This is a genomic window from Paraperlucidibaca sp., assembly GCF_982810325.1.
Genome location: NZ_CEYEMI010000001.1, coordinates 42,864 through 158,206 on the forward strand (window position 1 = coordinate 42,864; position 115,343 = coordinate 158,206).

The 115,343-nt window shown below is 53.7% G+C and carries 101 protein-coding genes and 5 pseudogenes; 49 read left to right on the forward strand and 57 right to left on the reverse strand.

The annotated features are described in order from the left end of the window. The 4 genes from AC3DKE_RS00215 to rpmE form a co-directional block, all read right to left on the reverse strand. Positions 1 to 188, reverse strand: a 188-nt coding sequence (locus AC3DKE_RS00215; RefSeq protein WP_487989666.1) for an Ntn hydrolase family protein, incomplete at its 3' end; no start/stop codon positions are given. After that, on the reverse strand, positions 185 to 736 hold the full coding sequence (locus tag AC3DKE_RS00220) for an SPOR domain-containing protein (protein WP_487989668.1): 552 nt from the start codon (positions 734 to 736) through the stop codon (positions 185 to 187). The genes AC3DKE_RS00215 and AC3DKE_RS00220, both read right to left, overlap by 4 nt. A gap of 133 nt (positions 737 to 869) precedes the next feature. Next, positions 870 to 2,630, reverse strand: a complete 1,761-nt coding sequence (argS, locus tag AC3DKE_RS00225; protein ID WP_487989670.1) for an arginine--tRNA ligase — start codon at positions 2,628 to 2,630, stop codon at positions 870 to 872. 107 nt (positions 2,631 to 2,737) lie between these two features. Next, the gene (gene rpmE, locus AC3DKE_RS00230; protein WP_340675481.1) at positions 2,738 to 2,956 is read right to left on the reverse strand and encodes a 50S ribosomal protein L31; all 219 of its coding nucleotides are present in this window, start codon (positions 2,954 to 2,956) and stop codon (positions 2,738 to 2,740) included. A 202-nt stretch (positions 2,957 to 3,158) separates the two neighbouring features. Here rpmE and AC3DKE_RS00235 point away from each other — a divergent pair, with 202 nt between their 5' ends. Further along, entirely contained in the window at positions 3,159 to 5,426 is a 2,268-nt protein-coding gene (locus AC3DKE_RS00235; protein WP_484216907.1) for a primosomal protein N', read from the forward strand. A 3-nt stretch (positions 5,427 to 5,429) separates the two neighbouring features. On the opposite strand, the gene AC3DKE_RS00240 is transcribed toward AC3DKE_RS00235, so the two are convergent. Beyond that, a complete protein-coding gene (locus AC3DKE_RS00240) occupies positions 5,430 to 7,928 on the reverse strand; it encodes a penicillin-binding protein 1A (protein ID WP_340675483.1) in 2,499 nt (832 codons plus the stop codon). Positions 7,929 to 8,082: 154 nt separating this feature from the next. Here AC3DKE_RS00240 and AC3DKE_RS00245 point away from each other — a divergent pair, with 154 nt between their 5' ends. The 6 genes from AC3DKE_RS00245 to AC3DKE_RS00270 all read left to right on the forward strand — a co-directional run bounded on the left by AC3DKE_RS00245 (position 8,083) and on the right by AC3DKE_RS00270 (position 17,776). Then, positions 8,083 to 9,393, forward strand: coding sequence for a secretin N-terminal domain-containing protein (locus AC3DKE_RS00245; RefSeq protein WP_487989671.1), 1,311 nt, complete (start codon positions 8,083 to 8,085; stop codon positions 9,391 to 9,393). Continuing rightward, entirely contained in the window at positions 9,380 to 9,862 is a 483-nt protein-coding gene (gene aroK, locus AC3DKE_RS00250) for a shikimate kinase AroK (RefSeq protein ID WP_379072149.1), read from the forward strand. The genes AC3DKE_RS00245 and aroK overlap by 14 nt, the downstream gene beginning before the upstream one ends. Before the next feature lie 28 nt (positions 9,863 to 9,890). Further along, the gene (aroB, locus tag AC3DKE_RS00255; RefSeq protein WP_487989673.1) at positions 9,891 to 10,985 is read left to right on the forward strand and encodes a 3-dehydroquinate synthase; all 1,095 of its coding nucleotides are present in this window, start codon (positions 9,891 to 9,893) and stop codon (positions 10,983 to 10,985) included. After that, positions 10,982 to 11,710: a hypothetical protein gene (locus tag AC3DKE_RS00260; protein ID WP_379070853.1), complete on the forward strand. Its 729-nt coding sequence runs from the start codon at positions 10,982 to 10,984 to the stop codon at positions 11,708 to 11,710. Before aroB ends, AC3DKE_RS00260 begins: the two co-directional genes overlap by 4 nt. Positions 11,711 to 11,860: 150 nt before the next feature. Continuing rightward, positions 11,861 to 16,327 carry a glutamate synthase large subunit gene (gene gltB / locus AC3DKE_RS00265; RefSeq protein WP_411729438.1) on the forward strand — a complete coding sequence of 1,489 codons (4,467 nt, stop codon included), beginning with the start codon at positions 11,861 to 11,863 and terminating at the stop codon, positions 16,325 to 16,327. A gap of 27 nt (positions 16,328 to 16,354) precedes the next feature. Next, complete coding sequence (locus AC3DKE_RS00270) at positions 16,355 to 17,776, forward strand: FAD-dependent oxidoreductase (RefSeq protein ID WP_487989676.1); 1,422 nt, start codon at positions 16,355 to 16,357, stop codon at positions 17,774 to 17,776. A gap of 90 nt (positions 17,777 to 17,866) precedes the next feature. Here AC3DKE_RS00270 and AC3DKE_RS00275 read toward each other — a convergent pair whose 3' ends face one another. Further along, positions 17,867 to 18,241 carry a hypothetical protein gene (locus AC3DKE_RS00275; RefSeq protein WP_340675490.1) on the reverse strand — a complete coding sequence of 125 codons (375 nt, stop codon included), beginning with the start codon at positions 18,239 to 18,241 and terminating at the stop codon, positions 17,867 to 17,869. A gap of 89 nt (positions 18,242 to 18,330) precedes the next feature. On the opposite strand from AC3DKE_RS00275, the gene hemE reads away from it, so the two are divergent. Beyond that, positions 18,331 to 19,431: a uroporphyrinogen decarboxylase gene (gene hemE, locus AC3DKE_RS00280; RefSeq protein ID WP_484216378.1), complete on the forward strand. Its 1,101-nt coding sequence runs from the start codon at positions 18,331 to 18,333 to the stop codon at positions 19,429 to 19,431. Positions 19,432 to 19,482: 51 nt separating this feature from the next. Here hemE and AC3DKE_RS00285 read toward each other — a convergent pair whose 3' ends face one another. Next, positions 19,483 to 20,199: a hypothetical protein gene (locus tag AC3DKE_RS00285; protein ID WP_487989678.1), complete on the reverse strand. Its 717-nt coding sequence runs from the start codon at positions 20,197 to 20,199 to the stop codon at positions 19,483 to 19,485. Between the two features lie 88 nt (positions 20,200 to 20,287). After that, entirely contained in the window at positions 20,288 to 22,084 is a 1,797-nt protein-coding gene (locus AC3DKE_RS00290) for an ATP-binding cassette domain-containing protein (protein WP_340675493.1), read from the reverse strand. Between the two features lie 102 nt (positions 22,085 to 22,186). Here AC3DKE_RS00290 and AC3DKE_RS00295 point away from each other — a divergent pair, with 102 nt between their 5' ends. Next, positions 22,187 to 22,393: a SlyX family protein gene (locus AC3DKE_RS00295; RefSeq protein ID WP_340675494.1), complete on the forward strand. Its 207-nt coding sequence runs from the start codon at positions 22,187 to 22,189 to the stop codon at positions 22,391 to 22,393. A 12-nt stretch (positions 22,394 to 22,405) separates the two neighbouring features. Here AC3DKE_RS00295 and AC3DKE_RS00300 read toward each other — a convergent pair whose 3' ends face one another. Together AC3DKE_RS00300 and AC3DKE_RS00305 are read right to left on the reverse strand one after the other, a co-directional pair. After that, positions 22,406 to 22,900, reverse strand: coding sequence for a DUF4442 domain-containing protein (locus AC3DKE_RS00300; protein WP_340675495.1), 495 nt, complete (start codon positions 22,898 to 22,900; stop codon positions 22,406 to 22,408). 5 nt (positions 22,901 to 22,905) lie between these two features. After that, positions 22,906 to 23,394: a YajQ family cyclic di-GMP-binding protein gene (locus AC3DKE_RS00305; protein ID WP_340675496.1), complete on the reverse strand. Its 489-nt coding sequence runs from the start codon at positions 23,392 to 23,394 to the stop codon at positions 22,906 to 22,908. Positions 23,395 to 23,463: 69 nt separating this feature from the next. Here AC3DKE_RS00305 and AC3DKE_RS00310 point away from each other — a divergent pair, with 69 nt between their 5' ends. From AC3DKE_RS00310 to AC3DKE_RS00325, 4 genes are all read left to right on the forward strand, one after another. Next, entirely contained in the window at positions 23,464 to 23,961 is a 498-nt protein-coding gene (locus AC3DKE_RS00310) for a DUF4442 domain-containing protein (RefSeq protein ID WP_487989680.1), read from the forward strand. After that, on the forward strand, positions 23,961 to 24,608 hold the full coding sequence (locus AC3DKE_RS00315) for an MBL fold metallo-hydrolase (RefSeq protein WP_411729433.1): 648 nt from the start codon (positions 23,961 to 23,963) through the stop codon (positions 24,606 to 24,608). The genes AC3DKE_RS00310 and AC3DKE_RS00315 overlap by 1 nt, the downstream gene beginning before the upstream one ends. 116 nt (positions 24,609 to 24,724) lie before the next feature. Further along, positions 24,725 to 25,129, forward strand: a complete 405-nt coding sequence (locus AC3DKE_RS00320) for a PA2779 family protein (RefSeq protein ID WP_379070824.1) — start codon at positions 24,725 to 24,727, stop codon at positions 25,127 to 25,129. A gap of 11 nt (positions 25,130 to 25,140) precedes the next feature. Continuing rightward, positions 25,141 to 26,070, forward strand: coding sequence for a PA2778 family cysteine peptidase (locus AC3DKE_RS00325; protein ID WP_411729432.1), 930 nt, complete (start codon positions 25,141 to 25,143; stop codon positions 26,068 to 26,070). On the opposite strand, the gene AC3DKE_RS00330 is transcribed toward AC3DKE_RS00325, so the two are convergent. Further along, positions 26,060 to 26,554 (reverse strand): hypothetical protein, encoded by a 495-nt coding sequence (locus AC3DKE_RS00330; protein WP_340675501.1) that lies wholly within the window; start codon positions 26,552 to 26,554, stop codon positions 26,060 to 26,062. The genes AC3DKE_RS00325 and AC3DKE_RS00330 overlap by 11 nt on opposite strands. Positions 26,555 to 26,584: 30 nt before the next feature. Further along, the gene (gene lipA, locus AC3DKE_RS00335; RefSeq protein WP_487989682.1) at positions 26,585 to 27,598 is read right to left on the reverse strand and encodes a lipoyl synthase; all 1,014 of its coding nucleotides are present in this window, start codon (positions 27,596 to 27,598) and stop codon (positions 26,585 to 26,587) included. A 172-nt stretch (positions 27,599 to 27,770) separates the two neighbouring features. On the opposite strand from lipA, the gene sthA reads away from it, so the two are divergent. Then, the gene (gene sthA / locus AC3DKE_RS00340) at positions 27,771 to 29,156 is read left to right on the forward strand and encodes a Si-specific NAD(P)(+) transhydrogenase (RefSeq protein ID WP_379070812.1); all 1,386 of its coding nucleotides are present in this window, start codon (positions 27,771 to 27,773) and stop codon (positions 29,154 to 29,156) included. A 66-nt stretch (positions 29,157 to 29,222) separates the two neighbouring features. On the opposite strand, the gene AC3DKE_RS00345 is transcribed toward sthA, so the two are convergent. The 3 genes from AC3DKE_RS00345 to AC3DKE_RS00355 form a co-directional block, all read right to left on the reverse strand. Further along, positions 29,223 to 30,077 (reverse strand): bile acid:sodium symporter family protein, encoded by an 855-nt coding sequence (locus AC3DKE_RS00345; protein WP_340675504.1) that lies wholly within the window; start codon positions 30,075 to 30,077, stop codon positions 29,223 to 29,225. A 92-nt stretch (positions 30,078 to 30,169) separates the two neighbouring features. Next, positions 30,170 to 30,730 carry a PH domain-containing protein gene (locus tag AC3DKE_RS00350; protein ID WP_340675505.1) on the reverse strand — a complete coding sequence of 187 codons (561 nt, stop codon included), beginning with the start codon at positions 30,728 to 30,730 and terminating at the stop codon, positions 30,170 to 30,172. 110 nt (positions 30,731 to 30,840) lie between these two features. Further along, positions 30,841 to 32,139, reverse strand: a complete 1,299-nt coding sequence (locus AC3DKE_RS00355) for a DcaP family trimeric outer membrane transporter (protein ID WP_411729431.1) — start codon at positions 32,137 to 32,139, stop codon at positions 30,841 to 30,843. Positions 32,140 to 32,357: 218 nt separating this feature from the next. Here AC3DKE_RS00355 and acs point away from each other — a divergent pair, with 218 nt between their 5' ends. Beyond that, positions 32,358 to 34,310, forward strand: a complete 1,953-nt coding sequence (gene acs, locus AC3DKE_RS00360; protein ID WP_379070800.1) for an acetate--CoA ligase — start codon at positions 32,358 to 32,360, stop codon at positions 34,308 to 34,310. Between the two features lie 30 nt (positions 34,311 to 34,340). Further along, positions 34,341 to 35,012 carry a LuxR C-terminal-related transcriptional regulator gene (locus tag AC3DKE_RS00365; RefSeq protein ID WP_340675508.1) on the forward strand — a complete coding sequence of 224 codons (672 nt, stop codon included), beginning with the start codon at positions 34,341 to 34,343 and terminating at the stop codon, positions 35,010 to 35,012. Positions 35,013 to 35,022: 10 nt separating this feature from the next. On the opposite strand, the gene AC3DKE_RS00370 is transcribed toward AC3DKE_RS00365, so the two are convergent. The 6 genes from AC3DKE_RS00370 to AC3DKE_RS00395 are packed head-to-tail and all read right to left on the reverse strand — an operon-like array spanning position 35,023 to position 42,775. After that, positions 35,023 to 35,835 (reverse strand): class I SAM-dependent methyltransferase, encoded by an 813-nt coding sequence (locus tag AC3DKE_RS00370; RefSeq protein ID WP_340675509.1) that lies wholly within the window; start codon positions 35,833 to 35,835, stop codon positions 35,023 to 35,025. 3 nt (positions 35,836 to 35,838) lie between these two features. Next, a complete protein-coding gene (locus tag AC3DKE_RS00375; RefSeq protein ID WP_340675510.1) occupies positions 35,839 to 37,071 on the reverse strand; it encodes an FAD-dependent oxidoreductase in 1,233 nt (410 codons plus the stop codon). A gap of 37 nt (positions 37,072 to 37,108) precedes the next feature. Then, complete coding sequence (locus tag AC3DKE_RS00380) at positions 37,109 to 40,582, reverse strand: PAS-domain containing protein (protein ID WP_487989687.1); 3,474 nt, start codon at positions 40,580 to 40,582, stop codon at positions 37,109 to 37,111. Positions 40,583 to 40,642: 60 nt separating this feature from the next. Continuing rightward, positions 40,643 to 41,314: a lipoyl(octanoyl) transferase LipB gene (gene lipB, locus AC3DKE_RS00385; RefSeq protein ID WP_340675512.1), complete on the reverse strand. Its 672-nt coding sequence runs from the start codon at positions 41,312 to 41,314 to the stop codon at positions 40,643 to 40,645. 3 nt (positions 41,315 to 41,317) lie between these two features. Continuing rightward, a complete protein-coding gene (locus AC3DKE_RS00390) occupies positions 41,318 to 41,602 on the reverse strand; it encodes a YbeD family protein (RefSeq protein ID WP_340675513.1) in 285 nt (94 codons plus the stop codon). A 24-nt stretch (positions 41,603 to 41,626) separates the two neighbouring features. Further along, positions 41,627 to 42,775 carry a D-alanyl-D-alanine carboxypeptidase family protein gene (locus AC3DKE_RS00395; RefSeq protein WP_340675514.1) on the reverse strand — a complete coding sequence of 383 codons (1,149 nt, stop codon included), beginning with the start codon at positions 42,773 to 42,775 and terminating at the stop codon, positions 41,627 to 41,629. 147 nt (positions 42,776 to 42,922) lie between these two features. Here AC3DKE_RS00395 and AC3DKE_RS00400 point away from each other — a divergent pair, with 147 nt between their 5' ends. Further along, the gene (locus tag AC3DKE_RS00400) at positions 42,923 to 43,723 is read left to right on the forward strand and encodes a crotonase/enoyl-CoA hydratase family protein (RefSeq protein WP_487989691.1); all 801 of its coding nucleotides are present in this window, start codon (positions 42,923 to 42,925) and stop codon (positions 43,721 to 43,723) included. Between the two features lie 3 nt (positions 43,724 to 43,726). On the opposite strand, the pseudogene AC3DKE_RS00405 reads toward AC3DKE_RS00400, so the two are convergent. The 8 genes and pseudogenes from AC3DKE_RS00405 to AC3DKE_RS00440 form a co-directional block, all read right to left on the reverse strand. Further along, positions 43,727 to 44,305 (reverse strand): annotated as a pseudogene (locus AC3DKE_RS00405) (septal ring lytic transglycosylase RlpA family protein); the annotation flags it as partial. Between the two features lie 406 nt (positions 44,306 to 44,711). Then, positions 44,712 to 45,758, reverse strand: a complete 1,047-nt coding sequence (mltB, locus tag AC3DKE_RS00410; protein ID WP_487989693.1) for a lytic murein transglycosylase B — start codon at positions 45,756 to 45,758, stop codon at positions 44,712 to 44,714. A gap of 22 nt (positions 45,759 to 45,780) precedes the next feature. Further along, positions 45,781 to 46,929 (reverse strand): rod shape-determining protein RodA, encoded by a 1,149-nt coding sequence (gene rodA / locus AC3DKE_RS00415; protein ID WP_340675517.1) that lies wholly within the window; start codon positions 46,927 to 46,929, stop codon positions 45,781 to 45,783. Next, complete coding sequence (gene mrdA, locus AC3DKE_RS00420; RefSeq protein ID WP_340675518.1) at positions 46,926 to 48,827, reverse strand: penicillin-binding protein 2; 1,902 nt, start codon at positions 48,825 to 48,827, stop codon at positions 46,926 to 46,928. Before mrdA ends, rodA begins: the two co-directional genes overlap by 4 nt. Before the next feature lie 53 nt (positions 48,828 to 48,880). Continuing rightward, complete coding sequence (gene rlmH, locus AC3DKE_RS00425) at positions 48,881 to 49,348, reverse strand: 23S rRNA (pseudouridine(1915)-N(3))-methyltransferase RlmH (RefSeq protein WP_340675519.1); 468 nt, start codon at positions 49,346 to 49,348, stop codon at positions 48,881 to 48,883. Positions 49,349 to 49,363: 15 nt separating this feature from the next. Next, on the reverse strand, positions 49,364 to 49,723 hold the full coding sequence (gene rsfS / locus AC3DKE_RS00430) for a ribosome silencing factor (protein ID WP_340675520.1): 360 nt from the start codon (positions 49,721 to 49,723) through the stop codon (positions 49,364 to 49,366). After that, positions 49,720 to 50,421: a nicotinate-nucleotide adenylyltransferase gene (nadD, locus tag AC3DKE_RS00435; RefSeq protein ID WP_411729425.1), complete on the reverse strand. Its 702-nt coding sequence runs from the start codon at positions 50,419 to 50,421 to the stop codon at positions 49,720 to 49,722. The genes rsfS and nadD overlap by 4 nt, the downstream gene beginning before the upstream one ends. Beyond that, positions 50,396 to 51,652, reverse strand: coding sequence for a glutamate-5-semialdehyde dehydrogenase (locus AC3DKE_RS00440; RefSeq protein ID WP_340675522.1), 1,257 nt, complete (start codon positions 51,650 to 51,652; stop codon positions 50,396 to 50,398). Before AC3DKE_RS00440 ends, nadD begins: the two co-directional genes overlap by 26 nt. 153 nt (positions 51,653 to 51,805) lie before the next feature. Between AC3DKE_RS00440 and AC3DKE_RS00445 the strand changes: the two genes are divergently transcribed. Beyond that, positions 51,806 to 52,870 (forward strand): META domain-containing protein, encoded by a 1,065-nt coding sequence (locus AC3DKE_RS00445; protein ID WP_487989697.1) that lies wholly within the window; start codon positions 51,806 to 51,808, stop codon positions 52,868 to 52,870. Positions 52,871 to 52,895: 25 nt separating this feature from the next. On the opposite strand, the gene AC3DKE_RS00450 is transcribed toward AC3DKE_RS00445, so the two are convergent. From AC3DKE_RS00450 to leuS, 4 genes are read right to left on the reverse strand one after another with little or no spacing between them, the layout of a single operon-like run. Then, entirely contained in the window at positions 52,896 to 53,687 is a 792-nt protein-coding gene (locus AC3DKE_RS00450; RefSeq protein ID WP_340675524.1) for an acyl-CoA thioesterase, read from the reverse strand. Between the two features lie 18 nt (positions 53,688 to 53,705). Next, positions 53,706 to 54,731, reverse strand: coding sequence for a DNA polymerase III subunit delta (gene holA / locus AC3DKE_RS00455; protein WP_340675525.1), 1,026 nt, complete (start codon positions 54,729 to 54,731; stop codon positions 53,706 to 53,708). Next, a complete protein-coding gene (locus AC3DKE_RS00460; RefSeq protein ID WP_340675526.1) occupies positions 54,715 to 55,302 on the reverse strand; it encodes an LPS-assembly lipoprotein LptE in 588 nt (195 codons plus the stop codon). Before AC3DKE_RS00460 ends, holA begins: the two co-directional genes overlap by 17 nt. A gap of 28 nt (positions 55,303 to 55,330) precedes the next feature. Next, positions 55,331 to 57,955: a leucine--tRNA ligase gene (gene leuS / locus AC3DKE_RS00465; protein ID WP_340675527.1), complete on the reverse strand. Its 2,625-nt coding sequence runs from the start codon at positions 57,953 to 57,955 to the stop codon at positions 55,331 to 55,333. Positions 57,956 to 58,054: 99 nt separating this feature from the next. Between leuS and AC3DKE_RS00470 the strand changes: the two genes are divergently transcribed. After that, entirely contained in the window at positions 58,055 to 58,819 is a 765-nt protein-coding gene (locus tag AC3DKE_RS00470) for a YdcF family protein (protein WP_487989700.1), read from the forward strand. On the opposite strand, the gene AC3DKE_RS00475 is transcribed toward AC3DKE_RS00470, so the two are convergent. From AC3DKE_RS00475 to AC3DKE_RS00495, 5 genes are read right to left on the reverse strand one after another with little or no spacing between them, the layout of a single operon-like run. Next, positions 58,813 to 60,033, reverse strand: a complete 1,221-nt coding sequence (locus AC3DKE_RS00475; protein ID WP_340675529.1) for an ABC transporter permease — start codon at positions 60,031 to 60,033, stop codon at positions 58,813 to 58,815. The two genes, AC3DKE_RS00470 and AC3DKE_RS00475, sit on opposite strands and share 7 nt — an antisense overlap. Further along, a complete protein-coding gene (locus tag AC3DKE_RS00480) occupies positions 60,021 to 60,779 on the reverse strand; it encodes an ABC transporter ATP-binding protein (protein WP_379070752.1) in 759 nt (252 codons plus the stop codon). The genes AC3DKE_RS00475 and AC3DKE_RS00480 overlap by 13 nt, the downstream gene beginning before the upstream one ends. Further along, a complete protein-coding gene (locus AC3DKE_RS00485; protein ID WP_487989703.1) occupies positions 60,779 to 61,963 on the reverse strand; it encodes an efflux RND transporter periplasmic adaptor subunit in 1,185 nt (394 codons plus the stop codon). The genes AC3DKE_RS00480 and AC3DKE_RS00485 overlap by 1 nt, the downstream gene beginning before the upstream one ends. After that, the gene (locus AC3DKE_RS00490; protein ID WP_487989704.1) at positions 61,960 to 63,309 is read right to left on the reverse strand and encodes a TolC family protein; all 1,350 of its coding nucleotides are present in this window, start codon (positions 63,307 to 63,309) and stop codon (positions 61,960 to 61,962) included. Before AC3DKE_RS00490 ends, AC3DKE_RS00485 begins: the two co-directional genes overlap by 4 nt. Beyond that, complete coding sequence (locus AC3DKE_RS00495; RefSeq protein WP_340675533.1) at positions 63,309 to 64,265, reverse strand: TIGR01777 family oxidoreductase; 957 nt, start codon at positions 64,263 to 64,265, stop codon at positions 63,309 to 63,311. Before AC3DKE_RS00495 ends, AC3DKE_RS00490 begins: the two co-directional genes overlap by 1 nt. A 112-nt stretch (positions 64,266 to 64,377) precedes the next feature. Between AC3DKE_RS00495 and AC3DKE_RS00500 the strand changes: the two genes are divergently transcribed. Next, on the forward strand, positions 64,378 to 65,457 hold the full coding sequence (locus AC3DKE_RS00500) for a CobW family GTP-binding protein (protein WP_487989706.1): 1,080 nt from the start codon (positions 64,378 to 64,380) through the stop codon (positions 65,455 to 65,457). Here AC3DKE_RS00500 and lnt read toward each other — a convergent pair. The 4 genes and pseudogenes from lnt to AC3DKE_RS00520 form a co-directional block, all read right to left on the reverse strand. After that, complete coding sequence (gene lnt, locus AC3DKE_RS00505) at positions 65,425 to 66,963, reverse strand: apolipoprotein N-acyltransferase (RefSeq protein ID WP_484216363.1); 1,539 nt, start codon at positions 66,961 to 66,963, stop codon at positions 65,425 to 65,427. The genes AC3DKE_RS00500 and lnt overlap by 33 nt on opposite strands. A 3-nt stretch (positions 66,964 to 66,966) precedes the next feature. Beyond that, on the reverse strand, positions 66,967 to 67,812 hold the full coding sequence (locus AC3DKE_RS00510; protein ID WP_340675536.1) for a CorC family transporter: 846 nt from the start codon (positions 67,810 to 67,812) through the stop codon (positions 66,967 to 66,969). After that, positions 67,809 to 68,327 carry an rRNA maturation RNase YbeY gene (gene ybeY, locus AC3DKE_RS00515; protein WP_487989709.1) on the reverse strand — a complete coding sequence of 173 codons (519 nt, stop codon included), beginning with the start codon at positions 68,325 to 68,327 and terminating at the stop codon, positions 67,809 to 67,811. Before ybeY ends, AC3DKE_RS00510 begins: the two co-directional genes overlap by 4 nt. A gap of 19 nt (positions 68,328 to 68,346) precedes the next feature. Then, a pseudogene (locus AC3DKE_RS00520) lies at positions 68,347 to 69,321 on the reverse strand (PhoH family protein); the annotation flags it as partial. 224 nt (positions 69,322 to 69,545) lie between these two features. On the opposite strand from AC3DKE_RS00520, the gene AC3DKE_RS00525 reads away from it, so the two are divergent. The 3 genes from AC3DKE_RS00525 (at position 69,546) to AC3DKE_RS00535 (ending at position 72,355) form a co-directional block, all read left to right on the forward strand. Next, positions 69,546 to 70,517, forward strand: coding sequence for an alpha/beta hydrolase (locus AC3DKE_RS00525; RefSeq protein WP_487989711.1), 972 nt, complete (start codon positions 69,546 to 69,548; stop codon positions 70,515 to 70,517). Positions 70,518 to 70,591: 74 nt separating this feature from the next. Beyond that, positions 70,592 to 71,383 (forward strand): TrmH family RNA methyltransferase, encoded by a 792-nt coding sequence (locus AC3DKE_RS00530; protein WP_484216361.1) that lies wholly within the window; start codon positions 70,592 to 70,594, stop codon positions 71,381 to 71,383. A 3-nt stretch (positions 71,384 to 71,386) separates the two neighbouring features. Beyond that, complete coding sequence (locus AC3DKE_RS00535) at positions 71,387 to 72,355, forward strand: calcium/sodium antiporter (RefSeq protein WP_411729414.1); 969 nt, start codon at positions 71,387 to 71,389, stop codon at positions 72,353 to 72,355. Between the two features lie 142 nt (positions 72,356 to 72,497). Here AC3DKE_RS00535 and miaB read toward each other — a convergent pair. Then, positions 72,498 to 73,823: pseudogene (gene miaB, locus AC3DKE_RS00540) on the reverse strand (tRNA (N6-isopentenyl adenosine(37)-C2)-methylthiotransferase MiaB); the annotation flags it as partial. Between the two features lie 89 nt (positions 73,824 to 73,912). Between miaB and AC3DKE_RS00545 the strand changes: the two are divergent. From AC3DKE_RS00545 to AC3DKE_RS00560, 4 genes are read left to right on the forward strand one after another with little or no spacing between them, the layout of a single operon-like run. Continuing rightward, positions 73,913 to 75,856, forward strand: coding sequence for a lytic transglycosylase domain-containing protein (locus AC3DKE_RS00545; RefSeq protein ID WP_487989713.1), 1,944 nt, complete (start codon positions 73,913 to 73,915; stop codon positions 75,854 to 75,856). Between the two features lie 3 nt (positions 75,857 to 75,859). Then, entirely contained in the window at positions 75,860 to 76,459 is a 600-nt protein-coding gene (locus AC3DKE_RS00550) for an SCO family protein (RefSeq protein WP_340675542.1), read from the forward strand. After that, positions 76,456 to 76,944, forward strand: a complete 489-nt coding sequence (locus AC3DKE_RS00555) for a copper chaperone PCu(A)C (RefSeq protein WP_484216358.1) — start codon at positions 76,456 to 76,458, stop codon at positions 76,942 to 76,944. Before AC3DKE_RS00550 ends, AC3DKE_RS00555 begins: the two co-directional genes overlap by 4 nt. Beyond that, complete coding sequence (locus tag AC3DKE_RS00560) at positions 76,934 to 77,986, forward strand: MBL fold metallo-hydrolase (protein WP_487989716.1); 1,053 nt, start codon at positions 76,934 to 76,936, stop codon at positions 77,984 to 77,986. The genes AC3DKE_RS00555 and AC3DKE_RS00560 overlap by 11 nt, the downstream gene beginning before the upstream one ends. On the opposite strand, the gene AC3DKE_RS00565 is transcribed toward AC3DKE_RS00560, so the two are convergent. From AC3DKE_RS00565 to AC3DKE_RS00575, 3 genes are read right to left on the reverse strand one after another with little or no spacing between them, the layout of a single operon-like run. Continuing rightward, entirely contained in the window at positions 77,983 to 79,014 is a 1,032-nt protein-coding gene (locus tag AC3DKE_RS00565; protein WP_379070727.1) for a M14 family zinc carboxypeptidase, read from the reverse strand. The genes AC3DKE_RS00560 and AC3DKE_RS00565 overlap by 4 nt on opposite strands. Then, positions 79,011 to 79,988, reverse strand: coding sequence for a magnesium/cobalt transporter CorA (gene corA, locus AC3DKE_RS00570; RefSeq protein ID WP_379070725.1), 978 nt, complete (start codon positions 79,986 to 79,988; stop codon positions 79,011 to 79,013). The genes AC3DKE_RS00565 and corA overlap by 4 nt, the downstream gene beginning before the upstream one ends. A 38-nt stretch (positions 79,989 to 80,026) precedes the next feature. Next, positions 80,027 to 80,743, reverse strand: coding sequence for a double zinc ribbon domain-containing protein (locus AC3DKE_RS00575; RefSeq protein ID WP_487989717.1), 717 nt, complete (start codon positions 80,741 to 80,743; stop codon positions 80,027 to 80,029). Here AC3DKE_RS00575 and bioB point away from each other — a divergent pair. From bioB to AC3DKE_RS00620, 9 genes and pseudogenes are all read left to right on the forward strand, one after another. Beyond that, positions 80,723 to 81,784: pseudogene (gene bioB / locus AC3DKE_RS00580) on the forward strand (biotin synthase BioB); the annotation flags it as partial. The gene AC3DKE_RS00575 and the pseudogene bioB overlap by 21 nt on opposite strands. Positions 81,785 to 81,924: 140 nt before the next feature. Beyond that, positions 81,925 to 83,130: an aminotransferase class I/II-fold pyridoxal phosphate-dependent enzyme gene (locus AC3DKE_RS00585; RefSeq protein ID WP_487989719.1), complete on the forward strand. Its 1,206-nt coding sequence runs from the start codon at positions 81,925 to 81,927 to the stop codon at positions 83,128 to 83,130. A 7-nt stretch (positions 83,131 to 83,137) separates the two neighbouring features. Then, positions 83,138 to 83,947 carry a pimeloyl-ACP methyl ester esterase BioH gene (gene bioH / locus AC3DKE_RS00590; RefSeq protein ID WP_379070717.1) on the forward strand — a complete coding sequence of 270 codons (810 nt, stop codon included), beginning with the start codon at positions 83,138 to 83,140 and terminating at the stop codon, positions 83,945 to 83,947. Between the two features lie 143 nt (positions 83,948 to 84,090). After that, positions 84,091 to 84,795, forward strand: a complete 705-nt coding sequence (locus AC3DKE_RS00595) for a methyltransferase domain-containing protein (protein ID WP_487989721.1) — start codon at positions 84,091 to 84,093, stop codon at positions 84,793 to 84,795. Positions 84,796 to 84,850: 55 nt separating this feature from the next. Further along, positions 84,851 to 85,552, forward strand: a complete 702-nt coding sequence (gene bioD, locus AC3DKE_RS00600) for a dethiobiotin synthase (RefSeq protein WP_340675552.1) — start codon at positions 84,851 to 84,853, stop codon at positions 85,550 to 85,552. A 258-nt stretch (positions 85,553 to 85,810) separates the two neighbouring features. After that, entirely contained in the window at positions 85,811 to 87,598 is a 1,788-nt protein-coding gene (locus AC3DKE_RS00605) for an acyl-CoA dehydrogenase C-terminal domain-containing protein (protein ID WP_487989723.1), read from the forward strand. Positions 87,599 to 87,702: 104 nt separating this feature from the next. Further along, positions 87,703 to 89,481, forward strand: a complete 1,779-nt coding sequence (locus AC3DKE_RS00610; RefSeq protein WP_340675554.1) for an acyl-CoA dehydrogenase C-terminal domain-containing protein — start codon at positions 87,703 to 87,705, stop codon at positions 89,479 to 89,481. A gap of 113 nt (positions 89,482 to 89,594) precedes the next feature. Then, complete coding sequence (locus tag AC3DKE_RS00615) at positions 89,595 to 90,602, forward strand: hypothetical protein (RefSeq protein ID WP_340675555.1); 1,008 nt, start codon at positions 89,595 to 89,597, stop codon at positions 90,600 to 90,602. After that, positions 90,602 to 91,603: a hypothetical protein gene (locus tag AC3DKE_RS00620; protein WP_379070699.1), complete on the forward strand. Its 1,002-nt coding sequence runs from the start codon at positions 90,602 to 90,604 to the stop codon at positions 91,601 to 91,603. Before AC3DKE_RS00615 ends, AC3DKE_RS00620 begins: the two co-directional genes overlap by 1 nt. Positions 91,604 to 91,613: 10 nt before the next feature. Here the strand turns inward: AC3DKE_RS00620 and AC3DKE_RS00625 are convergent, their stop codons facing one another. The 10 genes from AC3DKE_RS00625 to aroQ form a co-directional block, all read right to left on the reverse strand. Beyond that, positions 91,614 to 93,881, reverse strand: a complete 2,268-nt coding sequence (locus AC3DKE_RS00625) for an NADP-dependent malic enzyme (RefSeq protein ID WP_340675631.1) — start codon at positions 93,879 to 93,881, stop codon at positions 91,614 to 91,616. A gap of 86 nt (positions 93,882 to 93,967) precedes the next feature. Then, entirely contained in the window at positions 93,968 to 95,263 is a 1,296-nt protein-coding gene (purD, locus tag AC3DKE_RS00630; RefSeq protein ID WP_487989724.1) for a phosphoribosylamine--glycine ligase, read from the reverse strand. 16 nt (positions 95,264 to 95,279) lie between these two features. After that, positions 95,280 to 96,869 (reverse strand): bifunctional phosphoribosylaminoimidazolecarboxamide formyltransferase/IMP cyclohydrolase, encoded by a 1,590-nt coding sequence (gene purH / locus AC3DKE_RS00635; RefSeq protein WP_340675558.1) that lies wholly within the window; start codon positions 96,867 to 96,869, stop codon positions 95,280 to 95,282. Between the two features lie 54 nt (positions 96,870 to 96,923). Continuing rightward, the gene (fis, locus tag AC3DKE_RS00640) at positions 96,924 to 97,199 is read right to left on the reverse strand and encodes a DNA-binding transcriptional regulator Fis (protein WP_220375698.1); all 276 of its coding nucleotides are present in this window, start codon (positions 97,197 to 97,199) and stop codon (positions 96,924 to 96,926) included. A 39-nt stretch (positions 97,200 to 97,238) separates the two neighbouring features. Then, positions 97,239 to 98,267, reverse strand: coding sequence for a tRNA dihydrouridine synthase DusB (gene dusB / locus AC3DKE_RS00645; protein ID WP_340675559.1), 1,029 nt, complete (start codon positions 98,265 to 98,267; stop codon positions 97,239 to 97,241). Next, entirely contained in the window at positions 98,264 to 98,971 is a 708-nt protein-coding gene (locus AC3DKE_RS00650; RefSeq protein ID WP_379070689.1) for a DUF3426 domain-containing protein, read from the reverse strand. Before AC3DKE_RS00650 ends, dusB begins: the two co-directional genes overlap by 4 nt. Before the next feature lie 35 nt (positions 98,972 to 99,006). Beyond that, positions 99,007 to 99,903, reverse strand: coding sequence for a 50S ribosomal protein L11 methyltransferase (gene prmA / locus AC3DKE_RS00655; RefSeq protein WP_340675561.1), 897 nt, complete (start codon positions 99,901 to 99,903; stop codon positions 99,007 to 99,009). Positions 99,904 to 100,028: 125 nt separating this feature from the next. Then, on the reverse strand, positions 100,029 to 101,369 hold the full coding sequence (accC, locus tag AC3DKE_RS00660; RefSeq protein ID WP_340675562.1) for an acetyl-CoA carboxylase biotin carboxylase subunit: 1,341 nt from the start codon (positions 101,367 to 101,369) through the stop codon (positions 100,029 to 100,031). A 14-nt stretch (positions 101,370 to 101,383) separates the two neighbouring features. Further along, positions 101,384 to 101,857 (reverse strand): acetyl-CoA carboxylase biotin carboxyl carrier protein, encoded by a 474-nt coding sequence (gene accB, locus AC3DKE_RS00665; protein WP_340675563.1) that lies wholly within the window; start codon positions 101,855 to 101,857, stop codon positions 101,384 to 101,386. Positions 101,858 to 101,905: 48 nt separating this feature from the next. Then, positions 101,906 to 102,358, reverse strand: a complete 453-nt coding sequence (aroQ, locus tag AC3DKE_RS00670) for a type II 3-dehydroquinate dehydratase (protein WP_379070681.1) — start codon at positions 102,356 to 102,358, stop codon at positions 101,906 to 101,908. Positions 102,359 to 102,756: 398 nt separating this feature from the next. Here aroQ and coxB point away from each other — a divergent pair, with 398 nt between their 5' ends. The 4 genes from coxB to AC3DKE_RS00690 are packed head-to-tail and all read left to right on the forward strand — an operon-like array spanning position 102,757 to position 107,052. Then, complete coding sequence (coxB, locus tag AC3DKE_RS00675; protein ID WP_340675565.1) at positions 102,757 to 103,938, forward strand: cytochrome c oxidase subunit II; 1,182 nt, start codon at positions 102,757 to 102,759, stop codon at positions 103,936 to 103,938. Next, a complete protein-coding gene (gene ctaD, locus AC3DKE_RS00680; RefSeq protein ID WP_340675566.1) occupies positions 103,935 to 105,536 on the forward strand; it encodes a cytochrome c oxidase subunit I in 1,602 nt (533 codons plus the stop codon). Before coxB ends, ctaD begins: the two co-directional genes overlap by 4 nt. A gap of 18 nt (positions 105,537 to 105,554) precedes the next feature. After that, positions 105,555 to 106,082 (forward strand): cytochrome c oxidase assembly protein, encoded by a 528-nt coding sequence (locus AC3DKE_RS00685; protein ID WP_411729403.1) that lies wholly within the window; start codon positions 105,555 to 105,557, stop codon positions 106,080 to 106,082. Between the two features lie 52 nt (positions 106,083 to 106,134). Further along, a complete protein-coding gene (locus AC3DKE_RS00690) occupies positions 106,135 to 107,052 on the forward strand; it encodes a cytochrome c oxidase subunit 3 (protein WP_340675568.1) in 918 nt (305 codons plus the stop codon). A gap of 40 nt (positions 107,053 to 107,092) precedes the next feature. Here AC3DKE_RS00690 and AC3DKE_RS00695 read toward each other — a convergent pair whose 3' ends face one another. Continuing rightward, positions 107,093 to 107,299, reverse strand: a complete 207-nt coding sequence (locus tag AC3DKE_RS00695) for a DUF2909 family protein (RefSeq protein WP_340675569.1) — start codon at positions 107,297 to 107,299, stop codon at positions 107,093 to 107,095. Between the two features lie 48 nt (positions 107,300 to 107,347). Between AC3DKE_RS00695 and AC3DKE_RS00700 the strand changes: the two genes are divergently transcribed. The 9 genes and pseudogenes from AC3DKE_RS00700 to AC3DKE_RS00740 all read left to right on the forward strand — a co-directional run bounded on the left by AC3DKE_RS00700 (position 107,348) and on the right by AC3DKE_RS00740 (position 115,315). Continuing rightward, positions 107,348 to 108,073 carry an SURF1 family protein gene (locus AC3DKE_RS00700; protein ID WP_487989727.1) on the forward strand — a complete coding sequence of 242 codons (726 nt, stop codon included), beginning with the start codon at positions 107,348 to 107,350 and terminating at the stop codon, positions 108,071 to 108,073. Continuing rightward, a complete protein-coding gene (locus AC3DKE_RS00705; RefSeq protein WP_487989729.1) occupies positions 108,070 to 108,663 on the forward strand; it encodes a hypothetical protein in 594 nt (197 codons plus the stop codon). Before AC3DKE_RS00700 ends, AC3DKE_RS00705 begins: the two co-directional genes overlap by 4 nt. Continuing rightward, entirely contained in the window at positions 108,656 to 109,687 is a 1,032-nt protein-coding gene (locus AC3DKE_RS00710; RefSeq protein WP_487989730.1) for a COX15/CtaA family protein, read from the forward strand. The genes AC3DKE_RS00705 and AC3DKE_RS00710 overlap by 8 nt, the downstream gene beginning before the upstream one ends. Next, complete coding sequence (gene cyoE / locus AC3DKE_RS00715; protein WP_487989732.1) at positions 109,684 to 110,586, forward strand: heme o synthase; 903 nt, start codon at positions 109,684 to 109,686, stop codon at positions 110,584 to 110,586. Before AC3DKE_RS00710 ends, cyoE begins: the two co-directional genes overlap by 4 nt. A 181-nt stretch (positions 110,587 to 110,767) precedes the next feature. Then, the gene (locus AC3DKE_RS00720; RefSeq protein ID WP_116207554.1) at positions 110,768 to 110,980 is read left to right on the forward strand and encodes a cold-shock protein; all 213 of its coding nucleotides are present in this window, start codon (positions 110,768 to 110,770) and stop codon (positions 110,978 to 110,980) included. A gap of 591 nt (positions 110,981 to 111,571) precedes the next feature. Further along, the gene (locus AC3DKE_RS00725) at positions 111,572 to 111,784 is read left to right on the forward strand and encodes a cold-shock protein (RefSeq protein WP_340675632.1); all 213 of its coding nucleotides are present in this window, start codon (positions 111,572 to 111,574) and stop codon (positions 111,782 to 111,784) included. 2 nt (positions 111,785 to 111,786) lie between these two features. Beyond that, positions 111,787 to 113,004 (forward strand): annotated as a pseudogene (gene rhlB, locus AC3DKE_RS00730) (ATP-dependent RNA helicase RhlB); the annotation flags it as partial. 249 nt (positions 113,005 to 113,253) lie between these two features. Further along, complete coding sequence (locus tag AC3DKE_RS00735) at positions 113,254 to 113,520, forward strand: DUF4212 domain-containing protein (RefSeq protein ID WP_340675574.1); 267 nt, start codon at positions 113,254 to 113,256, stop codon at positions 113,518 to 113,520. Positions 113,521 to 113,533: 13 nt separating this feature from the next. Further along, positions 113,534 to 115,315, forward strand: coding sequence for a sodium:solute symporter family protein (locus tag AC3DKE_RS00740; protein ID WP_487989734.1), 1,782 nt, complete (start codon positions 113,534 to 113,536; stop codon positions 115,313 to 115,315). Positions 115,316 to 115,343: the final 28 nt, after the last annotated feature.

The window sequence follows — 115,343 nt, forward strand, 5'->3', positions numbered from 1 at the left end:
GCTTCGAAGTATTCAAACAGAGTGAAGGCATCTGCTGTACCGCCGGCAAATCCAGCAATTACTTGATCTTTATAGAGGCGACGGACCTTACGCGCGTTGCCTTTCATCACGGTATTGCCAAGCGATACTTGGCCGTCGCCGCCGAGTACGACAGTGTTGCCACGGCGTACACATAAAATAGTTGTCATTGGCTGTCTCCCAGACTGCTTAAGGGGATGGCATCGAGGCCTTCGGTAGCCAAACGTGCGCGCGCATCAGCTAGATGACGTGCGCTATCAAATGGGCCGGCGACAATACGCTCTAGCGGTTTGCCTTGCGCATCGAAGCCGCTTTGGCGTTGCGCGGGAATATTTAAAGACTTGAGTTGAGCTAAGCGCTCATTGGCCTGTGTGCCGTTGCGAAATGCACCGACTTGTAGCCATCGCGGTGATGACTGCTCGCTAGCTTCAGGCGTAGTCGCTGGAGTTTTCGCCTGTGGTCGTGGCGCACTGCGAGCATCAGGCGTGCGTGATGGCAGCACTCGCTGATTTGGCAAAATATCGTAAAACTCAAAACGTTCAGCCGGTTTTTTCGCGGGCGTTTTGGCTGCTGGTGCTTGTTGTGACGCCTCATCTAGGCTGCTAAGCGCAGCCGGTACACCTTCAACCTCTTCGCTGGGGCGATACTGTAGCGTCCAAATGCCATAGCCAAGTAGGCCTGCTAGCAAGACAAATAGGATAAGACGGCCAGGCGGCATGCGGCGTCGCGGTGGCTGCTGCGTTGTTCTGCGCGCTGCACCTTGCGGGCGCTTTGATGCGGACGATTTGCTTTTGCTAGCGCCATTGCGAGTGGCGCCTGAAGCTGGTCGGCGTGAGTTGGTGGCCACAGGTTTACATTCGCTCCGGTGCTGCCACGCCAAGCAAGCCTAGGCCGTGGGCTAAGACTTTTTGCACTGCTAGGCTCACCGTGAGGCGGGCGTGACGCAGCGAGCTGTCATCGACCAACATTTTGTTGGTGTTGTAATAGCTATGGAACTCTTGCGCGAGTTCACGCAAGGCAAATGCGAGCTGGTGCGGTGCTTGTTGGCGGGCCGCATTGGCGACGGCATCGGGCCAGGCGTCGAGGCGTTTCACCAGCTCGGTGAGACCAGCATCGGCGAGTGATGGCAATGCGGCGAGGCCAGCAGCGGCGTCGAAACTCAAGTCGCGGGTAGCGCATTCGCGGAAAATGCTGGCGATGCGAGCGTGCGCGTACTGCAAGTAATACACCGGATTTTCGGCCGATTGTGAGCGCGCTAAATCGATATCGAATTCGAGGTGTTGTTCCGGTGCGCGCGACAGATAGAAGAAGCGCGTGGCGTCATTGCCGGCCTCTTCAATCAGCTGCGATAGCGTGACGAAATTGCCTGAGCGTTTGCCCATCCGGCCCGATGACAAAGTGACGAACTGAATCAGCGCGACGACAAATTTATCGCCTTCGCCAGTCAGTGCTTCGATGGCCGCACGAACGCGAGCGATATAGCCGTGGTGATCGGCGCCCCAGACATCGATGAGCACGTCATAGCCACGATCAAGTTTATTTAAGTGGTAGGCGACATCGGCGGCGAAGTAAGTGTGGACGCCGTTGTCACGGACCATGCAGCGATCTTTTTCATCGCCCAAGGCGCTGGTGCGCAGCCAAAGTGCGCCATTTTTATCATAGACATGGCCGCGTTCACGCAGGCGCGAAATGGCTAGGTCAATAGCACCGCTCTCGGCCAGGCTACGCTCAGAGAACCACGCATCGAAAGAGACATTAAACGCCGCCAAAGTAGTTTTGATTGCGGCGAGTTGAGTGTCGAGCGCGAAGTCTTGCAGCGTGCGATAGCCCGCGCCCAAAACTTCCTGCACGCGTGCAATTAATGAGTCGATATGCGCTTCTTTGATGGCTTTCGCTTCATCGCCATCATCAGCGCTATCGGGCAAAACACCGGTCATTAGCTCGGCATAAGGTAGGAAGTAAGCACGGCCATCGCGAGCGACTAAAGCCTGTGCGCACTCGATAATGTATTCGGCTGGATAAGCGCGCGAAGGAATAGCGACGGTCTCGCCTAAGGCCTCGAGGTAACGCAAATACACCGATACTGCGAGTACGTCGGTTTGGCGGCCGGCGTCATTCACGTAGTACTCGGTATCGACCACATAACCGGTGGCACGGAGCAAGCTTGCTAGTGCAGAACCATAAGCCGCGCCGCGACCGTGACCGACATGCATGGGGCCTGTGGGGTTTGCCGAGACGTATTCGAGCAGCACGCGTTGGCCATTGCCGATGTTGGGCGATCCATATGCTTGCGCGTCTTTCAAAATGTGTTCGATGGCGGCAAAGCGGCTGCCGGCATTTAAAAAGAAGTTGATAAAGCCAGGGCCTGCCAGCTCAACGCGGCTAATAGCGTCGTTGGCGGGTAGGGCATCAATGATGGCTTGAGCAATTACGCGTGGTGGTTTGCCTGCGGCTTTCGCCGACATCAGCGCGATATTGCTAGCCCAGTCGCCATGTGCAGGATCGCGGGTGCGCTCAAACTGCAGTGTGGGCTGAAAATCGGCCGGCAATAGGCCGTCTTGACGTAGTGTGTCGAGGGCAGCTGCTAGTAGCGTTTCGAGCGCGTGCTTCATTGAGGCATCCGAGTCTTAAAAATCGTGGCGATTGTAGCAATAAAAAAGGCGAGCCCTTGGAAGGTGCCCGCCTTTTTCTGATCCACGCGGGGCGTGGCAGCCGCAGTTTACTTCTTGAAGCTGCGGGCGCCGCCAAAGCGTTGTTTGAACTTGTCGATACGACCGCCAGTTTCGACGTTTTTCTGTTTGCCAGTGTAGAACGGGTGGCAAGCTGAGCAGACGTCGATCAGAAAGTCTTTGCACGAGGTTGAACGGGTTTCAAAGACATTGCCGCATGAGCAAGTGGCTTTGACTGCTTCGTATTTTGGATGGATATCAGCACGCATAATGTTTACCTAAATCAAGGAACGGGTTAAGGGTGTGTCGCGCTCCTGACGGGCTTTTATCTGCCTTTACAGGCAGCTGAAGCAAACGCACAGGCACGACAACAGGCCATTCTCTTGGCTCACCGCAAACATCGCTTCGTTGCGGCCAAGCTCAACAAGGACGCGCATTCTAGGCGATGATCGATGTTTAGCCAAGCGCTGCATGCAAGTACTAGGAAGAGGCGCTAGCTGCAAGCTTGGCCAGAGTGCTAGTCTGCGCGCCATGCCTATCGCTCATCTTGCCCTGCCATCGCCTCTGCGCCATGGCTTCGATTATCGCCTGCCTGCTGGTGTGCACGAGCTGCCGCCGGGTGTGCGCGTGCGAGCACCCTTTGGCCGCCGCGAGGTTATTGGCTGGCTGCTGCATGAGGCCGCAGAGAGCGATGTGCCGGCAGCAAAAATGCGCGCTGTGCTTGAGATCATTGATAGCGAACCCGCTCTGAATGCGGAGCTTTGGCAGTTAGCGCTATGGGCAGCGCGCTATTATCAGCATCCTATTGGCGATGCACTTACGCAAATGGTGCCGGCCTTGATTCGCCAAGGTGAGCCTTTGCGCGCCACGCTTGAGTCGTGCTGGCGGCTGACTGCGCGCGGTCTAGCATTAAGCGAGGATGGCTTGAGTCGTGCGCCGAAACAATTGGCTGCATTGCAGCTATTAAGTGCGCATCCACAAGGTTTATCTGAAACCACCTGCCGGGCGCTGCAGATTGCGCGCGAAGCATTGAAGGCCTTGAGTGAAAAGGGTTTGGCCGAATGTTTTCAGCCTGAACATGCAGCAAAAGCACCGACGCCAGCTTGGCCGGCATTGGGCTTGGCTCAAGCTGAACTTAGGCTTAATGCTGAACAGGCTGTTGCTTTCGATGCACTAAGGAAAGCTGAGGATGGCTTTCGAGTTTGGCTTTTACAAGGCGTCACCGGCAGCGGTAAAACCGAAGTGTATTTGCAGCATATTGCTCAAGTGCTGCGCAGTGGTCGCCAGGTTTTAGTGCTAGTGCCGGAAATTGGTTTAACGCCGCAAACAGTGGCGCGTTTTCAGGCGCGTTTTCGCTGCCCAGTGTTGGCGCTGCATTCTGGCTTAAGTGATCGCGAACGCATGCAAGTTTGGCGACAAGCGCGCGAGGGTTTGGCGGGAATTGTTATCGGCACGCGCTCGGCTGTGTTTACGCCGTTGGCGCGTCCGGGCTTGATCGTCATCGATGAAGAGCATGACTTGTCGTTTAAGCAGCAGGAAGGTTTTCGCTATCATGGTCGCGATGTGGCGATACGTCGTGCACAGCTCGAAAACATTCCCATTGTTTTGGGCTCGGCAACGCCGTCATTAGAGACATTAGCCAATGTTCATGCGGGGCGTTATCAGCGCCTAGAGCTCAAGCTGCGAGCAGGTGGAGCGAAAGCGCCTTTGGTGCGCTGCGTGGATTTGCGCGGCCAGATTTTGACGGATGGTCTATGCACAGCGGCGCGTGAGGCCATGACTGAAACGCTAGCGCGTGGTGAGCAAGTTTTGGTTTTCCTCAACCGCCGTGGCTTTGCTCCCGTCATGCTTTGTCACGCCTGTGGCTGGCAGGCCGGCTGTGATCGCTGCGATGCCAAGCCAACCTTGCATCGCGCGCCGATGCGTCTGCAATGCCACCATTGCGGCAGCGAGCGACCGCCACCCATGCATTGCCCCGATTGTGGCAGCAGTGATTTACGCCCAGCCGGAGTCGGCACCGAGCGCTTGGCTGATGCCCTGAGTCAGCACTTCGCCAATACGCCGGTGTATCGCGTCGATCGTGATAGTACGCGCCGAAAAGGCAGCTTCGATGTCTTGATGAATGCCATCGCCAAGCCGGAGGCAGCGGTTTTGGTCGGCACCCAAATGTTGGCAAAAGGCCATCATTTCCCCAATGTCACTTTGGTGGTGATTCCCAACTGTGATGGCGGTTTATTTAGCGCCGATTTTCGTGGCCCTGAGCGCTTGGCGCAGCAGTTGGTGCAGGTCTCAGGGCGAGCAGGGCGTGCGGAAAAGCCTGGGCGCGTGTTGATACAAACGCATCAGCCCGACCATCCTTTATTGCAGCAATTATTTAGCCAAGGCTATGACGCCTGCGCACAAACTCTGCTTAATGAGCGCCAGCTGATGGGCTTGCCGCCAGCCGCGAGTATGGCGCTGCTGCGCGCTGAAGCGCCGCAGGATAGCGCGCCGCAAGAGCTACTGAGTGATGTCGCACATTGGCTGCGCGAAGATGAGCCATTGGTGCAAGCGTGGGGGCCGATGCCGGCACCAATGGCGCGCAAAGCCGGCATGCATCGCTGGCATTTATTGCTGAAAACGACTGAACGCAAGCCGCTGCATTTGGCCTTGTCGCGCGTAGTGGCTTGGCTTGAGGCCTCGCCCGAAGCGCGGCGGGTACGATGGTCTATCGACATCGACCCGCAGGAGCTGAGCTAGGTTTTAGGGCACGCTATTGAGTAGGCGCTTGATAGCACCACTGATGCCACCCTCTGTCGCACCTTCTGCCGATGCCGGATCGACCGGCACGGGTATCGGCTCAGGAATCGCCGGCACACGCTCATCAGTGAACCATTCCTTAACCGCATTTGGGTCGTCGTCTACGGTGCGCTGACCTGTCGTGCGATCGATGGTAATGGCTGTTAAGCCTGGTGGTGCTGGCGGCAAGCTCATCGGCATGCCGCGTAAAGCCGTCGCCATGTATTCACGCCAGATTGGCAGTGCGGCAACGCCACCGTATTCACTGCGACCTAAGCTTGCAGGCTTATCGAAACCGACCCAGCTCACTGCGACCATCTTGCCGTTAAAGCCAGCAAACCACGCGTCTTTGGCCTCATCGGTGGTGCCGGTTTTGCCGGCAAGATCGCTACGGCCAAGGCTGAGTGCTGCACGCCCGGTACCGCGCACAATCACGTCCTGCATGATGTTGTACATCTGCCATGCTGCGCGCGGACGCATGATACGTAAGGCGGGATTTTTGTCTGCGGCAGGCGTTGTGCTGAGGCCGCCGATTTGCAGCTCGCTATTGATTGGTGCTTCGCTGCTGTCATCGGCTTCAGCTGGAATTACCGTGGTGCCGTCTTCGTTTTCGGCAGCCCCACTGGTTTCAAGTGCACTGGCAACGATGGCCGTTGGTATCTCGCACTCGCGGCAAACACGACGAGGGTTGGCCTCGAAAACAATTTTGCCTGAACGGTCGACCACTTTTTCGATGAAATAGGGGTTGATGCGCAAGCCACCGTTGGCGATGGCGGCAAAAGCCGTGGCCATTTGTACCGGCAACACTTCACCTGTGCCTAGCGCTAGCGTTAGGTTGTTAGGCATATGTTTTGGGTCGATACCAAAGCGGCTGATGTAGTTGCGCGCCGACGACACGCCAACGGCTTGCAGTAGGCGGATCGAGACCAAGTTGCGGGACAAGTAGAGCGCGCGCCGTAGCGTGATCGGGCCCATGAATTTACCGTCAGAGTTGCTCGGTTGCCAGCCATCGAAATCGAGTGGGGCATCGTCAATCAAGCTCGCTGGCGTATAGCCGCGCTCCAGTGCTTTCGCATAAATAAACGGCTTGATGATGGAGCCGGCCTGACGCCGGCCTTGTATTGAGCGGTTAAATTTACTGCGCGAATAGTCAAAGCCGCCAACCAGCGCTTCGATCGCGCCAGTCTCAGGGTTGAGAGCAATCAACTGGCCCTGCACTTGTGGGATCTGCGCCAAAGTCCAGCTTTTACCATTGGGCTGAAGACGAATAATGTCGCCAACTTTCAGGATTTGACTGGCGGTCGTGGGTAGGTTGCTATAACGATTGGTGTCGATATAGCGGCGCGCCCAGCGCATAGCATCCCAGTTCAATACCACGCGTTCGCCTGAGCGCAGTTCGACGGTTGCGGACTGCTTGGCTACCGCTGAAACAACGGCGGGTTCAAGTGTGCCGATGCGTGAAAGTGTATTGAGCGGTGTAGTGTCTACGCGCGCTTCGGCGCCGCGCCAGCCATGGCGACGGTCATAGGCTAAGAGGCCATTGATAACGGCGTTATTGGCGGCGTCTTGATTGCTCACCCCCACGGTGGTGTAGACCTTATAGCCAGAGTCATAGACTTTTTCGCCGAAACGCTCGAGTAGCGCTTCACGCACCATTTCGGCCAAGTACGGCGCGGAGACATCCTGCAAGCTACTTTTGTAGTTCAGGCCGACAGGTGCTTTCAGCGCCTTGTCGTGGTCGGCTTTATTGATGAAGCCGAGCTTAAGCATGCGACCGATGATCCAGTTGCGGCGGACCATGGCGCGATCAGGATTGGCCACTGGGTTATAGCGCGATGGTGCTTTGGGCAGGCCGGCAATCATCGCCATTTCGGCGACAGTGAGCTGCGCGACGGGCTTGCCATAATAAATTTTGGCGGCAGCACCAATGCCATAGGCGCGCTGACCTAAGTAGATTTTATTGAGATAGAGCTCAAGAATCTCTTGCTTGGTAAGCGAGTCTTCGATGCGTTTAGCGAGCAGAATTTCGGTGAATTTGCGATTGAATGTGCGGGCATTGGTGAGGAAGTAGTTTTTCGCCAGCTGCATGGTAATCGTCGAGCCACCAGAGCGAATGCTGCCGCTGGTGACGAGCTCGCCAAAGGCGCGGCCTAGGCTGGAGTAGTCGATGCCGTCATGCTGGAAAAATTGGTCATCTTCGGCTGCTAAAAACGCATTAACCAAGGTTTTCGGAATCTGTGCATAGGTCAATGGCACCGTGTGCTTAACGCCGAACTCGCTAATGACTTTACCTTCGCGGGTAAGCACTTGCAGCGGCGTTTCGTAACGCACTTCCTTCAATATGGAAATGTCGGGTAGCTCTGGGGTTAGCGTTAGCCAAGAGCCGCTAGCGCTCAGCGTAATACCTGCTAGGCCTAAGCCCATCCAGCGCAACCAACGAAATGACACGGCCTGTTCGCTCATAACTCACCTTGTGCGTACATCGAGCTAGTGCTCGCAAGAGCGCGAAGTATACGCTTGCTTAACGACGACTGACACGGGGAGCGGTTGGCATTTCGTTGTCGGCGTTGCTACACCTAGTGTGTGATGCCGAGGTTGAGCTGCCAAGGAGGGCTGCATGTGTAACGTGCTTAGTTGGGCGGCGTGGCTATGCTTTGTATTGATCTGGCCGACTGCACATGCAGCAAATTTGAAAGTCAGTCTAAGTGACGCCGATGCGCGCGCCGTTATTGTCGATATGGCGCGTTCGGCAAAAATTAATGTGCTGCTCAGTGATCGCGTGCAAGGCAAAGTGACCATTGAGGCCAAGGCTCAAGACCGTGTCGGCCTGCTCGATGCTGTTTTGCATGCTCGCGGATTGGCTCGTGAAAAAGTTGGCGATATTTTCTGGGTGGCTCCGCTGGATGAGATTACGCAGCGCGATACGCAGGCGCGCGCCAAAGCCCTAGCGCAAGAGTCTCGAGAACCGCTAATGACTGAGCTGATTATCTTGCATCATGCGAAGTCATCGGAGCTAGTTAAGCTACTGTCGAGTACGAATGCTGGTGAGCGCTTACTTGGCCCGCGTGGTCGTGCCGATGCCGATAGCCGAACTAACACGCTATTGGTGACCGATCATGCCGCGCGCTTAGCACAGCTGAAGCAGTGGCTGCTAACGCTCGATCGTGCCAGCCGGCAAGTGTTGATCGAGTCGAAGCTGGTTTCTGTGTCGCGTAATAAATCCAGTGCTTACGGCGCGCAATGGTCATTCAAGCGCGTCAACGGTAGTGGCTTGATCCCATTGTCCGCTACAGGCGTTGATGCTTCAGCTATTCGCTATGGCTTATTAGGCATCGATGGGCCAACGCTAGATTTAACGCTATCGGCACTAGTTAGTGAGGGTGATGGCAAAATTCTGGCTCGACCCAGTGTGATGACTGCTGAGCAGCAGCCCGCACGCATTGCCTCGGGGCAGCAAATCCCCTATCAAGAAACCACGCAAAGCGGCGCAAGCACCACGCGATTTATCAATGCCGAGTTGAGCTTAGATATCGTGCTGGCGATTTCGCCAGGCGGAGATATTCAGTTGTCATTAAAGCTTAGTCACGACAGTCCAGGCGAGCTGCAGCCCAATGGCTCACGCGCTATTGATACCAATCGTTTAGAGACACAAGTGCGATTACGGGATGGTCAGACCCTAGTGCTTGGCGGTATCTTTCGCCAACAAGCAGTAAAAGCTACCAGTGCAGTGCCTTTTTTGGGCAAAATACCCGTGCTTGGTGCCTTGTTTAGGCGCGATACCATGCGCCAAGATGAACAAGAGCTGTTTATTTTTGTCACCCCTAAGCTGATAAGCGACGCTGTTTATCCAACGGAAGAAACGGGAACACACGATGCGCCAGGCGAGGGTGAAGAATATTTTTCTAGTCGGACCGATGGGAGCGGGTAAAACCACTATCGGCCGCCAGATAGCCGAGCTTTTGCGCTGGGACTTTATCGATTCAGATCATGAAATCGAAGCGCGTACGGGTGCAAATATCCCATGGATCTTTGATATTGAAGGCGAAACCGGTTTTCGCCAGCGCGAGTCCATGGTTATTGAGGCACTAACGCAGCGGCAACACATCGTTTTAGCAACGGGCGGCGGCGCTATCATGCGCGCTGAAAATCGCGCGGCTTTACATGCACGTGGCACGGTTATTTACTTGGAAACGCCGGTAGAGCGTCAGCTTGAGCGCACGGCGCGCGACCAAAACCGGCCATTGCTGCAAACGCCAGACCCACGCGCTAAACTCACCGCCTTGCTTATTGAGCGTGACCCTCTGTATCGCGAGGTTGCGCACTACATCATGCCCACCGAGCGCAGCAGCGCGCGCGATGTCGCATTCCATATTTTACAAGTGTTGGGCTTACGCTAAGCCCGCACTTTAGTCAGGTCGAGAACCCATGCCCGTGTTAACCGTGGCCTTAGGTCAGCGCAGTTACCCTATTCATATCGATGAGCAGGTATTTGCCCAAGCCGATTTGCTCTTGCCGCATATTGTCGGCCGCCAAGTCATGTTGGTCAGCAACACCACGGTCGCTCCGCTGTATCTGGCTCCCGTGCGCGAGGTTCTGCAGAAGGCCGGCTTAACCGTTGCTGAAGTGATTCTGCCCGATGGCGAGCAGTACAAAGATTGGCAGCATTTACAGCTTATTTTTGATGCCTTGCTGCAGGCTCGATTTGGCCGTAAAGCCACATTAATAGCGCTTGGCGGCGGCGTGATTGGCGATATGACCGGCTTTGCTGCCGCCACTTATCAGCGCGGCGTTAATTTTATTCAGATTCCCACTACCTTACTCGCGCAAGTTGATTCCTCTGTGGGCGGCAAAACCGGCATCAATCACTCTTTGGGAAAAAATATGATTGGTGCCTTTATGCAGCCACAAGTGGTTTTGGCCGACACTGCCGTGCTGCGCACTTTGCCTGATCGTGAGCTGTCGGCGGGTTTGGCTGAAGTCATCAAATACGGCTTGATTCGCGACACTACGTTTTTGCAATGGCTGCATGAGCAGATGCCAGCATTGATGGCGCGCGAACCAGCGGTTTTAGCTGAGGCTGTGGCGCGCTCCTGTCAGCATAAAGCCGAAGTGGTTGCCGCCGATGAGCTAGAGCAGCATGATGTCCGCGCATTGCTTAATTTAGGTCATACCTTTGGTCATGCCATCGAAACCAATATGGGCTATGGCAGCTGGCTACACGGCGAAGCGGTCGCAGTTGGCATGTTGATGGCGGCAGATTTGTCGCAACGCATGGGCTGGATTAGCGCCACCGAAGTGAAAGAGTTGCGCACATTGCTGCTCGCTGCTGGCCTGCCTGTGCAAGCTCCTGTGAGCATTTCGCAAGCAGACTTTCTTGCCGCTATGGCGGTAGATAAAAAGAACGTTGATGGTCAATTGCGTTTGGTGCTGCTGAAGCGCGTGGGCGAGGCCGTGGTAGTTGATATGACTGACCTAAGCTTAGTTCGCGACACTTTGGCTGCAGCTGGAGTCACGGCATGAATGTCTCTCGCTTCCAGTCACGCATCGGTCTCGCTCTGATCGTGGTATTCATAATCGGCTTGGTCGTGCTCAATGCCAGAGTACCTGAGCGTGTCGACATGAATGAAAAAGAGCTGGGTAATATCGTACGTGCTGGCGAAACCGAATTTAAAGAAGGCTTTGGTGCCTTCCCTGAAATAGTGCCTGATAATGGTGGCGACCAGCCTGTGCCTTTTGATGGTTTAGCGCCGCAGCGCTACTCGCAATATCGTTCGGAGCAATGGCTGGCGGCACAAGACAAAGCTGGCTACACAATTCAGCTTGCGGTGTTTTCGTCTGAGCGAGGCGCAACGGAGTTTTTGACGCAAAATGGCAATAGCGCCGATTTACGCTATTTTGAGTTGCCAGAAATGCCAGACCCTGCACTGGGCTTAGTCACAACAGCAAGGTCACGCTTCGTTGTAAGCTATGGTGAGTTTTACAGCAGCGACCAAGCGGTAGCGGTGGCGGAGAGCTTGACTGGCTTTGGCGGGCAGTTTTTAGTGCGCCCGTGGGAGAGTTATCAAATTTCGCTGGCATCGGTGCGCGCTGTTTTAGCGAAAAATTACTTGGCGCAGCAGGAGGCGCTGGCAAATGCTAGGGCGGCAGCGGCTGCTAAAGCAGAGTCAGCAGAGCTAACAGCTCAGCCATTTCAAGGAGTAGACCCAGTCGAGTCGCTACAAAAAAATCAGGGTCGAGCTCCGTAGTTTTTTTTACAGGCCGGCGCGTGAGATCACCACTGGCTAATTGAGTAAAACGCGGTTTTCCAGTAATATGCGCATCCATTTTTTGTGGTATGCGATTTTACTGTGTCCACAAGGAAACCATAAACCTTTGTTTCATAAGGTGACTTATTGATGGAAGAACCAACGGTCGTCAACGCAGGCTTATATCATCCCGACGAATTTCGCGATAACTGCGGGTTTGGCCTCATAGCGCACATGACAGGCGATGCTAGTCACCACCTAGTTCAAACAGCTATTGAGTCACTCAGCTGCATGACGCACCGAGGCGCTATTGCTGCCGATGGCAAGACCGGAGACGGTTGCGGTTTGTTGTTGGCCATGCCTCGAGAGTTCTTCAAGTCTGTTGCTCAAGCCGAGTTAGGCGTTAGCCTCAATGAGCGCTTCGCGGCAGGCCTAGTCTTTCTTAATACCGATCCAGTGAAAGCACAGCACGCGCGCGATACATTAGCTGCCGAGTTGGCAGCTGAAGGTTTAAGTGTTGCTGGCTGGCGTAAAGTGCCTACCGATAACAGTATCCTCGGCGAGATCGCCTTGCGCTCTTTACCGGTTTTTGAGCAAGTCTTTGTGCAGGCTGACGGCTTTGATGAAGAGACTGCTAATCGTAAGCTATTTTTAGCGCGTCGCCGTGCAGAGCAAAAGCTGCGTGATGACTTGCTGTATTACGTCACGACACTATCGACACAAGTCATATCGTATAAAGGTTTGGTGATGCCGGCAGATTTGCCGAGCTTCTTCACCGATCTCGGCGATCCTCGCATGGCTACGCATATCTGCGTATTTCACCAGCGCTTCTCCACCAACACGCTGCCTCGCTGGCCTTTGGCTCAGCCATTCCGCTACTTGGCGCACAATGGTGAAATCAATACTGTCAGTGGTAATCGTCAGTGGGCATTGGCGCGTACGCCGAAGTTTACCCATCCAGATTTACCGGGCCTGACTGAACTGACGCCGCTCATCAACCTGACCGGCTCTGACTCATCCAGCCTCGATAATATGCTGGAGATTCTACTAGCTGGCGGCATGAGCCTATTCCGTGCTCTGCGTACGCTAGTGCCTCCTGCATGGCAAAACGTCGACTCCATGGATACCGATCTACGTGCATTTTACGAATATAACGCCAAGCACATGGAAGCTTGGGATGGCCCGGCAGGTTTAGTCATTACCGATGGTCGTTATGCGGTTTGTATGCTCGATCGTAATGGCCTGCGTCCAGCGCGCTATGTCATCACTAAAAACGGCTATATCACGCTAGCATCTGAGATTGGCGTGTGGAATTACGCGCCAGAAGATGTCATTTCTAAAGGTCGTGTTGGCCCAGGTAAGTTGATTGCTGTCGATACGCAGACCGGCACTTTGCTCGATACTAAAGCTATCGATGATGTGCTGAAAAATGCGCAACCTTATAAAAAATGGCTACGTGCAGAAGCTCGTCGTATCGAAAGCGACCGTGCTTTAGAGAAGCAGCTGCTTGGCCAAGTGTCTCGTGAGCGCTTAAATATTTACCAAAAAATGTTCTTGGTAACGTATGAAGAGCGCGATCAAATTATTCGTCCGCTAGCAGAGGCTGGCCAAGAAGCTGTCGGCTCAATGGGCGATGACACGCCAATGGCTGTCCTCTCTGGTCGCGTGCGGCACTTGGCGGATTATTTCCGCCAGCAGTTTGCCCAGGTCACTAACCCGCCAATTGATCCTTTGCGCGAAGCTATTGTGATGTCTTTGGAGACAGCATTTGGTCCAGAGCTGAATATCTTTGAAGAGACGCCAGAGCATGCGCGTCGCGCGATTGTTTCCAGCCCTGTACTTTCGCATAGCAAATTCCAGCAGCTGCAAAGCGTTGATCTGCCAGGCTTTGAGTCGGAAACTATCGACTTAAACTATGCCGAAGATGAAGGCTTGCAAGCGGCGATACTACGAGTTTGTAAACAAGCTGAGACTGCAGTCAGTGCTGGTCGTTCGCAGCTAGTCTTAAGTGACCGAAATATTCGTGAAAACTACTTGCCAATCAACGCATTGATGGCAACTGGTGCTATTCACCATTATTTAATAAAAGTGGGTTTGCGCTGTGACGCTAACCTTATTGTAGAAACGGCTGTCGCGCGCGATGCACACCATTTCGCCGTTTTATTAGGCTTTGGTGCTACCGCTATTTACCCTTATTTGGCTTATGACATCATTGCCGATATGGCTCGCAGCGGCGAAATCCTTGGCGACCCACTTGAGGCGCAAGCGTATTTCCGCAAAGGCGTCGATAAAGGTCTACTGAAAATCCTATCAAAAATGGGTATTTCTACAGTGGCCTCTTATCGTGGCGCTCAGCTTTTTGAGGCGGTTGGTCTTAATCGTGAAGTGGTCGACCTTTGCTTTAAAGGTGTACCAAGCCGCATTCAAGGCGCTGGCTTTGCTGAGCTGGAAGTCGATCAGCGTTTACTTGGTGCAGATGCATGGCGTGCGCGTAAGCAAATTGATCAAGGTGGCTTGCTCAAGTTTGTTTATGGCAAGGAGTATCACGCCTTTAATCCAGACGTGATCAATAGCCTACACACGGCCGTACGCTCCGGTGCTTACAGCGACTATCAGGCCTATGCCGACTTGGTGAACTTACGCCCAGTGACGACACTGCGTGATTTATTGCAGCTGAAAAAAGCTGCGACACCATTGGCGATTGACGCAGTCGAGCCGCTTGAAGCAATTCTGCGACGCTTCGACTCGGCAGGCATGTCATTGGGCGCACTCTCGCCTGAGGCTCACGAGTCGATTGCTATTGCCATGAACACACTCGGCGGCCGCTCTAACTCCGGTGAGGGCGGCGAAGATCCTGTGCGCTATGGCACACTGAAAAACTCGAAAATTAAGCAAGTTGCATCGGGTCGTTTTGGTGTCACGCCAGCTTACTTAGCTAGTGCTGAAGTGCTGCAGATTAAAGTTGCTCAAGGCGCTAAGCCGGGCGAGGGTGGCCAGTTGCCAGGCGGCAAGGTCAATGCTCTGATTGCTCGTTTGCGCCATTCGGTGCCGGGTGTGACGCTGATTTCACCACCACCGCATCACGATATTTATTCGATCGAAGATTTGTCGCAGCTTATTTTTGACTTGAAGCAAGTCAATCCAAGAGCATTAGTGTCGGTCAAGCTCGTGTCTGAACCTGGCGTTGGTACCATTGCTGCTGGTGTTGCCAAGGCCTACGCCGACCTCATCACTATTTCCGGTTATGACGGCGGTACTGCAGCTTCGCCCTTGAGCTCGATCCATCACGCCGGTTCGCCATGGGAATTAGGTCTGTCTGAAGCGCAACAAGCGCTGCGTGCTAATGACCTGCGCGGCAAGGTGCGCGTGCAAACCGATGGTGGCTTGAAAACTGGTCTCGATGTGGTGAAGGCGGCTATTTTAGGTGCAGAAAGCTTTGGTTTCGGCTCAACACCAATGATCGCTTTAGGCTGTAAATACCTGCGTATTTGCCATTTGAATAACTGCGCCACTGGCGTTGCTACTCAGCAAGATAAATTGCGTCAGGATCACTTCATTGGTGAGCCCGAAATGCTGATGAACTTCTTCAAGTTCATCGCAGAAGAGACGCGCCAATGGTTGGCCGTGCTCGGTGTAGCCTCACTGAGCGAGCTAATTGGTCGTACTGACTTGCTTGAATGTCTGCCCGGCACGACTGAAAAGCATAAGCGCCTAGACCTGATGCCATTGTTGAAAAACGATCACATCTCTGCAGATAAACCACAGTTCTGCCAAGACAAGCGCAACGAGCCATTCGATAAAGGTGTGTTGGCTGAGAAGATTGTGGCTGAGATCTTGCCGGCGATTGAAGGCAAGAAAGGCGGTGAGTTTAGTTACTCTATCGGTAACTGTGACCGCTCAATTGGCGCACGAGTATCGGGTGAAATTGCACTGCGTCATGGCGATCAAGGCATGAGCGATGCACCGATCACATTGAAATTCACTGGTACTGCCGGTCAGAGCTTTGGCGTCTGGAATGCCGGTGGCCTGAACCTACACCTCGAAGGCGATGCCAACGATTACGTCGGTAAAGGCATGGCTGGCGGTCAGTTGGTGATTCGTCCTTCGAAAGGCGCTGCATTTAAGTCGCAAGACACGGCCATAATCGGCAACACCTGCCTCTATGGCGCAACGGGCGGCACACTTTATGCTGCCGGTACTGCTGGCGAGCGATTCGCGGTACGTAACTCGGGGTGTCATGCAGTCATTGAAGGCGCTGGCGATCATTGCTGCGAATACATGACTGGTGGTTTGGTTACTATTTTGGGCTCAACAGGCTTGAACTTTGGTGCCGGTATGACTGGCGGCTTCGCCTATGTGCTCGACTTGGAGAATAACTTCTTCGATCGTTGCAATCATGAGTTGATCGAGATTCATCGCATCAGTACCGAACCTATGGGCCCACATCGCCATCACTTGAAGTCGGTATTGCGTGATTACGTAAAAGCGACTGATAGTGACTGGGGGCGTGTCGTGTTGGAGGAGTTTGATGATTACCATCGCAAATTCTGGCTGGTTAAACCTAAAGCCGCCAACATTAAAGAACTGCTGAAAAGCACCGTGTCTAATCCGCAGTAAGCCCGAACGGCAATAAGAGGCAAGATCATGGCAGAGCGCCTAAATAACGATTTTCAATTCTTGGATGTGGCGCGTCATGACCCATCTAAGAAAGCTCTTGGTGTCCGCCGAGCGGAGTTTATCGAGATTTATCAACCATTTACTAAGCCAGAAGTGGAAGGCCAGTCGCATCGCTGCTTAAGTTGCGGCAACCCCTACTGCGAGTGGAAGTGCCCCGTGCACAACTATATTCCTAACTGGTTGCAGTTGGTTTCTGAGGGGCGTTTGTTTGAGGCAGCAGAGCTTTGCCACCAAACCAATACGCTGCCAGAAGTCTGTGGCCGCGTTTGCCCGCAGGATCGTTTATGCGAAGGCGCTTGCACCCTCAACGATGGTTTTGGCGCTGTGACTATCGGCAATACTGAAAAGTATATTGTCGATACGGCGTTTGCTATGGGCTGGCGTCCAGATCTGTCTGGCGTAGTCGCGACGGGTAAAAAAGTGGCGATTATTGGTGCCGGCCCTGCTGGCTTGGGCTGTGCCGACGTGTTGACTCGTGCCGGTGTGAAAGCAGTGGTGTTTGATAAAAATCCAGAAATCGGTGGTTTGCTGACCTTTGGCATCCCCGAGTTCAAAATGGAAAAAACGGTGATGAGCCAACGTCGCGAAATTTTCAGCGACATGGGCATTGAGTTCCGCCTTAACACCGAAATCGGCAAAGACATAAGCATCGATGAGCTGCTAGGCGAGTATGACGCTGTCTTCATGGGCATGGGCACATACACCTATATGAAAGGTGGTTTTCCCGGCGAAGAGCTACCCGGTGTTTACGATGCGCTAGACCTGCTTATCGCCACCGTAAATCGCAATCTCGGCTTCGAGAAAGACCCTGCGGATTACATCGATATGTCCGGTAAAAAAGTGGTGGTGCTTGGTGGTGGTGACACGGCCATGGACTGCAACCGTACATCGATTCGTCAGGGTGCGGAGAGCGTGACTTGCGCTTATCGCCGTGATGAAGAAAACATGCCGGGCTCACGCCGCGAAGTTCGTAATGCGCGCGAAGAGGGTGTGCAGTTTATGTTTAACCGTCAGCCAGTGGAAATCGTTGGCGACGGTTATAAAGTCACTGGCGTGAAGGTCGTCGAAACTCAGCTTGGCGAGCCCGATGCGCGTGGCCGCCGTAGCCCAGAGCCCGTGCCAGGCTCAGAGCAAATTTTACCAGCCGATGCCGTGGTTCTGGCTTTTGGTTTCCGCCCTAGCCCAGCTGATTGGTTCGCCAGCACCAGCATCGAAACCGATAGCTCGGGTCGCGTCACTGCGCCAGAAGTTGCTACCTATAAGTTCCAAACCAGCAACCCGAAAGTGTTTGCCGGTGGCGACATGGTGCGCGGCTCTGATTTGGTGGTGACGGCGATTTGGGAAGGCCGTCAGGCAGCTGAAGGCATCATGGATTATCTAGACGTTTAAATAATCCTGACCGATAAAAAAGGCCAGCGTTGATGCTGGCCTTTTTTATGTCTCGAGAAACGTCGTGGCGCGCTCTATGAAAGCTAAGAGTTACTCTCGGCAGTCATTACCTTGAGTGCGCCAGCGTAGAATCACTTTCTGCTTATTGACTTCAAAATAGGTTTGGCAGCGGCGAGTTATCGTGTTGCTACCAAAGCCGAGGCCAGTAAAAAATCCACCATTGCTGCTGCCGGTAAAAACCCCGGTCTGTACGCTGGGTGAGCTGGTATAGCTCGATTGTTTATCCCAGGTATAAACCGTATTACCGTTAGGGGCTTCGAAACTACCGCTGGGATAGCCCCAGTCATCCATCACCACATTGATAGATTTGCCGACATAGGTGTCGATACGTGCCTCATAGCGCTCGCGAGTGGCGCAGGCGCTCACTAGTGTTATTGATATCAATATCAGCAAAAATCGTGTCATGTCTGAGTACTCCCTCGTTCGCTGATACAATACGACGGCCTAGGTGCAGACAGCAAATGTACCGCAAAATTGATTGGAGGAAAGTGTCGATGTCTGAGTTGCAAAATGATCGCTACTTACGTGCCTTGCTGCGTCAGAGCACCGACCGCACACCGGTTTGGATGATGCGCCAAGCCGGGCGCTATCTGCCTGAATACCGCGCTACTCGCGCTCAGGCCGGCGACTTCATGAAGTTAATGAAAAACCCTGAGTTGGCCTGCGAAGTCACAATGCAGCCGCTGCGTCGCTTTCCTCTTGATGCCGCGATTTTATTCTCCGACATCCTGACTATTCCCGATGCCATGGGTTTGGGTCTGTATTTTGAAACTGGCGAAGGCCCGCGCTTTCAACGTACGGTGCGCACCATGGCCGATGTTGCGGCGCTGCCTATCCCAGACCCTGAGTTAGACACGGGCTATGTCATGGATGCGGTGCGCACGATTCGTCGCGAGCTAAAAGGCCAAGTGCCGCTGATTGGCTTTGCTGGTAGTCCGTGGACATTAGCGACGTACATGATTCAAGGCGGTTCATCGCGCGATTTCCGCGAGTCGAAAACCTTGATGGCGACGAACCCAGAAGTGCTGCACGCACTGCTCGATAAACTCGCGCAATCGGTAACACTGTATTTGAATGCGCAAATCCGTGCCGGCGCGCAAGCTATTCAGATTTTCGACTCATGGGGCGGGGCGCTTTCACATGGTGCTTATCGCGAGTTCTCATTGCGCTATATGCAGCAAATCGTCGATGGTTTGATCCGTGAAAACGACGGTCGTCGTGTGCCCATCACCCTGTTTACCAAAGGCGGTGGGCAATGGTTGGAAGCAATGGCGGACACTGGCGTTGATGCCTTGGGTCTAGACTGGACCACCGACTTAGGCGAGGCGCGTGCTCGCGTAGGCCATCGTGTTGCGCTGCAAGGCAATATGGATCCATCCATGCTCTACGCGCCGCTGCCACGCATCGAGCAAGAAGTAGAGCAACTGCTAGCTAGCTATGCCAATGTGTGGACGCCTGAGCTCGGTGAAACCGCCGGTAGCGGCCATATCTTCAACCTGGGCCATGGCATTGAACAGTTTGTTGATCCGGTGCACGCCGGTGCGTTCATTGAGGCTGTGGTACAGCGCTCGGGGAAATTCCACCAGCCGCGCTAAGCGGCCAGGTGCAGCTAGAGCTTAGTCATTCAAGCTCTAGCTGCATCGCTCTCAACCACGCCAGCTTTGGATGCGAGGCTCCGGAAATACCATTGTAAAGTCAGTGATTTTTATCGCAGCGATACAGCGGCCTTTCGCTAAGTCGGGAAAATAATCTGAGTTAAACTTCCAGTCGATTACCTTCGCCCATTTGCCATGGCCGGTCGTTGACGGTGTTAGCGTGTACTCAAGACCTTCCCAAACTTGCGACAATGTGCGAATAGCTTTTGGCACGAGATTAGTTGGAAGCGGCAGTTTAGGGCCCATGCTGCTAAGAACTAATTCGGCAATCATGTCGCCATTATCGGCAGTGAGACGAGCAGAGTCGGTGCCGCTATCATTAAAGTTGATCTCAAAGTCGCAGCGATCCTTCGGGATACCCCAGTTGCTCCTTCCATTAGTAACTGAGGCTTGGCTCGATACATAAATGCGGCTAATGCTGGCACGACGGGCATCGTTAAACTGAAAGCTTCCAGGTATGAATAACAGCTCTTGGTAAGGGCCGACTGGACTGCTGTCGTAGTTCACGAGCATGGCAATGCTAAGCTTGCTGCGGCGTGAGCTGCGTAAAGAGCTTGGTGTGAATGTGCAGCTATCCAGTACATCTTCGGGCATTTTCAATGCGATTAAATAGCCTTGGCCTGTCAGTGTCCAAGGCGCTGGTGCTTGCACATCAGGGAGATCGGTGTTGTCGTAGGAAGGTGTATTGTGTGAGGCTAAAGCTGTCATTTAAGGCGCTCATTTAAATTAATGCGCGCAGCCTGCCAAAGCGTGACCGCTTGGTCAAGCTTTGAGGCACACACTTTGCTTTTTTATCTTAAGCTTCGCCGCCAAACTCTTCCCAGCGTGACAGCAACACCAATAACTCATCATCAATTAATGGCAGGCGCTGAGCCATCGCGGTGGCTTTTTCGAGATCGCTAACAAAGAGTTGGCCATCGGCAAGTGCCGCTTGTAGCTCGGCCTGCTCAGCTTCCAAGGCATCGATTTTCCCAGGAATAGCATCGAGTTCACGCTGCTCTTTAAAGCTGAGCTTGCGCTTGGCTGGCTTCGCAGAAGTGGCCGCGGCTTTCGCCGTAGGCACTTCGCTCACTGTGCTAATGGGCTCTGGACGTTGGCGCAACCAATCAGCATAACCGCCGACGTATTCATTGATCTGACCTTCGCCTTCAAATACCCATGTGCTCGTTACAACCGCGTCTAAAAAGGCTCGATCGTGGCTAATTAGCAGTAGGGTGCCTGGATAGCTAACCAGCAGCTCTTCAAGCAGCTCCAGTGTTTCAACATCGAGGTCGTTGGTAGGTTCGTCGAGGATGAGCACATTGCTTGGCCGCGTGAATAGTTTGGCCAGCAGCAAGCGATTACGCTCGCCACCCGACAGCGCTTTCACTGGCGTACGGGCGCGTTGAGGTGAGAATAGGAAGTCTTGTAGATAGCCCAGGATGTGTTTGCGCTGACCATTAATCTCGATGTAATCCGAACCTTGTCCAACGTTATCAACCACGGTGGCCTCAAGGTCGAGGGCGCTACGGAGCTGGTCAAAATAGTTCACGGACAGCTGAGTGCCGTGAGTGATTTTGCCAGCGTCGGGCTCGAGGTCATCTAGCAGCATACGAATTAGCGTGGTTTTGCCGACGCCGTTATCGCCGATTAGGCCAATTTTATCGCCACGCATAATGACTGTAGAGAAATCTTGAACGAGGTTGAGACCACCGAGACTCAGGCTTAAGTTCTCCGCCGTTAGTACAAGCTTGCCTGAACGTTCCGCTTCGGCCATTACCAAGCGCGCGTTACCTTGGCGATTACGGCGCTCAGCGCGCTCGCGACGTAGTTGTTCTAAGTCACGCACGCGGCCTTCGTTACGGGTACGGCGGGCTTTAATGCCTTGGCGTATCCAGACTTCTTCTTGCGCGAGCTTTTTATCAAACACCGCGTTTTGATGGCCTTCGGCGCTTAGCTGCTCAGCTTTGCGTTCTAAATAGGCTTCGTAATTGCCGGGGTAGCTGCGCAGTTGGCCACGATCGACTTCGACCAAGCGAGTCGCTAAATTGCCTAAGAAGCGACGATCGTGACTGATGAACAACAGCGTGCCATTCCAGCCTAAAAGGAAATCTTCGATCCAAGTGATCGAGCGTACGTCGAGGTGGTTGGTGGGCTCATCGAGCAGCAAGATGTCGGGCTCGGTAACCAATGCACGTGCGAGCAAAACGCGGCGCTTACGACCACCAGAAAGCGAATTGAAGTCTGCGTATGGGTCGAGGCTTAAGCGCGTAGTGATCTTGTTGATGCGGATCTGGATTTCCCAGTCCTCTAAAGCGGCATCGCTATCGGGCAGATCATCAAAGCCGCCGGCAATAATGTCCTCAACCGTTCCGGTCCAGCCCTGTGGCACCTCTTGGCGCAATGACGCGACGCGAGCACCTTGTGTGCGCATGACTTCGCCGGTGTCGGCTATCAATTCGCCGGCAATGATTTTTAGCAGGGTCGATTTACCCTCGCCATTGCGGCCAATAACGCAGACACGCTCGCCACGCTCAAGGCTAAACGACACTTTTGATAGCAGCGCGGGGCCGCCAAAAGCAATGGATACATCACGCAGAGAAAGCAAGGCCATGGATATAACAACAGCTAAAGTTTGAGTGGCGCGGAGTCTAACAGATGCAGGCCTATAGAGCCTCTGCCATACTGCGCGGCACATAGGTTTTGCTGAGGAATAATGATGGAGTCGCGGCTGACAGACTTAGAAATAAAGGTCGCTTATCAAGATGATTTGCTCGATGCATTGAACCGCTTAGTGGCGACGCAGCAAGATCATATTGCGCGCTTGCAGGCCGATATGCGGCATTTATACGAGCAGATGCGAACCTTGCAGCCCAGCGGCAGCGGTAGCCCGGAAATTGAGCCACCGCCACCGCATTATTGAGCTGAAGAGCGCTTACTTACGCTTCTTACTGGTCCAAGCCCAGAGCATCTCGCAATTCACCGGCTGCTCGCCAGTGGCGTCAGTCACCACGACCGGCACCAGCACTTCACCTTTTGGCTCGTTACGAATACGGTTGATGTCGGCTTGCGTGAGCGTTGCCACTGCGCGCAAATCACCTGATGAACGGCGAACATAATCGACCTTCAAGGTTTTAATCAGCGGCATTTTGTCATCGGGCAAGTTCACGCCAACAACAAAGCCTGAGGCGGTTTCTGCTAAGAGCGCCATCGCTGCTGCGTGCACGCTTTTGATGTGATTTTGCACTTTACGGCGGTTCTTGATGCTGACAATCACACGGGTTTCGCTGATCTCTTCATAGAGCAGAGCCGAAGTGCCAACAAAAGGCACTACTCGACCAAAAATCATTGAAATAGCGCGTTGGCGTAAACTTTCTGGCAGGGCCTGAAAAGGCCGCATGGCGCGCGTGATGTTATTGCTAAAAGCCATCGCTATTAATCCTTGAAATTATTGAATTGCAGCGGCAAGCCCAGCTGCTGCTCGCGTAAAAATGCCATTACGGTTTGTAAGGTATCGCGCTTTTTATCGCTCACGCGCACTTTGTCGCCCTGAATACTGGCTTGAACTTTATGGCCATTTTCTTTTAATAGCTTCACTACTTTTTTTGCAGTGTCGCTGTCCAAACCATCTTTCAGCTTGATGATTTGGTGCATGAACTTGCCCGAGGCTTCCATTTTTTGTGGATCGAAAACTTGTGGGTCGACTTTGCGCTTGATCATTTGGCTTTCGAGCATGGCGAGCACTTGCTCGACCTGAAAGTCTGATTCAGCGCTAAGTTTAATTTCTTTGTTTTTCTCGTTGAAGCTTACCGATACTTCCGAGCCGCGAAAGTCGAAACGCGTAGCGATCTCTTTCGTGGTGTTTTGTACGGCGTGATTAACCTCGTAAACCTCGAGTTCTGAAACGACATCCATCGATGGCATGGTAAAGTGCTCCTTGGCAATGATGGGGCGAGTGTAGCCCAAATTGTCATCATATCTGAAGGTGTCTGTATGAAAGCGAGTCGTCTACGGTGGTTGTTTTCTTTGTATTTTCCGTTCTTAGGGGCGGGTATTCGAGTCGATCGTATCAGTCCAGACTTTAGCGAAATCGACGTTTCCATGAAGCTAACGTTCTGGAATAAAAATTACGTCGGCACGCACTTTGGCGGCAGCCTTTACAGCATGGTCGATCCGTTTTACATGCTCATCCTAATGAGACGCTTAGGGCCGAACTATATTGTCTGGGATCAGGCCGCGAAAATTGATTTTTTGCGCCCTGGTAAGAGCCAAGTATTTGCCTGCTTTCGCCTGCCTGATGGCCTGCTTGAGCAAATCAAAACGCAGGCCGCCACAGGTGGCGCCGTGCGTCCCGAGCTTGTTGTGGAGGTTGTTGATGCCGATGGCCAAGTGATTGCCCGCGTGAATAAAACCCTTTATGTGCGCCTGAAACCAGAGCACCGACCACCCGCTGCGGCCGAAATCAGTCGCCCGAACCAGGAGCTGAGTTAATGGCTTTACGCTTTCGTATTCACCCCGTGACCCCGTTTGAACAAAATTGTAGTTTGATTTGGTGCGATGCCACCAATGAAGCAGCGCTCGTTGATGCCGGCGGTGACGCCGATAAACTATTGGCTCTGGTCGCCTCCGAAGGCGTGACACTCACCAAGCTGCTAGTCACTCATGCACACATCGATCACGCCGGTGCCGTGGCCGATTTGGCTGAGCAATTGCACCTGCCAATTGAGGGACCACACCCCGGCGATCAGTTTTGGATCGATCGCTTAGATGATCAATCGCGCATGTTTCAATTTCCCACGGCGCGGCCATTTACACCGACACGTTGGTTAGACCAAGGCAATGAAGTTACGGTTGGCGCTGAGACCTTATTGGTGCGTCATTGCCCTGGCCATACGCCCGGCCACGTCGTGTTTATTTCTGAAAGTGCAGGCGTGAGTTTTGTTGGCGATGTGCTGTTTGCCGGCTCTATAGGCCGCACCGATTTCCCTATGGGCAACCATCAGGACTTGCTCGATGCCATTAAGCGTGAGCTCTGGATACTGCCTGATGATATGCGTTTTGTGCCCGGCCACGGCCCAATGTCGACCATTGGCCATGAGCGCCGTACCAACCCATTTGTGGCCGACCGACGCGGCTGAGAGGCGCATGTTAGCGCTTTGACTAAGCGGTTCGAAAGAATGGCGCGACTGGAGATATGTCAACGTGGTAGATGGTTTACGCGTATATTGGACAAGCTATCCATGAGGTAATAAAAATGAAAAAGTTCATTCGAGCTGCAACAGCAAGTGTATTGATTGTGACTACGAGCGCCTGGAGCATGGCTGCAATTGCTGGGCCCATTGCCCCGGAAACGTATTTGTCGAGCAGCGATAGCGCTGCAATTGAAGGCCAACGTGCGCAGGTGGTGGATTGGCTTCAGCGCGAAGAAGTACGTACGCAAATGACGCGTTTTGGTGTTGACTCAGACCAAGCGGTTGATCGTGTTGCGGCATTATCTGATGAAGAAGTGCAGCGTTTAGCAGAGAAAATTGACTCCACGCCAGTCGGTGCTGGTGGTGGTGGCGTTATTGGCGCCGTCATCTTTGTTTTCTTGGTATTGCTAGTAACCGATATTCTAGGCTTCACCAAAATCTTCCCGTTCACACGCTCCATTCGTTGAGTCGATCCAGTATGCGTCTAAGCCGACTCTGGCTGACGGCGCTGCTGGCGTTATTATTGAGCGCCTGCATGACACCGCAGGCGCTTGATTTACGCGTGCAGCCGCCGCCATCGGTAGAACTCAGCAACGTCCCTTTCTATGCTCAGCGCGAGTATGAGTGCGGCCCTGCGGCATTGGCCATGGTGATGACCTATCTTGGTTCGCCGGTCACGCCCGAAGCGCTTGCGCCATCACTGTATATTCCAGGTCGAGAAGGCACGCTCACCGATGAGCTAGTGGCTCAATCGCGCCAGCGCGGGTTTGTGCCCGAGCGCTTAGCGCCGAACTTGCGCGTGCTTGCACAGGCAGTCGCCGATGGCAGCCCGGTCGTGGTGTTTCAAAACAATGGTTTGTCGTGGTATCCGGTCTGGCATTACGCCGTTGTTATTGGCGTCGATACTGCACGTGAAAAGATTATTCTGCGCTCTGGCGAGCAGAAGCGCTTGGTGCTGAGTTGGTCGGTGTTTGATCGAACGTGGGCACGTAGTGGGCGCTGGGCTATTCGTTTGCTGCCAGTGCAGGCTGAATGGCCGGCATCCGTGACCTCATCTGTCGTGGCTAAGCAGCTCGTGGTCATGGCTAAAGCAGCACCGCCAGAGCTTGCCATGGCCGGTTTGCGCCGTGGTCTAAGTTATTGGCCAGAAGAGATTTCCTTGTGGTTGGCACAGGCGCAGCTCGCTGAACAAGAAACAGGTTTGGCCAGCGCTGAGGCCGTGCTGCAGGAAGGTTTGAAAGCGCAGCCGGAGTCGCCTTGGCTGCTAAATAATTTAGCCGATGTGCTCATTCGTAGTGGCCGTCCCCTGTCGGCGTTGGCCATGGCCCAGCGTGCTGTAAAGCAGCTTGATCGGGCTGAGACGCGCGCCACATTGGCGGCGGCAAAAGCGGCGCTAGCTACTGACTAATATAGCGCGTGATATGCAGCGGCAAGCTCAACGCACTATCGCCATCCAACAGTGCTTCGGGGCAATGGCTTAGCTTTTTTGGTAGTTCGGTAGGAATCGACGAGCTGAAGCTGATGCGGACATCATTGCCCATGAGCGTGCTGTGTAAAGGGCTTTTCCGGCGCCATAGAACATAGCGAAAGAAGTGCCCAAGAATAGTAGTGCGCTGCATGAGAGTGACGCTAATGCTGCCCTGATCATTGGCTGTGATGCTGGCGCTAGTGGCCGTTAGGTAGTGGTTATCGACTTGAATGAGCACGCGCTGCTGGCCGAAAAAGCGCCAGACGGCTAGCCAAAACTGCAAGTTTTCTACGTAAAAACGCAGGCTACCAACCTTCTTTATAGGTGCACGAGATGCCCAAGCGCGCCAGCCAATATCGACGCGCTCACCAGGGATTTCGCCACTGGCGTGGTTGATCTGCAAACGATGAAACAAGTCAGTCATGCGCTAAAAGCCATCCAGTAGTTATGGCCATCAATTGGTTTGAGCCGCAACAGTCATCGCATTGACGTCGACGCCAGCAAATTGCAGGTCGGCGTGATAGCTCGAGCGCACCATGGGGCCGCTAGCAACGTTGCGAAAACCAATTTTGCGGCCATAAGCGGCGTAGCGAGCAAACTCATCGGGATGAACAAAACGATCGACCGGCGCATGCGTTTTCGAGGGCTGCAAATACTGGCCGATGGTGACTAGGTCGACATCGTGAGCTCTCAAGTCATCGAGTAGCGCGAGTACTTCTTCTTCAGTTTCGCCAATGCCGACCATAAGGCCGCATTTGGTGGCGATGTCTGGGCGCTCTTGCTTGAAGCGTTGCAGCAGTGTTAACGAGTGCTGATAGTCCGAGCCCGGCCGAATAGCTTTATATAAGCGCTGCACAGTTTCGATATTGTGGTTGAACACGTCTGGCGGGCATTCGCTGATTAAGCGCAACGCGATATCCATACGGCCACGAAAGTCGGGTACTAAAATTTCCATTTTGATGTGAGGGTTGCGCTCGCGCACAGCGACGATGCAGTCGACAAAATGCTGTGCGCCGCCATCCTTCAAGTCGTCACGATCGACCGAAGTCACCACCACGTATTTCAGGCCAAGGTTGGCCACTGTTTCGGCTAAGTTATGTGGCTCTTCGGCATCGAGCATATTGGGGCGGCCGTGGGCGACATCGCAAAATGGGCATCGGCGTGTACAAATATCGCCCATGATCATAAAGGTCGCGGTGCCGCCACCAAAGCATTCGGCAAGGTTAGGGCAGGCGGCTTCTTCGCACACGGTGTGCAGTTTTTGCTCGCGCAGCAGGCCTTTGATTCGTGATACTTCGGCTGGGTTTTTAATGCGTACACGGATCCAGTCAGGCTTGCGCGGCATTTCCACGGTGGGGATGATTTTCACCGGAATACGCGCCATTTTCTCTGCACCACGCAGCTTCACGCCGGTCTCGATGCGCACAGGATTGGGGCTACTAAGAGTGGGCTCGCTGGAGTTGCTCATGATGGCTCATCAGGACACTAAAGATGTGCCTGAGTGTAGCGTAAAACCGATGCTAGTGTGCCGGCATGTATTACGCTGAGAGACCATTCTTTGGTTGAATAAGCCAGACAAACGCCCGTAAAAACACTACCCTAATAGTCAATCTAAGGCATAGCAAATAGGGCGGATCAGCATGTTAGCGCGTTACGATGTGGTAGTGATTGGTGCTGGACCTGCGGGTGAGGGTGCGGCCATGAAATTGGTTAAGGAAGGCCGGCGCGTTGCGGTGATCGATCAGCTTGGCGAAGTTGGTGGCAACTGTGCGCATGTGGGCACTATTCCATCCAAGGCACTGCGCCAGACCGTCTATAACCTGATGCGTTTTCGCCGTGACCCATTGCTGTCGCGCATGGCCGATATTCGCAGCCTGCCGCTGTCGCAAGTGTTGGCACGCGCGCATAAAGTCATTGATATACAAGTAACTACTCATCACCGCTTTTTCGAGCGCAACGACGTTGATCTGTATTACGGTGAGGCTCGCTTCGAGGATGATCACACCATGAGCGTGCTGACCTCTGAGGGTGTTAGCGAGCGCATTGGTTTTGAGTCTGCGGTAATTGCTACCGGCAGTCGCCCGTATCAGCCTGCTGACATCGACTTTAATCATCCACGCGTTTTCGATAGCGATAAGATCTTGAAGCTCGACTATCCAGTGCAAAAGCTGATTATTTATGGCGCTGGCGTGATTGGTTGCGAGTATGCATCGATTTTTGTTGGCCTCGGCTACAAGGTCGATCTTGTCAATACGCAGCCGCAGTTGCTGTCATTTTTAGACAATGAAATTGCCGATGCGCTGTCGCATTATCTTCGTGATTTAGGTGTGCTTATTCGCAATCAAGAGGAATACAGCAAGCTTGAAACGCAGGACGATTGCGTGATTTTGCACACGAAGTCGGGCAAGAAAATTAAGGCCGATGCCATTCTCTGGTGCAACGGCCGTGCCGGTAATACTGAAACGCTCAACCTTGAGGCCGTAGGCTTGAGTGCCAATAGTCGTGGCCAAATTGCTGTCGATGAGCGCTATTGCACAGACGCCGCGAATGTTTACGCGGCAGGCGATGTCATTGGTCCGCCCGCGCTAGCATCTGCTGCCTATGATCAAGGTCGCTGTGCCGCTGCGCACATCACTGGTAGTCAAGATGTGCCGCATGTTGGCGATGTGCCGACGGGCATTTACACCATCCCCGAGATCTCCTGCATTGGCCGTACCGAGCGCCAACTCACCGAAGATAAAGTGCCCTATGAGGTTGGTCAGTCATTCTTTAGGCATCTTGCGCGCGCGCAGATTTCGGGCGATGTCGTTGGTATGTTGAAAATCTTATTTCATCGCGATACGCGTGAGATTTTGGGCATTCATTGCTTCGGTAATAACGCCGCTGAGATTGTCCACATTGGTCAGGCGGTGATGAATTTGCCGAATAACTCGATCGAGTATTTTGCCAATACCACGTTTAACTATCCGACCATGGCTGAGGCTTATCGGGTGGCGGCGCTCAATGGCATGAACCGTCTGTTTTAACAGACACAAAGCGCTGCCTTAACACTAAAAAGCCCCGCCACATGCATTGTGTGGCGGGGCTTTTTTCTAGCTATTGCGGCTATGCATCCATTTCGCAAATGCACCGGCAGTGAAGAACATAAACAGGCTATACACCGCGGCAGGGATGATCATTGATGCCGATACCATTGCGCCCACGGCCATTGCTAGCGTGGTGTTATGCACGCCGAGCTCAATGCTGATGGCGGTTGATTGCGGGCCATCTAAGCCGGCGAGTTTTGAGCTGCCATAGCTAATGCCCATGGCGAAGACGTTAAGGCAGAGCACGGCTAGGCCGACGCTGGCGATATTGCTAAAGATATGCTCTTGCTCAGACCAGAGCACAACAAACACCACCAAGATAAAAAAGATGGTGGCGATTTTTTTCACTAGCGGCTCAAAGCGTATCGACCATTGTGTGGCGCGACTGCGAACAATCATGCCGATGCCTAGTGGTAGCAAGGTAATGAGCAGGATTTTCATCACGATGGGCATCATGGCGATTTCATATTGCGCTTCGCCATGCATAAACCATTGAGTCGATAAGTCGAGCAAGATCGGCACAGTAAACACTGCCGCAACACTACTAATTGCTGTCATGGTTAGTGATAGTGCGGTATCGCCTTTCGCAAGATGAGTGAGCATATTGGCAGTGGTGCCGCCTGGCGATGCGCCAAGCAATACCATGCCGACAGCAAGCTCTGGTGGTAGCTTAAAGGCTATTGCAAGGCCAACTGCGAGAAGGGGCGAGATGAAGATCAGGTTAGCCATACCGATGGCGACACCGCGTGGGTAGACCGCAACACGGCGAAAATCAGCGACTGTGAGCGCAAGCCCAAGGCTGAATAGAATGATAAAAAGAGAGATGGGCAGGAGCACCAAAATAAAAACGCTATCACTCATAGCAATGACCTAGGTTGTTTTAGTTGTGCCTAGATCATGCGTGAGACGAGTGACTTGCTCAAGTCCTAAATTTCAATACTGTAACGGGTGGTTTAATTACTTGCCGTACGGCGACTGACCGCGACCGCGATCGCGCGTTTTGCACGCGTTGGATGGCCGATAACCGGCCCCCAAACTACTTCACCATTGATCAGTTGCATGCCAACACGGCCAATATTGAGAGCACGACCGGTCGCACCTTGCTGCACCCAAATTGAGCTGATTTGATGCAGCTCAATTTTGCGTTCAGCACGCCCAGCCAAGCCTTCGCGAACTAGCACGCGATGCTGGTTGATGCGCATGACATTACTGGTTTGACGAAGTACGCCAAACAAGCCGGCCGCTAGCCAAAGTAGCCAGCCGCCTCCGCCGCCAGACAAAACGCCGGCCATTGCTAGAAATGCGTGAGCACTCCAAAACGCGGCAATCGGCCAAGCGCCGGTAGCGACGCAGAAGTCGACATGGCTATCTTTATCGGAAGCGGGAAGTGTGATGCTACGAAGGCGCTCAGTAGGGCCTCGGGTATCGAACTCGGGGGCTTTGCCTGCAGGAAGGCCATCGGTGATGGCTTCTAAGGCGCGTAAGCTGCGACCAGCAATGTGCCAGCGACTCATGAGCGTGTACTCAAATGGGCTAAGACAACTTAAGTGTAGGTTAGCCCATGGTGGTTTATCTGCAAGGCTTTAGTGGCAGATATGTATGGCCTTTGTGTGCCGCAGGGCGCTTAAAAGCTGTACTTGGCCATGAATTGCAGGCGATCTAAGTTGCCGTCACGACCATCTTCAACCTCGCGATTGGCATGTAGATACTCAGCGCCGATATCCAGTTTCGGTGTCACGCTATAAATGATGTTGGTCAAGCCAGAGAAAATGGTTTTGTTGGCATCACTAATGGCTGCCGTTGGCGCCAGAATATCTGGGTTATCTATTGATAAAACAGAGGCCTGAATGCTGCTGCGCAGTTTATCGGACCATAAATGGCGATAGGTCACATAGCCCGCGACCACGTCAATTGCCTCTAGATTGCCACTGGCATCGACGACGGCATCACCGCTGGTTCCGAGCGCAACATAGCGACCGAGGCCGCTGCCGTAGGTAGCCATATAGCGAATATCATCGCCGCTACTGAGATTATATTTGCCTGAGAGAGAAATGCCGTAGCCTTCGGTAGTTTCATCTTGGCCGGCTGCATTTTGGCTAGTTTTTAGCTGGCGCGCCAAAGCGGCAACGCTGATATGGCCAAAGTCTGCTTTGTGCGTATAGCGAGCAACTAAGTCTGGCATGGCGTTGGAGCCTTGATCAGTAATCGATACGGCACCAGCTGGAACACTTCGGCTAGCTAGTGCAGTTTCGGCGTTCTCGACGGAGAACTGCCAATTACCCGTGCTATAGCGTACCTGAGGCTGGCGACCGAAAACTGTGCCATCGGAAGAACCAACGAAGTCCACAGTTTCAGGTAATGCACCGAGGTCTTGGAAGGTTGTCCAAGTTTGGCCAATCAACCATTTGTCATAGGTCAAAAATGCGTGACGTAAGCCGGGATCATAGTTGTTGGTGACGCGCTCAGAGCCACGTGCCGGGCTCTGAAAATCCATCTCGATATAGGCTTTGACCGACTTGCCATCGCCAGCAGGCGTTTCAGTCTTGAAGAAGAAACGTGTTTGCTGCGCGTGCATATCAAACACTGAACTTGCGTTGCCATTGCCAGCAGAGATGGGCGTGGCACTTGGCACGTAAAAGTCGCGACCACTGGAGCTGCCGGCCACTGAGCCATCAGAGAAGCGTGAATACAGTGCGTCAACTTTTACATAGCCGCCAAAACTAAATTTGGTATCACCAAAAGAGACGCTGCTATTTGAGGTGACTGGTGCTGGAGTGGCTTTTTGTTGTGCCACTTGAGCTTCGAGCTGTTCTAGGCGATCGCGTAAGGCGGCAATTTCACTGCTAGTGTCTGCTAAGGCAAAGCCAGGAAACATGGCAGCGGCTAGTGGGGTCAGCAGGGCGATTTTGGTTAGGCGCTTCATCTTCTTATTCTCCAACGCAAAGTAGGTTTTGCTTGTATAGCGCTACGCTGGTGTGAACTGTATTAGGCATTGGTATCTAACACTTAGGTCGTAATGCTCGGTGCTGGTCGAGTTTTTGTGCCAGTGATACGAAAGGCTAATGCAGATAATGCCTTGCGCGAGGCATACTCGGGGAAGGTGCTAAGGCATATAAGACAGACAACTGAGGAGCCAACGCCATGAGCGACGCCACTGTAATTCCTGTACCAGCCCATTATTTAGCTGCGGGCACACGTAATACCGCCGATGAATACGCCACGCGTTATGCCGAGTCGATCGCTAATCCCGACGCATTTTGGGCGAAAGAGGCGCAGGTCGTGGACTGGATGAAGCCATTCACTCAAGTCAAAGATGTCTCATTTAACCCTGAAGATTTACGCATCAAATGGTTTGCTGATGGTGAGCTCAACGTTGCCGCCAACTGCCTAGATCGTCAGTTAGCCAAGCGCGGCGATAAAACTGCCATTATTTGGGAGGGCGATGACCCGCGTGAGTCGCGCCACATTACCTATCGCGAGCTTCATGCTGAGGTCTGTAAATTTGCCAATGTGCTAACAGCGAAAGGTGTCAAAAAAGGCGATCGCGTCACCATTTATATGCCGATGATCCCAGAGGCAGCGGTGGCTATGCTGGCATGTACGCGTATTGGCGCGCCGCATTCGGTGGTATTTGGCGGTTTTTCGCCAGACTCACTAGCAGGGCGTATTGAAGACTGCGGTTCTACCGTAGTGATTACTGCCGACGAAGGCTTGCGAGGCAGCAAAGCTGTACCACTGAAGGCTAACGTCGATAACGCGATTCGCACGCCAGCAGGTTCTGGCGTGACCACAGTCATTGTGGTTCGTCGCACCGGCGGCTCGGTGAACTGGGATAACAAGCGCGACTTTTGGTACCATGACCTAATGACCGGCGCTTCAGCTGATCACGCTGCTGTCGCGATGAACGCCGAAGACCCGTTATTTATTCTCTACACATCGGGTTCGACCGGTAAGCCTAAAGGCGTGCTGCACACCACCGGCGGCTATTTGGTTTATGTCACCAGCACCTTCGCCAATATGTTCGATTTACGCGAAGATGATGTGTTCTGGTGTACCGCCGATGTAGGCTGGGTCACCGGACATAGCTATTTGCTCTACGGCCCTTTAGCCAATGGCGCAACTACCGTGATGTTTGAAGGTGTGCCGCAATACCCCGACTGGAGCCGTATTGGCAAGGTCGTCGATAAGCACCACGTCAGCATTCTCTACACCGCACCGACAGCCATTCGCGCACTGATGCGTGAGGGCGATGGCCCAACGCTAGAAAGCAGCCGCAAGTCGCTACGCCTGCTTGGCTCGGTCGGTGAACCAATCAACCCCGAAGCATGGAATTGGTATCACCGAGTTGTCGGCGACTCGCGTTGCCCAATCATCGATACTTGGTGGCAAACTGAAACTGGTGGCGTCTTAATTACGCCATTGCCTGGCGCTGTTGATATGAAGCCGGGCTCCGCCAGCCGTCCGTATTTCGGCATTAAGCCCGCTATTTTAGATAACGATGGCTCGCTGATGAAAGGCGTTTGTGAGGGCAACTTAGTTATTACAGACTCATGGCCTGGTCAGATGCGCTCGATCTATGGCGACCACAAACGCTTTGCTGAAACTTACTTTAACGTCTTCCCCGGCGTATACACCACTGGTGATGGCGCGCGTCGCGATGCCGATGATTATTACTGGATCACTGGTCGCGTCGATGATGTGCTAAACGTGTCAGGCCATCGCATGGGCACGGCTGAAGTCGAAAGCGCCTTGGTATCGCATGTGGCGGTGGCTGAAGCTGCAGTTGTTGGCTTTCCGCACGATATTAAAGGTCAAGGCATTTTTGCCTATGTCACGCTGCAAGAAGGCCATGAGCCTAGCGAAGAATTACGCAAGGCTTTAGTGATTCATGTGCGCGCTGAAATTGGTCCAATTGCTGCTCCTGATCAGATTCAATGGGCACCTGGCTTGCCAAAAACGCGCTCTGGAAAAATCATGCGTCGCATCTTGCGCAAAATCGCCGCCAACGAGTTTGACGGCTTGGGTGACACATCAACCTTGGCCGATCCGAGCGTTGTCGATAGTCTGGTACAGGGCCGTCGCGCCGAGGCTTAAGCTATCGTTGCATTACTAGAGAGGTGTGCCATGTATTTTGTGATTGCCGATGATCATCCGCTATTTCGCGATGCCCTCAAAGGCGCCGTGGCACGTCTTTACCCCGATGCGACGATTGCCGAAGCTGACACCACGGCATCGTTGCAGACGTTATTAGAGCGTGGCGAAGAGCCTGATCTATTGCTCTTGGATTTGCACATGCCCGGTGCGTCAGGTTTCTCAGGCTTGATTCATGTGCGTGCGCGCTTTCCATCGTTGCCGGTGATTGTGGTCTCTGGCAATGAAGAGCCTGGGGTGATTCGTCGTGCGGTGGCGCATGGTGCCAGTGGCTATATTCCGAAGTCGACAGGCTTGGATGAAATGGCGAAAGCCATTGCGCAAGTGCTCGATGGCGATGTCTGGTTGCCAGCCAGCGCGGCGAGTTCACAGCCTACGCATTTAGCCCCAGATGAAGCCGATATCGCCAAGCGTTTGCGTGATCTCACACCGCAGCAATTTCGCGTGCTGATGATGCTCGCCGATGGCCTGCTGAATAAGCAGATCGCCTATGAGCTGAACGTGTCGGAAGCGACTATCAAGGCGCATATGACCGCTATTTTGAAGAAGCTTGGCGCATCAAATCGAACGCAGGCGGTAGTGGCTGCATCGAAGCTGCAACTCGACCCAAGTATGCGTTTAGCGCAGGTAATTGAAGAAGATTGATCGCGAGTTTTTACGCGGATTTTTTGCCAGAAATAAGCACATAACGCACCTTGCCGCTCGCGACTAATGAGCGGCAGAGTCGGGCTGTTAAGCTTAGTTTCCACCATGCCGGATGCAGCTGATCGCTAAGCGACAGGCTTTGTTTGCGATGCGCAATGGCAAGAGCAAAGCCTGCTAATACTGACTCTGTTAAATCATCGATACGCTGTATTGCTAAGCCGGCATTTTCAAAAATACTCGGCGGCTCAACACTCGAAAATGATTGATGCCAAACACCGGACCAGGCAATGCCACAGGCCAGAAGCTGAGTTTTTAGCTGCGCTTTTTGTGAGCGCGTGAGCTCGGTATTAATGTGCAATGTGCTTAGCGCCCAACGTCCCTGCGGCGTGAGCTGAGCGGCAATATTACCTAAGCTAGAGCCGAACGATCGGGCATGATAAAGCGCATCAACAGCGATGATGACATCAACTAGCGGCAGCTCAGACCACGGCGCATCAAAGTCTGCCTGAATGCCACGATGATTTACGCCAAGCCCCTTGAACTCAGCCGGCAGCGTCGTTAGGGCCTGATCAATCGTGATGATATTGCGCACACCATGGCTCGCCCATAAGCGCAGGCTAGCACCTGCCCCTGCGCCTAGCTCAAGCAAGCTGTCACGCTCGTTTATGCCAACTGCAGCAGCATGCAGCAGCGCTAATCGATTCGCTGCTTCGTTGTATGGCTGGTCCGAGCTGAGCTGATTATCTTCGCTAATCCAAGCACCGAGATTGCTCCAGTGCGGGGCAGGGCCAACGGCGCCTAGTAAGCGACTTTGTGTATCCACGCCTTAAGCTTTTGCAGCAGGAATAAATGCTGCCACTGCCTGTGCCGAACGCACTGCAGACTCCAATAACGGCACGCCGGCATGAGCCCATGAGCCGCAGAAAAATACACGGCGGCCAGCTTCTGCATGCAGCACGCGCAGCTGCTCATGCACACTGTGAGTGCCGCTATGAACTACGGCGCGCGCCAGTGGCACACGAACGATCACATGTTCATCGGCTGGTGGGAATAAGGGATTCCACGTTTGCAAAATAGGCGCAGCATCTTGCAGGCTAGGCTCCACAGCATTGACCCAAACACTAAACATCGCCTGCGATAAATCGCGCGAGATGCTGTAGTTCAACGCCGACCAATCGCTGCGTTTTGCCGGCAAAAAGCGCGTATCGGTATGCACCCAAAGCTCGCCATGATCGAAACGAATGCCCTGCATTAAGGTCTGTTCGCGCTGCCAAGGCGTATCGAGAAAGCCGAGTTGATTAGCTTGAGTTGCCACCACCACGCGATCAAAAATACCACCTTCGCCACGAGCATTAAGTACTTCAACACCCTCAGCCAACTCACGCACCGATTGCACAGGGCTGCCGCTAATGCGCAAGAGGTCTTTGCCGAGCGCAGCCACTAGTGCCGGCGTGCCACCTTGCAAGCGCACCAAAGTATCGCCATGGACAATAGTGTTGAGTAAGGACAGCAGTTGATGCGCAGGCCAGGCCAATAGATGCTGCTCATCGCAGGTGCAGATAGTCGTTAGCAATGGCAGCACTAGTCCGCGCCAAAATAACGGGTCGAAAGAGGTGTCGGCGAGTAGCTCAGCTAAAGTGCGCGGATCATCGGCGCTGAGGTCTGCTAGGCAAGTACGTAGTTGCCAAAAGCCACGTGCAAGACGGGCGCTATTGAGACCGATATGACGCCATGAGCCCACGCTCGGTAGGCCAAATAAGCGGCTGCTGCGAAACCATGTGGATTGATCATCGAGCCAACTGCAGGCGGCAAATGTATCGACTGGAAATGTTGAGACACCAACGGAGGCGGCAAGATCGATCACGCTGCCCCAAACTTGTGGGCTCATTACGCGCAAGGGCACATCGACTAGGCCACCTTGCCAGTTCAGGCTATGCGCATCCATGCCATGGCCATTTTGTGCTTCAAAAATCGTGATGCGATGGCCTGCGCGCGAGAGAAAGTGCGCGGCGGCTAAGCCGGCCATCCCGCTGCCAATAATGGCGATGTTTTGCTGCATAAACTAAGGCCTAGGGCGTACCCAGCTAATAAATGACTTAAAGCGATTGTGCGCTGGCGGCTAAAAATGCGCGCAATGCCGCGGGTTTAATGGGCTTACGCAGTAAGCCAAAGCCCGCAGCGCGCACCGCTTGCGCAGTCTCATCGCTATGATCGGCTGTCACTAATGCGCCAACTCGACCAACGGCTAAGGTGAGCAGCAAGTCTAAACCATCTTCGTCGTTGGCCAGATGATAGTCTGCCAAAATTACCTCAGGCTGATATTCCGCCAGCTGCGCATGCGCTTCTGCACCATTGCTAGCAACGACGACAGTGCAGCCCCAGCGACCTAGTAAGGCCTGCATGCCAGCTAAAATCTCTGGCTCGTTATCGATGCAGAGCACCGTTAAGCGACTTAAGTCGCCGGCATTCGCCACGGCTAAGTCGCTGCTATTTACATCGCGAATGGCAGGTGAGCAGGCGCTCATGCGAATGCTAAAGCAGGCTCCACGACCACTCGCCGAGCGCAGGCTAATGCGATGCCCAAGCAGCCGCACCATGCGATCGACAATGGCGAGACCCAGGCCAAGGCCTTTTTCGCCCCAAGGAGAAGCTTCGCCGCCACGTTGAAACTCTTCAAAAATACTGGCTTGTCGGCCCAAAGGAACACCGGGGCCAGTATCACGCACATCAAGACGCCAGCCTTGGCCATTGTCGCAGCGACGCAAGCCAACGAGCACGCCGCCATTGCGGGTATAGCGCAGGGCATTGCTTAGTAAGTTTTGAATAATGCGGCGCAACCATTGCCTATCGCTGCGCACCCAAATTGCGCCCTTGGGCATCCATAGTCTTAGGGTAAGGCCACGTTGAGCTGCTAAGGGCCGGACTTGCTCAATCAGTTCGATTAACAGCGCATCTAGCGCGATGGCTTCGGGGTGCGGCAGTAGTGCTCCCGCATCTAGGCGTGAAATATCCAGCAAGGCCGAGAGTAACTCTTCAGCGCCACGCAGCGAGCTATCGAGCTGCTGGGCCAATACGCCGACCTCGCCAGATAGCTCAGGATGCTGGCTTAGTGCTGATGAGAACAGTCGCGCGGCATTCATTGGCTGCAAGATATCGTGGCTGGCAGCGGCTAAAAAACGTGTTTTAGATTGGTTGGCTTCAACAGCTTGGCTCTTCGCCTGCTCTTGTGCCGCTAGAGCTGTCTGTAGCTCGGCCGTGCGCAATGCAACACGTTCCTCTAGTTCGGTTTTGGCTTCAGCTAGTGTGTGTTCAGTACGCTTGAAGTGTGTGATATCGGCAAATGTAGTCACAAAGCCGCCGCCGGGCACTGGCCGTCCGCGTAGCTCTAACACTTGGCCATCGGGCCGAATGCGTTCAAAAATATGCGGGCTGCCTTCGCGCATATGACGAATGCGCTTTTCGACATGGGCGTCGATTAGGCCTGGCCCGCACTCGCCTTGTTCGGCGTTATAGCGAATCAAATCTGCCACAGGGCAACCGGTATAGACCATGCCATCGGGGTAATCAAAGAGTTCAAGATAGCGTCGATTCCATGCCACCAAGCGCATTTCAGCATCGACCACACTAATACCCTGCTCGATGTGCTCCATCATGGTGTTGAGCACGCCGCGATTAAAGCGCTGCAGCTGTGAGCTTTGATCAAGCAAGGCCACTACTTGGCCAATCTCTAAACCACTGCCGCGCAGAACCGTGGTTAAAATGGCACGCGATGATGCGGCGCCCATGGCACCGGCTAGCAAGCGCTCGGTAAATTGCACCCAAGCACGACTGGCCGAGCGGCGTAAGTCGAGTTGCTGGCCACGCCCGCGAGCAAACTGATCAAAGGCTTGATTTGTCGCTTCCTCACCTAGGATACGAGAGGCCAAAGCGTGAAGCTCGCTGACCGGTAGGCGCTGCCATTCTTCTGTATGTAGCGCTTGGCTTTGCGTGGTAAATGGATCAAGAAAGTGGCTGCTTTCAAGCTGCTCACTGATGCCTGGGCGAAAGCGTAAAGACACCACAACAAAGCAGCTGATATTGACCAACAAACTCCAAAATACACCGTGCGTGAGCGGGTCCCACCCCTCTAGATAAAACAACGCTTGTGGGCGTAGCCAGCTGAGGCCGAATGGTCCTTGACTGAGCCATTCAGCACTGAGGCCAAGCGCGGGCAGCATGGCGGGGATCATTAGTGTGTAGGCCCAGACACTGATGCCGGCGATGAGACCGACCATCACGCCTTGGCGACTGCCGCCGCGCCAAAACAGGCCAGCAAGCAGGGCGGGAGCGAAGTGCGCAACGGCTGAGAATGCGAGTAGGCCGACGGCGTTGAGCTGAGAGAACTCTTCAATGACTCGGTAGTAGCCGTAGCCGAGTAGCGTTAGCGCAATAATTGATAAGCGGCGAATAAGTAGGAGTCGGAGCGCGAGACGCTGGCCAAAGCGCTTCGAGCGCAGCAGCATGGGCACAACCAAGTCGTTGGTGATCATGGTCGATAATGCCACGCTGGAGACGATCACCATGCCGGCGGCAGCGGAGAAGCCGCCGATAAAGGCAAATACCGCGAGAGCTTCATTATTGGCCGCTAACGGCAGCGCGAGCACGGCAATATCGGGATGCATGCGCGCCAAGCCGGGGTCGAGCAGAGCCATTGCGGCGATGGGTAAAACCGCTAGCGAAATCAACAGTAAATAGCCGCCAAACCAATTATGCGACTGGCGAACATGGCTGGCATCGTTGCACTCGACAACGCCGACATGGAACTGGCGCGGTAAGCAGACCATGGCTAAAAATGCCAATAGGACTTGCGCTAGAAAACCTTGCGGCAGATCACTAGGTCGGGCTAATTGATCGAGTGCTGGTGAGTTAATCCAATCGCTAGGCAGGGCATCGAGATGCAGTAGCGCGAAAATGCCGACAGCGACCAATGCGGCAAGCTTGACCACAGACTCAAGCGCCACGGCGAGCATCAGGCCTTGATGGTGCTCGGTGGCATCGATGTGGCGCGTACCAAATAAGATGGCGAGAGCGGCCAGCACCAAGCTAATCCACAGCGCGGTATCGCTAGTCGGGAAGGGGTTGTTGAGGCCGGCTGCGCTGAGCACATTAACGCTCATGGCCACCGCTTTAAGTTGCAGCGCGATATACGGCAGCGCGCCAATAATGGCAATTACCGCAACGGTACCTGCTAGATGCTGAGCCTTGCCATAACGTGCGGCAATAAAGTCAGCAATGCTGGTAATCGACTGCGCCTTGCTGATGAGTACCAAACGCTCCATCAAGCCGCGAGCAAATAGAATAAACAGCAGCGGGCCGAGATAGATAGGCAGGTAGCCCCAGCCATTGGTTACGGCAGAGCCAACGGCGCCATAAAACGTCCACGAAGTGCAGTACACCGCGAGCGTTAGGCTATAAATAATGCCTTGCTGACGATGGCTTAAACGCGGGCTGTGATGGTCGCCCCAATACGCCACCGCAAATAGCAGTGATACATAGAGGACGGAGACTAGGGGCAGAAGCCACTGTGGCATAGCGCCATTCCATCAATGATAAGAACGACTTGCGACTATGGTATATGAGCGATTGGCTGTCTAGCGCTGCTCATCTAGACCAAGGTCTAGTTCAGGGAAGTGTTGGCTCAATGCCAAGCAGCAGGCTTTATCGACTGCGGTGATTAATTCGCGGTCGCTGAGTGCGCGCGAGGGATGGTCTTGCGCTAGTTCATCGCGCAGTTGGCACATGACTAGGCCGGCATAGCCGCAGGGGTTGATGCCGAGAAAGGGTTGCATATCCATGGCGACATTAAGCGAGAAGCCGTGATAGCTGCGACCGCGACGAATGCGCAGTCCTAGCGAGGCAATTTTGCGACCTTGCACATAAACACCATGCGCGTCGCGATTGGCTTCAGCGGCAATGCCAAAGGAGCGAATGGCATCGGTGAGTGCATCTTCCACGCGCTCAACAAATTTGCGCGTGTTAACGCCAATACGATCGATGTCGACTAGTAAATAGCCGACAAGCTGGCCAGGGCCATGATAGGTAACCTGGCCGCCGCGATCACTTTGCACAATGGGAATGTTGTTGCTGAGCAAGACATGTTCGGGCTTGCCTGCTTGGCCTTGGGTGTATACCGGCGAATGCTCGAGCAGCCATAGTTGGTCACTGCTATCGGCATCGCGCGTCTCGGTATAAGTCTTCATAGCCTCATAGCAGCCCGAATATTCGAGCTCTGCTAAGCGGCTAATCTGCCAAGGACGTGCCATGATTTAGAGTGCTAAACGAATGGCCGGCTCAGCGGCGAGCGCGGCGTAGACATCGTTAATCTGCTCTTTGCGCTCGGCATGAAAAACCACTCGTATCGATACATATTTGCCTTTCGACGAGGTCTGCATCTCAATTGTGGCTGGATCAAAGCTGGGCACATATTTGCAAATGAGGTCGGCAACAATCTGTGCCATTGGCTGGCTCGCCTCTCCCATGACTTTTAAGGGGTAGTCCATGGGAAAGACCCATAGTTCTTCATTCTTAATGTCGGTAGGGCGTTCAGTCATTGCCGGCCTCGTCTGTGTAGTGGCTTAGAATAAGTTGGTCAAAAAGCGTTTTAGGTAGTGCCACATGCGCACCACGAAGTTGGCTTCTTCAACAGCTTCCATGGCGACAACTGGCTGAGTGGCAAGCACTTTGCCATCGATGCTAACCACGACTTCGCCAACCACTTGGCCTTTGGCGATTGGTGCGCTGAGCTCTGGCTGCAAACGTGTTTTTGCTTCAACTGAATCTTTTTTGCCGCGTGGCAGGGTCAGCGATAAATCATCCGCTAAGCCAACTTTCACAGTGTCGGCAACACCAAACCACAATGGCGCTTCAGAGAGGATGGTGCCAGCTTTCATTGGTGTCACGCTTTCGTAGCTGCTAAAGCCCCAGTTCAATAGAGCGCGCACTTGGTCTGCACGAGCTTGCATACTGGTGGTGCCCATAACGGCGGCAATCAAACGCATGCTACTACGTTGGCTAGATGCTACTAGGCAATAGCCTGCGGCATTGGTGTGGCCTGTTTTCAAGCCATCGACAGTTGGGTCAGTATAAAGCAGGGCATTACGGTTGCCTTGCTTGATGTTGTTGTAAGTAAAAGACTTTTCCGAATAAATCGGGTAGTACTTATTGCTATCTTTGATGATGGCGCGTGCCAAGATCGCCATATCACGAGCGGTAGTGATATGGGCTGGGTCGGGCAAGCCAGTGGCATTCATAAAATGCGTATTTTTCATGCCTAAGCGCTTAGCTTCGCCATTCATGATCTCGGCGAATGCTGGCTCTGAGCCGGCAATATGTTCAGCTAAGGCTTTCGATGCATCGTTACCGGATTGAATAATGACGCCACGGAGCATGTCGATGACAGTGGCTTGACCATTGAGCGGCAAGTACATGCACGATTCATTGCTAGAGCCACGGCACCAAGCGTGTTCGCTAACGCCGACCAAATCAGTCTCTTTTAGACGACCTGAATCGAGCGCACGTTCGACGATGTAGCTGGTCATCATTTTGGTCAATGATGCTGGCTCAACCGGCATGTCGGCGTTGTTGTCAGTGAGGACTTGGCCAGAGGCAAAGTCGATCAAGATTGAGGATTTATTATCGAGCGCGGGCGGGGTTGGAATAACAAAGGCCAGTGCGGGGGCGGAGACTAAGCTCAACACCAAGGGCAGGGCTAAACGAAAATTCATAACAGATCCTAAATCGGTGTGTGGCGGGCACAGTTCAGGCGAGAGCTGGGACTGTGCGAGAGCGCGCCTAGTTTACTGCATGATGCCCTCGGGATGGCAGTCATCTGCTAATCTTGCACGCAAGATTAGTTAGAGCTGAGATAAACCATGGCGGCAATTCGGATTGAGCGACACGGCAACATCGCTGAAGTAATTTTGGCGCGTGCGGAGAAGCACAACGCGGTCAGCGTCGATACGCTTACCGAGCTCATTGCTGCAGGTCGCGAGTTATCGCGCGATAAAAACCTGCGGGCGGTGATTATTCATGGCGAAGGCCCGAGTTTTTGCAGTGGCCTAAACATTCCCAGTTTTATGGCTAAGCCACAAAACATGGCGCGGCACTTTTTACGACCTTTATGGCGCAACACCAATAATTTTCAGGAAGTGGCTTGGGTTTGGCGTCGTTTAGCCGTGCCTGTGATCGCGGTATTGCATGGCCGTTGCTATGGAGCGGGTATGCAAATCGCTTTAGCCGCCGACTTCCGCCTTGCCACGCCAGATTGCGAGCTCTCAATCATGGAGGCGAAATGGGGTTTAGTGCCGGATATGTCGGGCACTGTGAGCCTGCGCGATTTAGTGCCGATAGATATTGCCAAGCGCTTATCGATGACGGCCGAATGCTTTAGTGCCGAGCAGGGCAAGGTGTGGGGTTTGGTGACAGAGACTCACGAACAGCCATTGCTTGCGGCGCGTGAGTTGGCCGCGAGCATTGCAACGCGTTCGCCAGACTCAGTGGCATCAACTAAGTTTCTCTTTCAGCGCGCATGGCCAGCATCGGAAAATCATGCATTTTGGCTAGAGCGCTGGTATCAGCTGCGTTTGCTGTTTGGTAAGAACCAACGCGTGGCGGTGAAGACTGTGCAGACTGGAAAGGCACAGTCGTATTTGCCGCGCCGCATAAAAAGCTAAGGCTTATTCTTCAGGGCTTGGGCGAATGGCGATATTCATCATCAAGCCGACTCGCTGTGCGCGCAAACCTCGAATCACTAACTCAGCTTCCTCACGAGTCAGCATGGGTCCAACTGAGACTCGGTAAGCCTGCTCTGGGTCGCGCTCTTTGATGACATCAATGCCAACGCCTTTGGGGATGATAGTTAGTAGGCGACTTTCCAAATCGTGGGCAAGATCAGCATTGCGAAAGTTACCCAAACGCACGCGATAAACCTCTGATGAGTTGAGCGCTTTGCCTTTGCGCAAATGACCGGTTCGACCTTGGTCGACAGGCTCAATGCTGACTTTCGCTACGCCTTTAAAGCCTAAGGCTTGCGCTGCCGCGTAGGACAGGTCGAGCATGCGTTTGCCGTGATATGGGCCACGATCATTTACCTTAACGATGACAACACGGTTATTGCTGAGGTTGGTGACGCGGATATAACTAGGCAGCGGTAGCGTGCGATGTGCAGCAGTGAGCTGATGCATATTGAAGATTTCACCGCTGGCGGTTCGGCGGCCATTAAAGCCTGGGCCATACCATGACGATATGCCGACTTGGCGTGGGCCAAGGTCGATTGTGTCGATGAAATAGGGTTCGCCGCGTAGCAGCCAAGAAGCACTCGTGCCGTAGCTGGCTAGCTCATCTTCGTCGAGTTTAAGGCCGGCTTCAGACTCATCGGCAATGGCATCAATTAATAAGCCGCTGTCATTGACCTCGTTATCGACGATGGCTTCTGCGGATTCGCTTGCGAGTTGCCATTGCTGCCAATTAGGCGCGCCGAGGTTAGCGGCAGGCGTTGCTTGTGGGGCTGGCGGTGGTGTTGATTGAGGCGTTACTTGAGGTGTTGCTTGCGGCGCTGCCTCTTCCGCGTAGCTGGCTGGTGAGAGTGTCGCGCCAAGCAGCAAGCAGAGGAGTAGCGAACAACTTTGGCCAGCAAACAAGTGCTGGCCAAAGCGCTTTGCCCTAGGGCAGGAGACTGATGGCACGCGTGCGTGCGCTTGCATCTGCGGTTTTCTTATCATGGGCCGCTTGTATCTCTTCGGCCAATTGGTGCGTGGCCATTGCGTAGAGGATACTGCGGTTATAACGCGTGATGACAAAAAAGTTGTTAAAGCCTATCCAAAACTCGCCGCCATTGTCGCCCTGCAGACGTAAACCAGACACTGGCGTGTTTGCGGGGAACATCTGCTTTTGGCGCGGCGTGATGCCGGCTTTAGCTAAAGCGGCAATGGTCGATGTGGTTTTCAGGTCGGTGCTAGTCGCATCATCATAGTTATCGCCATGGATGGCTGCGCGCACAGTCACGGGTTCGCCAGCTTTCCAGCCATTGGCTTTGAAGTAGTTGGCAATGGAGCCGATGGCATCGACAGGGTTGTTGATTAGGTCGATACGGCCATCACCATCGAAGTCGATAGCGAGACGGCGCCAGCTCGACGGCATGAACTGTGGAAAGCCCATTGCGCCGGCATAGGAGCCTTTGGCTTCAAGCGGATTGATGCCATTTTGCTTCGATAGAATGAGAAACTCACGCAGTTCATTGCGGAAAAACTTGGCGCGGGGTGGATAGTCGAAGCCTAGTGTGGCCAAGGCTTCGATGACTTTGTAGCCGCCTTTATTGCCGCCAAATTTAGTTTCTACACCCAAGATCGCTAAAATCATGCTGGCGGGCACGCCAAACTGAGCTTCGGCACGCGCAAGTGGTTCTTGGTATTGCTCCCAGAAGTCTACGCCGGCATCGACACGCGAGCTTTGCATGAAGATCGGACGGTAATCTTTCCATTCACGGCTTTTTTCTGCCGGACGAGCAATCAGTTCTAAAATTTTGTCTTGGCGCGATACATCTTCAAACAGTTTCGCCAGTTCGCCGGGCGCATAGATTTGCTGCGCTTCGAGCGTCTCAATCATGTCATTGAGTTCGTCGTATTTGGAAAAGTCGCCTGCGATGGCGTGGCCGCCGGTGCTGAGTGCAAGGGCGGTGACCGCCGCTCGCCAAGGAAATCGTAGCGTCATGCTGAATGCTCCAGAAAAAAGTTTAGCCCATTAACTTGCGATGCGCTTGTATCGACATCAGCACGCCAAAGCCTGACATCAAGGTAATAATGGCTGTGCCGCCGTAACTGATGAACGGTAACGGGACTCCCACCACAGGTAGAATGCCGCTGACCATGCCTGCGTTGACAAAGACGTAGACAAAAAATGACATCGTGATGGCTCCAGCCAATAGCCGACCATACGAAGTTTGCGCGTTGGTGGCAATTTGTATGGCGCGAATAAGGATAGCTAAGTACAGAGTTAGTAGAACAATCACGCCGATAAATCCGAACTCTTCCGAGAAGGCGGCGATGATGAAGTCGGTATGGCCTTCGGGCAGAAAGTGCAGATGTGATTGGGTACCATCAAGCCAGCCTTTGCCGGAAAGGCCGCCTGAGCCAATGGCGGTTTTTGATTGAATAATATTCCAGCCATTGCCGAGTGGGTCTGACTCTGGATCAAATAGCGTGATGACGCGACGACGTTGATAGTCGTGAAGAAATGTCCAGGCAACTGGCGCCGCCGCTGCCGCTAGAGCTGCCATGCCGCCAATTAAACGCCAAGAAAGTCCGGCGAAAAATAGAACAAAAAAGCCGCTCATAAACACCAAGATAGAGGTGCCAAGGTCGGGCTGTTCGGCGATTAGGCCAACGGGTACTAAGATCATCACGATGCAGACAAGCAGGTCGCGAAAACGAATGGGGATCGGGCGTGTGGACAGATACCAAGCGATCATCATCGGCATAGCGAGCTTGAGAAATTCGGATGGCTGGACACTAGTGACGCCGGGGATGTCGATCCAGCGCTGCGCGCCCATACGCACTTCGCCGATAAAAACGACAGCAACCAATAGGATGCTGCTAAGGCCATAAAGCCAAGGTGAGATATAGGCATAACTATTAGGTGTAATGCGCGCAAAAATCAGCATGACACCAAAGCCCAGCACAAAACTACTGGCTTGTTTCAGTGTCATGGTGAGGTCGGCACCACTGGCGCTATAGAGCGCGATGAGGCCGAGTAAGGAGGCGGCAATGAGCAGCGATGTCAGCACGGGGTCTAGGCGTAGTAGGCCCCAAATATCGATGCGCCGCTGAAAGTCAGCGCCAGTATTACTGGTGGTGCGAGCATAGCGCTGCTGAGGCGTATTCATTCGCCAGCATCCTCTGGAACTACCTTCGGCGGTGGTGGCAGCGTGCGGTTAATCTCGTAATCAAATAGCACTCGCGCAATCGGCGCAGCCGTTGAACTACCATGCTTACCATTTTCCACTAAGACGGCAACTGCAATGACAGGGTTTGTCACTGGAGCAAAGCCCATAAACCAGGCGTGATCATAGTGGCGCTCATCAAGCTTGGATTCGTCATAACGCTCGCCTTGTTTAATGCCTTTGACCTGCGCGGTGCCCGTTTTGCCTGCGATGTCATAGCCTTCGAGGCCAATACGCAAACGACTTGCCGTGCCGCGTGCGCCGTGTATAACCTCGCGCATGGCAAAGTGCATTTTGTCCCAGTCTTCGGGCTGGCCGTTGTATGGAATTAGATCGGGCTTGGGCAGATCAGGCTGGAATGTGGGGTCGCTGCTGCTGCGCAAAACATGTGGTCGTATGCGATGGCCGCCGTTGGCGACAATGGCTGTGGCTAGGGCAATTTGCAGCGGCGTAGCGGTGAAGTAGCCTTGGCCAATGCCCACCGACATCATTTCGCCGCGATACCACGGTGCGTTTAGGCGCTTACGTTTCCACGCCACCGAGGGCAGAGTGCCGGTGCGCTCGTTGACCAGATCGATGCCGGTTTCTTTGCCAAAACCGAATTCGGCCATCCAATCGTGAAAGCGGTCTACGCCCATACGGTCGGATAGTTGGTAGTAATAAGTGTCGCAAGACTGCTCTATGGATGTGACCATATTGACTCTGCCATGGCCTTGCTTTTTCCAGTCACGAAAGCGGTGATTCACGCCCGGCAACATGAAGTATCCGGGATCGCTGATGGTGTAGTCCCAATCGACTAGGCCGTAATGCAGCCCACCCAGGGCCTCGAATGGTTTGATGGTAGAGCCGGGTGGGTAGACGCCCTGTAAAGCGCGGTTATACAGCGGGCGATCGATATGGTCGCGCAGGCCGTTATAGAGCGACGATGGGATGCCGCCGACAAATAAGTTGGGGTCGAAGCCTGGGTTGCTGACGAAGGCGAGCACCGAGCCATCTCGTGGGTCTAAGGCAACAATGGCGCCACGGCGGCCAGCGAGCTGCTCATGGGCGAGTTGCTGTAGCTGGATATCTAGGCTGAGCTTTAAGTCCGTGCCGCGCTGCGGTGGTGTGCGTTTTAGTACGCGAATTTGACGGCCAAAAGCGTTGGTTTCAACGTGTTGATAACCAACTTTTCCGTGCAGCACCGACTCGTAATACTTCTCGATGCCAAGCTTGCCGATCAAGTTGGTGCCAGCATAGGCGGTGGCATCTAAGTTTTTTTGATCTTGTTCAGATATGCGCGAGACATAACCCAAGACATGGGCAAATAGCTCGCCTTGCGGGTAGTAACGAGAAATATCGTTTTCTGCGCTAACACCTGGAAATAAATAGCGTTTCTCTGTGAAACTGGCTAAGTCTTCTTCGCTTAAGCGCGAGCGAATTGGTACTAGCTCATAGCGGCGAGACACGCGCAGGCGCTTTTTAAAACGCTCAATCTCTTCTGGCATGAGATTGATAACGGGTACGAGTCTTTTAATCGTTTCGTCTAGGTCGCTGACTTGCTGGCGATTAATAACGAGGGCGAAAATAGGGCGATTATCGGCAAGTAACACGCCATTGCGGTCATAAATAAAGCCGCGTGGCGGAGCGATAGCCTCGAGATGAATACGGTTGTTTTCAGACTGCGTGACATAGGTTTCGTGCTGCATTAGTTGCAGCCAACCGTAGCGTAAAACCAGTAGCGTGAAGGCGAAAACAATAAAGCCGCCAGCAACAGCGGCACGACCTTTAAATAAGCCAACTTCAGCGAGTTGGTTTTTCATGGTCATGCGTTCTTGCGGCGTATTGTGATCTGGTTTCATGGACACAACAATAATTTATTGGGCGACGGTTTTAGGTAACGTCCGCGCACGGCTTAGCGGTGGTAGGGATGTCCCTTTAGCAGTGTCCATGCGCGATAAATCTGTTCGGCAAGGAGCACGCGCACTAATGGGTGTGGCAGCGTTAGCGGCGACAATGACCATTGCTCATCAGCGCGTGCCGAGGCATCAGCTGATAACCCTTCAGGGCCGCCCACGAGTAGGCTGATATTACGACCTTCAGCCAACCATTGTCTGAGTTTTTGCGATAAATCCTCAGTGCTCCACGGCTTGCCATGAACTTCGAGGGCGATGACGCGATCATTGTTCGCGACTGCAGCTAGCTGCGCTTCGCCTTCTTTCTCGGTTAGGCGCGCGATATCAACCGATTTTCCACGCTTGCCCGCCGCGATCTCAACGAGTTCAAGGCGCACATCATCGTTTAAGCGTTTGGAGAATTCGTGATAGCCCGTGCTAACCCAGTCGGGCATGCGCGTGCCCACCGCGATGAGTCTGATTTTCATCGCGATGGCCTAGCGTTAAACGCTAGATGTGCTTGCGCCCTGAGCTGTCCAGAGACGCTCAAGGTCATAGAACACGCGAGTGGCGGGCAGCATGACGTGAACAATCACGCCGGCGAGATCGATAAGAACCCATTCGCCTTCACGATCGCCTTCAATGCCGATGGGTGGGAATCCAGCGGCTTTGGCCTTGACCTGAACTTCATCGGCAATAGCGCGGACATGGCGCGTCGAAGTGCCGCTAGCGATGATCATGGTGTCGGTCATGCTAGTTAGTGGGCGCACGTCGAGCGTAGTGATCTGCTGTGCTTTCATATCGGCCAAGGCGTTGAGCGCGGCGTCTTGTAATCGTTGTGTATCGTCGTCAAGAGCATTCATGAGCTTGCTGGTGTCTCCGTAGCACGGTAAAGCCCGTGGTTAGCAATGTAGTCGCGTACTGGCGTGGCAAGCCAGTCATCAGTCGGTAAATTATTACCGATGCGTTGGCGTAGTTCCGTGCTTGAGATATCCCTTGCGGGGGTATCGAGTCTCAGCACAGCGCCAAAGGGGCGCGATTGTAACAGCTTGGCATCACTCTGATGGTGACTTTTTAGCCATATTTTCACCGTATCTGGCCAATCGAGTGTAATGCCAGGCCGCGTTGCGATAACAATATGAGCTAGATCGGTGAGATTTTGCCAATCGCGCCAGCGCGGCAAGCTATGCAGGCTATCGGCACCGATGAGAAAAGCCAATGGCGTTGCCGAGCCAATACGCTGTCGCCAACGCCTTAGGGTGTCGATAGTGTAGATCGGCGGTGCTTGGCTGAGCTCATCATCGCTAAAGTACCAGCTTGGCTCGGCGCTCGCGTTTAGCTGCAGGCGTAGCATGTCTGCACGCTGTGATGGCGTGGCGCCAGTGCTCGACTTTAACGGCGAGCCAGGCGTTGGCAGCCAATGCACCGTTTCCGCGCCAAGCAGTGCTTGTGCTGCGCATGCGGTATCAACGTGGCCGCGATGTACGGGGTCAAAGGAGCCGCCAAAGAGCAGCTGCATGGAGTGGCTAATGAGCTTATTGGCGTATTTGGCCGTCGCCAAACACGATCCATTTTTGCGAGGTTAGGCCTTCCAAGCCAACTGGGCCTCTGGCGTGAATTTTATCGGTAGAAATACCGATTTCAGCGCCCAAGCCGTACTCAAAGCCATCGGCAAAGCGCGTCGAAGCATTGATCATTACCGAGCTAGAGTCGACTTCTGCCAAGAATCGGCGGCCACGGCTATAATGTTCAGTCACGATGACATCGGTGTGGTGCGAGCCGTAATGGTTAATGTGATCAATCGCTTCACTAAGATCATTAACGACTTTAATGGCTAATACGGGCGCTAAATACTCAGTGAACCAATCGGCTTCGGTAGCGGCCAAAATAGTGGGTAAAATGGCGCAGGTTTTTTCACAGCCGCGTAGTTCAACGCCTTTGCTGTTGAAGGCATCAGCCAATGCAGGCAGCAGTTTGGCGGCAATTGGTGCGTCGATTAGCAGTGTTTCCATGGCATTGCAGACGCCATAGCGGTGCGTTTTCGCGTTTAGCGCAATGCGGCCTGCTTTGGCTTGGTCGGCGTCACGATCAATAAAGACATGGCAGTTGCCGTCGAGGTGTTTGATCACTGGCACGCGCGCCTCTCGTGTGATGCGCTCAATCAGGCCTTTGCCACCGCGTGGCACGATGACATCGACATGTTCGCTATCGGTAATTAAGGCGCCAACGGCGGCACGATCGGTAGTTTCAACGACCTGTACTACGCTTGCGGGCAGGCCAGCATTAACGAGACCGGCACTAATGGCCATGGCAATGGCTTGGTTGCTGTGCAGGGCTTCGCTGCCGCCACGCAAAATCGCGGCATTGCCCGACTTTAGGCAGAGCGAGGCCGCTTCTAGTGTGACGTTGGGGCGTGACTCATAAATGATGCCAATGACGCCGAGTGGCACGCGCATTTTGCCGAGCTGAATGCCTGATGGCCGATAAGTGAAATCGGTCATCTCACCAATGGGGTCGGGTAGCGCGATGACTTGGCGCAGGCCTTCGAGCATGCCGTCGAAACGCTCATCATTGAGCTGTAAGCGGTCGAGCAGAGCAGGGTCAAGATCATTGGCGCGGCCAGCATCGACATCGCAAGTGTTGGCAGCAATGATTTTGCTGCGATGCGCGACCATGGCGTCATGAATTGCTTGCAGCGCGGCATTTTTAGTTTGTGTGTTGGCGCGAGCAATAATGCGCGATGCGCTGCGTGCTTGGGCGCCAAGTTGCGACATATAGGCGGAAATATCCATTGAGCTTTATTCTCCTCAGTTGCCCAGAGTATAGCGAAGTTCATTAGGCGCTGGCATTCGGGCTTTACAATAGCGCACGCGCGTGGGACTTTCACAACCATGATGCGCATTTCAATAACTACTCAGTGGCTGCGTCTCAGTTGGCTTTGTGCCTTGCCCTTATGGCTAGGTGCGTGCAGCTTATGGCCGTATCACAGCGCGCCAGCGCCCATCCCTAATTTACCGGCCACCTGGTCCGGGGATGTCACTTGCCCGGGCTGTGTGCCGCATCAGCAAACGCTAACCTTATTTGCCGATGGCAGCTTTCATTTACGCGATGAATATCCAGCCAATCAGCGGCGTCGTGATCGAGAGTCTTTTTATGATATTGGTCAATGGTCACGCTTAAGCGGCGATGAGTCGCGGCTCATCCTTCGTGGCGGTAGCGAGACCCTGCGCCAATTCCGCTTGCAGCATGGTGGTGAGCTACGGCAGCTAGATGCCTCGGGCGCTGATATTCGCTCCATTCGCGACTATGTGCTGACCCGAGAAAAAGGTTTAGATCCAGTCGCTGGGCCAATGCGTTTGCTTGGCAAGCTTAGTGTGGATGATACGCAACTGCGCTTTAGCGAATGCTTAACCGGCCGTGAAATGACAGTAATTGACGGCCTGCCAGCAAGCGTCATTAAGCAGTATCGAGTAGCGCAAAAGCTGGTTAACGAGACCGGTAGCGCCCCAGTACTTGCTAGCGTGATTGGTGTGTTTAGTGCACGCCTAGCAACGAGCGATGAAGGCTCAGAGAATGCATCAGTTTGGCAAGTAACAGTTCCGCGAGTGCTGCGCTTTTGGCCTGGCGAGGACTGTGGCATAGGGGCTGCTGCGCCGAGTTTGCCATTGCGCGATACGCCTTGGCGGGTGCTCGCGATTGCTAATGAGCCTATCAAGGCTGACCCAATGGCGGCGACCTTGGCGCTACGTCTTCACGATGATGGCAAGGTCTCGGGGCATACCGGCTGTAATATTTTACGCAGCCAATATCGTAGCGACGACAGTGCACTCAATTTCGATGCTGTGATGATTACGCGTCGCGCCTGCATGAACCCAATGGCGCAAGCGCTAGAAACTACTTGGATTGAGGTTTTGCGCCGCACCACAGCTTATCGCGTGGTCGGCAGCTATTTAGAGTTGCTTGCTGGTGATCGTGTATTGGCGCGTTTGATCGCTAACGAAATGCATTGATTTAGCCACGCGCCTTACTCCGTGCTTAAAGAAACCCCGCCACATGTTGCTGTGAGCTTGCCACTAACTGCCCCGATGCCGACCACAGCTGTGAGCGCGCCACCGTGTAGCCATCGCCACAACTCAGCGTTTGCGCTTCGTACTGCCACCAGCCATCGGCCGCGATAGATTCTGCCAACACTTCGCAATCTAGCGTCCATGTCATGGTGCTGATTGGCGCGGGGCGCGTGAACATTTGCAGCGTTGTTGGTGGCCACGCATCAACATAGGCCATGATGATCGCTGGCGTGAGCAAAGTGCCTTCGGGCAGGCTTTCTTTTAGGCGTACCCAGCCGCTGACATTGGCCGTTTTGCTGCTGGTAAATGGTAGGCCGCCGCTAACCCAGCGAAAATCAAATCGTCGAGTAAAATCAGGCACTAAGCCGGGCAGATCGGGCATGGCCTGGCCAGTTTCTGGAGCAGCAACTCTGGGTGCGATGCTGCGGGGAACAATAATTTCTGATGCGCGAGCTTCGCCACACGTGGCCGTTAGCATTGCTACGGTTTTGCCGTCTTGCAGCATGCGGCATTGCGCTTGTAGCGATGATTTTCCGCTACGAATAAGTTCACTATTAAATTGAACTTCGCCAGGCGCAGCGGGGCCAATAAAATGAATGCTGGCGCTGCGCAGTGGTCGACCCTGCAAGGTGGTTTTTTCCAGATGGGTTTGCATAAGCGCTGCCACTAGGCCGCCATAAGTCGCGCGGCCTTGGCCCCAGCCATCAGGAATGGTAGCGCCAGTGTTTGTTACGTTGGCTAAAATATCGAGTAAGTTCATCGCGGATTCCAAGGGCATTTAGCCGGTAAAAAGTGGGCGGCCGGCCATGGCCATGGCAAGGCGTAATAAGCCATCCCAAGCGCGATCAGGCGACTGACCTTTAATCGCGCGATCAATATCAATGATGCCGCTGCTCATGCGTTGTAAGCGCGGCAGGCTTAGGCGGCGCAATGCATTTTGTGCCGGACCTTGGCGGCGTGACCAAAAGCCTTGTTGCGTGAGTAGTTGTGAAGAGGCTTGGCGTTGGTCGCTGCTGTGCATTTGCTCGGCAATTAAGGTGAGCCCGCGCAAGTCTTTCTGTAAGGCCCAAAGCACGATGGACTCTGCTACGCCTTCGGCTTGCAAGCCCAGCACTAAGCGTGCGGTACGTGTGGCGTCGCCATTGAGTACGGCATCGGCTAAATCGAACACCGAATAGCGTGCGCTGTCGCTGACCACGGCGGCAACATCCTCCACGCTTGGTGCTGTATCTGGGTGCAGGAGCTTGAGTTTTTCTAGCGTTTGCGCGGCGGCAAGTAGGTTGCCTTCGGTGCGATCAACAATGAGCTGTAAGGCATCGGCAGGCAGGCTCAGGCCCAGGCCTTTGGCGCGTGCCGTCAGCCATTTCGGCAATTCATTGGCGTCGATGTTATACAGCGAGACACCAACTCCAGCGCCTTCTACTTCGCTATACCATTTCGCTTTCTGAGCTTTGCCGTCGATCTTCGGCAGTAAAATCAGTAGCACAGTGTCTTCTGGCGGTTGTGCGGCTAAGGCGCAAAGTGCCTGAGTGGCAGCGGCGTCTGGCTTATTGTTGAAGCGCAACTCCATCAGGCGGCGCTGGGCAAACAGGGATAAAGCTTGCGCGTCGGCCAACACATCAGACCAGTTAAAGCTGCGGTCGACATCGTGGCGAATGCGCTCGTCATAGCCTTGCTTTATGGCCGCGGCGCGAATGCCATCAGCCGCTTCTTGCACCAGTAATGGCTCATCGCCATTGATGAGGTATAGCGCGGCAAGCGGTGACTCAAGGTGACGGGCTAGTTGCTCAGGGCGTAGTTGCATCGGGGCTTGTTTTAGTAAAACTGGTCGACTCTGGACTAGCTTTCGCAGTGTCTGGAGTGTCTGGAATATCACCTTCAGGGCTGAGATCATCGGCCTTTAAGCGTGTGAGCTGAGTCATGATCTGTGCCACAGCTTGCTGGCGTAAATCATCGATGAGAGTGTTTTCTTCCTCGTACTTACCAACAATGCGCGTGTTATCGAACTGATACGTACGGCGTAAGCGAATCACGCGATTCGGTGTGGCGGGCACACCGCTGGCATAGCGTAGTTGGTATTCAAGCTCGAAAAACAAAGTGTATTCAGCGGCCTTCGCGCGCGAGTCGATGCTCGTGGTTTGTCGCGTGATGCGCTCGGCGGTTAAGTGCAGGCGCAGTGGAGCAGCTTCGCTGATGACGCCACCAGCACGCTGAATGCCGGCAATCAGGTCGCGTTGTGTGGTGCTGTCTTCGCCAACCACGCCAATGGGGCTGATGATGCTTGGTAGCGTGTAGCTGCCGCGCAGTGCAAAGCCGCAGGCGCTTAAGCCGAGTGCGATAAGTGCAACAAGGGCAATCTGTCCCAAACGGGGCATGGCAAAACTCCTGTGTGCTGCCTGTACGTTAAACAACGATATTGACCAATTTTTGCTTCACCACAATGATTTTTTTCACCGCCGCGCCTGCCATTGCTCGTTGCGCATCATCATTTGCCAATGCAGCGGCTTCGATATCGGCTTGGCTAGCATCGGGCGCAACGTCGATTTGGCCGCGCAATTTGCCATTGACCTGAATCATTAGCGTCAGACTATCACGGGTCAGCGCGCTAGCATCGACCTGTGGCCAGTGAGCATCGCTCAAGCCACCAGCTAGACCAAGCGCCTGCAAAAGCGTATGACCAATATGCGGTGCAATCGGCGATAGCAAGGTGACGGCGGCAAGCAAGGCTTCGCGAACTAGGCTGTGCGTATTGGCATTGGCAATGGGTGCTTTTGGCAGCGCGTTGAGTAACTCCATCACAGCGGCGATGGCGGTGTTGAAGGTTTGGCGGCGCTCGTAGTCATCGCTTACTTTGGCGATGGTCTCGTGCAGCTTGCGGCGTAGCGCCTTGTCATCGCGGCTTAGTGCGGCAATGTCTAAGGCGCCAGGTGTGCCTTGCGATACGTGTTCATGAACAATGCGCCACAGGCGTTTTAGGAAGCGGTTAGCGCCTTCAACACCGGTGTCCGACCATTCCAGTGACTGGTCTGGCGGCGCGGCAAACATCATGAATACGCGTGAGGTGTCGGCACCAAACTGGTCAATCATGGCTTGCGGATCGACGCCGTTGTTTTTCGACTTCGACATTTTTTCCATGCCACCGTGAACCACGGGCTGGCTATCGGCAGTCAGTGTGGCGCCGGTAATGCGGCCTTTGTCGTCGTGCGTGAGTTGCACATCAGCAGGGTTGATCCAGTCTTTTTTGCCATTGTCAGCTTCACGATAAAACGTGTCGGCAATGACCATGCCCTGAGTCAGCAAACGCTTGAATGGCTCATCGCCAGCGAGCAAGCCTTCATCGCGCATGAGTTTATGGAAAAAGCGCGCGTAGAGCAGGTGCAAAATGGCGTGTTCGATGCCGCCGATGTATTGATCGACTGGCAGCCATTGTTTGCCGGCGGCTGGTTCGACCATGGCCGTTGTGCTTTGCGGTGAGGCATAGCGCGCGTAATACCACGATGACTCCACGAACGTGTCCATGGTGTCGGTTTCGCGTTTAGCCGCCGCGCCACAGCTTGGGCAAGTGGTCTCGTAAAACTCGGGCATGCGCGCAAGCGGTGAGCCAGCGCCATCGGGCACTACATCCTCAGGCAGCACTACCGGCAGCTGATCTTCGGGCACCGGCACATCGCCACAGCTTGCGCAGTGAATGATGGGGATTGGACAGCCCCAATAGCGTTGGCGCGAGATGCCCCAATCGCGGAGGCGGAATTGGGTTTTGCGCGCGCCATGGCCGTTGGCTTCTAAATCGGCAACGATGGCATCAAAGGCCTCGGTCACGCTCAGGCCATTGTATTTTTCGCTATTGATGCTGGTGAGACCGGATTTTTGGCCATACCAGTCTTGCCAGTTGCTGGCGTCAAAAACGCCGTCGGCCGTGGCGTAGACCGACAGAATCGGCAGCGCGTATTTATTGGCAAAAGCAAAGTCGCGTTCGTCATGAGCGGGCACGGCCATCACCGCGCCTTCGCCATAGCCCCAGAGTACATAGTTGGCGACATAGACCGGCAGTTTGCGGCCATTGAGTGGATGGATAACGAACTGGCCAGTGGCCATGCCCTTTTTCTCCATCGTCGCCATGTCGGCTTCGGCGACTGAACCAGCTTTGCATTCAGCAATAAAAGCAGCGAGTTCAGGATTGTTCAGCGCCGCACGTTGCGCCAATGGATGCTCGCCAGCTACGGCAACATAGGTCGCGCCCATGAGTGTGTCGGGGCGGGTGGTGTAGACCTTGAGTTGGCCATTGATGCCAATGCTGAGCTCGTCGTAATCGAAGCTGATATCGGCACCGAAGCTTTTACCGATCCAATTGCGTTGCATGGTTTTGACCTGCTCAGGCCAGCCATCGAGCTGGTCAAGGTCTTGCAATAATTGCTCGGCGTATTGCGTGATGCCGAAGTAATACATGGGGATTTCGCGTTTTTCGACCAGTGCGCCGGAGCGCCAGCCGCGACCATCAATGACTTGCTCATTGGCAAGCACGGTTTGGTCGATAGGGTCCCAGTTCACACTGCCCGACTTTTTATAAATCACGCCTTTTTCAAATAGGCGGGTAAATAGCCATTGTTCCCAGCGGTAATAGTCTGGCTTGCAGGTGGCGATTTCACGCGACCAATCGATGGCCAACCCTAAGGATTTAAGCTGGGTTTTCATGTATTCGATATTGGCGTAAGTCCATTTCGCTGGCGCCACGGAATTGTTCATCGCGGCGTTTTCAGCGGGCAGGCCGAAAGCGTCCCAGCCCATTGGTTGCATGACATTGAAGCCATTTAAGCGCTTGAAGCGGCTCAGTACATCGCCGATGGTGTAGTTGCGCACGTGGCCCATGTGCAGCTTGCCGCTAGGGTAGGGAAACATCGATAAGCAATAGTATTTAGGGCGCGTGTCGTTATCGTCGGCGATGTGTGCGTTTGTGGCTTCCCACTCGGCTCGGGCGGCGGCTTCAAGGATCTGCGGCAAATACTGTTCTTGCATAAATATAAAACTCATCGAATTACGCGAAATGCGCCATAGGATACGCTATGCGCTCTGGCCGCGGTATAGCAGCGGCAGCTTGTGGGCCGATCTAACTGGGAATGACCGATGCCGATGACTCAAATTATTCATGCGCTACTGTTGCCACCGGCCTTGCTCTGCTGGATGGGTTTGCTGGCGTTATTGCTGGCCTGGCGAGGTTGGCGCATCAGTGCAACGGCAGTGGCGTTGCTGGCGATTGTGCTTAATTACGCGTTAGCCACGCCAGTTGGGGCCTACGCCATCTCGCATCCATTGGAGCAGCGCGTGTCGGCATTGAATGATCTGGCGCAGATACCCAGCGCCGGCTATCAGGCCATTGTTGTACTCGGCGGTGGCCGTTATGACGCCGCGCCAGAGTTTGCTGGTGCCGATGTGATGAGCAGTGAAATGCTAACGCGCCTGCGCTATGCCGCCCGTGTTGAGCGCGCAACGAAATTGCCGATTCTTGTTACCGGTGGTTCGCCCTTGGGCAAGGCCGATGATGAGGCGAGCTTGATGGCGCAGTCATTATTGGAGGATTTTCGCGTGCCCGTGCGCTGGCAGGAGCGGTTGTCGCGCACCACGGAAGAAAATGCTGAGCTGAGCTGGGCCATGCTGTCGCCACTGGGCATTAAACGCATTGTCTTGGTCAGTCACGCCTCGCATTTGCCGCGTGCACAGGCTTTGTTTGAGCACGTGGGCTTTCAGGTGCTGGCGGCACCAACTGGCTTCACTACCGAGGGCGCAGAATGCCGACCACTTATTTGCTATACGCCGCAGCACAGCTCATTGCTCGAGACGCGGCGAGCCTTGCACGAATGGTTGGGGCTGGCTCGCGATGCACTCGTCGTTCATTGAAAACGTAATGCCTCAATAGGCCGTAACTTTGCTGCGCGATTGGCGGGGTAATAGCCGAAGAAAATGCCAATTGCGCCGGCAACCCCGAAAGCCAGCAGCAATGAGCTGAGCGTGACAATCACTAGCAAATCGAAGATCAGCGCCACGCTTAAGGCGATGCCGATGCCAACGGCGACGCCAATAATGCAGCCGACCAATGAAATCACCACGGCCTCTAGCAGAAACTGCAGGCGGATAGCATTTGGCCGCGCGCCGATGGCCATGCGAATGCCGATTTCACGTGTGCGCTCAGTGACCGAGACCAGCATGATATTCATGATGCCGATGCCGCCTACCAGCAGCGAGATGCCGGCGATTGCGCCAAGTAGCAGCGATAAAATGGCGGTGGTTTCGGCGGCAGTATTGGCTAGAGCTGTCAGGTTTTGCAGAGTGAAGTCATCTTCAGCGTCGTTACTGAGGCGATGACGCTGACGTAGATTAATGCGCAGATCACGCTCGACGCGTGGCATCGCTTCCTCACTAGTCGCTTGCACCATGATCATGCGCACCGAGTTGCGAAAGCGGTTGCCAAAAAGCTTGCGCTGCGCGGTAGTGATAGGAATGACGATGGTGTCGTCTTGGTCACGGCCGTCGAGGCTTTGGCCTTTGCTGCCAAGCACGCCGATAACTTGGAATGGCAGGTTTCGAATGCGCAGGGTTTCGCCAATCGGGTCTTCATTGCCAAACAAATTGCTAGCGACCTTTTTGCCGATGACGGCGACTTGCGCAGCTGATTGTATTTCTGGTTGATCAAAGGCGTAGCCAGAAGTGACGGTCCAGTCGCGCAATGTAAAATAGTCGGCGTTGGAGCCTACGACATAAGTGTTCCAGTTTTGCGCGCCATAAATGACTTGCGAGCTGGATTGCACGACCGGTGCGGCGGAGGCAACGCCTGTTATCTCGCGTAAGGCGCTAGCGTCATCGACGGTGAGGCTGGGCGCGCTGCCATAACCGCTGCGCACGCCATTGGCACTAGTGGCGCCAGGTAAAATGATGAATAGATTTGAGCCCATGCTTTTGATCGAATCATTGACGCGGGTTTGCACGCCTTGGCCGATGGCGAGCATGGCGATGACCGCACCGACACCGATGATCATGCCGAGCATAGTGAGAAAGCTGCGTAGGCGGTTAGCTTTCAGTGCCAGTAAAGCCTCGCGGAGCATTAGCCACCACATGGCGCGGCTCCTGATGTGGCTGTGCTGCTTCCAGCTATAGGTGCCGGCTTCAAGCCCTCACTCGCCGGCCCATCAAACTCCTTATGGCCATCGACTAAGCGCACCAAGCGTTGCGCGTGAGCAGCAATATCGGGCTCGTGTGTGACTAAAACTAAGGTGATGCCTTCTTCGCGGTTAAGCTGGCCAAACAGCGCCATGATTTCCGCACTGGTTTGTGTGTCTAGGTTGCCGGTGGGCTCATCGGCCAAGATCAAGGCTGGGCGATTTACCAATGCGCGGGCAATGGCCACGCGCTGCTGCTGACCGCCAGAAATTTCACTAGGCAAGGCTTGTGTGCGTTGGCCCAAACCGACGCGCGCAAGCATGTCACTGGCGCGCTGTTCGCGCTCAGCTTTTGCCACGCCAGCATAGGTCAAAGGCAGAGCAACATTGTCGAGCAGGCTGGAGCGCGGCAGCAGGTTAAAGCCCTGAAAAACAAAGCCGATGGTACGGTTGCGTAAGTCGGCAAGTTGATCGTCATTGAGCGTATTGACTTGTTCACTGGCCAAGGTGAAGTCGCCGCCGCTGGCACTATCGAGACAACCTAAGATATTCATCAGGGTTGATTTTCCCGAGCCAGATGGCCCCATGATGGCAACGAATTCGCCGCTCTCAATGGTCAAATCGATGCCGTGCAAAATTCGCACTGGACCAACGCCACTAGGGTAGTCCTTAACGATTTGTTTGAGCTCAATGACGCTGGCCATTAGTCTCTCATCCGAAACTTCATGCCTTTACTGGCCACTTCTTCTGCCGACAAAACTTGCTCGATGACTACTTTGTCATCCACCTTTAGTGCTGACTTGTCACCGAGCACTTCAGTAAAGCGGCGATCGGTAATGCCCAGTGTCACACTGAATGGTTTTAAGCCATCAGCTGTCTGCTGCCAGACGGTGCCTTTTTGGCCGGCCTTAGCTTTTACACTAGGCTTGCTTTGCGTTTCGGCTTCCTCTTCGATAGGCGCCAGCTTGGCATCTTCTGGTGGTCGAAAACGCAGCGCGGCTGTTGGCACACGTAAGATATTTTTGCGCTCTAATGTGTCGATAGTGACGTAAGCCGTCATGCCCGGCAGGAGCTGACCATCGGCGTTATCAACACGAATGATGACGGCATAAGTCACCACATTTTGCTCGGTTAATGGGTTCAGACGAACTTGCACGACCTCGCCAACGAAGCGCTTAATTGGGTAAGCATCGACACGAAATTTTGCGCTTTGACCCACGTGTATGCCGCCGATATCAGACTCGGTGAAATAGGCGTCGATGTTCATTTGGCGTAAGTCTTGCGCGATTTTATAAAGCTCAGGTGTTTGAAAGCTCGCTGTAACGGTTTGACCAACATCGACGGCGCGCGACACAACCACGCCAGCAACTGGTGATCGAATTACGGCGTAGCTCAAATTGACTTGATCGCGTTGCACCTGTGCTTGCGCCTGCGCCACGCGGGCCTTCGCTTCAGCTAAGGCTTGGCGGGCTTGATCAACTTCTTGTGTGGAAGCAAAGCCTTCGCTGGCTAAGGGGCCGATGCGCCGCCAATTTGCATTAGCCAGTGCTAAGCCGGCCTGTGTGCTGCTTAGGTTGGCGCGCGACTGTGTAAGTTGAGCTTGCAGCAGCGAGTCATCGAGGCGCATCAGCACTTGGCCAGCACTGACCTTGTCGTTGAAGTCGGCGGTATAGGAGGTGACGATGCCGGAGACTTGGGTGCCAACGGAGACTAGCGTGACAGGACTGAGCTGGCCATTGGCCGACACGGTTTGGGCAATGTCGCCACGATCGACACTGGCGAATTCGTAGCGCGGGGCATCGCTGCCGCTAAAGCAGCTGCGCATGATGAGGGCAGCGATAACAATAAGGCCGAGGATGGCAAGCCAGCGGAGACGAGAGGCGGTCATGGTTGGATATCCTGAAATGCAGCATCGGGTGAGGCGGTGAGTAGGCCGGCGGCGCGCGCGAGTTGAACGCGTGCGCTGGCCCAGTCGAAGCGGGCGCGTGCTTGTTGTTGGCGAGCATCGGCGAGGGTGCTTTGAGCGGTTAAGACATTGAGCACATTGCCTAGGCCGGCTCGGTAGCGCGCTAGGGCGGCACGGCTAGATTCGGCTGCCGATGCCAGCAAGCTGTCGGTTGCATCGATGCGTGAACGAGCGGTATTGACTTGCTGCCATGCCAGCCAGACATCAAGGCCGACTTGCTGGCGAATGCGATCGAGCTCAAGCGTTTGTTGATCAATTTGGCTTTGCGCACCACGCTCCTGATAGCGCTGCTGAAAGCCGGTAAACAGTGGCAAGGTTGCAGTCACAGCGACTTGGCCGGAGTCGCGCTGGCCAAAGCTATTTCGGCTATCGCCAGCACTGGCGTTGAGGCTAATGCGCGGCAGGCGTTGCGCAGCTAATTGATCTAGTGATGACTCAGCAGCGGCGACTTGCTGCTCCTGCGCGATACGTTCTGGCCGGCGTTCATCGGCCAGTTGCATCAATACTGCAAGCGCAGGCGGTGCGCTGAGTTGGCTTGGATCGGGCAGGGTGGTCTGCGGTGTAAGGGCCGTATTGGCGGGGTAGTTGGCGAGCACGGCTAGCTGACCATTGCTGGCGGCAAGTTCGCCTTCACGCTGGATGAGCACCAACTCTGCTTGAGCCAAAGCGGTTTGCGCTTGCAGCGTATCTTCGCGTGTTCCAACGCCAACTTTAATGCGCTTTTCAGCGGCTTCGGCAGTCTCTTTTGCGGCAGCTAATGAAGATTTAGCGCTAGCGACGCTGGCCTCTGCGGCGAGGCGATTAAACCAGGTGGCAACCGCTTGCGCCGCGAGACTGTGGATGCTGGCATCGGCACTGGCTTGAAGGCCAAAAAGAGTGCTTTTCGCTTGTGAGACACCAGCATCGCGACCGCCAAAATCATAAAGTAGCCAGCTCGCATTGGCGCTCAATGTGCGTTGATCTGGGTCAGTGCCGGCTACGCGGTCGCCAAAATCACGGCTGCTGCTGGCACTAATATTTAAGCTGGGATAATAGCCTGAGTTGGCAGCGCCAACTTGTGCACGTTGAGTTTGCACGCGTTGCCATGCAGCGCGAGTGTCTAGATTGGCGCAAAGACTGCGCTCAACATAGCGTGCGAGTGTGAGCTGAGTGTCTTGGCTAATATCTGAGCAGGCGGCCGCAGCAGCAGCTGTGCTTGCCTGTGCTGAGCTAATTCCGATGCTAAGCGCAAGCAGCCCCAGTGCATTTTGCCAAGTGACCCGTTTCATTAATCGTTATCTCTTGAGCTGTCGTTTCTTGAGAGCGCCGAGCGTAAGGCATCTTCTAGCGTGCTATGAAGGAAGCGATAGTCGGCGCTTAGTAAGCGGCTAGGCATGACGCGTTGGCCATCGAGCAAGAGAGTGGACATCTCACCAAGGCCTAGTTTCAGCACGCTGGCGGGCACACGTAAAAATGCTGGGCGACGCAATAATCGGGCTAATGTGCGAGTGAATTCGGCATTGCTCACTGGCGCGGGTGCGGTAAGGTTAAACACGCCGTGTAATGAACGATCGGTGAGCATGCGTAAAACCACTTGGACCACATCGCTGCGCGACACCCAGGACAAATACTGTTCGCCATTGCCCAAAACGCCTCCCAAGCCTAAGCCAAACACTGGCAATAAGCGGCGCAACATACCGCCGCCTGGGCCTATAACGACGCCTAAGCGCAAAGTGCATACGCGCGCGTTTGCTGGCGCGGCGGCAAGCGCGGCGGCTTCCCAGTCGCGGCAAAGATGATGGGTGTAGTCGCCGCTTTCGGCAGACGATTCTTCATCTAAAATACGCTCACCTTGGCTGCCATACCATCCAACAGCAGAGCCTGAAATAAGCACATTGGGCTTGTGCTTAGCGCGGCGTAGCCAATCGCCAAGTGACTCGGTAAGCAGCACGCGGCTGGCATGTAGTTCGAGCTTTCTTTGAGTAGTCCAAGGCTTATCAGCGATGCCTTCGCCGGCAAGATTGATGACGGCATCGAAGGCTTCATCACGCGCTAGCGCATCGAGTGAGGAAACAAAGCGCAGGCGGCCAGTGTCGGCCCAAGCGGCATAATGCTTCGCCATTTTTTCGGGCTGGCGGGTCAGCAATGTTAGGTGGTCGCCTTGAGCTTGATCGGGTGCGCCGACTAATACAGGTACGAGTTGAGCGCCAATAAATCCTGTGCCGCCGGTGATCAAAATATTCATCGCAGGCATCCCTGTGTCATCATCGATTTTTAAGTCTAGTGTGGCTGCAGGCATTGTGCCTATGGCGAGTGCTGAACAGAAGCGTAGACCAGACAGAATCGGTGAACTTTACATGACTTTACCCACAAACTCCGCTGAGCCAAACGCCGGCGCTCAAGGCATGAGCTTTAAGGCCGCGCCTGCGAAAAAGCTTTCAGTGCATCTAGTCACCGGCTTTTTAGGCGCTGGTAAAACCACCTTGATTTCGCGCTGGATGGCCGAGAAGCCAGTCGATGAACGCTGGGCAATTTTGGTCAATGAATTTGGTCAGATCGGCATCGACCAAACAGCTTGGGCAGGCGACGATGTATTTATTCAAGAAGTCGCTGGTGGCTGTATTTGCTGCTTGCAAAATATGCCACTGCAGCTGGCGCTGGGGAAAATAACCAGTCGCGGCGATATTGATCGCCTGATCATTGAGCCGACGGGCTTGGGCCACCCAACGCAGATTATTGAGATGCTACAGGAGGCGCACTGGCAACCATACTTGAGCTTGGCGGCGAGTGTTTGTGTGCTCGATGCGCGCATGCTTAACGATGCCAGAGTGCGCGAGCATGAGACGTTTATTGCGCAAGTAGCGGTGGCCGATGTGCTGCTATTTAGCAAAGCCGATGTGCTCAGCGATGCTGAGCGAATAACCGCCAATGAGTTTGCTGCTGAGCTATCGCCAGCGAAGGCTCTGCTGGCATTTGTTGGGCCCGAGTCATCGCGTATTGAGGCTTTATCGGTGGCAGCGAAGGCGCCAAAGCAGCAGCGTCGCAGTCTGCTACATGCGCCAGTTATTGCAGCGCTAAGCCCTCGCTTAGATGGCGTAAGTGCTGAACAAGCCGCACAGGCCAAGCTTCCGCCGTATCACTACCATGAGTCAGCTCAAGGCCACTTCATTGGCGGTTGGATATTGCCGGCAAGCTGGTGTTTTTGCCACGATGAGTTGCTTACTGAGCTGATGTCATGGCGCGACGCCGAGCGCGTGAAGGGTGTGTTTCATACCGATAAAGGCTGGATATTTTTTAACGCTACAGCGCTGGATTTAGCTATTCGCTCGAGCGAATACCGCAGCGACAGTCGCGTGGAAATCATAAGCCCAATCGATCTGGATTGGGCTCTGCGTGAGCAGCGATTACTGGCCTGTCTTATCGCTGCTACGGCCTAGGCGAACACTGCGTTGCCAGCTAACCAGTAATAGCAAAACACAGAGTAATAGCACTGGCCAGACGCCGGTGCGCTGCCATGGCGTGAGGCCATGCGCGGGATAAATTTCGCCACGTAATACGGTGCGTGTAAATGACGGCGCTTGGCTGACGACATGGCCTTGTGGGTCGATGAATGCCGTCACGCCATTGTTGGTGGCGCGTACAATATAGCGACCGGTTTCTTTCGCGCGCATCCGCACCATCTGAAAGTGTTGCGCCGGGCCTATCGAATGGCCGAACCAGCCGTCATTGCTCACCGTGACTAAATAATCCACGTTCGATAAGCGTTGCACCAACGATGGATAAGCAATTTCGTAGCAAATAAACGGTGCTAGCGTGCGGCCTTTGACCAGCAACGGCCCCTGCTCGGCGGGGCCCCAAGTGAAACTAGACATGGGCAAATCAAAGAATGGAATAGTGCCGCGAATCCATTTTTCAAAGGGAATGTATTCGCCAATCGGCACTAGCTGCTGCTTGTGATAAATGCCTAGGCCATCGCCCGATGCCATGATGCTGTTGTAAAACAATATCTCGGTGCGATCATTGTTCCATGTTGCGTAGGGAATGCCGGTAACAAAGGCGCTGCCAGCTTTTATCGCTTCATAATCAAGATCAGCCAATAGGTCTCTGGCTTCATGAGCAAATTGCGGGATGGCTGCTTCAGGCCAAATGACTAAGTCGCGACCCCATTCGCTTTTTGATAAGTCTTGATAAATAGCGGTGGTTTTGTCGCGCCATTCCAAAGCCCATTTCGACTCTTGTGGAATATTACCCTGTACCAAGCTAACGCTAACTGGCGCTTCTTTATTGATTGTGGTCCAGCTGATGGGGGCGAGTAATCCACCAACCAACCATGTCAGAGCGATCGCGATAATGGCGCCAGGCGCGGCCTTGCCATGACGCAAGATGCTGAGCAAAGCCACGGCACTGATGCCGGCGGCCAAGCTCACGCCATAGATGCCCATGAGCGGTGCCCAGCCCGACAACGGCGTATCGATAAAGCCGTAGCCTGTCATCAGCCAGGGGAAGCCGGTCAGTAGCCATGAGCGCAGCCATTCGCCCAGCACCAGTAGCGCCGGAAGTGCCAGCCAATTCAAGCGCCAGAGCTTTAGACGGCCATACAGCCAGCCTCCGGGGACAAAGAGCAACGCCATCACCAGTGCAACCACAGCAAGCATGAGCAGTGAGACTGGCCAACTGGTGTTGCCGTAGTCGTGCATCGATACTAATAGCCAGCTGCTGCCGTGCAGCCATAAGCCCGCGCCGAACATATAGTGCAGCCAAGCGCTACGACGCGCGCTGCTTTGCTCGAGCAAATTGGCAAACAATGCGAGTGCCAAAAGTGCCACGGGCCACGCGTTGTAAGGCGCAAGGCCGAAGGGCATGAGCGCGCCAAGGATGAGCGCGAGTGGCGTGCGCAGAGGTGTTTGTCTCAGGGCGTCGAGCAGGGCAAAAAAGCGTTTCATTGTTTAGCGAACTTCAACTTTAAGTAGGCGAATGGTGCGGTTGTCGGCTTGCAGAACACTGAAGCGCCAGCGATCTAGCTCGATCACTTCGCCTTGTTCGGGCAGGCGTTCGAAGGCGTTGAGAATGATGCCGGCGATGGTGTCGAAGTCGTCATTGCTGAAATTGCTTTTGAAGTAGTCGTTAAATTCGGCGATGGGCGTGAAGGCTTTTACTAGCCATTCGCCAGGATGCATTTCTCGAATATCTTGATCTTCAAAGCTTTCATCTTCGTCATGCTCATCGTCAATTTCGCCAACGATTTGCTCTAGTGCATCTTCAAAAGTGACTAGGCCGGCAATGCCGCCATACTCATTGACGACGATGGCCATATGGCTTTTTTTGCTGCGAAACTCGCGAATCAATTTATCCAAGTGCGTGGATTCCGGCACAAAAAACACTGGCCGTAAAAATTCCATCACAGTGGCATCGTCGCAATGATTATTGACCAGTTTCAATAGGTCTTTGGCAAACAAAATGCCCACGACTTCATCGGGATTATCGGTGGCGATAACGGGGAAGCGTGAATGTGCTGACTCAATCAAACCAGCCATGGCATTGCTGACGGTTTCGTCGGCACGCAGGGCAACCATCTGCGCACGAGGGATCATAATCTCGCGCACTTGGCGCTCAGAGACTTGTAGCGTGGATTCAATAATGCGCTGTGCTTCAACATCCATTAATCCGCGCTTTGCCGACTCACGAATAATTTCGAGCAGCTCCTCGCGGGTGTTGATTTCGCCACTCCAGGCATCCGCTAAGCGGCTTAACCACGACTTCGATGTGTCTCCAGACGATCGATCCTCGCTCATGGCGATGTTTTCCCCTCTTCTAGTGCGTTGTTTGTCAGGTCGTCATCATACGGGTTATCGATGCCAAGACACGACAATATCTCAAGTTCTAGAGGTTCCATGCGTGCGGCATCGTCTAGTTCAATGTGGTCATAACCGAGTAAATGCAAGCTGCCGTGGACAATCATATGCGCCCAATGCGCCGCTAAAGGCTTGCCTTGCTCATGCGCTTCTGTGGCAACAACATCGGCGCAAATGGCCAAGTCGCCTAATGGCCGCTCATCAAGTTCGGCGAGCAGGGCTTCGGGCAAATCGGCTGGGAATGACAGCACATTGGTGGCGTAATTTTTGTCGCGATACTGCGCATTGAGCTCGCGGCCTTCTTCTTTGCTCACGATGCGAATATCGACCGAGCACGGCTGCGTAATGCTGAGCGCTCTCAGCACAGCGTCTACATAGCGCGTGCAATCAACTTCAGTGGGCAAGCCTTTTGGGCTGATACCGTCGTCGACGTCTAACCAAACATTAGCGGCCATGATGACCTCGCGGCGCTGGCTGTTTCGCATCCCAGGCTTCATAAGCGTCGACAATGCGCATCACCAAGGGATGGCGTACGACGTCGCGCGAGGCGAAGCGCGTGACATGAATGCCTTTGACCTGCTCTAAAATAGTCAGCGCCTGAGTCAGGCCAGACTCCATGCCGCGAGGCAAGTCGACTTGGCTGATATCGCCAGTAATGACGGCGCGCGAGCCATAGCCCAAGCGCGTCAAAAACATCTTCATTTGTTCCGGCGTGGTGTTTTGTGCTTCATCCAAAATGATGAAGGCGTGATTGAGTGTGCGCCCGCGCATATAGGCCAGCGGTGCAACTTCAATGACTTGGCGTTCAATCAATTTCGCCACGCGCTCAAGGCCGAGCATTTCGTATAGCGCGTCATAGAGCGGGCGCAAATACGGGTTAATTTTTTCTGATAAGTCGCCGGGCAAAAAGCCGAGCTTTTCGCCGGCCTCAACCGCCGGCCGCACCAGCAATATGCGCTTCACTTGGTCTTTTTCGAGCTGGTCGACTGCACAAGCTACGGCCAAATACGTCTTGCCAGTACCGGCAGGGCCCACGCCAAAGCTGATGTCGTGACTGAGAATCTGCTCGACATAGCGCTGTTGATTTTGCCCGCGCGGTCGAATAGTGCCTTTTTTCGTCATTAACACGGGGCCTTCGCCACCACCGACGTGCACAGGATTGCTGGATAGCTCGCCAAGTGCAATTTGCAGTACTAAATGCACGGTCTCAGGTGCCAGCGTTAGACTGTCATCAGTTTCTGCATAGAGTCGCTCGAGCACGGTGACCGCTATTTCGCGCATATCAGCCTCGCCAATAATCTCGAGGCTGTAGCCACGATGCAGTACGCGCAGGTTGAGGCGCTGCTCAATAAGTTTGATGTGCTCATTGAATTGGCCACAAAGAATGGCTAAACGGCGAGGATCTTGCGGGCTAAGTTCCAGCGTGCTGGTGTGTTCAGACGTATTCAAAAGGGCAGTGTTCTCGGTGAGTTTGTGCACAGAGAATAACCGAAATTGACGAGTCGCGGCAGTTACTGAAGCGCATGCATTGTCCTACTACAAATTTCCACAATTTCACTAGGGAAATTCATTGGCGACCAGACATACGTCTGATATGTTCGATGCTTAGGTGCGCAAAAGTTAAGTAATTCACTGCTCCGTCGATAACAATAAATAAAGACAGAAGGCCTGCCATGACAACATCAGATCCGCACCACCCTTATCCGCATGCCAGTAAGCAGGCGCATGCTGTTGGTTGGCTTATGTCGGCAACTGTTCGCCCGCTTGCTAGCACGCTAGTTCGCTCACCTGAGGGGCTGATTGCTTTAAGGAAAGGCTTTGGTGCGTTGGGGGCTGTGCTTAAGCGCGCACCGAAAGCAGTGCGTATAACGCCGGTGCATCGAGCTGATGTTCGCGGTGAGTGGGTGGTATCACCGAAAGCGCATAATGCCTCGCGCGTGGTGCTGTACTTGCATGGCGGCGGTTATTTTTTTGGCTCAGGCTCGCTGCATAGGCAAATCACTTGGCGGCTCTCGCAAGCCTTGTCGCGGCCAGTTTTTGCTATCGACTACCGACTTGCTCCACGCCATAGCTTCGAAGATTGGCGCGATGACGCCGTTGCTTCCTATAAGTATTTGCTAAGCCAGGGCTATAAAGGTTCGGATATCACGGTGGCAGGCGACTCTGCTGGTGGCCACTTAACCTTGGTGCTGCTGCAAACTTTACGCGATCGTGGCATTAGCTTGCCGAGAGCGGCAATTTGTATCTCGCCATGGACGGATCTGAGCGCTGACTCGCTAGCGTTAACCGCACATCCACGCCGAGATCCGTACATTCCCAATGCCGCTTTGGGCTATATCTGCCGCTTTCTGACACGTAATCGCAGCCCCTTCGATGCCCTAGTGTCGCCGGTGCATGGCAATTTCCGTGGCTTGCCACCGCTATACATTATGGTCGGCTCGACTGAAATTTTACGTGATGATGCGCGCCGAACTGTCGAGAATGCGCGTGCAGCTGGCGTAAAAGTTGTCTATGAAGAATGGCATCGCATGCCGCATGTGTTTCCATTTATGGCTGCAGTATTGCCAGAAGGACGCTTGGCATTCCGTCATATGCGTGAATTTTTAGCCCGAATTGAAACGCCGGCATTGTCGTTAGTTGCCTAGGACGGTTAGCATGCAAGGCCGTGGCGACAGCTTTGTTGCTACGGTCTTGGTAACTACTCAGGTCATCCCACGTCATGTCATCTTCTGCTGAAATCACCAAAGCTGAGCACAAACGCGTTCGCGCATTGCAACAAAAAGCCGGACGCCGCGAGCAGTCGGCATTTCTGGTTGAAGGCGCGAAAAGTGTTCACGAACTTCTAGCCTCGGACTGGCCCGTTGTCGCGGTCTACGCCAGCCACGAGCAAGCTGCTGAATTTCGCGATGCTACTAGTCGTCGTGGCCTACGCCTAATCGAAATCAGCGCCAGCTTATTAAGCAGTTTGGGCAATTACACCAATAACGAATCAGCCTTGGCGATTGCCGGTCAGCGCGCTTGGCGCGCTATGCCTCTGCGCGAAGGCCAACTCACGCTTGCGCTAGATGATCTACGCGACCCCGGTAATCTCGGCACTATTTTGCGCCTTGCCGACTGGTATGGCGTGAGTCAGATCGTCGCCTCGCAAACCACCACTGAATTATTTAACCCGAAAGTCATTGCCGCCAGCATGGGCTCGTTTTTGCGTGTGCCATTTCATGTCGTGGATCTACCCGAATGGTTGGCTGCCGCGCGCGCGCAGGCCGTTGTTTGTGGCGCGGTGATGGATGGCGAAAGCACGCACGCATTACGCGGCCCACTGTTTTCTGCGCAGCAGCCGGGCGTACTCGTCATCGGTAACGAATCCAAAGGCATCAGTGCGGCGATTGCCTCGCAGCTTAGTGAGCGTGTGAGTATTCCGTGCTTTGGCGGTGCCGAATCGCTCAACGCTGGTGTGGCAACAGGTATTTTATTGGACCAATGGCGCCGTGATGCGCAGACCAGGAGCTAGGCCATGATTATCGCTTTACTGCTTGTCGCTGCGGGCATCACTCTGTTGGTTGTGGGTGGTGAAGTTATGCTGCGTGGCGCTGTGCGCTTGGCCACACTGTGGCGCTTATCGCCTGCGGTAATTGGCCTGACGGTAGTCGCAGCGGGCACCTCGATACCTGAGCTTGCCGTGAGCGGTGCAGCGGCCATGCAAGGCAGCACAGACATTGCAATGGCCAATGTGGTTGGCTCTAATATTTTCAATATCGCCTTTATTCTCGGCCTGTGCGCGATCATTCGACCGTTTGCCGTTGAGGGCAATACGCTCAGGCTCGAATATCCGGTGCTTTTATTGATGACATTGTTTGGCCTTGTCATCGCCCAAGACTTAATGATTAGCCGGCTCGATGCGCTCCTTTGTATCGCCTTTTATGTCGGCTTTACCGCCTATGTTGTGCGGCTGGTGCGCGGCCAAGCGACGGCTAATGAGCTCGAACAATTCGACGCAGAAACGCAGGCGCTATTGGTTATGGAGACGCCGCCAACGCTGCTGCCTAGTCTCGGCCTAGTTGCCGGTGGCACAGTGCTATTGGCGTTTGGTGCGCAGCTTACGGTTCAAGGCGCATCGGATTTAGCGCGGCTCTGGGGTTGGTCGGAGCGGGTGATAGGCCTAACCATTGTCTCGATGGGCACGGGCTTGCCGGAAGTAGTGGCCTCGCTAGTATCAAGTTTGCGCGGCCGCAGTGACATGGCCATTGGCAACGTTATTGGCTCAAACTTATTCAATATCTTGATGGTCTTAGGCATCACCGCGAGCATCGCGCCATTGCCCGTGTCTGCTGCGCTAGTCAGCAACGACATGCTCTGGATGCTGGGTATTACGCTGCTGCTTTTCCCGCTGCTCTGGACTGGATGGCGGGTCAATCGTGTCGAAGGTGCTCTGTTGCTGGCGGTATATGGCCTGTATTTAGCGCTTTTACTGCAGCAAGCTTAAGCTTTAAGCGCCCGAGCTGTTAGACATCGGGCGCTTAAAGCTAGAGAGCTGTTTACACCGCCGCATGCCATAGCGGAATACGACCGGGGATGGGCATGACACCGATGCTCGCTTCCTCGTCAGACTCGACCCATAGTGCTGCTTCAGCGCGCAGGGCATTAATCGATTCAATGCCACTGATTTTTAGCGTGGCAAAACGACCAATTAAGCTGGCGTCGCCGGGGAAATGAATCCAACGTGTATTCTCGGCAATGCCCACCAAGTAGCCCGGATAACGCTTCGATTCGCGATCAATTAGCACGCGTTGTTCGGTGTCCATCATGGCATCGGTTTTGCGGCCGGTGTTTCTGGCGATCATGGTTTGCAGGCGTTGTAAACGCTGCTTTTTTTCAACGTGCGAGACACTATCAGGCAACTCAGCTGCTGGTGTGCCGGGGCGTTTTGAGTAAATGAAACTATAGGAATGATCGTAGTCGACAAACTCGATTAGCTTCAGCGTGTCTTCAAAGTCTTCCTCAGTTTCATTAGGGAAACCAATGATGAAATCCGAGGCGATTTCGATGCCTGGCTTCGCTGCTTTTAAGCGCGTGATGGTGTCTTTATAAGTGTCGATTTCATGGTTGCGCTTCATCGCCGCCAAAATGCGGTTGGAGCCACTTTGCACCGGTAAATGCACATGCGCGGCCAGCTCAGGCACATCGGCATGCGCTTGAATTAAGGCGTCGTTGAATTCGAGTGGATGCGAGGTGGTGTAGCGAATGCGGCCAATGCCGGGGATCGCCGCAACCGCGCGCAAGAGCTCAGCAAAGCCACAAATATGGCCGTCGTGATGCTCGCCATAATAGCCATTCACATTTTGCCCAAGCAGCGTGACTTCGCGCACGCCTTGGCGCGCAATATGGGCAACTTCGGCGATGACATCATCGAACGGGCGTGAGACCTCTTCGCCGCGAGTGTAGGGCACCACGCAGAAACTGCAGTATTTCGAACAGCCCTCCATGATTGAGACAAAGGCTTTGTGGCCTTCGATTCGAGGCTCAGGCAGGAAGTCGAATTTCTCATTTTCAGGGAAGCGCACATCGACCTGGGCAATGCGCTCGCGGTCGGCGGGTTGCACCGATAAGTCATTGAGCATTTGCGGCAGGCGGTGCAATGTTTGCGGGCCAAATACCATATCGACATAGGGCGCGCGCTGCAAAATGCCTTCGCCTTCCTGCGAGGCAACACAGCCACCAACACCGATAATCACTTCAGGACGGGCGAGTTTTAAACGCTGCCATCGGCCGAGCTGAGAGAACACTTTCTCTTGCGCCTTTTCGCGAATCGAGCAGGTGTTGAGCAAGAGCACGTCAGCCTCTTCCGCCACGTCGGTGCGAACGAGTTGATGAGAGTCGCTGAGCAAGTCGAGCATCCGTGAGGAGTCGTACTCGTTCATTTGGCAACCTTGTGTTTCGATGTATAGCTTGCGAGCCATGAGCGCGTTAATCCGTCCTATTAAACGCGCGCATTATACAGCTATGCTGCGCGCTAGCGCGAAATGGCTTTAAAGGAGCAAAAATGCCGGCGTTCATACGTATTTTAGCAGTAGCTGCTATTGCTTGGATTAGCCCTGTAATGGCCGCCGACAGTGACTATTTGGCCGCTCGTGATGCTTTTCGAACTGGTAATCATGATGCGCTAGCAAAAGCTCAGCGCCAGCTCAGTGACTCACCTTTACAAGTTTATGCCGAGTTTTGGCAGCTTTGGCGGCGATTAAAGTTGCCAGATGCCACAGCTGATGTAGATGCTTTTCTCGCGAAAGAGAAGGGCAGCTATTTAGCCGAAAAGCTACGCATGGAATGGCTAGAGCAGTTGGCCAAGCGCAGCGACTGGACCAGCTTTCAGCGCCAGTACCCGCTACTTATCGATACGCCTAGCATCACCCTGCAGTGCTACAACTGGCAGGCGATGATGGCGGCTAAGCCCGATATCAAACTGCACGATGCCGTAACGCCGCTGTGGTACACGGCAAAAGATTTGCCCTCGGAATGTTTGCCAGTGCAAGCGCAGCTTCAGCGCACAGGTCTAATTGACGATGAAGCAAAATGGACGCGCTTTCGCCTTGCCATGGAGGCCAATGCGCAAGGCCTGGCACGCTATTTAGCGCAAAGCCTAAATCTCACGCTAAACGCCGCCACACAGCAGCAGGTGCGTGATCAGCCAGAAGTATTTTTGGCGCGCTTTAATCCTAAGCAGCGCCTCGATCGCGAATTGGCCGTTTGGGCGTATGGCCGATGGGCTCGCACGAATTTGCCGGCAGCGCTGACGCATTTAGAGGTCGAAGGTGATGAGCTAGCGGAGCAATCGGCATTGGCATGGCGCCAGCTCGCGATGACCGGTGCGCGCCAATTTAATGCTGATAGCGAGATTTGGTTTGCGCGCAGTGAGTCGGCGCCGTGGTCGGATTTACAACGTGAGGCTAGGTTGCGTCTACTGGTTCGACTGGGCCAATGGCCGGCGTATTTAAAAGGCTATGCAACTATGCCTGCGAGCATTCGCCAGGAGCGTGCGTGGCGCTTTTGGGCAGCGCGTGCCAATAGTGCGATGAGCTCCGATACAGACCAAACAAAGTCGCAGCGTAAGCTTTATGGCAATAGCGCGCAGACGTTGTTTGCCGGCTTGAGTAATGACGATGATTATTATGGTTTGCTGGCGCGCGAGCGCTTAGGTCAGGCCATGGGCCCAGTGCCAGAGAAAATAAACATTAATGATGCCGACCGTGCTCGTCTAGCCAAGCACGCGGGCTTTCAGCGAGCTTTTGCGCTTTATGGTTTGGGCCTGCGCTGGGAGTCGGCGAGCGAGTTTAACTGGTCGGTGCGCGGCAGTGATGATCGCTTGCTGCTAACTGCGGCGAATCAGGCTAATGCTATGGGCTGGTATGACCGCGCCATTTATGCCGCTGAGCGCACGCAGGCCGATCATGCCCTGCATTACCGTTTTATCGCGCCTTACCGCGACATCACTCAAGCCTATGCTAAAGACATGGCGCTTGATGAAGCTTGGGTTTATGGCTTGATGCGTCAAGAAAGCCGCTTTGCACCGAAAGCTACCTCTGGTGCAGGGGCTAGTGGCTTGATGCAGCTCATGCCGGGTACCGCGCAATGGGTGGCGAAACAACTGGGCATTCCTTATAGCGCCAGCATGACCAATGATGCTGGGCAAAACGTGCAGCTCGGCACCTACTATTTGCGTCATGTCGAAGACACTTTGGGGCATCCCGTGCTGGCAACTGCAGGCTATAACGCAGGCCCACGCCGAGCCTTGGAGTGGCAGCCTGATACCGCGATGGATGCGACTCAATACATCGAAAGCATTCCGTTTCCTGAGACGCGTGACTACGTGAAAAAAGTCATGGCGAATGCGGTGAGTTATGCTCGGCTTTTTGGTCGCGGCGAAACCAAGTTGAGCACGCGTTTAGGGACGATTCCTGCACGCCAAATGACACCGATACAAGGGCCTTAAAAGATGAGTAAATCGCCACGTAAAAAACTCCGCATCGCCATTGTTGCTGCACTGGTTATCAGTGTTGGTTTAGCGGCGTGGGCTTGGCTTCAACGCCCCGTGTATTCGGGTTTGCCAGTATTAAAGCTGGGTGGCGAATTTAGTTTAGATAATGCCAATGGCCAGCCCTTTGCGTTGCAAGACAGCTCAGGCCAGGTTCGCTTACTGAGCTTTGGCTACACGCATTGCCCCGATATTTGTCCAATGACATTGGCGCGTTATCGAGCGGTGCTAGACGCTTTGGGCGATGATGGCGCTAAGCTGCAGACGATTATGATTAGCATCGATCCTGCACGCGATACGCCAGAAATTTTGCACAAATACGTGAGCTATTTTAGCCCGCAGATTGTTGGCTTAACGGGCACGCCTGAGGCCATTGCTGTGGTGGCGAAGCAGTATGGTGCATATGTTTCGGTCAACGGCGATGACGTTAGTCATTCAGATTACTTATATTTGATCGATCGTGATGGCCGGGTGCGGCGTTTGTATGATCAACAAGCTGGCGTTGACGCTATCGTGAAAGAGGCGAAAGTCTTGATGCAGGAACCTCGGGAGGGTGTATGAAAGGCTGTTTGCTGGCGGGCGCTTTGCTACTAATGAGCGGTGCGGTATGGGCTGAGGCGAGTGCAGTGCCAGCCAAATCGCTTACGTCTGCTAAGCCGCAGATTATTGCGCGTGATGCCTGGGTGCGTGAAGTGCCTCCGGTATCGCCGGCCGCTGCGCTGTTTGTCACTTTGCATAATGCAGGCGCTAAGGCAGTAGCCATTACAAAGATGAGCAGCCCTGTGGCAGAGCGCGTGGAGTGGCACGACATGAGTATGGCGGATGGCCATATGCGCATGTCGCAGCGCCACGTCATTGAGCTGCCAGTGGGTGATACGACCCTTGCACCCGGCGCTAGCCATTTGATGCTGCTGAACTTGCGCCAACCATTGCGAGTGGGTGACTCAGTGCCTGTGCGTTTGAGTTTAGCGAATGGTGAGGTGCTAGCACTGAATGCTACGGTGCGCGCGACACAGCCTAATAAGCAGGCTCCGCATGAGCACTGAGGACGTAAATTCGTTGCGCTACTCTGCTGAAGCCACGTTGGCGCGCTTTAAGGCCAAACTCGGCTTTCTCTCGAAGCCAAAAATTTCTCTGGCACCAAATGCACATTGGAATGGCGAGACTTTTCGCAACCATGGCAAGTACATCAAGCATGATGCTTGGGCAGCCTTACGCTGGCTGCGAACTCGCCAGCCTGAGCAATGGCCGCAATGGGTAGACTCCGAGCCAACGGCAAAACCAACGGCATGCCACAGCGAGCAAATCGCCGACTGGCGCGTGACTTACGTCAATCACGCCACCGTGCTGGTGCAAATTGGGCCATGGAACTTACTTACTGATCCTGTTTGGTCGGACCGCGTTAGTCCTGTCACCTTTGCTGGTCCCAAGCGCGTGCGCAGTGTTGGTATCGCACTCGATGACCTCCCGCCAATTCACGCTGTATTACTAAGCCATGACCACTATGATCATCTCGATATTCGCACCTTGATGTGGCTGCATGAGCGCGATAAACCGATGATCGTCACAGGCCTAGGCGTTGATGCAGTGCTTAAAGCGCATGGCATCGATACTGTGATGGCGCTGGATTGGTGGCAGTCAGTAACGCTCGGGCCACTGGAACTATTTTTCTTGCCGGCACAGCATTTCTCAGGCCGTGGAGCGCGTGATCGTAATCGCACGTTATGGGGTAGCTTGCTGGTGCGCAGCTCGGCGGGCTCGCTATATTTTGCCGGCGACACGGGCTATGGCCCGCACTTTCAATCGATCTATGAGCACTTTGGTGCACCTAGATTGGCGCTATTGCCTATCGGCGCGTATGAACCTCGTTGGTTTATGGGGCCGGTACATATGGATCCCGCCGATGCCGTACGTGCGCATCAAGATTTACAGGCGATATATTCACTGGGTATTCATTTCAATACCTTTCAGCTCACCGATGAGGCGATTGATGCACCTGTCATTGCGCTAAAGACTGAGCTAGCGAAGCAGGGCGTTAACACTGCTTATTTTGGCGTGCTGAGTGAAGGTGAAAGCCGGTCGGCTTAAGTCGACTTTCGATACCAAAGGTCAAGCGCGGCATCGTGTAGGGCGCCGCGTTGAGCGTTGTTTGGTAGCCAAGCTTGGTGCGACAAACTGGCCTGCTGCATGAAGTCAAACCAGGTTAGATGGCGCCGTAGTACGCGAGTATGTCGATGCGGTAGCAGTGGGTTGAATAGCCCTAATGGATTGAATAATTGCCTTGGATTTTTCTTCATCCACATCCATGAACCCATTTCGAGCGTAAAGGGTAGGAAGGTGTGAGTGGGCTGGCATTCGCGCAGCTCATCATATAAGTAGTCCCAGACATCTCCATGCGTGGTGTAGCTCAACGACTGCGGTTCAATGGCATAAAAGTCGTGGTGCGGATAAGTTCGCTGAAACAGCTCATTCAGCGCATAGGCCTCGGCAAGCTGAGGAAAGGGTTGATGGCTGCGTGCGTAAGGAAACCAGAGTCTGTCTTGAAAGCCAAAGCCGGAATGGCAGTCGACAGCCATGGAAAACGGATGGCTGTGCAAGCGCTCGCGAACGACACGAAATAGTGCCTCTGCCTCTGGCGCTAATGCCTCGTTGGCATGACCGCGAAACCAGGGCAGGCGAGAGCTTAGGCGTTGGCCGCCGAGTGGCCAAGGTACGCGGTGCTCAGCATCGATAGGCGCATGGCGCATCAGATCAATGCCATCGGGGTTGGCTCGTGTGCCACGTAAGAATCCGCCGGGATTGACGATGGGCACAAAAACTAGCCGTACCTTTTCCAGCAGGCTGTGCAAGCTGCTATCCCAGCTGAGGCGTTGAACTAAGTTATTAAGGTAGGCAATCAACACTTGGCTGCCGATACGCTCGACGCCATGCACTCCGCCGAAATAGCCAATCGCCGGCGCATCGAGTCGGCGTGTACCAAGGCTTAAGCACCACAGTGGCAGGGTTTGGCCATCACACTGAATGTGGGTGACGATTTCAGGGCAAAGTTTAGAGCCAGCTTGCTCAATTAAGCGCTCTAGTGCCAACAACTCAGGGCTGCCGGCAAGATGTTTCACAGCCAGTTACGACGTTTGAAATAGAGGAATGGTGCTACTGCTGACAGCACCATTAGGCCGATAGCGAAGGGGTAGCCAATAGTCCAGTCGAGCTCAGGCATGATGCGAAAGTTCATGCCGTAGACGCTGGCGATCATGGTTGGCGGTAAAAATACCACCGAGGCCACAGAGAAAATCTTGATGATTTTGTTCTGATTAACGTTAATAAAGCCGAGGGTGGTGTCGAGCAAGAACTTAATCTTATCGAACAAAAATGAGGTGTGCGCGATCAGTGACTCAGAGTCACGGATGATGTCGCGAAGGCGCTCGCTGAGCTCAGTGTTGAGCATGCCTGAGCGCAATAGCAGATAGAGCATGCGCTGCAAATCGACCATGGAAATACGCACTTTACCGATGATGTCTTCCTGCTGACCAATCTCGGTCAATAGCGACTCCATGTCATCGGTTTCGGCATTACCCAATACTTGCGCGCTGGTGACTTCTAAATCGGCGGCAATGCGCTCGATCATGTCGGCGAGGTTTTCCACCTTGGTTTCAAACAGGCCAATTAAAATCGATTTTGGATTGTTGACGTTAACCAAGCCTTTGCGGGCACGAAGGCGAAACAGACGAAATGCCGCAAGCTCCTCTTCGCGAAGCGTAAATAATCGGTCGCCATTGAAAACGAAAGCAGCAGAAATATTGGTTGATGACTGATCGGCATAGTTCAGAAAGTATGAGCTGATGTGCAGGCCATCGTCGTTTTCATAGAAGCGTGAAGTCGCCTCAATTTCGTATAGGTCGTCGATGCTTGGCAGCTCTTGCTGATAGGCGGTGCGTACCCATTCGCGCTCTTCTTCGGTGGGGTTGATCAGGTCAATCCACAAAATATCTGAGATGAGGTCTTCTGCCGCATTAATGGCGACTGGTTCGAGCAAACCCTTATTCAGGGTAAAGGCCATCAGCATGCGTGGCATCTCCCAAGTTTCCCGCATTCTAGCAACGCATGCGGCTTGGCAGCTAGCACTAAGCGTCATCGCGCCAAGGTTCTGGCAATAACTAAGATATCAACTTGGCGCGCACCAGCGGCAAGTAGGCACTGACTGATGGCTTCGGCTGTGGCACCGGTGGTCAAGACATCGTCAACTAAAAGTACGTGCTGTTGCTCAAGCGCTGGGCCGTGCCAGACAAAGGCTCCGGTCAGGTTGCTGCGCCGCTCGCCTGCGTGCAGGGTCTTTTGCATGCGAGTGTCGCGGACGCGTAAAAGCTGATGTGCGCTGACTGGTCGCTTTAGGCGCTGGGCCATGACTCGTGCCAGTAGCAGCGTTTGGTTATAGCCGCGCTGCTGTAGTCGTTTGGCATGGATGGGCACAGGGATGATGAGATCTGGCAGGTCATCGCTATCGATACGATCCGCTAAGCGCTGACCAAAGTAATCAGCAAGTACTAAGCGGCCATGATATTTCAGCGCCGAGATTAGTCGATCAATAGGAAAGCTAAAGTTAAATAATGCATAAGCTCGTTGCCAAGATGGCGGCTCATCAAGGCAGTCTTGGCAGCGCTCGGCATCAACACTAAGTGGTCGGGCGCAGCGAGCGCAGGCACTCATTAGCCAAGGTAAGTCGGCAGAGCAATCGGCACAAATGCAGTGGCGAATACCACGGCCATGGCAGAGCACGCAGCGATTGGCGCGCAGTACGTCAACTAATTTGCTTGAGATAAGTTGACGATGACTGTTCAGTCTAGTCACAATAGCGGCCATTATCGTTTTAGCGCCAACATTCTCACCGAGGTTCATATGCAATCCTTCGCAGCCAATAATTCAACTTCTCATCAGCAAGCTATTAGCGACTCTGTGCAAAACAGCGTTCGTCATAACTGGACTCGGCCAGAAGTTGCTGCGCTATTCGACCTGCCATTTAATGATTTGCTGTTTCGTGCACAGACCGTGCACCGTGAAAACTTCGACGCCAATGCCGTGCAAGTCAGCACGTTGCTGTCGATTAAAACCGGCGCCTGCCCCGAAGACTGCAAGTACTGCTCGCAGTCCGGTCACTACGACACCGGCCTCGATAAAGAAAAGCTGCTCGCTATAGAAAAGGTAGTCGAAGAAGCGACAAATGCTAGGGAGAAAGGTGCCTCGCGTTTTTGCATGGGTGCTGCATGGCGCAGTCCACGTGAAAAAGACATGCCTTATGTGATTGAAATGGTGAAGCGTGTGAAGGCGCTAGGTTTGGAAACCTGCATGACGCTGGGCATGCTCGACTCAAATCAAGCCTCGGAGTTGGCGACGGCGGGCTTGGATTATTACAACCATAACCTCGACACCAGCCCTGAGCATTACGCGCAAATCATTACTACTCGTAGCTACCAAGATCGTCTCGATACGCTGTCGCATGTGCGTGATGCTGGCATGAAAGTTTGCGCTGGCGGTATTGTTGGCCTTGGCGAGCGCCGCGAAGATCGCATTGGTTTATTGACGCAATTGGCCACGCTGCCGGCGCATCCTGAGTCAGTGCCGATTAACCAACTGGTGAAAATTCCGGGCACGCCCTTGGGCAATGTTGAAGATCTAGATCCGTTTGAGTTTGTACGTACCATCGCAGTTGCGCGCATTCTGATGCCGAAAAGCATGGTGCGTTTATCTGCTGGTCGTGAAGAAATGCCTGAGTCGCAACAGGCGCTATGCTTCTTGGCTGGCGCGAATTCGATTTTTTACGGCGATAAATTGCTGACTACGGCCAACCCTGAGGCTGAATCTGACTTGATGCTGTTTAAGCGTCTGGGATTGAAGCCGATGGTGGAGTCGGATATTGCACTCGATAAAAGCGCTAGCGATACGGCCAGTACTGAGTTGGCCCGTGTGCCCGCACAGCACGCCGCTGCTAAACCGCTTTGGCACGACGCAATGGCAGTGAGCGTCTAAGCGCAATGACCTCATCGCTGCCGGATAATTGGCAGAGTTGGCTCGTCAATACGCTAGCAGCGCGCGATCGTGATGGCTTGCGTAGAGCGCCGGCCAGCATCGATTCGATGCAAGCCACACGTGTGCAGCGCGATGGCCAGTGGCTCGCTAATTTCTGTAGCAATGACTACTTAGGTCTCGCCGCCGAACCAGCCTTGCAAGATGCTTTGATCGACGCCGTGCGCCGCGTTGGCGTTGGTGCCGGTTCGGCCAGCCTAGTCTGTGGGCATCATCGCGAGCACGCCGCGCTCAGCGAAGAGCTGGCGGATTGGCTCGGCGTGGAAGCAGTGCTGCTGTTTGGCAACGGCTATTTAGCCAATCTGGGTGTGCTCACCGGCTTGGCGGGTCGAGGCGATGCCATCGTGCAAGATCGCCTAAACCATGCCTCATTGATTGATGGCGCGATGGCCTCAGGCGCTAAGCATTTGCGCTACGCTCACGCCGATGCCAGCGCAGCAGAGCAGCGTTTTGCGAGCCTGCCCGAGAGTATTTCCAAGCGGGTATTAGTCAGCGACGGCGTGTTCAGCATGGATGGTGATATCGCACCTGTGGCCGATTTAGTCGTGGTGGCTAAGCGTCAACAAGCCTTATTTATCCTTGATGAAGCCCATGCTTTTGGCGTCATCGGCAGCGAGGGCCGCGGCAGTGTCAGTCATGCCACGCTAGCAAATGACGCCGTGCCTTTGCGCATTGGCACGCTAGGTAAAGCCTTTGGTGTCTATGGTGCTTTCGCTGCCGGTCCACGCGTATTAATCGATGCTCTACAGCAGTTGGCTAGGCCAGCGATTTACACTACGGCGCTACCGCCAGCTTTGGCTGCGGTGACTCGAGTGGCGTTAAAGCATGTGCGCAATGATCAGTGGCGACGCGACCAATTGCAGGCAAATATTGCGCAGTTCCGTACCGGCGCATTGGCGCAAGGTTGGCGGCTTATGTCCAGCGAAACGGCCATCCAGCCGATACTAATTGGCGACACCGCCAGTGCTAACGCACTCAGTGCTGAGTTGCTCGCCCGCGGCTTTTGGGTTAGCAGCATACGGCCGCCGACTGTGCCGGTGGGCAGTGCGCGTTTGCGCGTGACGCTGAGTAGTGCGCACAGCAGCGAGGCCATTGTCGGCTTGCTTAATGCACTGGCGGAGTTGACGCCGCGCTTTCTCTCAAACCAAAACTGAGTTTCATATGACCGCGTTAATGCTCTACCACGACAGCTATGACAGCACCGGCCCACTCGGCAGTGCCGCGCCAGACTTGGTCTTGTTGCATGGCTGGGGTCTGCACACGATAGTCTGGGATCCGGTGGTGCCGTTTTTGCTCGAGCGCTTTCGTGTCACGGTGATTGATCTGCCCGGCATGGGTCGTAGCCCATTGCCCAATGCAACGCTAACGCAAGATTCAGTGCTTGCTCAGCTGGCAGCGGTCGCGCCAGAAAAAGCACTGTGGCTGGGCTGGTCGCTGGGCGGTGAGCTGGCCTTGGCATTTGCTGCTAAGTATCCCGAGCGAGTAACAGGACTGATGCTCATCGCCAGCAACCCATGCTTTGTGAAAGCTGACGACTGGCCACATGCCATGCCGCCCGAGACCTTTGCCGCCTTCGCTAACTTTTTTGATGAAGACCCCGAAGCCACACTGATTCGCTTTTTATCGCTGCAATGTATGGGTTCGGCGCGTGCCAAAAACGACATCCGCTTCCTGCAAGAAATCATGTATTTCCATGGTCTACCAGCACCACGGGCGCTTCGCGAAGGCTTGCAGTTATTGCACGACATGGATTTGCGTGAAGCATTTAGCCAGTTAAAAATGCCGGTGTCGGTGCTGCTTGGTCGTCATGATCAGCTGGTGCCGGCATTAGTCTCCGATGACTTGAGCGCGCTACGACCTGGCCTGCCTTTACGCATACTGGAGGGTAGTGGTCATGTGCCATTTTTGGCCCAGCCCGAGGCGTTTGAGCAAGCTGTGAACGAGCTATTGGCCGAGATGGGTATTGCCTAGTGAGCTGCCTCACCATGGAGCCTAGAAGTACTCAGCGAGCCTTAAGTGGCCAGCCATTGAGCAGTTGGCAGAGCACAGTCACTCGGCATTTTCAGCGCGCAGCGACTACCTACGCCAATGTCTCTGAGCTTCAGCAGGCATCCATGAACGACCTGCTGGCTGAATGCCGCGCGCAAGGATTAGTTTTGGAGCTAGGCGCTGGACAGTGCCATCTCGCCTCAGCCATTGCTGCTCGCCTAGAAGTGTCATCATTAGTAGCGTTAGACATCAGCGAGGCCATGCTGCGCACTGCGCCGCCGCAAGCCAAGGTATCGCGCGTGGTGGCTTCAGCATTAGCCATCCCGTTGATAGATCACAGCGTTGACGCCATCGTCAGTCATTTCGCGCTGCATTGGTGTTTAGCTCCGGCTGCCGTTGCTGCCGAGATGCATCGTATAATTCGTCGCGATGGCAGTGTGCAATTAGCGATTCCGCTGGCGGGCAGTCTTGCCCCGTTGCATGGCGAGCAGGGCGATGGTGCATTATTGCTACCACTGAACGAATGGCAGCAGGCCTTTGCCTCTCGAGCAGATTCAGCCTCGCCTATACCAAGCTCAGCTTGGGCCTGCGAGCACGACGCAGTAAAAACCTATACACGCCACTTTCATACAGCCTCAGAATGGCTCAGCTATTTGCGCGCTATGGGCGTCACCGCCAAGCCAAAAAGCCAGCAGTCGCAAAGTCCGCAATCGGGGCTGGCGGGAAAGCAGGGCTATCAATATTTAATCAAGCGTCTTGAGCAAGCAGCTGAACCAGCCGGTATACCGTTCACCTTTAAGGTTTGGCACGCACAATTTCGAGCGCTCTAATCGGCCTACTTTGGCTTGCTGCATGTTGAAAACCGAAAGTAATCAGGAGTAAGGCATGGCGGCATTTTTCATCACTGGCACAGACACCGACATCGGTAAAACTTATGTCGCGGTCGCGATGCTTAATGCCGCAAATCAAGCTGGCTTTAGCACGCTCGGCCTCAAGCCCGTGGCCGCCGGTTGTGAAGCCACGGTCGATGGCCTACGCAATAGCGATGCCCTAGCCTTGCAGGCAGCGAGCAGCATCAAGCTCAGCTATGAAGAGGTCAATCCGATTGCATTGCCGGTAGCCTGCGCACCGCACTTGGCCGCTGCTGAGGCTGGTCGGCGCTTAAGCATCAGTCAGCTTTCGGGCTTTTGCCGTGGCAGCCTAAGTCATCGTGCCGATCTTGCTTTAATAGAAGGTGCTGGCGGTTGGCGCGTGCCTATTAATGACCGCGAGATGCTCAGTGCCTTGCCGAAGGCCTTAGGCGTGCCGGTAATTTTGATTGTCGGCATGCGCTTAGGTGCGCTCAACGCCGCATTTTTATCTGCCGAGGCGATTTTGAAGGATGGCCTGCGCTTGGTTGGATGGGTCGCCAATGTTATTGAGCCCGATATGCTCAAGCTCGATGACAATATCGAAACCCTCAAGCGCTGGCTGCCTGCGCCATGTTTAGGCGTTTTACCTTGGGCGCCAGAGAGCGATGCCAAAACGGCCGCTAGCCATCTAGACTTGACATCTCTAAGCCTTAAAGCACGACCGAGCAGTCAGTAATAGACGAAATGACCAGCCTTTGTCCTAGCGAAAGTAGGACAATGAAGTGAATACACTGAGTTTGTCGTTAATACAGTGAATTACAGAAAGCGTGAATGGTCGGTCACATATCGCACTGTGTGATTGACGGAATCTTCACTACACTGTGTAGACCTCAGGCCAGAGCTGCTTGTGTTTTAAGCGTATTTTTTGCTCTATAGCCTGTTAAATAAAACCCTATGCTGTGCTTCTTGCACCGCACACACAAAGGAATAACTCATGGCTTTTCAATACAAAGCGCCACAACGCGACATGCAGTTTGTGATGCACGATGTGCTGGGCTTAGAAAGCCTCTACGCCAGCCTGCCAAAATTTAGCGAAACCAACCGCGAGCTAATCGATAGCATCGTGGAAGCCGGCGCCCAGTTCTGCGAAGGCGAGTTAGCGCCAATCAATCGCTCCGGCGACGAAGAAGGCTGTCATTTCGACAATGGCGTGGTGACCACACCTAAAGGCTTTAAAGAAGCTTATGCCAAATACGTTGAGCTTGGCTTCGGCTCGTTGTCAGCCGAAGAGGGTCATGGTGGCCAAGGCTTGCCACCGACCATCGGTATCGCTATGAGCGAAATGATGGGCACGGCAAACTGGTCATTTGGTATGTACCCGGGCTTATCGCACGGTGCTATCAACACAGTCGAAGCACACGGCACGCCGGAGCAAAAAGAAACTTATTTGACTAAGCTAGTATCAGGCGAGTGGACTGGCACCATGTGCTTGACCGAATCGCACGCCGGCTCTGACTTAGGTCTGATTCGCACCAAAGCTGAACCTAATGCCGATGGCAGCTATAATGTTACTGGCACGAAGATTTTCATCTCTGCCGGCGAGCATGATCTGTCGGAAAACATCGTGCATATCGTGCTTGCGCGCCTGCCCGATGCACCGAAAGGTACCAAAGGTATTTCGCTGTTCATCGTGCCTAAGTTCATGCCCGATGGCACTCGCAATACTGTGGCTTGTGGCTCAATCGAACACAAAATGGGTATCAAGGCCTCCGCTACTTGCGTGATGAACTTTGATGGCGCTAAAGGCTTCCTAATTGGCCCACCCAATCGTGGCTTGAACTGCATGTTCACTTTCATGAACGTTGCCCGCATCGGTACCGCCGTGCAAGGCTTGGCTGCTGCCGAAGGTTCATTCCAAGGTGCTTTGGAATATGCTCGCGACCGTACCGCCATGCGTGCGTTAACTGGCCCAGCTGCTCCAGAGCAAGAAGCCGATCCAATTATCGTGCATCCTGCAGTGCGCCAAATGTTGCTGACGCAAAAAGCCTTTGCTGAAGGTGGTCGTTTGCTTTGCTACTGGCTATCGACTCAGACCGACTTACTCAACGGCTCAGATGACGCAGACGCGAAAAAACAAGCCGATGACTTGATGTCATTCCTAACACCAATCGCAAAAGCATTCTTAACTGAAACGGGTTACGAAGCGGCTAACCACGGTGTTCAAGTCTACGGTGGCCATGGTTTCGTGCGCGAATGGGGTATGGAGCAAATCGTTCGCGATACGCGTATTGCTTTGCTCTATGAAGGCACCACACAAATCCAAGCGCTCGACCTACTTGGCCGTAAAGTGTTGCAGTCACAAGGCGCTATGCTGCGTAACTTCACCAAAATCGTGCACAAGTTCTGCGAAGCCAACAAAGACAACGCTGAGATGGCACAGTTTATTGAGCCGCTAGTTGCTGTGAACAAAGAGTGGGGCGATCTGACCATGAAGATCGGCATGAAAGCCATGCAAAACCCGAACGAAGCCGGTGCTGCTGCGGTCGACTACATGATGTTCTCGGGCTATGCCACCTTGGCTTACTTGTGGGCATGGATGGCGCAAGTCGCACAGTCAAAACTGGCTGCAGGCGACGGCGATGCCGCGTTCTATCAAGCGAAAATCAAAACCGCACAGTTTTACTTCCAAAAACTGTTGCCACGCACCAAGTCACATGCCGCCATTATCGAAACTGGTGGTGATGTACTAATGCAAATGGACTCGGAAGCGTTCGCGTTCTAAAGTTGCACACATGCTGTAAGTGAACGAGGGCCCGCAGATGCGGGCTTTCGTCTTTATATTGCTGCCTCCTTGGGCGGCGTCGATATGATTGAAGGAAGGCCACCATGCCCGTATTTAAAGCTCCGCTGCGTGATATGCGATTTATCCTCGATGATGTTTTTCAAGCCACCGACCTCTGGGCGCGCTTACCGGCCCTCGCTGATGTCGTTGATCGCGACACTGTCGATGCCATTCTCGAAGAGGCAGGTAAATTTAACGAACAGGTGGTGTTTCCACTGAACCGTAGCGGCGATGAAGAGGGTGCTGTATTTAGCAATGGCAAAGTGACGACGCCGGCCGGCTTCAAAGAAGCCTTCACGCAATACGGCGATGGCGGCTGGATTGGTCTTGGCGCTGACCCACGTTGGGGTGGTCAGGGCATGCCAAAAATGGTCACAGTGATGACTGAAGAGATTATTTTCGGCGCTAACCCATCGTTTGCGCTGTATCCATTACTGGGTATTGGCGCAGCATTGGCGATGTCGCAACACGCCAGCGATGAGCTTAATGAGCGTTATTTGCCAAAGATTTACACCGGCGAATGGGCAGGCACCATGTGCCTCACCGAACCACATGCGGGCACTGACTTAGGTATCATTAAAACCAAAGCGGTACCGCAGGCTGATGGCTCATACGACATCACTGGCACAAAGATTTTCATCACCGGCGGCGAGCATGACCTGAGCAGCAATATCATCCATTTGGTATTGGCTAAACTGCCTGATGCACCCGCTGGCTCAAAAGGTATTTCGCTATTCGTGGTGCCGAAATTTTTGGTCAATGAGGACGGCAGTGTTGGTGCTCGCAATCCCGTGTCGGCAGGCAGCATCGAACACAAAATGGGCATCAAAGCCTCGGCTACTTGCGTGATGAACTTCGACGCTGCCAAAGGCTGGCTGGTCGGTGAGCTGAACCAAGGCTTGGCCGCGATGTTTGTGATGATGAACTACGAGCGCTTATCGATGGGCCTGCAAGGCATTGGTGCCTCTGAAGTGGCCTATCAAAACGCCGCTGCTTACGCTAAAGATCGCCTGCAAGGCCGCTCGGCTAAAGGTGCAACTCAGCCCGAAAAGCCAGCCGATAGCATTTTGGTGCACCCCGATGTGCGTCGTATGCTACTTAAAGTGCGTGCGCATAATGAAGCTGGCCGTTGCTTTGCCATGTATGTCTCGAAGTATCTCGATCTCGCCAAATACAGCGATGATACTGAAGAGCGTGCGCAGGCCGCTGATCGCGTTGCCCTAATGACGCCGGTGGCAAAAGCCTTCCTCACCGACAAAGCCTTTGAAGCTTGTGTCGATGCTCAGCAAGTCTTTGGCGGCCACGGCTACGTGCGCGAATGGGGCATGGAGCAGCTGGTTCGCGACACTCGTATTGCGCAAATTTATGAAGGTACCAATGGCGTTCAGGCCATGGATTTGGTCGGTCGTAAATTAGTGAAAAACCGTGGTGCGTTTGTTCATGGCTATCTGACCGAAGTGCGTGAGCTTATTGCCCAAGTGCAGGGCGACACAGGCTTGAGCGCCATGGCGCAAGCGACTGCCGATGCCGCTGATGCAATTGCTCAGGCAACGGATGATCTGATTGCCGCTAGTGCGCAAAACGCAGATGAAGTTAATGCTGCGGCCGTAGACTTCCTGCACGCCTTTGGCCTGCTTTGCTATGCGCATATGTGGCTGATGATGCTGCAGGCATCGCAAGGTAAGACCGATGACTTCTACGCCGATAAACGCCGTGTTGGTGCATTTTTCTATAGCCGAATGTTACCGGAGCTAGAGATGCGCTTGGCCCTAGTGCGAGGCGGAGCCGCACCACTAATGGCATTGAGTGCTGAGAGCTTCTGAGTAATGGCTACTTTTTAGTCACTATTCAGTAACTTAACTACTGTAATTGCCACTGGAAACTGAGCTCTCGGTGTGACAGCCTGACATTAGGCAGTCCACTGGGAGGGACAGTCGTGAAAACTCTACAACAATGGCTAATTGGCTTCTTGCTGCTGCTCTCTGCGCAGTCGCCGGCCTATGCCGCAGACTTCGCGCCAAGCATTGAGTCTGAGCCCTGTATTGCGCGTGATAGCGCTGGTGACTTGCTAGGTTGGGCAGACTATCCGCATTGCCTTGTTGAGCTGCGAGCGCAGTCGAGCGTGCGCTGGTTCGATGATTGGCTAGGTCATGCCGATATGGATGACAGCGCATCAATAGCCTTGCGCGCCATTTCTGAATTCACCGTCGATGATAAGGGTGATTTAACCGCTGCTCTGCGCTTGCGTGCGCAAGTTGCATTGCCACGATTAAGCAAACGCCTATCGCTAGTGTTTGAAGATGAGAGCAAAGAAACCAGCTCTCTACGCAGCATTCCTAGTGTCAATGAGTCAGTTCTAGCGCTGCGCTGGCTAGTCTTGAACTTAGAGCGCATGCGTATTGAGACCGATGCGGGTGTGCGTTCAGGCCCTGATCTTTTTGTGCGCGGTCGCTTTGCAACTTCCTATGCCATTACGCCAGATGATCAGGTGCGCTTTGCACAAAGCCTGCGCTACGGCGCTAAGGAAAAAGTGCGCGCCATCAATAGCATTGACTACAGCCATGCCATGCAAGACAACAGCGTTTTTTCACTCTATCACCAGTTAGATTTCCAACAAGAAAATGACGTTGATGGCGCATTTTGGTCGCGAGGTGCTGTCCTTAGCCGAGGGCTTAGCACGGAAAGCAGTGCGGCCTTTGGTGTCGGGCAAGAGGGTGTGAGCGAGAGCTGGCAAGAGCGTTCGCGCTATGCATGGGTGCGCTATCGCCAGCAGTTTTTACGCGACTGGCTGTTTTACGAAGTTGAGCCACGGCTAACGCAGACGCGTGATCGAGATTGGGATACGCTACCGTCATTGACCCTGCGACTTGAGGTGCATTTCGGCCACCAGCGCCGTGATAAGCCAGAGCGGGTAGCTTTTTTTCCTAGCTTAGATGATCGTTAATGACTGCAACAGATTCTCTGCCCGCCAAGCAACCGGCTTGGCTTGGCGGCTTCGATGAGCATGTACGCTGGGGCTTAAACTCCACCACTGACACCGCTTATTGGCTACAGCAATACACTGCGATTCACCCCTTGCGCCGACAAGCACAATTACGCGTGGCCTTGGCATTGTTTTCTCGCGATGGCCAGCCGCGTGTGCATTGCCTGCACGATGAACGCCGCCTAGTTGGTGCTAACCTATTGCGCTGGCGTGAGCGTGGCGATTGGGCCACGACCGAGCATAGCTGGCCATCAGGCAGCTTTTTAAGCGAGCGTGATGGTCTGCAACGAGCCCGCTTTTTCGGCACTGATGGCCAAGCGCTAACCACTAGCAGCAGTGTCTTGCAGGTGCCGAAGCGCAGCATTTTGCGCAGCCCATTGGGCGCGCTTAAAGCCCAAGCTCACACCCGAGATGGCCATTGGCAAATTACGCCACCGAGCAAAACCGGCGCATCGCCTTTAATCCTCGATGGCCGTGCTGAAGGTGGTCAATGGCAGTGCCATAGCCGCCTTGCCGCCATGGGCAGCGCGCAACTGCAATGCGTCAATTTCGATGGCCAGACCAAAGCTAGCGTAGTTGCCATGGGGCAATGGCTGGCGCCAGCGCTAGGACGGCGTGCGCCATTAACCATTGCGCAAGCGCAAGTCAGTGTTGGTGGTCGAGACTATTGTTTCGATCGCTGGATGCCGAATGCCACGACGGATGCACCAGAGTTTGCTGATTATCGCTGGATGGCAACGCTAGTTAACGACGATTTCCGTCTGCATATTCACGCCGATGGCGGCAATCCGCGCATTACGCCGTGGCTAGCATTAGAGGATGAGAGAAATCGCTGGTTGGCGCGCACCTTGCGTGTCACGCCATTTGCCAGCTTACGCCTGCGCATCTACCCGAGGGGCAGTGAGCAGGCGTATATCGATTTACGTAGCGAGCAATGCTTGCTGCAAACCGTGCTGCCTTAAGGCCTGTGCGTTAGATACGCAGCGAGGCTTCGGCGACGGTTACCGCTGTCATGTTGACGATGCGGCGCACTGTCGATGTTGGCGTCAAGATGTGTACCGGACGGCGAGCGCCGAGCAAGATTGGACCAATCGTTACGCCATTGCCGCTGGATGTTTTCAGCAAGTTAAAGGCGATATTGGCGGCATCTAAGTTAGGCATGATGAGCAGATTCGCAGGGCCTTTCAAACGCGAGTTTGGCAGAACCTTGTTGCGAATATGTTCATTTAGCGCAGCATCACCATGCATCTCACCATCAACCTCTAAGTCCGGCGCGCGTTCTCTTAGTAGGGCAAAAGCCTCACGCATTTTACGTGCGCTTGGATTGTCATCAGTGCCGAAATTGGAGTGTGATAACAGCGCTACTTTTGGTGTCAGACCAAAGTTTCGCACGACTTCAGCGGCCTTAAGCGTGATGTCAACGAGCTGCTCAGCGGTAGGGTCTGGATTGACATAGGTATCAGTAATAAACAGCGTCATGTCTTGCAGCATGAGCACATTGAGCGCTGCATAGTTTTGCGCGTCATCAGACAAGCCGACAATTCGGCTGACATAACGTAAGTGAAGATCATAGTTCGCGAAAGTGCCGCAAATCATGCCATCGACATCGCCGAAATGGACGAGTAGCGAACCAATCAACGTGGTGCGGCGACGTACTTCGCGCATGGCTAATTCTTGGCCAATGCCGCGGCGTTCCATCAATGATAGATAGTGTTTCCAGAACTCTTCGTAGCGCGCGATATTGTCTTGGTCAACGATTTCAACATCGTGGCCAGGGCGAATACGTAAGCCTAGCGCCTTGATTTGGTCATTGATGTCGCTGGTGCGGCCAATCAGTACGGGGAAGGCGATGCCTTCATCAACAGCGATTTGCGCAGCACGTAGCACGCGAGGATCTTCACCTTCGCAGTAAGCAATACGCTTGGGCGATGCTTTCGCAGCAGCAAACACGGGCTTCATCAAGAATGCTGAGTTATAGACAAACTCAGACAGGCGTTGACGATAAGCCGCGAAGTCGGTGATGGGTCGAGTGGCAACACCGGAGTCCATCGCTGCCTGTGCAACTGCGGGAGCGATAGCCATGATTAGGCGCGGATCTAGCGGGCCTGGAATCAGGTATTCGCGGCCAAAGCTACTGGGCGAACCACTGTAGGCGGCAGAGTCAGACGATTCCACATGCGCCATTTTAGAGATGGCATGGACGCAGGCGATTTTCATCTCTTCGTTGACTGTGGTCGCGCCAGAGTCGAGTGCGCCACGGAAAATATACGGGAAGCAGAGAGCGTTATTGACCTGATTTGGGTAGTCCGAGCGTCCAGTTGCGATGATGGCATCTGGGCGCACAGCTTTCGCAAGCTCTGGCAAAATTTCTGGAGTTGGGTTGGCCAAGGCGAAAATGATCGGGTCCGCCGCCATTTCTTTGACCATGTCTTGCGTAACGATGCCTGCAGTTGAAAGACCCAAGAACATGTCTGCGCCGGGGAATACATCGGCCAAGGTGCGTGCATCAGTATCTTGAGCATAAGCTTGTTTGCTAGCGTCTAGGTTGCTACGACCGCTATGAACGACGCCTTTAGAGTCGATCACAAAAATATTGCTGCGGGTTGCGCCCAACGACACCAGCAAATTCAGGCAGGAGATTGCGGCAGCGCCGGCACCTGAACAGATGATTTTGATGTCTTCGATTTTTTTCTTCGATAGCAGTAGGGCGTTCAATAAGCCCGCGCCAACGATGATCGATGTACCGTGCTGGTCATCGTGAAATACAGGGATTTTGCAGCGTTCGCGCAGCTTTTTCTCGATATAGAAACACTCAGGTGCTTTGATATCTTCGAGATTGATGCCACCGAATGTGGGTTCTAATGACGCGATGATGTCGACGAGTTTGTCGGGGTCGCGCTCATTGATCTCGATATCGAAAACGTCGATGCCGGCGAATTTTTTAAAGAGAACACCCTTGCCTTCCATGACTGGTTTTGAGGCTAAAGGACCAATATCGCCAAGACCGAGCACCGCAGTGCCGTTAGTGATGACGGCGACGAGGTTGCCACGAGCCGTGTAGCGCGAAACAGTGGATGGGTCACGCTGGATTTCTTCGCAAGGTGCCGCGACACCGGGCGAGTAAGCCAAGGCCAAGTCGCGCTGGTTGACCAGCTGCTTGCTTGGCGTGACGTTGATTTTGCCGGGCTGGGGAAACTCGTGATAGTCCAGAGCCGCCTTACGCAGTGCCTCATCCATAATGATTCTCGCTCATACCAGTGCCTATTTGAGCGCGAGATTATAGCACCGCTGCAGTACCTTAGTGTGGCGCGAGTCCTGCTTTTGCGTTAGGAGCGTGACTCTGTAGTTTCGCGAGCCACTGCGCGGTAGCCAATATCGAGGCGATGGGTCTCACCGGGCCATTGGATTTTGGCAATTTCAGCATAGGCGGCTTGCTGTGCAGCATGCACACTTTCGCCTAGGCCGGTGGCGCAAAGCACACGGCCGCCGCTAGTGACAACTTGGCCATCGACTAGCTTAGTGCCGGCATGAAATACCTTGGCGCCGTCGGCTTCATGGCCTAAGCCTTCAATTGTGTCGCCGGTGCGAATATCGCCAGGATAGCCTTCGGCGGCCATGACGACGCCGAGTGCAGCGCGTTCATCCCAGCTAGCGGTGGTGTTGGCTAGATTGCCATCAATGCCGGCTTCAATGAGCTCAAGTAGCGAGCTTTGCAGGCGCATCATGATCGGTTGAGTTTCAGGGTCGCCGAAGCGGCAGTTGAACTCGATCACTTTCGGTGCGCCATCGGCGTCGATCATCAGGCCGGCGTAAAGGAAGCCGGTGTAATCATTGTCTTCTGCTTTCATGCCAGCAACGGTTGGTTCGATGACTTCGCGCATTACGCGAGCATGAACTTCGCTGGTGACCACTGGTGCCGGTGAGTAAGCGCCCATGCCGCCAGTGTTGGGGCCGGTGTCGCCATCGCCAATGCGTTTATGGTCTTGGCTAGTGGCCATGGCGAGTGCGTTATCGCCATCGACCATGACAATAAATGAGGCTTCTTCGCCGTCGAGAAACTCTTCGACGACTACGCGCGAACCAGCATCGCCGAATTTATTGCCCGAAAGCATGTCGACGATGGCATCTTCGGCCTCTGCCAGTGTCATCGCGACAATGACGCCTTTGCCAGCGGCTAGGCCATCGGCTTTGATGACAATGGGCGCGCCTTTGTCACGAACATAGGCTAGTGCGGCATCGGTTTCGGTGAAGACACCGTAGTAAGCAGTAGGGATGTTGTGGCGTGCTAAGAAATCTTTGGCGAACGCTTTTGAGCCTTCGAGCTGAGCGGCGAGTTGGGTTGGACCCCAGATGCGCAATTTGGCGGCGCGGAAGGCATCGACTACACCATTTACTAAAGGCGCTTCTGGGCCAACCACGGTGACATCAATGCCTTGTGTTTGAGCAAAGCTCACCAACACGGCGTTATTTAGGATATCTAGTGCGACGTTTTCACACTTAGGTTCGCGTGCGGTGCCGGCATTACCGGGTGCAACAAAAACGGTGCTTACGCGCGGGTCTTGAGCCAATTTCCAAGCCAGTGCGTGCTCACGACCACCGGAACCTAAGAGTAAAATTTTCATCGTCTATCTCAGCTAATTAGTGGCGGAAGTGGCGCATGCCGGTGAAGACCATGGCGATGCCAGCTTCGTCGGCGGCAGCAATGGTTTCAGCGTCACGCATGGAGCCACCAGGCTGGATAATCGCAGAGATGCCTACTTTGGCGGCGTTATCGATGCCGTCGCGGAAGGGGAAGAATGCGTCCGATGCCATCACTGCGCCAGGCACAGGCAGGCCGGCATGCTCGGCTTTAATGGCAGCGATGCGTGCAGAGTTAACGCGGCTCATTTGGCCGGCGCCAATGCCGATGGTTTGGCGATTCTTCGCGTAAACAATGGCGTTGGATTTAACGTATTTGGCTACTTTCCAAGCGAAAATCAGGTCATGAATTTCAGCTTCCGTTGGTGCGCGTTTAGTGACGATTTTCAGGTCGTCGCTGCCAATCATGCCCATGTCTTGATCTTGTACGAGCAGGCCACCATTGACGCGTTTGAAGTCCCACTGGCTAGCGCGAGCATCAATCGCTGGCAGTTCGCCGCAGGCCATCACGCGGACATTTTGCTTGGTGGCGGTAATCGCCAAAGCTTCTGGCGTGACGCTTGGCGCGATGATCACTTCGACGAATTGGCGCGAGACAATGGCTTGCGCAGTGGCGGCATCGAGCTCGCGGTTGAAGGCAATGATGCCGCCAAAAGCTGATTCGGTGTCGGTTGCGTAGGCCAGCTCGTAAGCCGCCAAAATGCCATCGAGCGAGACCGATACACCACAGGGGTTGGCGTGCTTGACGATGACGCAAGCCGGCTTGGCAAAGCCTTTCACGCACTCGAGCGCAGCATCGGTGTCGGCAATATTGTTGTATGACAGCTCTTTACCTTGCAGCTGCACGGCGCTGGCAACGCTAGCCTCACGGCCAGTCGACTCAACATAAAATGCCGCACGCTGATGCGGGTTTTCCCCATAGCGCAGTTCTTGAGACTTAATGAACTGGCTATTGAAAGTGCGTGGGAAAGTATCGCGTGAGCTTAAGTCGGCAGGTTTCTCACCGACCAAGGCACCTAGATAGTTGGCAATCATGCCGTCATAGCCAGCGGTGTGCTCGAAGGCTTTTACGGCTAGATCGAATCGTGTGGCGTGCGACAAACCACCTTCGGCTTGGACTTCAGCCAAGACACGGTCGTAGTCGCTGCTATTAACAACGATGCCAACATGAGCATGGTTTTTTGCGGCTGAGCGCACCATGGTTGGTCCGCCGATATCGATATTCTCAATAGCATCGGGCAGTGTGCAGCTCGGCTTAGCAACGGTGGCGGCGAAGGGATAGAGGTTAACCACCACCAAGTCGATGCCGCCAATATCATGCTCAGCCATGACGGCATCATCTTGGCCGCGGCGACCTAAAATGCCGCCGTGAATTTTCGGGTGCAGCGTTTTCACTCGGCCATCCATCATTTCTGGGAAGCCGGTGTAGTCCGACACTTCAGTGACGGCAATGCCTTCGCTGCGCAGTAGCTGATAAGTGCCGCCAGTCGACAGCAAGGCCACGCCGGCGTCTGCAAGACCGCGAGCGAATGGCACTAAGCCGGATTTATCGGAAACACTTAATAAGGCACGCTGCACACGATGGGTCATGACTTCACTCACAAAAAAAGAGGGGTTATGAAAAGATGCTGACTAAGAAGCGACTTAGTTCATCAGGCCGTGTTGCTTGAGTTTTTTACGCAGCGTGCCGCGGTTTAAGCCAAGAATTTCTGAGGCGCGAGTCTGGTTGCCACGGGTGTATTCGAGCACAACTTCTAAAAGCGGCGTTTCAACTTCAGCTAAAACCATTTCATAAACATCGCTGGCGCGTTCGCCATCGAGGTGGGCGAAATAGTTGCGCATGGCCAGCTCAACGTGGTCGCGCAAGGTTTGGTTTGGGCGGGTGCTGGTGCTGGTTAACGGCTTTTTAATGACAGACATGTCCATGCAAAACTCTCACAAGTGGTAATAAAGAACACGCTATGCCGCACAACCAGAGTCTGGCTGTAGCGTACTCAGGTGCGAAAAAAAGTCACTGACCAAGCGTCGCTGCTGGTCGGCATCCGTTAAGGCATTAAAAGGACGGCTCAGGGCGCGTCCGTTAGGTATGTGCTCGGCGTACCAAGACACATGTTTGCGTGCAAAGCGCACGCCGAGATCCGGCCCATAAAACTCATGCAGGCTATCCACATGCTGCAACACAATAGCTTCCCGCTCCGTCCATGAAATGGGCGGTAGTTGCTGGCCTGTGCTGAGGTAGTGCTGGATCTCGCGAAATAACCATGGGCGCCCATGAGCGCCACGGCCGATCATTATACCATCGCAGCCAGTGTGCTCAAAGACGAAGCGAGCCTTTTCTGGCGTGCAGATGTCGCCATTGGCCAAAATAGGTAGGCCTACGGAGGCTTTTATTTCGGCAATGGTGTCGTACTCGGCATCGCCAAGATATTTGTCTTCGCGTGTGCGGCCATGCACAGATAGCAGGCTAATGCCTGCATCTTCAGCAATGCGCGCGATGTTGACGCCGTTGCGCGCTGAGCGTGCCCAGCCAGTACGAATCTTTAACGTCACCGGTACATCCACTGCGGCAACCACGGCTTGCAAGATTTCGGCGACTAAGGCTTCGTCTTGCATCAATGCCGATCCAGCCAAGCGATTGCAAACCTTCTTCGCTGGGCAGCCCATATTGATGTCAATAATTTGCGCGCCATTGATAACATTAAGGCGTGCGGCCTCGGCCATCATGGCGGGGTCATAGCCAACTATTTGCACAGTGATGGGGCCGGGCTCACCGGCGTGGTCTAGGCGAAAGCGTGACTTTTGCGAGTCCCATAAGCGCGATTCTGAGGTGACCATTTCCGACACCACATGGCCTGCACCAAGCTCACGGCAGAGCTGGCGAAACGGTCGATCGGTAACGCCGGCCATTGGCGCTAAAGCTAACGGCACATCGAGGCGATATGGCCCGATGTGTAGCGGCTTAAAAAAAGTGTTTAGGGCTTCGCTCATGGCTGCGCTTTAAGCTCGGCTTGCTCAAAGATCGGGTAGCGGCCATCGCTGCCGGGCTCAAGCACCACGGAAACACGAATGCGCACAGGCTGATCGGAAGCAATGAGTGCTTTCGGAGCAAATTGGGCGGATAAGCCGGCAGGTAAATAGTCGGCAGCGCTGATGGTGCGGCGGCCAACCAGGCTATTTTGCCAGTCACGCAAGCTTACTTGCAGGGCTGGCCATGGCTGTAGGATGCGTGCGCGATTAGTCAGCACGGCATCGAGATGCCAAACGGTGGAGCTGCTTGGCTCACTACTTAAGCTCAGGCCGGTGACTTCCCAAGCATTGTCTAGGATGGGTCGGTTCAGCGTATAGCCTATGCGATCTAGCGCCGGCGTTAGCACGCTACGCACCAGAGGCTGCTGCAGCCAAAACTGCTGACTGAGCCAGAGGCTTTGTGCGATGACTAATATTGTTGCGATAAAGGCCAAAATAAACCAAGGCCATTGCCGAGTTGATTTTGCTACTGGTTCGGCGTCGAGCTCCACTGGGATATCAACGCGATACAGATCAGCAATGGGATTGCTGCGCATAATCGGCTTAATGTCGGCGGCGATAGGCTCGTTCACGGCTTGCTCAGGAGCGGCCTCGGGAGTTGTCTCAGGGCTACTCTCGGGTGCATCCAAAGGCTTGTCGTTATTGCTGTCGCTGGGCGTAGTCATGGCGTCATCATCTCGGCAAAGCAGGGTGTTGGCGTTTAGCTGTGTTTACGACCTGATAGTCGGCACCAGTCTTCATCGCGCGTGGCGAGGCCGTCCATGGTAAACCATTGCTCATAAATCGCACGCAGCTCATCGACCTGCGACAAGATGATGCCGGATAGCGCAATCTCACCCGCTGGCTTGCAATAGCCGGCCAGTAGCGGCGCTAATTGGCCTAATGGGCCGGCTAAAATATTCGCCACCACGACATCTGCGCCTTCGCCATTATTGAAGTCGGCGGGCATGTCATCGGGCATAAAAACGCGTAGGCGATCAGCAACACCGTTGCGCTCAGCGTTGTCTTTGGTGGCGGTTAATGCTTGTGGGTCAAGGTCTACGCACCAGGCTTCGCGAGCGCCAAGCAGCAGAGCGGCAACGGCTAAAATGCCAGAGCCGCAGCCGTAATCGACGACGACTTTATCTTGCAGGTCTAGGCTGTCTAGCCACTCCATACAAAGTGCTGTGGTTTGGTGCGTGCCGGTGCCAAACGCTAGGCCCGGATCGAGTAATAAGTTGATGGCGTCGGGGCGTGGTGGTGGCGTCCAGCTAGGCACTACCCATAGGCGCTCGCCAAAACACATGGGGTGATAGTTATCCATCCACGCGCGTTCCCAGTCTTTGTCTTCTAATACTTCAATGCGATGCGGCGGTAGCGCGTGGCCGAGCTGGCGCTCAAGAAACTCCACGACGGCGTCCATTTCTGAGTCGACAACAAACAGGCCGGTGATTTGCGTTGCATCCCACAGTGGCTGCGCGCCAGGTGGTGGCTCAAGCAGTGGTTGGTCGCCGGCGTCTTGCATGAGTACGGCGCTGGCGCCGGCAAGTTCTAGGAGCTCATCGTAGTGTTCTACTTCAGCTTTACGGGTGCTGATGGTGAGTTGCAGCCAAGACATGACGAGCTCCAAAAAAACAGGACGCGCAGTGTAGTCGGGAAGCTGGCGATTTTATAGTCAAAAAGGCCTAAATCGGCCTTTTTGCTATGTAACATTGTTGGAAAATTGCTGCGGCTATTGAAGCTTTAGCTCAAACCCAGCTTGTTTTCGAGGTGATGAATGTCGACGCCACCGGCAAGAAAGTCGGGATCTTGCAAGATAATGTCGCGATGTAGCGTGATATTGCTGCGAATGCCGTCGATCACGATTTCATCGAGTGCGTTATGCAGGCGTCTCAAGGCGATTTCGCGCGTTGGGCCGTATGCAATGAGCTTGCCGATTAGAGAGTCGTAGTGTGGTGGCACGGTGTAGCCCGAGTACAGGTGCGAATCCATGCGAATGCCGGGGCCGCCGGGTGCGTGGTAGTAATTCACTTTGCCGGGGCAGGGCATAAAGGTTTTCGGGTCTTCGGCGTTGATGCGACTTTCTACGGCGTGGCCATGTAAAGAGATTTGGTCTTGCGTGACCGATAAGCCTAAGCCAGCGGCAACGCGTAACTGCTCTTTGATGATGTCAACACCAGTAACCATTTCGGTAACGGGGTGTTCGACCTGCACGCGCGTGTTCATTTCGATGAAGTAGAAGCGTTCGTTTTCATAGAGAAACTCGAAAGTGCCAGCGCCGCGATATTTCATCTGTTCGCAGGCACGCACGCAGGCGGCATAAACTTCTTCGCGTAATTTCATGGGGATGTGCGGTGCAGGAGCTTCTTCGACAACTTTTTGATGGCGACGCTGCAGTGAGCAATCGCGGTCATAAAGATGAATTGCTTTACCTTCGCCATCGCCAATAATTTGAATTTCAACATGGCGCGGATGGACGAGGAATTTCTCCATATACACCGTGTCATCACCAAAAGCGGCGCCGGCCTCTGAGCGTGTGATAGCCAACGAGCTAGCGACTTCACTCATATTATGCACGACGCGCATGCCGCGACCACCGCCGCCAGAAGCTGCTTTGATGATCACTGGCAGGCCAATTTTGGCGGCCATTTCTTCGGCATTTTCTTCTGTCACGGCGCCGTCTGAGCCAGGTACGGTAGGTACGCCAGCGGCTTTCATGGCAACAATCGCGGAAACTTTATTGCCCATCATACGGATGGTTTCAGCACGCGGGCCGATGAAAATGAAGCCTGACTTCTCTACGCGCTCGGCGAAGTCCGCGTTTTCGGCCAAAAAGCCATAGCCGGGATGAATCGCTTGCGCGTCGGTGACTTCAGCAGCTGAAATCAGTGCAGGAATGTTTAAGTAAGAGGCCTTGCTCGCAGCAGGGCCAATACACACGGCTTGATCGGCTAAGCGCACATGTAATAAATCACGATCGGCCTTGGAATATACGGCGACAGTTTTGATGCCTAATTCTTTGCAGGCACGCAAAATACGTAGGGCAATTTCGCCTCGGTTGGCGATGACCACCTTGTCCAACATAGGGTGATCTCCGCTTAAACGATGGTGAAGAGAGGTTGATCGAACTCAACCGGCTGACCATCTTCGATCAAAATGCTTTCCACCACGCCAGCTTTGTCGGCTTGGATTTGGTTCATCATTTTCATCGCCTCAATGATGCAGAGCACATCGCCAACTTGCACCGTGGCGCCGACTTCAACAAAGCGCGGCGATGTTGGTGACGGTGAGCGGTAGAAGCTGCCAACCATAGGTGAGCGTTGCACAAAGCCTTGCGTTGATGGCTCGCTAGCTGCCGGTGCCGTGCCTTTCGATGCTTCGGCGTCTGCTGCTGGAGCAGCGGCAATTGGCGCTGCCATTGCTGCCATTGCGGGCGGTAAGCTATAGCTGACAGCGCTAGGTGCACGATTACGTGCAATACGTACGGACTCTTCGCCCTCGGTAATCTCTAGTTCATCGATGCCTGATTCTTCAACTAGTTCGATCAACTTTTTAATCTTACGAATGTCCATGTAAAAGCTCCTAAAATATGTGCTTAGCCTAAGGCTGAGTAAGTTTAATTAATGCGGTGTGGCGGGGCGCAGGTGGCGCAACGCATAGCTCAGGGCAAGCTCGTAGCCGAGTGGCCCTAAACCGCAGATCACGCCGATGGCGCGATCTGATAAATACGAGTGGTGGCGAAAGCTTTCGCGGCTGTGCACATTGGATAAATGCACTTCTATAAACGGGATGTTGACCGCTAATAATGCATCGCGAAGCGCCACTGATGTGTGCGTGAAGGCGGCGGGATTAATAATAATAAACTGCGTGCCATCAAGACCTGCCTGTTGCACGCGATCAATCAACGCGCCTTCGTGATTGCTTTGGAAGCAATCTAGCGTGACGTCGGCATGAGCTGCTTGCTGGCTTAGGCGAGAGTTAATCGCATCAAGCGTGTCGGCGCCATAAATACCCGGCTCGCGCTTGCCGAGTAAGTTTAGATTGGGGCCATGCAGCACTAAAATTGCTGACATATTGCGATGTCCTTGTCGTAGGCAGCAGGTTTGTGCCAGTAAAAGCTAGGCCTAAGTCGAAACTGTGAGCCTGTAAATTCGTCTATCGTCGGCGAATGTCGCAGAAACGATGTTCGATAAGATTCCGCACAATACCCAATGCAGTTCTATCCGGCAATAAAATTACGATGAAATCTGTGGCGTGGGCAGCTATTGTGACTGGTTGGTCACGACTGTCAAGTCGACGATGGTCGGCAATCAAAGAAAAATTCGTGACTCACTGGACACCCGTCGTCGATGGTCTTACTCTCGGCTTCGAATAAGAAGAGGTGGGCACGTTGCAACGGCCAGTCACCCAGCCAGTGCAATGGATAAGTCCATCAGTGTTTCGAGTAGAACCACATACGAGGGTCCGTTGCATGCGGAAATTTGTCTTTTTGCGCACTATTTGCGCTGCACTGTTACTGTTCTTTACACCATGGCTTATGGCATCCACCAGCTGGGATATGACCCCAGGCGTGACGGATATCAGCCAGCAGGTTCACGGCCTACATCGAACAATTTTCTATATTTGCGCTGCCATAGGCCTGTTCGTTTTTGGCCTCATGTTTTGGTCTATTCTGCATCACCGTAAATCCAAAGGCGCTGTGGCCGCCAACTTTCACGAAAGCACCACGGTTGAAATAATCTGGACCATTGTGCCCTTTATTATTTTGATTGCGATGGCGGTGCCAGCAACGAAAGTACTGGTGGCGATGTACGACACCAGTGAGTCCACATTGACTGTTCGAGTGACTGGCTCTCAATGGAAGTGGAACTACGAGTACCTAACCTACGACGATGATAAAGACGTAAACGTTAGCTTTTTCTCCGTCCTCTCCACGCCTCGTGAACAGTATGAGCGCCAAGGTAAGGGCTGGCTAAACAACACTCCAGATTTTAAAAATCATCCAAACTACCTGATTGAGGTTGATAAGCCTCTAGTGATTCCAACTGGGCAAAAGATCCGATTTTTAATTACGGCAGACGATGTTATTCACGCTTGGTGGGTGCCAGATTTCGCTATCAAGCGCGATGCTGTGCCGGGATTTATTAATGAAGTGTGGGCAGATGTTCCTGTGGGCAAAGAAGGGATTTACCGCGGTCGCTGTGCTGAGCTGTGCGGCAAAGACCACGCTTTTATGCCCATTGTTGTAGAGGCGAAATCCAAGGCTGATTTCAATGCATGGCTAGCTGAGGCGAAAGTGGCCTCGGTTGAAGAGGCCAAGGCCGCCGCAGCGTCTGTAGATTATCAATTCCCTTCATTAGATGCGGCTGTGAAAGAGGGTGAGGCTGTTTATCTTGCGCGGTGTGCTGCTTGCCACCAAGCAAATGGCACAGGCTTGCCGCCGATGTTCCCTGCGTTGAAGGGCAGCAAAATGGCTACCGAAAAAGCGCACCTTGAAGACCATATTAATATTATTTTGCACGGCAAAAATGCCATGCCGGCATGGAGCGGCTTACTCACGGCTCGTGAGCTAGCTGCCGTTACAACGTATGAGCGCAACGCTTGGGGTAATGACACCGGCGACCTAATCCAGCCCTTGGAGTTTGCGAAATGAGTACGAATCAAGCATCCATGACGCACGCCGCCGATGCGCATCACCCTCAGCTGAAGCCGTTCTTGCTGCGTATGTTTACGACGACTAACCACAAAGATATCGGCACCATGTATTTGGTGTTCGCGCTCTTAATGCTGCTCTGCGGCGGCTTGGCAGCGATGGTGATTCGTGCCGAGCTGATGTATCCCGGCATGCAGCTGGTGCAGCCTGACTTCTTTAATCAGATGACTACTGTGCACGGCTTGCTAATGGTATTTGGTGCCATCATGCCGGCGTTTACCGGCTTCGCAAACTGGATGGTGCCGATGATGATTGGTGCGCCCGATATGGCGCTACCACGACTCAATAACTTCTCATTCTGGCTGCTGCCGTTTGCGTTCGCTATCCTTATCGGCTCGGTGATTATGTCCATCCTTGGTTATGGCTCTGCGCCCAACTTTGGCTGGACTTTCTACGCCCCGTTGTCGACCACGTATGGCCCGGCAAGTACAGACTTCTTCATTTTTTCTGTCCACCTGATGGGTATTTCGTCGATCCTCGGCGCCATCAATGTGGTCGTGACCATTTTCAACCTGCGTGCCCCCGGCATGACCATGATGAAAATGCCATTGTTTGTTTGGACTTGGCTGATCACCGCATTTTTGCTGATCGCGGTGATGCCGGTGCTGGCGGGCGCGGTGACCATGATGCTTACCGACCGACACTTTGGCACCAGCTTCTTTGATGCTGCTGGTGGCGGCGACCCTGTCATGTTTCAGCATATTTTCTGGTTCTTCGGGCATCCCGAGGTCTACATCATGATTTTGCCGTCGTTCGGCATTATCTCGGCGATCATTCCAGTATTTGCGCGTAAGCCGCTGTTTGGTTACCCATCAATGGTCTATGCCACTGCTTCGATTGCGTTGCTATCGTTTGTGGTTTGGGCGCATCACATGTTCACCACCGGTTTGCCGCTCGCTGGGTCATTGTTCTATATGTACATGACCATGCTGATTTCGGTGCCCACAGGCGTGAAAGTGTTTAACTGGGTCGCCACTATGTGGAAGGGCTCGATGACCTTTGAAGTGCCGATGCTGTTTGCGCTGGCTTTCGTGGTTTTGTTCACCATTGGTGGTTTCTCCGGTCTGATGTTGGCAATCACCCCGGCGGATTATCAGTATCAAGATACTTACTTCGTCGTCGCTCACTTTCACTATGTGTTGGTTACTGGCTCATTGTTTGCAATCTTTGCTGGTGCCTATTATTGGCTGCCAAAATGGTCCGGCCATATGTTCAACACGACACTGGCCAAGCTGCACTTTTGGAGCTCTCTGCTGTCGGTGAACCTGCTGTTCTTCCCCATGCACTTTGTTGGCCTCGCCGGCATGCCGCGCCGTTATGCCGACTACTCCATGCAGTTTGCCGATTTGAACTTCTGGATCTCCATCGGCGGCTTCTGGTTTGGTGCCAGCCAGCTCTTCTTTATTGCCGTGCTGTTAACTATCAAGCGTCAACCGAAAGCCAGCGCAAACCCATGGGAAGCGCAAGAAGGCTTGGAGTGGACACTGCCCAGCCCAGCGCCATATCACACCTTTGAAACGCCACCGATCATTAAGTAAGCGCTAGATAACATGACCATGCCCAGCCCACAGAAACGACAGTTGCGCCTGCTACTGTTGAGTGTGGTTGGCATGTTTGTGTTTGCCGTGTTTTTGATGCCACCACTTTATGACGCGTTTTGTGAGCTGACAGGACTTAATGGAAAGCCCAATACGACAGCTGCAGTGGCGAGCGAAGTAGTCGACTTAAATCGCACCATTACTGTGGAGTTTTTAACCTCAGTTGATGCTGGGCTGCCTTGGCAATTTAAGAGTGAGAAAAATGCCATTGAAGTACATCCTGGTCAGATTAATACAGTCAAATTTGATGTTGTTAACAATGCGCGAACGGCGGTTACTGGTCGTGCCATCCCATCAATATCCCCAGCCTTAGGCGCAAGCCACTTAAAGAAAACAGAGTGTTTTTGTTTTCAAGAACAAACTTTGGCTGCCGGGCAAACTGTGGAAATGCCAGTAGTGTTTTACATTGATCCAGACTTACCTAAAAGCGTTAAAACCATCACCTTGGCGTATCGCTTTTATCGTCATTCAGATAAAACCTTATAAGAACATGCTGAGAGCCTTACCCCGCAGAGGGTATTCGTAAAAGGAGTGACACATGAGTACATCGCCACAAGAGAGCCCTGCTGGGCAAAGACCAGAACAGTATTTTGTGCCAGCTAGCAGCCCTTGGCCTATTGTTGGGTCATTTGTTCTGTTTATTTTAGTGATTGGTGCGGGCAACTTGATTCAGAGTAAAGGCGGCTCTGGCTTGGTGGCGAATGAAGGAACCTTCAACTTCTTATTCCCGCTAGGACTGCTAGGCGTATTTGGCATGATGTATTACTGGTTTCGCGACACGGTGCGCGAAAGCTTAGGTAATCAAAATTCACTGCAAATGGATCGTTCTTATCGCCAAGGTATGACGTGGTTTATTTTCTCTGAAATTATGTTTTTCGCGGCTTTTTTTGGCGCTCTGTTTTACGCCCGCACACTCAGCGTGCCGTGGCTAGCAGGCGAAGGCAAAGGTGTGATGACGCATGAGGTACTGTGGCCGCAGTTTCAGGCGCTATGGCCACTAGTTACTATGCCTAGCGGTCAAACCACGACAGCTATGGGGCCGTGGGGTCTACCATTTTTAAACACCGTAATTCTGCTCACTTCTTCCGTAACGCTAACCGTTGCACATCACGCATTACTCGAAGGTAATCGCGCACGTCAGGTTGGCTTTCTCGCCATTACCGCCGCGCTCGGCATGATATTCCTAGCCTGTCAGGTCTATGAATATCATCATGCCTATACGGCGCTAGGGCTGACAATGGAGTCGGGCATTTATGGCTCTACCTTCTTTATGCTCACGGGCTTTCACGGCTTACACGTGACTATCGGCACCATCATGCTCACCGTGATGACCATACGCTCAATTAAAGGGCACTTGACTCCAGATAACCATTTCGCCTTTGAAGCCACGGCCTGGTATTGGCACTTTGTTGATGTGGTGTGGTTATTCCTCTTTATTGTGGTGTATTGGCTGTAATGATGGTCTTGGCGCCTCGCATTAGGCGAGGCGCCAGTGCTTATATGGCATGTGGCGTGATGTAGCCCAGAGTGCCAAGCACAAATAACGCAACGACAATAATAATGGACAGAATAACGCGGCGTTTCAGCGCTTCTAGTAAGCGCTTGGGGTCGCTAGGTTGGCCGCGTGAGAGTGCACGTAGCGCCAAGGCAAGTTGCCAAACCACTAAGCCTAAAGCGATGAGAAGAATAATTTTGGTCAGCATGAATCTACTCCGCGTAATGAGGCTTGCAGTATACGAGGAGTTCATACTTTGTCTGTAGCTGCGTCGCCGCAACCACCATCGCTATGGGCTTGGATTTTGCTTGTTAGTGTTGCAGGCATCTTATTGTCTTTAGCATTTTGGCAGTATCAACGAGGCGAAGACAAAGCCGTGTGGTTAGCGCAGCAAGTTCAGGGCAGTCAGTCTGCAGAGCTTGCTTGGTCGCAAACGCGTGCCTCAGTAGATGCAATGGTGAACCACCCAGTGCGAATTATTGGGCGTTTTTTGCCAGAGTATAAAATTGCTTTAGATAATCAGCCGCGAGCTGGCCGCGCTGGCGTTGAGCTATTGGTGCTTTTTAAGCCTGAGGAGAGCCAGTCCTCGGTTTTTGTCAATTTAGGTTGGGTGCCAAACGACCGAAATGGTGGTCCGGCTCTGCCAGTAAGCTTGCCGATCAATGGTGAGATCTACGGTGTCGTGCACCAACCATCGGCATTTATCACTTTGGGCGGCCCTGAGTTATTTAATAATGTCTGGCGAGTAGGGCGCATTGAGCCTGAAGCATGGGCGGCACGTTGGCAGATGAATATTGTGCCATGGGTGCTCAGGCTTGATGCTTCCGTGCCAGGTGCGTACTTGCGCGATTGGTCGCCGACAGAGAAGCAACAATTTGGGCCAGATCGTCATCGTGCTTATGCCTTTCAATGGTTAGCGTTGGCAATGGCGTGGTGTGGCTGTTGGTATGCCTTTTGGCGCAAAGGATTAGGAAGCGTATGAGTAAGCAAAAAAAGCCAGTAGCGAGACGAAATCGCTGGTTGCTATTGGGTTTTTTGGCCACCTTTATTGTGCCAATTATTGTTGGTCAGTTAGCCTATGACGGCAGTTGGTTTCGTGGTGGGCAGACCAATAAAGGCGAGCTAATCAATCCGCCATTGGCCAGTTCAAACTATGGCTGGCAGACCAAAAATGCCGATGCGCCTGCACTCGATGCGCGCTGGTGGGTGGTGTATGCCTTGCCTGAAAGCTGTAATGCCGCTTGTCAGCAGAGCATTCAGGCATTGCCAAGAATGCATGAAAGCATAGGTCGCGAACGCGAGCGAATGGGCATTTTACTAGTTGCCGCTGAAGGTCAGAAAGTCTTGCCAGAATGGTTGCCTGAGTCGTTAAGCAACGCCGATTTTGTGCAATGGGTGACGCCAACCGTGAGTGGGTCTGCGCTAACTCAAGACAGTTGGTACATCATGGATCCTATGGGCTGGATGATGTTGCGCTACGCTATCCCAAGCGAAGAAGCCCCAGCAATTTTACGCGCGCAAGAGCTACTCGATGACCTATTAAAACTCTTAAAGGCATCTCGCATTGGTTAAGGTCCGCTACCCACGACTATATCGCGGCGTTCAATTTGCCGTGGTGCTTACGCTCATCGTCATTATGCTTGGGGCATGGACTCGTCTGCGTGATGCTGGATTGGGCTGCCCCGATTGGCCAACGTGCTACGGCCATTTAACGGTGCCATCAACACCGGAAAGCTTGGCGCGAGCTGAGGCACTTTATCCGGGCAGCGTGGTGGAGCCGGCAAAGGCATGGCCGGAAACTATTCACCGGTATTTTGCTAGCAGCATTGGCCTCGTTATTTTGTTGCTGGCGGCATATTGCTGGCGTCGTCGGGAAGAGGGCGCAATGCCCTGGCGGCATGCTCTAGCGCTATTAGTTTTGGTTTGCGTGCAAGGTGCTTTTGGCGCGTTGACCGTCACAGAAAAGCTTTATCCGCCCGTAGTCACAGCGCATTTGCTCTTGGGTTTTTCAACATTGACGGGCTTATTTTGGCTGCTGTTGCGAGTGCGTGGCGCCTTTCCTCCCACAGGCGATCGAGGTGCATCGCGACTTGGTTCATGGGTGGGCATAGCCATTGCATTGCTAGTCTGCCAAATAGCATTAGGCGGATGGACGGCGTCAAATTATGCCGCCACCGTTTGTACCAAACTGCCTATCTGCCAAACGGGTTGGCAGCAGGCTTGGTCGCCAGCCGAGGCTTTTAAGCTGTTTCATAAGGATGATCAGTCGTATGAGTTTGCGCCACACTTAGGCCCTGCCGAGAAAATCACCATTCATGCGACTCATCGGATCGGTGCTATCGCTATTACGGCGCTATTCATTGGCCTGATAGGCTTGCTCATACGTCGCACCCATGCCACGCGCTACCGCTTTTTTGCGCTGCTGCTTGGGGCTGGGCTCTTTGTGCAAATTAGCTTAGGCATAGTCAATGTGGTTGCTGGGCTGCCACTCTGGAATGCAGTTGCGCATAACGTTTGGGCGGCAATATTGCTGCAATTACTGGTGGCATTAGCCTATGCCATTCATCGCGAAAAACGATTAGGAGGCTACTCATGACAACTCATATCGCCGAAATGGCAATGCGCCCTAGCTGGCGCGATTTTTGGGCCTTAACCAAACCTCGCGTGGTCGCCATGCTGATGGTCACAGCCGTAGTTGGCATGGTGTTGGCGCCGCATGAGTGGTTGAGCGCTTGGCAATATACAGCGGCGATTATTGGTCTTTGGGCTGGCATGGCGTCTGCTGCCGTGATCAACCAGTTTGCTGACCAGCAATACGACGCCATGATGGCGCGCACCCAGAGTCGCCCTTTAGTGAAAGGGCGCGTCACTGCCACGATGGCTTTGACCTGGGCTGGATTTTTGGCTGCCGCATCGATGATTTTGCTAACAGTTTGGGTAAACCCGCTAACCGCATGGCTAACCGCGCTTGGCATGGTTGGCTATGCCGGTATATATACGCGCTATCTAAAGCACGCATCGCCGCAAAATATTGTCATTGGTGGCTTGTCAGGCGCACTGCCTCCGTTGCTAGGTTGGGCCGCAGTCACGGGGCAGATGTCGGCCGAAGCTTGGCTATTAGTGTTATTGATCTTTGTTTGGACGCCGCCACATTTTTGGGCGTTGGCTATTCATCGTCGCGACGAATATGCCGATGCGGGCATTCCCATGCTGCCAGTGACGCACGGCATCGAGCTGACTAAGTCGCTAGTTTGGTATTACACCATTCTTTTATTATTGGTGAGCTTGCTGCCATATTTGATCGGCATGATGGGGCCGGTATATCTAGTGATGGCCGTTGTCTTCGGGCTTGGCTTTATGCGAGAGGCCTGGCGCCTGCGTTATCACGACAAAGAAGGGCAGGCGATGAAGACATTCGGATTCTCGATTGTCTATTTGTTGGGTGTGTTTGGCGGCCTGCTTTTAGACAGAATGATCAGCGTGGCACTGGCTTAATGCCGATAAAGCACCATCCTGACAAAAGAAATCATACTTGCTTGTTGCTATGTGGGTGCAATCCGTGTCTAATCAGTTAGCCCGTGGGCATCATCACCTCGTAACGCTTTGTTTACCCATATGCGCCAAGGTTTGATGGCAGCACCACGGCCATCCGATACAGCGTTATTTGAGGTTGATTATGTCGCAACGTGAAGAAGGCACCGTGAAATGGTTCAACGATGCCAAAGGTTTTGGTTTTATTCAACGTCAGGCTGGTGAGGACGTGTTTGTTCACTTCCGCGCTATCCGTGGCGATGGTCACCGTTCATTACGTGATGGCCAAAAAGTTGAATTCAGCGTAGTTAAAGGTCAAAAAGGCTTCCAAGCCGAAGACGTTTTGCCGCTAGACTGATACTGTTTGTGAGAGCGGGCCTTCGGGCCCGCAATCATATCTAGTGCGGGTTTTTTATCATTCCCCGCCATTTTAAATTTTCTTTAGTTACTGCATCGGGAGCCGGGTTTTATTTCCTGACGTGCTCGGCTTTGGTATTGGTATCTCGTTGGCCCGATGCCCAACCAGGTGATAGCCGCGTCGAGAGTACCCGTTATGCGTAGCAAACAAACTGTTGCATTGATTTATTCTGCTTTAGGTCTGGGTTTCGCCCTCAATGGCCTGTTCATGCTTATCCTGCCAAGTCTTTGGCTCAAACTATTCCCGCTAGCCTTTGTTGATCCTGCCGCGAATGCCGAATTTGCTGTTCGTCTATTGGGCACCATCGATATTGGTATGGCTCCTCTGTTTTTCTGGTGTGCGCGTAATTTAAAGCGCTGCCGTACCGTTCGTCTCTCATTAAGCATCATGGCCACAGGCTCTGCTGCCGTTGCTATTTTCAGCATGGTTGCTGGCAGTGCGTCGCTGATGAGCTTATTGCCGTCAATCATTTTGTTTGCCTTGCCAGCCCTTATTTTACTTGCACTGAGTTTGCCAGCCCGCACCATTCGTGTGAAAGGCCCGCGCGAGCAAGGTGAAGTGAAGTGGTTTAACGCCAATAAAGGCTTCGGCTTTATTACCCGCGACATGGGCGAAGATATTTTTGTGCATTACCGCGCGATTCGTGGCGAAGGCCATCGCACATTGCGTGAAGGCCAGCGCGTCGATTTCTACCTTAAGCGCGGTGACAAGGGCTTGCAGGCTGATGATGTGCAGATGATTTGAGCATGACAAATGACATAACTGCAGAACAGGCGAGTGCGGCAGCTGCTACGGTAGCGCTGGACTCAGCCTCCGACGCAACGCCTGGGGCTGAGCCCGCAGCGCCCGTGTTATTTCGTGATCTAGCGCTGCCCAATGAAATATTGCGCGCGGTAGATGATCTTGGCTTCTCTCAGTGCACGCCAATTCAAGGCCGTGTTCTGCGCTTCACATTGGCCGGTCACGATGCTATTGGCCGCGCACAAACCGGCACTGGTAAGACTGCGGCATTCTTGCTGACGGTCATTGCCGATTTCCTGAAAAATCCTCCTAGTCCTGAGCGTTGCTTAGGCGAGCCACGAGCTTTGGTATTAGCACCAACTCGTGAGCTGGCATTGCAGATTGCTCGCGACGCAGAAGATTTGGGTAAGTACGCCAATCTTAATGTAGTGACACTAGTTGGTGGCATGGACTACGAGAAGCAGCGTCGTCAATTGAGCAGTGCTCCCGTGGATATCGTGGTGGCAACACCTGGACGCCTCATCGATTTCGCTAATAAGCAGGAGCTATTCCTCGACCAAGTCGAACTGCTCGTAATTGATGAAGCTGATCGTATGCTCGACATGGGATTTATCCCTGATGTGAAGCGTATTGTTCGCCTGACACCACCGAAATCGCATCGCCAAACGCTAATGTTCTCGGCAACTTTTACGAAAGATGTGCTTAATTTAGCGGCGCAATGGACGTTCTATCCAGTCACCATCGAGATAGAGCCTGAGTCCGCCGCAACCGCAAATATTGAGCAAAAGGTCTATATCGTCACTGCCGATGAAAAAGTAGCGCTGCTCTACAACCTCATCACCACACAATCCTTGGATCGCGTCATGGTCTTCGCCAATCGCCGCGATCAAACGCGCCGTTTAACGGATGTGTTGAAGGCGCATGATATTTCCTGCGCCTTGCTCTCTGGCGATGTGCCGCAGGAAAAGCGTGTGAAAACGCTAGAGAATTTCCGCGAAGGCAAAATCAAAGTGCTAGTCGCTACTGATGTGGCAGGCCGTGGCATTCATATCGATGGCGTCAGTCATGTAGTGAATTTCACCTTGCCCGAGCAGCCCGATGACTATGTGCACCGCATTGGTCGTACCGGTCGTGCCGGCGCTAGTGGCACTAGCATCAGCTTTGCTTGTGAAGATGATGGCCACTTAATTCCCGAACTTGAAGCCGCTATTGGACGAAAGTTGGAGTGCCTGTATCCACCTGCTGAGCTACTCGCTGAAATACCAAAAGTGAATGTAGTGCATGGTGCCTCTGGCGCTCAACCCGCACCACGTAAGCCTCGCCCAGGCGGTGGCTCATCTCACACAGGCAATCGCCGCCGCTAAACCTGACTCCACCATTTGTTTTCTTACGACCAAAGTCCTGATTCCCGAATCAGGACAGATCGTTAGAGTCGATATCAGGCATTTTGCCTTCGTATCGGAGAAAAACAAATGGCGAGTTCCAATAACTCTCAGGCGAAAGCCTATTGGCAAGCCAACCTAAGGCTCCTACTTAGTTTGCTTGTGGTGTGGTTTGTCGTGTCCTTTGGTTTTGGCATTCTGTTTGTTGATGCCCTCAATCAAATCCATCTTGGCGGTTTCAAATTAGGCTTCTGGTTTGCCCAGCAAGGCTCTATTTTTACTTTTGTGATTTTGATTTTCGTTTATGCAGCAAAGATGAATTCGCTTGATCGTAAATTTGACGTTCATGAAGATTAATCGGAGCTAATAAATGGATACTCAAACCTGGATTTATCTCGCTGTCGGCTCCTCTTTCGCGCTCTATTTCGGTATTGCGCTGTGGGCACGCGCCGGCTCAACTAGCGAGTATTACGTCGCCGGCGGCGGCATTCACCCCATCGCAAACGGTATGGCAACTGCCGCTGACTGGATGAGTGCCGCGTCATTTATTTCGATGGCTGGCATCATCTCGTTCTCGGGCTATAGCGGCTCGGCCTATCTGATGGGCTGGACTGGCGGTTATGTGTTGATGGCCCTGCTACTCGCGCCATACCTGCGCAAGTTCGGTAAATTCACTGTGCCTACCTTCATTGGCGATCGCTTCTATTCGCAAACGGCACGTATCGTTGCGGTGGTGTGCTTGTTGGTGATTTCACTAACCTATGTAATCGGTCAGATGCGCGGCGCTGGTGTCGCATTTTCGCGATTCCTCGAAGTCGACATTGAAACCGGCCTCTATATCGGCATGGCCGTGGTCTTTAGCTATTCCGTATTAGGCGGCATGAAAGGCATTACCTATACGCAAATCGCGCAATACGTCGTGCTGATTTTTGCCTACACCGTTCCTGCCATATTCATCTCTCTGCAATTAACCGGTTGGGCTATCCCGCAGATTGGTTTAGGCGCTACCTTGCAAGGCAGCGACAATGTGTTCTTGCTACAGGCTGTTGATAATATTGTTCAAGACCTTGGGTTTGCGCAATACACCGGCATGGGTTCGGCGACCACACTTAACGTCTTTCTGCTTACCATGTCACTGATGATCGGTACTGCCGGTCTGCCTCACGTAATTGTGCGCTTTTTCACCGTACCGAAAGTGCGCGATGCACGCCGCTCAGCGGGTTGGGCCTTAGTGTTTATCGCCATTCTCTACACCACAGCACCAGCAGTTGGCGCGATGGCAATCTATAACTTGGTGAAAACTATTCAGCCAGGCGAAGTCGGAAGCCCAACCGGAAATATGGTGTTAGAAGACCGCCCAGACTGGATGAGATCGTGGGAGAAAACAGGTCTGCTGAGCTTTGAAGATAAAAATGGCGATGGTCGTGTGCAGTATTACAACGACAAGAACCCTGAGTTCGCCGCCACAGCAGAGGCTGCAGGCTGGAAAGGTAATGAGGTCACCATTGATAAAGACATCATGGTGCTAGCTAACCCGGAGATTGCGAAGCTACCGAACTGGGTAATTGCGCTAGTTGCAGCGGGTGGTCTGGCGGCGGCGTTGTCGACAGCGGCTGGCTTGCTGCTTGCGATCGCTTCGGCGATTTCGCATGATTTGCTAAAGGGCGTGTTTATGCCGAAAATCAGCGATAAGAGCGAGTTGCGTGCCAGTCGAATCAGTATGGTCGGTGCCATCATTGTGGCCGGCTACTTGGGGCTTAATCCGCCCGGCTTTGCTGCGGAGGTGGTGGCATTGGCCTTCGGCTTAGCGGCGGCCTCTCTATTTCCTGTGCTGATGATGGGTATTTTCAGTAAGCGCATGAATAAAGAGGGTGCGATTGCCGGCATGTTGGCAGGCCTACTAAGTACGGTGATCTACATCTTCTTATTTAAAGGCTGGTTCTTTATGTCAGGCACCAATATGTACCCAGACACCTTGGATGGTTGGTTCTTTGGTGTTTCACCATCGGGCTTCGGTGTCATTGGTGCGCTGATCAACTTCGCTGTGGCTTATGCCGTGTCGAGCATAACACCGGCCCCATCACAGGAAATCCAAGACTTGGTGGAAAGTGTACGGATTCCACGCGGTGCAACTTCGGCTGTTGCTCATTAATTTGGGTATCCCTAGATAGCAAAAAGCC

Bases quoted from the DNA above. Each gene is read 5' to 3' on its own strand.
- AC3DKE_RS00220 (WP_487989668.1), bottom strand. From the start codon at position 736: ATGCCGCCTGGCCGTCTTATCCTATTTGTCTTGCTAGCAGGCCTACTT.
- argS (WP_487989670.1), bottom strand. From the start codon at position 2,630: ATGAAGCACGCGCTCGAAACGCTACTAGCAGCTGCCCTCGACACACTA.
- rpmE (WP_340675481.1), bottom strand. From the start codon at position 2,956: ATGCGTGCTGATATCCATCCAAAATACGAAGCAGTCAAAGCCACTTGC.
- AC3DKE_RS00235 (WP_484216907.1), top strand. From the start codon at position 3,159: ATGCAAGTACTAGGAAGAGGCGCTAGCTGCAAGCTTGGCCAGAGTGCT.
- AC3DKE_RS00240 (WP_340675483.1), bottom strand. From the start codon at position 7,928: ATGAGCGAACAGGCCGTGTCATTTCGTTGGTTGCGCTGGATGGGCTTA.
- AC3DKE_RS00245 (WP_487989671.1), top strand. From the start codon at position 8,083: ATGTGTAACGTGCTTAGTTGGGCGGCGTGGCTATGCTTTGTATTGATC.
- aroK (WP_379072149.1), top strand. From the start codon at position 9,380: ATGGGAGCGGGTAAAACCACTATCGGCCGCCAGATAGCCGAGCTTTTG.
- aroB (WP_487989673.1), top strand. From the start codon at position 9,891: ATGCCCGTGTTAACCGTGGCCTTAGGTCAGCGCAGTTACCCTATTCAT.
- AC3DKE_RS00260 (WP_379070853.1), top strand. From the start codon at position 10,982: ATGAATGTCTCTCGCTTCCAGTCACGCATCGGTCTCGCTCTGATCGTG.
- gltB (WP_411729438.1), top strand. From the start codon at position 11,861: ATGGAAGAACCAACGGTCGTCAACGCAGGCTTATATCATCCCGACGAA.
- AC3DKE_RS00270 (WP_487989676.1), top strand. From the start codon at position 16,355: ATGGCAGAGCGCCTAAATAACGATTTTCAATTCTTGGATGTGGCGCGT.
- AC3DKE_RS00275 (WP_340675490.1), bottom strand. From the start codon at position 18,241: ATGACACGATTTTTGCTGATATTGATATCAATAACACTAGTGAGCGCC.
- hemE (WP_484216378.1), top strand. From the start codon at position 18,331: ATGTCTGAGTTGCAAAATGATCGCTACTTACGTGCCTTGCTGCGTCAG.
- AC3DKE_RS00285 (WP_487989678.1), bottom strand. From the start codon at position 20,199: ATGACAGCTTTAGCCTCACACAATACACCTTCCTACGACAACACCGAT.
- AC3DKE_RS00290 (WP_340675493.1), bottom strand. From the start codon at position 22,084: ATGGCCTTGCTTTCTCTGCGTGATGTATCCATTGCTTTTGGCGGCCCC.
- AC3DKE_RS00295 (WP_340675494.1), top strand. From the start codon at position 22,187: ATGATGGAGTCGCGGCTGACAGACTTAGAAATAAAGGTCGCTTATCAA.
- AC3DKE_RS00300 (WP_340675495.1), bottom strand. From the start codon at position 22,900: ATGGCTTTTAGCAATAACATCACGCGCGCCATGCGGCCTTTTCAGGCC.
- AC3DKE_RS00305 (WP_340675496.1), bottom strand. From the start codon at position 23,394: ATGCCATCGATGGATGTCGTTTCAGAACTCGAGGTTTACGAGGTTAAT.
- AC3DKE_RS00310 (WP_487989680.1), top strand. From the start codon at position 23,464: ATGAAAGCGAGTCGTCTACGGTGGTTGTTTTCTTTGTATTTTCCGTTC.
- AC3DKE_RS00315 (WP_411729433.1), top strand. From the start codon at position 23,961: ATGGCTTTACGCTTTCGTATTCACCCCGTGACCCCGTTTGAACAAAAT.
- AC3DKE_RS00320 (WP_379070824.1), top strand. From the start codon at position 24,725: ATGAAAAAGTTCATTCGAGCTGCAACAGCAAGTGTATTGATTGTGACT.
- AC3DKE_RS00325 (WP_411729432.1), top strand. From the start codon at position 25,141: ATGCGTCTAAGCCGACTCTGGCTGACGGCGCTGCTGGCGTTATTATTG.
- AC3DKE_RS00330 (WP_340675501.1), bottom strand. From the start codon at position 26,554: ATGACTGACTTGTTTCATCGTTTGCAGATCAACCACGCCAGTGGCGAA.
- lipA (WP_487989682.1), bottom strand. From the start codon at position 27,598: ATGAGCAACTCCAGCGAGCCCACTCTTAGTAGCCCCAATCCTGTGCGC.
- sthA (WP_379070812.1), top strand. From the start codon at position 27,771: ATGTTAGCGCGTTACGATGTGGTAGTGATTGGTGCTGGACCTGCGGGT.
- AC3DKE_RS00345 (WP_340675504.1), bottom strand. From the start codon at position 30,077: ATGAGTGATAGCGTTTTTATTTTGGTGCTCCTGCCCATCTCTCTTTTT.
- AC3DKE_RS00350 (WP_340675505.1), bottom strand. From the start codon at position 30,730: ATGAGTCGCTGGCACATTGCTGGTCGCAGCTTACGCGCCTTAGAAGCC.
- AC3DKE_RS00355 (WP_411729431.1), bottom strand. From the start codon at position 32,139: ATGAAGCGCCTAACCAAAATCGCCCTGCTGACCCCACTAGCCGCTGCC.
- acs (WP_379070800.1), top strand. From the start codon at position 32,358: ATGAGCGACGCCACTGTAATTCCTGTACCAGCCCATTATTTAGCTGCG.
- AC3DKE_RS00365 (WP_340675508.1), top strand. From the start codon at position 34,341: ATGTATTTTGTGATTGCCGATGATCATCCGCTATTTCGCGATGCCCTC.
- AC3DKE_RS00375 (WP_340675510.1), bottom strand. From the start codon at position 37,071: ATGCAGCAAAACATCGCCATTATTGGCAGCGGGATGGCCGGCTTAGCC.
- AC3DKE_RS00380 (WP_487989687.1), bottom strand. From the start codon at position 40,582: ATGCCACAGTGGCTTCTGCCCCTAGTCTCCGTCCTCTATGTATCACTG.
- lipB (WP_340675512.1), bottom strand. From the start codon at position 41,314: ATGGCACGTCCTTGGCAGATTAGCCGCTTAGCAGAGCTCGAATATTCG.
- AC3DKE_RS00390 (WP_340675513.1), bottom strand. From the start codon at position 41,602: ATGACTGAACGCCCTACCGACATTAAGAATGAAGAACTATGGGTCTTT.
- AC3DKE_RS00395 (WP_340675514.1), bottom strand. From the start codon at position 42,775: ATGAATTTTCGTTTAGCCCTGCCCTTGGTGTTGAGCTTAGTCTCCGCC.
- AC3DKE_RS00400 (WP_487989691.1), top strand. From the start codon at position 42,923: ATGGCGGCAATTCGGATTGAGCGACACGGCAACATCGCTGAAGTAATT.
- mltB (WP_487989693.1), bottom strand. From the start codon at position 45,758: ATGACGCTACGATTTCCTTGGCGAGCGGCGGTCACCGCCCTTGCACTC.
- rodA (WP_340675517.1), bottom strand. From the start codon at position 46,929: ATGAATACGCCTCAGCAGCGCTATGCTCGCACCACCAGTAATACTGGC.
- mrdA (WP_340675518.1), bottom strand. From the start codon at position 48,827: ATGAAACCAGATCACAATACGCCGCAAGAACGCATGACCATGAAAAAC.
- rlmH (WP_340675519.1), bottom strand. From the start codon at position 49,348: ATGAAAATCAGACTCATCGCGGTGGGCACGCGCATGCCCGACTGGGTT.
- rsfS (WP_340675520.1), bottom strand. From the start codon at position 49,723: ATGAATGCTCTTGACGACGATACACAACGATTACAAGACGCCGCGCTC.
- AC3DKE_RS00440 (WP_340675522.1), bottom strand. From the start codon at position 51,652: ATGGATATTTCCGCCTATATGTCGCAACTTGGCGCCCAAGCACGCAGC.
- AC3DKE_RS00450 (WP_340675524.1), bottom strand. From the start codon at position 53,687: ATGAACTTACTCGATATTTTAGCCAACGTAACAAACACTGGCGCTACC.
- holA (WP_340675525.1), bottom strand. From the start codon at position 54,731: ATGCAACTACGCCCTGAGCAACTAGCCCGTCACCTTGAGTCACCGCTT.
- AC3DKE_RS00460 (WP_340675526.1), bottom strand. From the start codon at position 55,302: ATGCCCCGTTTGGGACAGATTGCCCTTGTTGCACTTATCGCACTCGGC.
- leuS (WP_340675527.1), bottom strand. From the start codon at position 57,955: ATGAGTTTTATATTTATGCAAGAACAGTATTTGCCGCAGATCCTTGAA.
- AC3DKE_RS00470 (WP_487989700.1), top strand. From the start codon at position 58,055: ATGACTCAAATTATTCATGCGCTACTGTTGCCACCGGCCTTGCTCTGC.
- AC3DKE_RS00475 (WP_340675529.1), bottom strand. From the start codon at position 60,033: ATGTGGTGGCTAATGCTCCGCGAGGCTTTACTGGCACTGAAAGCTAAC.
- AC3DKE_RS00480 (WP_379070752.1), bottom strand. From the start codon at position 60,779: ATGGCCAGCGTCATTGAGCTCAAACAAATCGTTAAGGACTACCCTAGT.
- AC3DKE_RS00485 (WP_487989703.1), bottom strand. From the start codon at position 61,963: ATGACCGCCTCTCGTCTCCGCTGGCTTGCCATCCTCGGCCTTATTGTT.
- AC3DKE_RS00490 (WP_487989704.1), bottom strand. From the start codon at position 63,309: ATGAAACGGGTCACTTGGCAAAATGCACTGGGGCTGCTTGCGCTTAGC.
- AC3DKE_RS00495 (WP_340675533.1), bottom strand. From the start codon at position 64,265: ATGAATATTTTGATCACCGGCGGCACAGGATTTATTGGCGCTCAACTC.
- AC3DKE_RS00500 (WP_487989706.1), top strand. From the start codon at position 64,378: ATGACTTTACCCACAAACTCCGCTGAGCCAAACGCCGGCGCTCAAGGC.
- lnt (WP_484216363.1), bottom strand. From the start codon at position 66,963: ATGAAACGCTTTTTTGCCCTGCTCGACGCCCTGAGACAAACACCTCTG.
- AC3DKE_RS00510 (WP_340675536.1), bottom strand. From the start codon at position 67,812: ATGAGCGAGGATCGATCGTCTGGAGACACATCGAAGTCGTGGTTAAGC.
- ybeY (WP_487989709.1), bottom strand. From the start codon at position 68,327: ATGGCCGCTAATGTTTGGTTAGACGTCGACGACGGTATCAGCCCAAAA.
- AC3DKE_RS00525 (WP_487989711.1), top strand. From the start codon at position 69,546: ATGACAACATCAGATCCGCACCACCCTTATCCGCATGCCAGTAAGCAG.
- AC3DKE_RS00530 (WP_484216361.1), top strand. From the start codon at position 70,592: ATGTCATCTTCTGCTGAAATCACCAAAGCTGAGCACAAACGCGTTCGC.
- AC3DKE_RS00535 (WP_411729414.1), top strand. From the start codon at position 71,387: ATGATTATCGCTTTACTGCTTGTCGCTGCGGGCATCACTCTGTTGGTT.
- AC3DKE_RS00545 (WP_487989713.1), top strand. From the start codon at position 73,913: ATGCCGGCGTTCATACGTATTTTAGCAGTAGCTGCTATTGCTTGGATT.
- AC3DKE_RS00550 (WP_340675542.1), top strand. From the start codon at position 75,860: ATGAGTAAATCGCCACGTAAAAAACTCCGCATCGCCATTGTTGCTGCA.
- AC3DKE_RS00555 (WP_484216358.1), top strand. From the start codon at position 76,456: ATGAAAGGCTGTTTGCTGGCGGGCGCTTTGCTACTAATGAGCGGTGCG.
- AC3DKE_RS00560 (WP_487989716.1), top strand. From the start codon at position 76,934: ATGAGCACTGAGGACGTAAATTCGTTGCGCTACTCTGCTGAAGCCACG.
- corA (WP_379070725.1), bottom strand. From the start codon at position 79,988: ATGCGGGAAACTTGGGAGATGCCACGCATGCTGATGGCCTTTACCCTG.
- AC3DKE_RS00585 (WP_487989719.1), top strand. From the start codon at position 81,925: ATGACCTCATCGCTGCCGGATAATTGGCAGAGTTGGCTCGTCAATACG.
- bioH (WP_379070717.1), top strand. From the start codon at position 83,138: ATGACCGCGTTAATGCTCTACCACGACAGCTATGACAGCACCGGCCCA.
- AC3DKE_RS00595 (WP_487989721.1), top strand. From the start codon at position 84,091: ATGAACGACCTGCTGGCTGAATGCCGCGCGCAAGGATTAGTTTTGGAG.
- bioD (WP_340675552.1), top strand. From the start codon at position 84,851: ATGGCGGCATTTTTCATCACTGGCACAGACACCGACATCGGTAAAACT.
- AC3DKE_RS00605 (WP_487989723.1), top strand. From the start codon at position 85,811: ATGGCTTTTCAATACAAAGCGCCACAACGCGACATGCAGTTTGTGATG.
- AC3DKE_RS00610 (WP_340675554.1), top strand. From the start codon at position 87,703: ATGCCCGTATTTAAAGCTCCGCTGCGTGATATGCGATTTATCCTCGAT.
- AC3DKE_RS00620 (WP_379070699.1), top strand. From the start codon at position 90,602: ATGACTGCAACAGATTCTCTGCCCGCCAAGCAACCGGCTTGGCTTGGC.
- purD (WP_487989724.1), bottom strand. From the start codon at position 95,263: ATGAAAATTTTACTCTTAGGTTCCGGTGGTCGTGAGCACGCACTGGCT.
- purH (WP_340675558.1), bottom strand. From the start codon at position 96,869: ATGACCCATCGTGTGCAGCGTGCCTTATTAAGTGTTTCCGATAAATCC.
- fis (WP_220375698.1), bottom strand. From the start codon at position 97,199: ATGTCTGTCATTAAAAAGCCGTTAACCAGCACCAGCACCCGCCCAAAC.
- dusB (WP_340675559.1), bottom strand. From the start codon at position 98,267: ATGAGCGAAGCCCTAAACACTTTTTTTAAGCCGCTACACATCGGGCCA.
- AC3DKE_RS00650 (WP_379070689.1), bottom strand. From the start codon at position 98,971: ATGACTACGCCCAGCGACAGCAATAACGACAAGCCTTTGGATGCACCC.
- prmA (WP_340675561.1), bottom strand. From the start codon at position 99,903: ATGTCTTGGCTGCAACTCACCATCAGCACCCGTAAAGCTGAAGTAGAA.
- accC (WP_340675562.1), bottom strand. From the start codon at position 101,369: ATGTTGGACAAGGTGGTCATCGCCAACCGAGGCGAAATTGCCCTACGT.
- accB (WP_340675563.1), bottom strand. From the start codon at position 101,857: ATGGACATTCGTAAGATTAAAAAGTTGATCGAACTAGTTGAAGAATCA.
- aroQ (WP_379070681.1), bottom strand. From the start codon at position 102,358: ATGTCAGCAATTTTAGTGCTGCATGGCCCCAATCTAAACTTACTCGGC.
- coxB (WP_340675565.1), top strand. From the start codon at position 102,757: ATGCGGAAATTTGTCTTTTTGCGCACTATTTGCGCTGCACTGTTACTG.
- ctaD (WP_340675566.1), top strand. From the start codon at position 103,935: ATGAGTACGAATCAAGCATCCATGACGCACGCCGCCGATGCGCATCAC.
- AC3DKE_RS00685 (WP_411729403.1), top strand. From the start codon at position 105,555: ATGCCCAGCCCACAGAAACGACAGTTGCGCCTGCTACTGTTGAGTGTG.
- AC3DKE_RS00690 (WP_340675568.1), top strand. From the start codon at position 106,135: ATGAGTACATCGCCACAAGAGAGCCCTGCTGGGCAAAGACCAGAACAG.
- AC3DKE_RS00695 (WP_340675569.1), bottom strand. From the start codon at position 107,299: ATGCTGACCAAAATTATTCTTCTCATCGCTTTAGGCTTAGTGGTTTGG.
- AC3DKE_RS00705 (WP_487989729.1), top strand. From the start codon at position 108,070: ATGAGTAAGCAAAAAAAGCCAGTAGCGAGACGAAATCGCTGGTTGCTA.
- cyoE (WP_487989732.1), top strand. From the start codon at position 109,684: ATGACAACTCATATCGCCGAAATGGCAATGCGCCCTAGCTGGCGCGAT.
- AC3DKE_RS00720 (WP_116207554.1), top strand. From the start codon at position 110,768: ATGTCGCAACGTGAAGAAGGCACCGTGAAATGGTTCAACGATGCCAAA.
- AC3DKE_RS00735 (WP_340675574.1), top strand. From the start codon at position 113,254: ATGGCGAGTTCCAATAACTCTCAGGCGAAAGCCTATTGGCAAGCCAAC.
- AC3DKE_RS00740 (WP_487989734.1), top strand. From the start codon at position 113,534: ATGGATACTCAAACCTGGATTTATCTCGCTGTCGGCTCCTCTTTCGCG.